Here is a 106,013-nt window from a genome sequence, read left to right as displayed (position 1 = left end):
CGGCGCGGCGTCGCGTGTGAGACGCGGCTGTGTGCGTCCGGGGCCCTCTCGCCGCCGTGCGCCGCCCTGTGCGTGGGCGGCGGCCCTTGCCCGGCGGCTCAGCGTTTTTTTGCGGGCAGCGGGATCACGCCTTTGACCTGGCGCGCCGCGACGGGCTCGGGCGGCAGTTCGCCCCAATCGGCATCAGACTCACTATTTGATTCGGATTCCTGTGGACTTCGCGAAAACTCATTCGATGCATCGCGCGATCGATCAGGAGCCTGCGTATTGCCACCCGACGCAGGCGGCTCCGGCATCGCACGGCGGCGATGCGCGAGCACCGCGTCCGCGACTGCATCGACGTGCTCCGGCGTGATCTGCGCCGCGCCTTCGAAGGCCGCGAGCGCACGCGCCGCGCGCAGCATCACGAGATCGGCGCGTAAACCGTCGACGGCCGCTTCCACGCAGCGTTGCGCCGCGCGTTCATGCACCGCGTCGCTCCATTCGAGCGCATCGAGCGCCGCGCGCGCGGCACGCAAAAGCTGCGCGAGTGCGCGTTGCGCCGCGTCGTGCGCCGCGCAGAACGCCTGCGGATTCGCATCGAACGCGAGCCGCGCCTTGACGATGCGCTGACGCTCGCCCGCATCGTGGCAATTGTCCAGTTCGATCATCAAACCGAAGCGGTCGAGCAGTTGCGGACGCAGTTCGCCCTCTTCCGGGTTCATCGTGCCGACCAGCACGAAACGCGCGTCGTGCGTGTGCGAAACGCCATCGCGTTCGACGGTGTTCACTCCGCTCGCGGCGGCGTCGAGCAGCGCATCGACGAGCGCGTCGGGCAGCAGATTCACTTCGTCGACATAGAGCACGCCTTCATGCGCGCGCGCGAGCAATCCCGGTGCGAAACGCACGGCGTTCTCGCGCAGCGCAGCTTCGAGATCGAGCGTGCCGATCAGCTTCTCCTCGCTCGCGCCGAGCGGCAGCGTGACGAACGCGCCATCGGGCAGCAGCGCCGCGAGCGCGCGCGCCGCCGTGGATTTCGCGGTGCCGCGCGGGCCGCTCACGAGCACACCGCCGATCGCGGGATCGATGGCCGCAAGCAGCAGCGCGCGCTGCAACGGCGCCTGGCCGACCAGCGCGGCGAAGGGAAAGGCGGGACGCGTCGCTGCCTGGCTCGTCACTCGGCTCATGATTCGGATTCCTTCATTGTGCTTCGCTTATCGACCTTCAATATGCTGCCCGGCTTCGAGCAAACGCTGTTCGACGCGCTCGCGATGTTCGCCGGGCTGCTGCCACAAACCGCGCTGCATCGCCTCGATCAGACGTTCGCAGATCGCGTGCAGCGCGTGCGGATTGTGGCGCTCCATGAACGCACGCGTGTCGTCGTCGTGCACGTAGGCGTCGGCGACCAGCGCGTATTGATGATCGCCGACCACGCGCGCGGTCGCATCGTAACCAAACAGATAATCGACGGTCGCGGCCATTTCCGCCGCGCCCTTGTAGCCGTGCCGCTTCACGCCGTCGATCCATTTCGGATTGACCACGCGCGAGCGGATCACGCGCGCGATCTCCTCGTGCAGCGGACGAATGCGCGGCGCGGCGGGATTGCTGTGATCGGCGTGATAGAGCGTGGGCTGCGCCTGCGAGAAGTGCCGCGCGGCGGCGGCCATGCCGCCCTGGAACTGGTAGTAGTCGTTCGAGTCGAGCAGATCGTGTTCGCGGTTGTCCTGGTTTTGCAGCACCACGTCGATGGTGGCGAGGCGCTTGCGGAACGCGTCGCGCGCCTCGTCGCCCGCGCTTTTCTGCGCGTAGGCATAACCGCCCCACGCCTCGTAGGCCTGCGCGAGATCGGCGTCGCTCTGCCACTGGCGATGATCGATCATCGATTGCAGGCCCGCGCCATACGCGCCCGGCTTCGCGCTGAACACGCGCCAGCCCGCACGGCGGCGCGCTTCGGCGGCGTCCATGCCGTCGGCGATCAAGGCGTCGCGCTCGCGCTGGATGCGCGCGCGCAGCGGGTTCAGATGCTCGGGCTCGTCGAGTTCGGCGACGGCCTGCACGGCAGCATCGAATAGATGCATCACGTTGGGAAACGCATCGCGGAAGAAACCCGACACACGCAGCGTCACGTCGATACGCGGACGGTCGAGCGCCTCCACCGGCATGATCTCGAAGTCGATCACGCGCTGGCTGCCCGCCGCCCATTTCGGACGCGCGCCGATCAGCGCGAGCGCCTGGGCGATATCGTCGCCGCCGGTGCGCATCGTCGCCGTGCCCCAGACCGACAGCCCGATCGCGCGCGGATAGTCGCCGTGCTCCTGCACATGCCGCTCGATCAGTTGCTGCGCCGACTTCATGCCGAGCGACCACGCCGCCTGCGTGGGCACCGCGCGCGTATCGACCGAGTAGAAGTTGCGGCCCGTGGGCAGCACATCGGGACGGCCGCGCGACGGCGAACCGCTCGGGCCTGGCGGCACGAAGCGGCCTTCGAAACCGCGCCGAAGCTGACGCAGTTCCTCGGGGCCGCAGGCGTCGAGACGCGGCAGCACGTCGTCGCGCAAGCGGGCGAGCACGCGCGCGGCGCGCGGCCAAACTTGCGCGTCGATCTCCGCGCCTTCATCGCCGCACGCGTGCGCGATAAAGCGCGCGGCCAGCGTTTCGAGCCGCTCGCGCGTATCGCCCGCATGACGCCACGGCGCGTCGCTGAGATGCGCGAGCGCGTCGGCGCGCGGTCCGGTCCACGGCGCGGCCCAATCCACGGTCGCCGCATCGAGCAGATGATCGATACGCAGATCGCGCGCGAGCGCGTCGATCAGCCCCGCGTTCGCGCCCTGCCCGTCTCCGCACGCGTAACGGCCGAGCGCGAGCAGCGTGTCGCGCCGTTGCGTGCCTTGCGGCGACGCGCCGAACGTATGCAGCCCGTCGCGAATCTGCGCTTCCTTCAGCTCGCACAGATACGCATCGGCGCGCGTGAGCAATTCGTCTTCGGCGTCGGCGCTGGTGGGCGCTTCGACGCTCAATTCCTCGTGCAATTTGTGTTCGACGATCGTCGCGAGGATGGTCTTGCGCAGCAGCTTCGCGCGGCGCGGATCGACCATCAAGGCTTCGTAGTACTCGTCGACCTGACGTTCGAGATCCTGCAACGGCCCGTAGTTTTCGGCTCGCGTGAGCGGCGGCATCAGGTGATCGATAATCACGGCCTGCGCGCGGCGCTTGGCCTGGCTGCCCTCGCCCGGATCGTTGACGATGAACGGATACAGATGCGGCAGCGGGCCGAGCACCATATCGGGCCAGCACGTCTGCGCGAGCGCGACGCTCTTGCCCGGCAGCCATTCGAGATTGCCGTGCTTGCCGACGTGCGCGATCGCGTCGATGCCGAAGGTCTCGCGCAGCCAGAAATAGAACGCGAGATACGCGTGCGGCGGCACGAGATCGGCGTCGTGATAGTTCGCGTAGCTGTCGTCGCCGCGCGAACGCGACGGTTGAATGCCGACGAACACCTGGCCGCAGCGCCAGCCCGCGATCATGAAGCGTCCGCGACGCACGCCCGGGTCCTGCTCGGGCGCGCCCCAACGCGCGATCAGCGCGTTCTGCGCCTCCACGGGCAGTTGCGCGAAATAACGCCGGTAGTCGTCGAGCGAAAGACTCTGAAACGCGGGCCGCAGCGCGCGCGTGTCGGGATCGTTGGTCACGCCCTGCGTGAGCGTGTCCATGAGCGCTTCGCCGTCCTCGGGCAGATCGGCGACGCGATAACCTTCGTCGCGCAGCATGCGCAGAATGTTCACCACCGACGCGGGCGTATCGAGCCCCACGCCGTTGCCGATGCGCCCTTCGCTCATCGGATAGTTGGCGAGCACGAGCGCGAGTTTCTTGTCAGCGTTCGGCTGCGTGCGCAAGCGGCACCAGCGGCGCGCGAGTTCGGCCACGAAGGCCACGCGCTCCGCATCGGGCTGATAGCGCACCACGTCCACCTGCGTGTCCTTGCAGTGATACGCAAGCCCCTTGAAGCTGATCGCGCGCGTGATCACGCGGCCATCGACTTCGGGCAGCGCGATATGCATGGCGATGTCGCGCGAATTCAGGCCGTGATTGTCCTTGACCCAGTCGTCGCGATTGCCGCCGCTCAGGATCACCTGCAACACGGGCGCGTCGCCCGCGAGCTCGAGCGGTTCGGGATCGTCGAGCGACGAGGCCGCGAACGCCGTGGTGTTGAGCACGAGCGCGATATCGTGCTCGGCCGCGAGACGATCGAGCACGTCGCGGCTGATCGCATCCTTGAGCGAGGTGATGGCGAGCGGCAGCGGATTGAGCCGGCGCGCGAGCAGCGCCTCGATCAGCGCATCGAACGCGGCCGTGTTCGCGGCCTGCAAATGCGCCTTGTAAAACAGGATCGCGACGACGGGCGCGCCGGGCGTCCAGCGCGCGCGCCAGTCGTCGACGGTGGCCACGTCGCGGGCCGGATGATAGATCGCGGCGGCGGGCAGCACGACGGGCGGCGCGGGCTCGCTGCCCCAGTCGAACGCGCGCCACGCGAGCGCGCGCAGAAAACCTTCGGCATTCGCCGCGCCGCCTTCGCGCAGATAACGCCACAAAAGACGGCAAAAATCCGGCTCGGCGCGGCTCTTGGCGATCAGGTTCGGATCTTCCTGCAAGTCGCCGGAGAACATCGCGAGCAGTTGCCCGCGTTCCTGCGCGAGCGACACGACCTGCTCGATGCCGTAGGGCCAGTAGGCTTCGCCGCCCAGATGATCGACCACGACCACGCGCGCGTGCTTGAGCACGTCGTCGATATAAAAATCCACCGACGCGTTCTGGCGCAGATACGTGACGTTCGCGAGCCGCACGCCCGGAAAGCTTTCGGGCAGACGCGGCACCACGCTCGCCAGCAGCGCAAGCGTGGTATCCGCCGAACTCAGGATGACGATTTCGGCGGGCTGCTGATCGATGCGGATCACGCCCTGCGTGTCGTCGACGAAACCGCCCGGCGTGGTGCGCAGCAAATGCATGTGTGTCGCTCGTAAAACGTCGTGCTGATTGCGCTGATTGCGCTGTGCTTATTGCGCGGACGCGGTTTGCACGGCGTTTTGCGCCGCCGCCAGCGCCGCGTCGAACGCGGCTTGCAGCGTGGCGGCGTCGAGGTCCTCGCCGATCAGCACGAAGCGGCTCGCGAGCGGTTGCGCCGCGCTTTCCTGCGCGTTCCAGCGGCGGTCGAAATAGCTGTCGAAGCGGCGGCCCACGCCCTGAATCACGAGGCGCATCGGCGCGCCCGGCAGCGCGGCGAAACCCTTCACGCGATAGATCGTGTGCGCATCGACGAGCTTTTGCAGCGCCTCGACCGCCACGTCGCGCGACGCCACCTGCGCCTCAACGACGACCGAATCGAATTCGTCGTGATGATGGTCGGCATCGTCGGCGGAACCGTGATGGTCGTGGCGCAGATGGATGCTCTCCTCCGACGCCGCTTCGAGACCGAGCAGCGTGTGCAGGTCGAGCTTGCCGTGCTGCGCGCGCACGATCTTCACCTGCGGCGGCAGTTCTTCGCGCAGGTCTTCGATCAGCGCGTCCTGCGCGGCGGCGTCGATCAGATCGGTCTTGTTCAGGATGACGAGATCGGCGGCCGAAAGCTGGTCTTCGAACAGCTCGTGCAGCGGCGATTCGTGATCGAGATTCGGATCGGCCTTGCGCTGCGCATCGACGGCCTGCGGGTTTTCCGCGAACTGGCCGCTCGCGGCGGCGGGACCGTCGACGACCGTCACGACCGCATCGACCGTGAAGGCGTTGCGGATCGACGGCCAGTTGAAGGCCTGCACGAGCGGTTTGGGCAGCGCGAGGCCCGAGGTTTCGATCAGCACGTGGTCGATGTCGGCGCGGCGTTCGAGCAGTTGCTCCATCACCGGGAAGAATTCTTCCTGCACGGTGCAGCACAGGCAGCCGTTCGCGAGCTCGTAGAGTTGGCCTTCCGTTTCGTTGCCGTTCTCGTCGCAACCGATGCCGCAGCCGCGCAGGATTTCGCCGTCGATACCCAGTTCGCCGAATTCGTTGACGATGACCGCGACGCGCAGGCCGCCCGCGTGCTGGAGGATGTGGCGCAGCAGCGTGGTTTTGCCGCTGCCGAGGAAGCCCGTGACGATGGTGACGGGGATTTTGCGCATCTGCATGTGGAAGCTCCTTCGGCGCATCGGCCGCAGGTGAAGTGCGCCGCGTCGGGCGTGTCGCGCGTGGGCGTCGGGCCGGAGGGGATCGTCGCGAGGCGTCGCGCGCATGAAAACTCGCGGAACACGCGCAAGCGGCGCGCGGCGGCATGAAGCCCGCACCACTTCGATCGACGATACAACCGGCTTGGACGCGCCACGGGCAAGGCCCGGCATGACGCATGAAATCATGGACGCGGCGCCGCAACCCCGCAGCGCGCATCCCGCGTATCTGGCCGGTATCCGGACTGACGAGTCACGCCGCTTCGCCTTCCCGCGCGGCGCGCCGTGGGGCGCGCTTCGCACAGTGGCCATGCATGCGGCGCATGCGATGAAGCGGCTTGCATCGACCTTGCAGCCGATGCGCTCGTTGTACCGTTGCGGGTGCAGTTCAGGTTGGCCGTGCCCGTGGCGGGATGGCTCCCTGATTCCCGTTTAACTGCGTGCGAAACGTACGCGCACGCGAGCACCAGAGTGCGTGCGAGTGTAGGCGCGGGTGGGCGGCGCGTCAACCGGGCGGGGGCGCGGCTCAGGGGCATTGGGGCGCGGATTTGCGGCGGATTTGCGGCGGATTCGCGGCGGATTTTCCGCCTCGGCCCGAGGCCGTCACGCGCTCGACGCCGCCCCCGGTTTTATCCGCGATGCCGCCCGAGCGAGGCGCAGCGCGCGAAATGCGTGTGCTATCGTATGCGCGCATTTGCGGCGTTTCCTGCACTTCCGCTCGATTTCGCCTGCTGTTTTTGGCTGGTTTTTGGGCTGTTTTTTGGCGGCTTCCACGCGTGACGCCCTGATTTTTGCCCCGGCCTTCACCCCCGACTTTCCGCGCTCAGTGAACCCTTCCCCGCCCGCCGACTGCTTGCCCGATGCCGCCCCGGCAGCGGACAATGCGGCGCCGCGCGCGCTTGCGATGGGCATCGGCTGCCGCCAGGGCGTGACGGTCGCGCAGATCGAGGCCGCCGTGCGAGCCGCGCTCGGCGCGTGGCCGCTCGCGCGCGTGCGGGCCGTGGCGACGCTCGATGCGAAAATCGACGAGCCCGCATTGCGCGCGTTTTGCGCCGCGCATGCGCTGCCGCTGCAGTGCTTCACGCGCGAGCAGGTGGAGGCGATGTCGCTGCAAGCAGCATCACAGCCCGCACCGGATTCACCGCCAAGCGCGGCGGCACTCGCGCGTTTCGGCGTGCCCGGCGTGTGCGAACCGTGCGCGCGGCTCGCGGCCGGAGGCGGCGCGCTGGTCCGCGGCAAGCTCGCGCTCGACGGCGTGACCGTCGCGCTCGCCGCCATCGCGCCCGATCCACGAAGCTGACGCCAGCAACGCACGCATACGCACAAACACGCACGAACACGCAGCACCCGACACTCATCGCATACACAACAGGACTCTTCGCGACGATGAAAACCGACCCCGAATCGCACCAACGCATGACCCAGCGCCGCCGCGAAGGCCACGAGAAAAAGCAGGCCGCCGCGACGCTCGAAAAAGGCCTCTTGATCGTCAACACCGGCAACGGCAAGGGCAAGAGCACGGCGGCGTTCGGCATGGCCGTGCGCGTGCTCGGCCACGGCATGAAGCTCGGCGTCGTGCAGTTCATCAAGGGCGCGCTGCATACGTCCGAGCGCGATTTTCTCGCCAGCGTGGCGCATTGCGACTTCGTCACGATGGGCGACGGCTACACCTGGAACACGCAGAACCGCGACGCCGACATCGCCACCGCGCGCAAAGGCTGGGACGCCGCGAAGCGCATGATCGAGAGCGGCGAATACGCCATGGTGATCCTCGACGAACTGAACACCGTGCTCAAGTACGACTATCTGCCGCTCGACGAAGTGCTCGGCGTGCTGACCGCGCGCGGGCCGATGCAGCACATCGTCGTCACGGGCCGCCACGCCGCCGACGAAATGATCGAAGCCGCCGACCTCGTCACCGAAATGCGGCTCGTCAAGCATCCGTATCGCGAGCAAGGCGTGAAGGCGCAAAAGGGCGTGGAGTTCTGACGCGATGACCGCGACGGCGACGCGCGTGGCCTGCCCCGCGCTCTTTATCAGCGCGCCAGCCTCGGGCCAGGGCAAGACCACGCTCACGGCGGGGCTCGCGCGTCTGCACCGGCGCGCCGGGCGGCGCGTGCGCGTGTTCAAGACCGGCCCCGACTTTCTCGACCCGATGATCCTCGAACGCGCGAGCGGCGCGCCCGTGCTCTCGCTCGACTTGTGGATGGTCGGCGAAGCGGGCTGCCGCGCGCTGCTCGCGCAGGCCGCGCAGGAAGCCGATCTGATCCTGATCGAAGGCGTGATGGGCCTGTTCGACGGCACGCCGAGCAGCGCCGATCTCGCGGCCACGTTCGGCGTGCCGGTGGCCGCCGCGATCTCCGCGAAGTCGATGGCGCAGACCTTCGGCGCGATTGCGTTCGGCCTCGCACGCTTTCGCGCCGACGTGCCGTTTCACGGCGTGCTCGCCAATCACGTCGGCTCGCCGCGCCACGCGCAGATGTTGCAGGAAGCGCTGCCCGCCGATATCCGCTGGCTCGGCCACGTTGCCAGCGACGCGGCGTTCGCGCTGCCCGAGCGTCATCTGGGCCTGCATCGCGCCGACGAAATCGGCGACCTCGACGCGCGCATCGACCGCGCCGCCGACGCGCTCGAAGCCACCGCGCTCGCCGCCTTGCCGCCCGCCGTCGAATTCGCGCTGCCCTGTAACGATACCGACGCCGACGCCGACTCCGCACGCACGCCGCGCCTGCTCGACGGCCGCCACATCGCCGTCGCGCGCGACGCGGCTTTCTCGTTCATCTATCCGGCGAACCTCGCGCTGCTCGAAACGATGGGCGCGCGCCTGAGCTTCTTCTCGCCGCTCGCCGACGAAGCCGCGCCCGCCGACGCCGACGCCGTCTATCTGCCCGGCGGCTATCCCGAACTGCACGCGGCCACGCTCGCGGCCAACGCGCGCAGCGCGCAATCGCTGCGCGCGCACGTCGCCGCGCAGCGACCGCTCGTCGCCGAATGCGGCGGCCTGCTCTATCTGCTCGACACGCTCACGACCACCGACGGCGCGTGCACGCCGATGCTCGGCCTGCTGCCCGGCGCGGCGGTCATGCAAAAGCGCTTCGCCGCGCTCGGCATGCAGCGCCTCGACAGCGCGCGCCACGGCACGGTCACGGGCCACACGTTCCACTACTCGCGCGTGAGCACGCCGCTCGCCGCCGAACTGCACGCGCGCCACGCGCAAACCGGCGCGGCGGGCGAGCCGGTCTACCGGCACGGCGCCATCGTCGCGACCTATATGCACGCCTATTGGCCTTCCAATCCGGCCTTCGCGGCCGCACTTTTCCATGGCACAGCCCTTTGACGAAGCCGAACGCGCGGCGGTCTACCGCGCGATCTACGAGCGGCGCGACATGCGCCACTTCGCGCCCGGTCCCGTCGATCCGGCGACGATGACGCGTCTGCTCGACGCCGCCCATCACGCGCCGAGCGTGGGCTTCATGCAGCCGTGGCGCATCGTGCGCATCACCGATGCGGCCGTGCGCGCGCAGTTGCAGGACGCCGTCGAGCGCGAGCGCCTCGCGACCGCCGACGCGCTCGGCAAGCGCCGCGAAGAGTTCATGAAGCTCAAGGTCGAGGGCATGCGCGAATGCGGCGAATTGCTCGTCGTCGCGCTGATGGACCGTCGTGAAGCGCACATTTTCGGCCGCCGCACGCTGCCCGAGATGGACCTGGCGTCGGTGGCCTGCGCGATCCAGAACATGTGGCTCGCGGCGCGCGCCGAAGGGCTCGGCATGGGCTGGGTGTCGATCTTCGACGTCGACGAAGTCCACGCGCTGCTCGGCATGCCGCCCGGCGCGAAGCCGGTGGCGATTCTCTGCGTCGGCCACGTCGCGGAGTTCTATCCGCGGCCGATGCTCGAAATGGAGCGCTGGGCGGAGCGCAAGGCGCTCGGCGAGTGTGTGTACGAGAATCGCTGGCCGGATGAGGCGGATGCCGTCGACGCGGTTGGCGACGAGCGCGCGGAGCAATCCGCCCCGCAAAACAAGGGCTGAAATTTAAAGCGCGCCGCGAAAATAGCGCGCGTGCGCGCGCTCACTGGCCTTGCGGCGTCACCGAAATCACATCGGGCATGGCCTGCGTGGCCGCGTGCGCCGCGGCCGCGCGCGGCTTCATCGTCACGCGCCATTGCGACGCGCCCGCATACGGCAGCTGCGCCAGCGCGCTCGCGACGAGATACGGCAGCGCCTGCTGCGCGTCGGCGTTGCGGTCGCGTTTGACCGCGCTCACCTTGTAGGCTTCGTGGCCGTCGGCCAGCGTGAAAAAGCGCAGCGTCAGCGAATGCACATAAGGATGGCCGAACCAGGGCAGCGACGGCGCCTGGGTCGGCACGCAGCCGCCCGTGCAATTGCCTGCGGCCACCGTGACGTCGGCGGGCCGCGACGCCCACGCCGCCGACACCAGATAACGCGCCGTATCGGGCGCGCCCAGCGGGACGGGCCCGGCCTCCTCGAAGCCGCGCTGCGCGAGCGCCGCGCGCAGCAGCGTCTCGCCGGACGGCGTGGCGTCGGCATCCGTTTGCGGCGTTGATGCGGTCTTCGCGGCCTGCTCGTCCTGGACGGGCGTGTGCGCGAAGCGGTAGCTCGCGCCTGCCGCACCGCTCACGGACAAGCCGCCTTGCGCCCGCACGTCGGCGCTCGGGCTCGCGCAAGCGGCCAGCGCGCCCGCCATCGTCAGGGCGCAGATCGTCATCGGGATCTTCACGGGACATACTCCATCGGATTCTTGGCCGGCTCAGGCCGGCGGCATCGCATCGACGAAACGCTTCGTCCAGACGCATCGACCTGACGCGGTAACGCCACGCGGCAACCTGCGCTCAGTCCGGCGCATCGAGCGCGGGCAGCGACATCGTCAACGTGGTGCCGTTGCCGGGCGCGCTCTCGACGTGGACCTCGCCGCCGTGGCGCGTCACGACCGTCTTCACGAACGCCATGCCGAGCCCCGCGCCGCTCACCTCGGGACGCTTGTCCGCGTGAAAACGCCGGAACGGCTCGAACAGCTTCGTCTGGTCTTCGAGCGGAATGCCGTAGCCGTGGTCGCGGATCGAGCAGATCACGCGCGGCGGCAGGCTATCCGCGACAGCGATACTACAGATAATTCTGGTGTCCGGTGGGCTGTACTTCACCGCGTTGTTCAGAATATTCACCAGCGTGCGCGTCATCAGCGAGCGGTCGGCGTTGATCCAGCCCATTTCGTCGCCGTCGAATGCGGTCTCGATCTGGATGCGCTTCGCGCTCGCCTGCGGCCAGACTTCGTCGCTGGCGTCGATCATCAGTTCGGCGAGACTCGTGGGCTCCAGCGCGTAGACCTGCGACTCCGCGCGCGCGAGTTGCACGAAGTCGTCGGCCAGCGTGAGCGAGCGGCGCGCGTAGCGCTCGATGCGGTCCATCACCTCGCGCACCGGCGCGGCGGCCAGCGTGCCGCGCTCGCGCTCGGTCTCGACCAGCGCGACGATCGACGCCTGCGGCGAGCGCATGTCGTGCGAAAGCAGCCGCAGCGCGTCTTCGCGCTGACGCTCGGCGTCGTGCAGCGCCGTCACGTCGACGAGACCCGCGATCCAGCCCACCGCCTGCCCCTGCGCATTCGTGCAGCTCGCGTAGCGCAGCAGATAGTCGCTGCCGTCACGCGCATGCACTTCCACGCCGCGCTCCATCAGCTGCGCGAATTCGCCGCGCGCCGGGTCGAGCGGCGCGGGCCAGTGCGCGTGCGCGAAGGCAAGCGTCTCCGGGTTCGGGTCGATCGGCTTGACGAGCGCGAGGTCGCCGAACACGTCCTGCACCCAGCGGCCCTCGAACGCGCCCACGTTCAGGCGCGCGAAATAGGCGCGCGCCGCGTGATTGGCGATCAGCACGATGCCGCGCAGGTCGGCGACCAGCAGCGGCTCCGGCACCGAATCGAGACTGTCCCAGACGAAGCGGCGCATGTCCTGCAAGCGCTGCGCGGCCTGCGCCATCAGCGCCATCTGCTGCGCGAGCGCGTCGCCCGCGTACTCGCGGCCCGGCGCGGACGCCTCGGGCAAAAGATAGGGTTCGTCGGCGAGTTGCTGCAACTCCTTGCGCAGATACGACATCGTCATTTCGAGACGCCGCCAGCTCCAGAGCGGATACACCACGGCCAGCGCGACGATGGCGGGCACGGGCGTGAGCCAGATGCGCGCGCCGTACAGCAGCGCCGCGCTCGCGGCCAGCGAAAGCAGCGCGAGCAAGGGCAGCAGCAGCAGCGTGCGCAGCGGCGCGAACACGAGGAAACCGGCCAGCAGCAACGCCAGCGGCAGCAGCGACGCCAGCACGACGGTCAGCGGTCCGGCCGGTTCGATGGCGGTGCCGTTGAGCAGCGTATCGAGCACGAGCGCGTGGATATCGACGCCCGGCAGCGGCCCGAGCGTGCCCGCGAGCGGCGTGGCGAAGCGGTCGTACAGCCCCGACGCCGTCACGCCCACCAGCGCCACGCGCCCGCGCAGCAGGCCCGGCGGCACGCGGCCTTCGAGCACGTCGGCGAACGACACCTTGCGGTAATGCTCGACGTTCGCGCTGAACGGCAGCAGGAAGCGCGCCTCGCTTTGCGGGCCGCCCGCGTGCAGCAGGCTGGCGTCGCGGCGCGCGGCATCGGCCGGATAGCTGGCGTGCGCGAGCGCGATCTGGCCGCCGCGCACCGCGCGCCACAGCGGCACCATGAGTTGCGGCCAGCGCTGCCGGGCGTCGCCTTCGAACAGCGCGACGCTGCGCACGATGCCGTCCGTATCGACTTCGAGATTGATGTGGCCGATACCGGCCGACGCCTGGGCAAGCTGCGCGACGGGCTGGACGACCGTGCGCCGGCCGCCGTCGGTCTCGTCGGCGGGCGACAGCAGCATCGGCAGATACGCGGGCCGCTTGCGCAGCGCCTCGCCGAAGCGCGCGTCGTCGAACGACGGCTCGGTGAACAGCACGTCGTAGACCACGGCCGCCGCGCCCGCCTGGGCGAGCCGGTCGACCACCTGGGCGTGCACGCTGCGCGGCCAGGGCCAGCGGCCGAGCGCCGCCACGCTCGCATTGTCGATCTCGACGATCACGATGTCGGGCGAGACCGGCCGCTCGCGCAGCGTCAGCAGGCGGTCGTAGACGAGATGATCGGCGCCGAGCGTCCAGTGTCCGAGCACGCTCAGCAACACGATGACGACGCCCGCGCACGCCACGCCCGCCCATTCGAACAGAAAGCGCCGCCCGACCGGACGGCCAAGCGGCGTGGGCGGGCTCACGCTCATGCGCGCCTGCGTCACCAGTCGAGCCGGAACGACTGGACCGGACTGGCCTTCTGGTAGTAGCGGCCGCCTTCGAACTGCTCGGCGATCACGCTCCAGTAGTAGGTGCCCTTGGGCAGATCGCGCACCACGGCCTCGCCGTCCTCGATATCGGTGCGGTCGACGAGCGGCGCGCGCAGATCCTCGGACTTCGCCAGCACGAAGCGAAAACGCGTGTTCTGCGTGGCGCGGTCGACGTACCAGCGGAACGCGTAGTCGCGCGTGCCGTCGACGCGCCCGGCCGTCGCGCCGAGCGCAATGCGGCGGCGCTCGAACGCGTAGGTGGACGGCATGCCGTCGAGGCCGTTCTCGTCGATCGCGGACAGGCGCACGAAATACGTGCCGTCGGGGAGCGCGCCCGCCTCGACGTGCGGCGAGTCGCTGCGCAGGTCGCGGATCATGTCGTAGAGGCCCGCATCGCGGCCAATCTGCACGCGATAGCCGTGCGCGCCTTCGCGCGGCGCGAGGTCGAAGGCCACGTTGGCCTCGTCCTGCACGCGGGCGGGATGGCGCAGTTCCGGTGCGTCGAGCAGTTCGACGGGCGCGCCGGCCGCGCCGCCCGCCGGCGTGAGGCTGCCGTGACCGGCCGCGACCAGTTGCGCCGACGCCGCGAGCGGCATGCCCGGCGCGGGCGCGACCGCGTCGGCGTGGGCGCGCGCGGAGGCGTCGACGCCCACCGCGCCGTCGAGCACTTCCACCGCCGTCGAGCCCTTGTCGCCGTCGTAATTCACGCGGAAACGCGTGCCGCGCACGCCCGCGACCACCGAAGGCGAGCGGATCTGGAAGCGATCGTCTTTCTTCGTGGCGTGCGTGACTTCGGTATCGACTTCGCCGCCATGCAGGTTGACGACGCGGTCGGTCGCGCCCGTCAGCACGGTCTGGCGCAGCGTGGCAAGGTCGAGCGAGGTGTTGGGCGGCAGGATCAGATGCGAGCCGTCGCCGAGTTCGAGCGTGGCGAAGCCTTCGGGGCCGGTCTGCACGCGGTCGCCCTCGACCAGCTTCGTGCCGACCGCGAGCGGCAACTGCGGCGCGCTGCGGAAGGCGTGACTCGCGGGGCCGCTGGTGGCGATCACACGCGCGCTCAGGCCGTCCTGGCGCAGCAGCGCGACCGGCACGCGCAGCTGCACGCCCGCCTGCAGACGGCGCGGCGCGCTCACGCCGTTCAGGCGCGCGAGCTGGGTCCAGTCGGCGGGATCGCGCAGATAACGCACAGCGATGTCGTAGAGCGAGTCGCCGGCGCGCGTGACGTAGATTGCCGTTTGCACCGGCTGCGCGCGGGGAGCGCGCGGTTCGCGGGCCTGGGCGTCGCGCAGGGCGGGCAGCAGGCTCAGCGCGAGCGCGCAGGCGAACAACGGCCGCGCCAGCGCCGCGCGCCCGCCCGCAACGGGGCGGTTCCTGCGGGCGGTCGTCACGCCGCGTCCCCCTCGATGCGTTCGAGGCGATAGCCATAGCCGTAGATCGGCGTGAGGCGGTAGCCGTTTTCGGGACGCAGGCCGAGCTTCGAGCGCAGCATCGAGACGTGCGTGTCCATGGTGCGCGACGGGATGTCGTCGGATTGCTTCCAGATCACGTCGAGGATGTGCGCGCGCGACAGCGGGCGGCTCAGGTGCTGGAACAGCAGCAGCGCGAGGTCGAATTCCTTCTGCGTGAGCGCGACCGCCTTGCCGGCCACCGTCGCCTGACGCGACTTCAGGTCGAATTCGTATTCGCCGAAGACTTCCTTCTGCGCGGGCGGATGCAGCTGATACGCTCGGCGCAGCAGCGAGCCGACGCGCGCGAGCAGCACCGGCGCGGACACCGGCTTGACGACGTAGTCGTCGGCGCCGCTGTTGAGCATCAGCGCGATATCGACCTCGCGGCTGCGGCTCGTCATGAACAGCACCGGCAGGCGCGTGGACAGGCTCTGCCGCACCCAATGGAGGACTTCGTCGCCGGCCATGTCCGGCACGTTCCAGTCGAGGACGAGCAGGTCGAAGGTCTGCCGGCGCAGCTGCCGGACCAGCTCGCCGCCCTTGGCGAATGCGTGGCAGACGTGACCTGCCGCCATCAACGTTTGACAGACGAAGTCGGTCTGCGCCGGATCGTCATCCAGTACTGCAATTCTCATAGTGCCCCGCACCCAGTATCGTTTTTCATGTTCTCGGGATGGCTCCACCCTGCGGTCCCGCCAGCGTTGCCGACAGCGCTGGCGAATGCCCTCCCCAACCCCGCAGCGCGCCAACCACGCCGCGCGCGCAAACCGCCACTTTCGCAGCGTCTCGAAATAAACGGGAGCGGCAAACGCAGTCCGAATCGGGGAGACAGAATCCGCCCATGGTAGTCGAAAACGCTCTCATCCGACGCAAGGGCCCATGACGTGGCGTTTGCGGGGCAGTCTCGCGTCGCTTTCGCGTCGTTTTCGCTGCGTTCTCATATCGTTCGCGGATCATTTACGGTCCGCTTACGGCTACTGGGCGGTCCGTGGCGGACCCTTGTTCTGGCCGTGCTCGCCGGCTAGCGCCGCCGCGCCGACGGCATGAGCGCATCGTCGGCCGATGGTGCGTCCGCCTGCGCGGGCTGGCCGTGGTGAGCATGCTCGCCGTGGTGACCGTTATGGCTGCCGCTGTGATCGCCGTGTCCGCTGTGTCCGCCGCGCTCCTCGGCCGCAGGCGGTTCGCCCGCGAGCAACGCGGCCAGATGGACGCGCACATGCTCCCACGCGGCGTGCGCGTAGTCGGGCTGCGCGGCGGCGCGCGCCTGCGCGAGCACGAAGGCACGCAGCACGGTGGAAGAACATTGCGTCAACTTGTCCGAACGGCCAAAGCGCGACTGGCGCAGCGCCTCGCTCAGCCAGGGCAGTTCGGCCTCGCACGAATCGGCGTAAGCCTCCATCGCGGCACGCGCATGACGGTCGCGCGCGAGGTCCAGCTCGACGCGGTCAAGATCGCGGCTGCCCCCCGACCCATTGACGCGGGAAGCCGGCGGAAACCGGATGCTGCCGGAACGGAAAAACATGAAAACCTCGTGTTGCTGACCCGCGCTGCCCACTTTTGCGGCTAACCTTTTTCGGCTAAGTCGCGGCTAACTGTTACTGATAAGGCGTACTGCTGATTCGTGATGCCAACTTGTGCTGCTGATTCGTCATGCCGACCCATGCCGTCGCGAGCACGCCGCGCGGACGATGAAAACCGCCCGGGCTGCCGGCGCTGCGCGTGTCGTCGGATGCCGGAACGCGGCCGCACGGACTCGACGGCGCGCCGTTGCGCGCCATGCCGGACGTGCGTGCCTGCCCGCGCCTGCCTGAAGGGATGAAGGAAAAACGAGTGACGATGGCCGCAGTCCGCGCACCGCGTAGTCTCCGGCAGTCCTCGCCCCCGGACCAGAACCGTCGGCGCGTGCGCCGGCGCCACCTCGACGGCGCGTCGCACGCAGACGGACATCACCGCCCGACGTCCGCCCGCTGGCCGCAGCCGTGCTCATTGCATGGCGCCACGCTCACCGCCATCGCCACTCCTACTACCAGGCGCTGTTACCAGCGTTATGCGGCGAACTTGAGTCCGCTCTGTCCTCGCACCGGCGCGTCGCCGTGTCCCGATCGCGCCGGCCCCCGTAGCCGAATTCCGTGCTTGCCGCGCTTGCCCCGCGCATCGCCAGGGACCGGGAATTTCGGTCCGTCTGGAGCGATGTCGGCCGTCATCGGAAAACCTCCGGCGATGACGTATCAGGCGGCGACGGCTTATTGTCGTCGCAAGCACAAAAACCTACTGTCAGGGATTGTTAAATCCGACGGATTTAAGGAGGAGAAACGTAGGAAAACGATGAATCGGCGCCAGACGCCGAGCGAGCGCTCGCTGACGTGACGATCGACGCGTCGGGGCGTGCCCGCGTCTTTCTGAAACTTCCCAAAACTTCCCGAAATGCCGAACGCGCCGCGTGCCCGCCGCATTGCACGGCGGGCACGCAAGCGCATGCACCGGCAGACTGGCCGCGCGAGACTTATTTCGCGGCGGCTTGTCCGCCCGCAGACGGGCGCGCGAGCGAAATTTCGACACGGCGATTGGGCGCCAGACAGGCGATCAGCGCCTCACGATTGCGCTCATTGCACTGGACGAGCGGATTCGCCTTGCCGCGCCCGACCGCGCTGACCGCGACGTTCGCTGCGCCCCGATCGCGCAGATAAGCGGCGACGGTTTCCGCGCGTTGCCGCGACAGACGCTGGTTGTAGCTATCGCTGCCGAGCCGGTCGGTATAGCCCTCCGCGCGGATGGCCGTGACGTCGCCACTCTCGGCGATATCGCGCGCCAGCGTGTCGAGACTCGCGCGCCCCTGCGGCAACAGGCCATTGAGATCGCCGCGATCGAAACGGAACAGCGTGTCGGTCGGCAGCGTGATGTTGTTCGGCAGCGACGGAGGCGGCTCGATACGCGGCGGCGGCTGACACGCGTTCAGGACCGCAGGCAGTTCGGCGACCTTGCGCTGCACTTCGTCGACGCGCTGCGCGCTCGCGTCGAACGAGCGCGTCCACGCCTCGTGACCCGCGTGCATCAGTTCGACTTCGGCGCAGGCCACGCGCTCCTGCGCGGGCTGACACGAGGCGAACACCGGCGACGATTTCGCCGCCAGCAACCGCTGCCACAGATCGGGCCGCACGATGGCCGCGGTGCGCAGCTTCGGGTTCTCGACGCTCGCCTGCCCGCGCCCTTCAAGCGCGCCGATCAACTGGTCGGCCTGACGCGCCGCCTCTTCGACGAATCCCCAATGGTTGTATTGCGTATGCTCCTCGCGCGCGGCGTAGATCCAGCACTGCGCCTTCGCGCCGAAATAGCCGGCTTGCTTCGGGCCGAGCGCCTGAAGGCGGCGTTGCTCGTCGTCGAGTTGCGCACGGCCAATGCTGCCCGGATACGTGGCAACCCAGGCGTCGGTGGCCGCGCCGGCTTGCTCGCTCTGCGACGTTCGCAGCCCGTCTTCGAGCACGGTGGGGTCCTGAACCTGCAGGGAATCGCGCGTCGCCTGCGACGCGCATCCGGCGAGCACGGCTGACGCCGCAATCGCCATGGCGATGGTTTTCATGTTGGTTGTTGCCCATGGAAAGGGCCGCACGGTTCGCCCGTGCGGTTGGAGCGCGCGGGGCGTGCCGCGTGAGGTGCGCGGCCGGCATTGCGCCGGCCGCGCCGCCAGGATCGCTGCCCGCTGCGTCAACCGCCGAACACGATGCCAAGACCCGCACGGACGATGGTGCTGTTGCCGCCCGCCGACGAGACGCCGAGGTTGTAGTTGACGCTGCCCTTCTCGTTCCAGCGCGACACGCCGATGCCGATTGCCGCCTGGCCGCGATACGCCGCGACGCCCGCGTTCATGGTCGTGCGCCCAGGCAGATACGGTGTGACGACGTTGAGCGCCGAGGCCGCCGCGATGCCGCGCCGCGCGTCGCGGTCGACGTCGTCGATCCGGCTGTTGACGCCGCCGAGCGAGCTGTTGAGCTGGCCCAGATTGACCGCGTCGGTGGGCGCCGTGCCGTTCGCGACGTTGGTGATCTGCCGCTCGTTGCCGATGCTGCCCACCGACACCGAGTTGGCGCGGTCGGCGACCGAGTTCGCGCCGAGCGCCACCGAATTCGCGCCGTTGGCATGCGCCTGATCGCCGATCGCCGTCGATGAGGTGCCGCTCGCGACCGCGCCCCCGCCGACCGCCAGCGTGTTCGAACCGCTGGCCGTGGCGGCGCCGTTCGGCGAGTTCACGGCCACATACATCGTGGCGCTCGTGGCCACGTTCTGCACGGCCTGCTCGATGCTCGCGACCTGCATATTGGTCGCGAAAAGCTGCGAGCCGGTAACGGCGTCGGTGCTGCTCGCGCTCAGCACGGCGTCGGCGAGATTCGTGAGTTTCACAGCCGCGCCCGTGCCACCCAGCGTGACCGAGTCGTGTGCCGACGAGTCGTACTGCACAGCGTTCGCGACGGAGCCCGCGATGTTGGTGACCGACTTCTGCAGATTCGTGATGTCGGTGGTGTTTTGCGTGACGCGGCCGTCGAGGTTCGTGAGCGCCGAGCCGACGTTGTTGATGGTCGTGCCGCCGATCGTGTAGGACGGCGCGGCGAGCGAGCCGTCCGGCGCCACGCTCGCGCCGCCGCCCAGCGCTGCGGCCGTATTCGCGATGCTGGCATAGAGTTGCTGGCCGTTGACCGCCTCCGAGCTCGTCGCATTGACCGCGCCCGCCGCAACGCCCGTGAGCGTGCGGTTACCCGCCGTGCCCGCGAAATTGACGACCGTGCCGTTGGTGTTTGCGCCGACGTTGATCGCGCGGCTGGTGGTGTCTTGCGTGACGAGGTCGATGCCCGAATCCGAAATCTTCTGCTGCAGCGAAGTCAGCCCGGTATCGAGCGTGTCGAGCGCGCTGCCGACGGTGTTCTGCGTGCCGCCCTGCACGTGATAGGCAGGCGCGACGATGTTGCCGTCCGACGCGAGCCCCGCGCCGCCGCCAAGCGTGCCAGCGAGCGCGCGCAACTGCCCGGCGTTCACTGCATCGCCGGACGCCGAGCCCGCCGCAAGGTTCGTGATCTTCGTGCCGTTGGCGCCGCCGAGCGTGACGGTTGCGCGCGAGGTGTCGTCGTAGGCGACGAAGCTGTTCGTGAAGTTGCCGCTGCCGTCCACGTCGAGGCCCGCGGCCTTCAACTGGCCGAGGTTGACCGCGTCGCGGTCTGCCTTGCCGTTGGCCACGTTCGACAGCACCGTGCCGTCCTGGCCGCCATCGAACGTGACGCGCGTATGTGCGGACGTGTCGTATTTCACGCCGTCCACCGAACCCGTAGCCGCCGCGCTTTCGACTGCCTTCAGCGCGGTGCCGACGTCGGAATACGTCGTGCCGCCGAGCACGTAGCTCGGTCCGCTCAGCGAGCCGTCGGTGTTGACGCCCGCGCCGCCGCCGAGGGCCGTGGCCGCGCTGCTGGAAACGCCGTAGAGTTGCGCGCCGTTCACGGCGTCGCTGCTGCCCACCGCAATGTTGCCCGCCGCGAGATTCGTGATGCGCGTGCCGTTCGCGCCGCCCAGCGTGATCTGCGATTTCGTGATGTCGTCGTAGGCGACGAAGGCGTTCGTGACGTTGCCGCTGCCATCCACATCGAGGCCCGCCGACTTCAACTGGCCAAGGTTGACCGCGTCGCGGTCCGCCGCGCCGTTGGCCACGTTCGACAGCACCGTGCCGTCCGGGCCGCCATCGAAGGTGACTCGCGTGTGTGCGGACGTGTCGTACTTCACACCATCCACGGAACCCGTTGCCGCCGCACTCTCGACTGCCTTCAGCGCCGTGCCGACGTCGGAATACGTCGTGCCGCCGAGCACGTAGCTCGGTCCGCTCAGCGAGCCATCGGTCTTGACGCCCGCGCCGCCGCCCAGGGCCGTGGCCGTGCTGCTGGAAACGCCGTAAAGTTGCGCGCCGTTCACGGCGTCGGTACTTCCCACCGCGACGCTTCCCGCCGCGAGATTCGTGATGCGCGTGCCGCTCGCGCCAGCCAGCGTGACCTGCGACTTCGTGGTGTCATCGTAGGCAACGAAGCTGTTCGTGACGTTGCCGCTGCCATCTACATCGAGGCCCGCCGACTTCAACTGGCCGACATTGACCGCGTCGCGCTCCCCCGCGCCATTGGCTACGTTCGACAGCACCGTGCCGTCCGCGCCACCGTCGAAAGTGACGCGCGTGTGCGCGGACGTGTCGTACTTCACGCCGTCCACGGAACCCGTTGCCGCCGCACTCTCGACTGCCTTCAGCGCCGTGCCGACGTCGGAATACGTCGTGCCGCCGAGCACGTAGCTCGGTCCGCTCAGCGAACCGTCGGTCTTGACGCCCGCGCCGCCGCCCAGGGCCGTGGCCGTGCTACTGGAAACGCCGTAGAGTTGCGCGCCGTTCACGGCGTCGGTGCTTCCCACCGCGACGCTTCCCGCCGCGAGATTCGTGATGCGCGTGCCGTTCGCGCCAGCCAGCGTGACCTGCGACTTCGTGGCATCGTCGTACGCGACGAAGGCGTTCGTCACGTTGCCGCTGCCGTCCACATCGAGACCCGCCGACTTCAACTGGCCGACATTGACCGCGTCGCGGTCCGCCGCGCCGTTGGCTACGTTCGACAGCACCGTGCCGTCCGTGCCGCCGTCGAAGGTGACGCGCGTGTGCGCGGACGTGTCGTACTTCACGCCGTCAACAGAACCCGTAGCCGCCGTGGCTTCGACCGCCTTCAGCGCCGTGCCGACGTCGGAATACGTCGTGCCGCCGAGCACGTAGCTCGGTCCGCTCAGTGAACCGTCGGTGTTGACGCCCGCGCCGCCGCCCAGGGCCGTGGCCGCGCTATTGGAAACACCATAGAGTTGCGAGCCATTCACGGCGTCGCTGCTGCCCACCGCAACATTGCCCGCCGCGAGATTCGTGATGCGTGTGCCACTCGCGCCAGCCAGCGTGACCTGCGATTTCGTGGCGTCGTCGTAGGCGACGAAGGCATTCGTGACGTTGCCGCTGCCGTCCACATCGAGACCTGCTGCCTTCAACTGCCCGACATTGACCGCGTCGCGATTCGCCGCGCCGTTGGCCACGTTCGACAGCACCGTGCCGTCCGTGCCGCCGTCGAACGTGATGCGCGTATGCGCGGACGTGTCGTATTTCACACCGTCCGTCGAACCTGTGATGGCCGTGTTCTCCACGGCCTTCAATGCCGTGCCCACGTCGCTATAGGTCTGGTTGCCCAGCACATAGCCCGGCGCCGTGACCGAACCGTCGCTGTTCACCGCCGCGCCGCCGCCCAGCGCGCCCGTCACGCTCTTGAGCTGCGCGACGTTCACGGCGTCCATGTCGCCCTGGCCCGCCGCCATGTTCACGATACGGCGCGTGTTTGCCTTGCTCGGCAGCGTGGCGGCGTTATTGTCCGCATCGACGACAACGTGCGTTTGCGTGCCGTCGCTGCCGACCGAGACGGTGTTGGCCTGATTGGCTACCGAGCCCGCACCGAGCGCCACCGAATCGGTTGCATTCGCGAGCGACTGCACACCCAGCGCCATGCTCGTGTTCGCCGAGGTTTGCGCGTTCGAGCCCATGGCGATGCTGCCGTCACCGCCCACGCGCGCCATGTCGGTCGGCCCCGTCGAGCCCGAGGCGTTGGCAATGCCCTTGATCTGCGTGTACCAGGCAGCGGTCTTGAATACCATGTTCAAGGAGGACGCCTCGACGCCCGAACCGGCGCCTGCCGCCATTAGCGAGACCCCTTGCGGCGCGGCTGCGGCCATCACGACCGGACTCGCGGAAGCCATTGAAACCGTGGAAGCCGACGCTGCGCCCGTGCTTTGCACACCCAGCGACGCAAGCAGCAAGGCGTTCTGCGCTTCGAGCGCGGTGGCGGAGGCGGCCGTACTGACGTACGCACCGGGATTCGCCGTGCCGCCCGCAGTGGCGCCCTGGTCGTTCGCCGCATTGCCGGAGAGCGAGGCGGCTTCATCCGATGACGTCTGCGCCGCGTTCGCGGCAAGCGCAGCGCCGCCGAACCCAAGCAACGCCACGGCCTGCGCCGCGCTCAGCACGCTCGCCCTCATGCCGCCCTTCCCCTGACCGCGGGCGTTTTCCTGCACCGCCACCCACGCGCCAGCCGACTCGTTCCACACAGATCGATAAGCCTTGTTCATACGCTTCCTTGGTCGTTTCAATGGGGCCGGCATGGAACGGACCTAATCGGTCCACGCCATGCCTGGTTACTTCGGAATCCAAACTTTTTAGTTGCGACTTGCCCGCCCACGACGAATCGACGCGTGCCCGACAAGCTCATTCTTGCTTCAGTTGATGCTGGAAATCAGCTAGCCGAATGGCTAATCTCGCTGACACCTTGACCGGCACGCGACAATTGCCGATGACGCACGGCGACGGAATCGTCAATGAATCGGCAACGAACCGGCCACTCAATGCATCGCATACCTGATCGATTTACCTCGAACTCCGACAGCAGGCGATTTCGTGAATCGCTGGCGTACGGAGTTGAAAAATCGCCCGTTTAAGGTATTCGGACTGACTCGGGCGCGACACACGAAAACTCTTAAATTCTCTTTACCGAGCTAAAAATTGTGTGATTCATCTGAGCGCACGCCAAAGAAAAACGGGCGCTCCTAAAGAGCGCCCGTGGCATTGAGATTCCGATTGCGGATCAGTTTTGCTTGCGTTCGTCGCCGTGGCCGCCGCCCTGGCCGGACGGATGACCGCCTTGCGGCGCTTCGGGCCGGCCATGTTCGGCGGGCGGCGCGGGCGGACGCGCGCCACCCTGCGGCGGACCACCGGGACCCGCCCCGCGATTGAACGCGGGCTCGGGGGCGCGGCCCGCATTGGGCTGCTGCATCTGCGGACGCGGCGTTTCGGCGGGACGCGGCGCTTGCTGCGGCATCTGCTGCGGGGCGCGCGGGGCTTCGGCGGGACGCGGCGCCTGCTGCGGCGCGCGCGGCGCTTCGGTGCGCTCCCCGCCGTTCATGGGAGGACGGCCGGCATTCGGCGGTGGCGCGGCGTTGCCCGGCGCACGCGCATTGCCTGGCGGCGGACCGCCTTGCGGACGGCCAGCGCCCTCAGGCATGCCGCCCGGCGGCCTTGCGCCCGGCGGCGGACCGCCATTCCCGGGCGGACGGCCCCCGCCACCCTGCGGCGGCGGCAACGGCCGCGCCGGGCCGCCGTGCCAGTTCGGCGCGGGCGGACGCGCGCCATAGCCCGGCGGCGGCGCATGCGTCCAGCGCTCGCGCTCGCCATACCACGGACGGTCGCGATAAAAGCTGCCCCAATAGGCGCCGATGGAAAACGTCACGATCGGCAGGCCGATGGCCGCGCCGTAACCGGCGAGCGGCACATAACCGCCCTGATAGGGATAGGTCAGATAGCCGCCGTACACCCAGCCGCGCACGCCCTCGGCGCCGATGTCGCACCAGGAGTAATCGCTCACACAGCCGAATACGACGACCGGCACGCTCGGCCCGAGTTCGCTGACGACGGGATAGTCGCCGGACGGCCCCGCATAGAGATCGACCGGCTCGCTGGTGTAGGCCTGCGACTGCGCCTCGACGCCGGGCGCCGCGAGCGCGAGGCCGGCGGCCACGCACAGCGCCATCTTCATTGGAATGGTGGACATGCTCCCCCCTTTTTGTTTCGACTCATGCGTGGGGCAGAGCATATTCCGTTCCCGGCGTGGGGCCTTACTCGTTTTCCTCGAAGTAATGGCCGAACTTCACCTGCTTGGTGCGGATGTAGCGCTCGTTTTCCTCGCGCATCGGAATCGCCAGCGCGACGCGCTCGATCACGGGAATGCCGTGCTTCGAGAGCGTGTCGAACTTGTGCGGATTGTTGCTCATCAGGCGCACCGAGGTGACGTTGAGCAGACGCAGGATCGCCGCCGCCGAATCGTATTCGCGCGCGTCGTCGGGCAGGCCGAGGTCGAGGTTGGCTTCGACCGTGTCGCGGCCCTGCTGTTGCAGCTGGTACGCGCGGATCTTGTTCGACAGGCCGATGCCGCGCCCTTCGTGCCCACGCAGATACAGCAGCACGCCACGGCCTTCCGCCGCGATGTAGCGCAGCGCGAGGTCGAGCTGCTCGCCGCAGTCGCAGCGGTAGGAACCGAACACGTCGCCGGTCAGACATTCGGAATGCAGGCGGGCGAGCACCGGCTCGCCGCTCCCCACGTCGCCCATCACGAGCGCGCAATGCTCGGCGCCGCCGTCCTTCACCCGATAGACGTAGGACTCGAAGGTGCCGTAACGGGTCGGCAGCGTGGCGCTCGCGTCAAGCACGACGCATTCGTTGGCGTTGTCGCCGTCCGCGCAGGACGGCTCTTGAAGCGTAGGCATGATCTGGAACAGAGGTCTGGCAAAAACCGGCGCGAAGCCGGATTGAAGTTAGGAACCGGAGTGTACCGCCATTTGCGACGCGCCGCGCCGCACGGCCTCGCAGGCCCGAGGGAGCGTCCGCCCATACGCCGGCTCGTCCGTGCCGACGGAAGCACGGACGGACGCGCGGATGGAAGCACGGACCAAAGCGCGCGCGAACGCGATCCGCCGCGCATCGACGGAGGGCCGCAGGGCGGCCGGACGCACACTTCGCGCATACCCCGACGGCTCCGCCGCGCCCATCCGCCTATACTGGAGTGGCTTTCATGGCTTTCGACGAAGGCACGCACGGCGCGCCCCTCTCGCCGCGCCGCACCAGGCAATGACCGAAGACAAGAAGGACGAACTGGAGTCGCCCTATGACGAGCGTTGCACAGGTACTCAAATCCAAGCCGGAACAAGTGGTCTACACGATCGCCGCGGGTGATTCCGTCTACGACGCCATCCGCCTGATGGCCGAAAAACAGATCGGCGCCCTGGTCGTCACCGACGGACCCGACATCGTCGGCATCGTCACGGAGCGCGATTACGCGCGCAAGATCGTGCTGATGGACCGCTCGTCGAAGACCACGGCCGTGCGCGACATCATGACTCCGCACGTGCGTTTCGTGGAGCTTGACCAGACCACCTACGACTGCATGGCGCTGATGACGCAGCGGCGCATGCGCCACCTGCCCGTGATGGCGGGCGGCCGGCTCGTGGGCATGGTGTCGATCGGCGACCTCGTGAAAGAGATCATCGCCGAGCAGCAGTTCACCATCGAGCAACTCGAGCACTACATCACCGGCGGTCCTGGCGCCTGACGTCCGACACCGCCCGCCTCCGCGCAGCAAAAAAAGCCCAATCCTTCTCGGGTTGGGCATAAGCCACCTTGCGGCGGCGGAGGTTCCACGCATGAAAAACGCGTGATCGCTCACGGGCCGGCGCGGCCGCGTTGTCGCGCCGCGCCGGCTCGCCGGATGGGGTGCTGGACGGTTATCCCGTCATCGGACCTGGCGCCTGACCGCACGCCGGACGGTGCCCGGCGGCGCGGTATGGCGTGCTGAACGGCTCAGGTCGGCGCATCGACACAATCTCGCCTTGGCGAGACCCGGCCTGCGACCGGGTTTCCGATCTCAGTGACCGATCTTAGTTACCGAAATAAATCGATTGCGACGGCGCGGCGTGTGCCGGTTGACCCGACTGCGTCGAGCCCGCGGGCGCGCCGCCATAGCTGGTGTCGGCGACCGGCTGCTGGGTCTGGGCCACGTCTTGCTGCTGCGCGACGCGCGCTTCGGCGGCCTGGATGTCACGCGGATACGCGGCGTCGTTCGCGGTCGCCGGGTTATAGCCCGCCTGCTCGACCTGGATCAGTTCCTGACGGACTTCGGCGCGCGTCATCGGCGCGTTGGTCTGGCTTTGGGCGAACGAGAGCGCCGGAGCGGCGAGGAGCGCGGCAACGGCCGCGGCTTGAATCAGGGTACGGGTATTCATGATCACTAACCTCCATCACTTGTTTTGAGGCCGACGTTCGCCGACCAGTGACTTCAGTTTATTGAGACTAGAGATCAGGGCAAATACCTATTTCCCCAAAATACAGTTTCGTTCTCGACAACAATACAAGCCGCGCAATAATCGCTGAAAACAGGGTGGAATCGTTCATTCACACCCTAATTTACCGTCCCACTTCCCGCCCCATTTCAAGCCGATGCGAGCAGCTTGCGCGGCCCGCTCACGAACGGGCTGCCGACAACGTAGAACCGCAGCGGCCGATCGATTTCACGCGAAAGCCCGATGCGCGTCGTCGTACCGATAACGAGCGACGCGTCGTTCGCCGCAAGCTCGCGATCGCGTCCGATCCACAAGCCCTCGCCGCCGCACAGATCGAATCCGTCGAACGACGCGCCCACGCCGAACGCCTGCGTGAGCCGCCCCGGCCCGCGCGCGAGTTCGCGCAGCGGCGCGCCAGCCCGTCGCGCGGCCATCGACGCCAGCCCTTCGAGCGGCTCCACGGCGCGAAACAGCACGCCCGCGCCAACACCCACCGCCTCGCTCGCCATATTGAGCATCCACGACACGCCATACGTGAGCCGCACATAAGCGTGTCCGCGCGCGAGAAACAGCGACGCGTTCCAGCCGCGCGGACCGATGAACGCGTGCCCCGTCGAGTCGCCGACCGGATAAGCCTCCACTTCCACGAGGCGTCCGCTCACGCGGCCCTCGGGCAGATCGTGGACCAGATACTTGCCGACCATGAAACGCGCGAGCGCCACGGTATCGACAGGCAATTCGTCGCGCGCGAGCGCCACGATGGACCGCGCGGGCGGCGCGCCATCGCTGGCTCCGCCCGCGCGCCGCGTCACCGCGCCGCCTCGCTCGACTGCGTCGCGCTACGCAGCTTCGCGACATCCGCCGCGCTCACCGTGCCTTGCTTGTTGTTCCAGCCCGTGCGGATAAAGCTCAGCACGTCGGCGATCTGCTGGTCGTTGAGCTGGTCGCGATACGCGGGCATCGGATACGGCGCGGGCACGCCCTGAATCACGAGGTCGCCCGTGCCGTTGAGCGTGACGTTGATAAGCGACGACGCGTCCTTCTCCAGCACGTTCGGATTGCCCGCCAGCGGCGCGAACATCGGCGCGAAACCGCGTCCGTCGGCGCCGTGGCAGTGCATGCAGAACGCCGTGTAGACGCGCGCGCCCGCATCGTTCGCGGGACGCCCGAGCGACACCTTGGTCGCCTGCGGATCGTACGCATAGGCGGGCGCGCCGTCGCCGCCCGCGGGCGGCAGCGACTTCAGATACGCGGACATCGCCTGCACGTCCGCATCGTTCAGCGCCTGGGTGCTGTTGTTGATGACGCTCGTCATCGCGCCGAACGCCGACGCGTGCTGGTTCGCGCCCGTCTTGAGGAACTGCGCGAGATCGGCCTCGCTCCAGCGCCCGAGCCCGGTGTTGTGCTCGCCCGTCAGGTTCGACGCGTACCAGTTGTCGAGCAGCGCGCCCGTGAGGAACGCGTTGCCGCTCTCGTCGAGCGCCTGCTCGTTGAAGCCGACGCCACGCGGCGTATGGCACGAGCCGCAATGGCCGAGCCCTTGCACGAGATACGCGCCGCGATTCCATGCGGCGTCCTTGCCCGGCTTGTCCTGGTACGGGCCCTTCTTGAGGAAGAACACGTTCCAGATCTTGAGCGGCCAGCGCATGTTCATCGGCCACTTGATGTCGCTGTCGCGATTGGCCTGCTTGACGGGCTGCACGCCGTGCATGAAGTACGCGTAGAGCGCAGCCACGTCGTCGTCGCGGACCTTTGCGTAGGACGGATACGGCATCGCCGGATAGAGATTGTGGCCGTCCTTCGCCACGCCCTCGCGCAGCGCGCGCGCGAAATCGTCCTGCGTGTAGCCGCCGATGCCCGTGTCCGGGTCGGGCGTGATGTTGGTCGTGTAGATGTGGCCGAGCGGCGTGCTCATCGGCAAGCCGCCCGCGAACGGCTTGCCGTGCGGCGCAGTGTGGCAGGCCGCGCAGTCGCCGGCAGCGGCGAGGTAGGCGCCGCGCTGGATCAAGGCCTGATCGGCGGACGTTGTGGAACTGGCCGGGTCCTGCGCATGCGCGAACTGCGGAACGACTGCGCACGCCAAAGCGGCAAAGGCCACGCGCACGGCGGCGCGCGCGACGGGCAGCATCGAGGCGGTATGGATCGTTTTCATCGTTATCGCCTCCTTAAGCCGTTTTCGTGTTCATGAGCTGACGGCCCACCGGCAGCTTGCGCAGCCGCGTGCCGGTCGCCGCGTAGATCGCGTTCGTGACCGCGGGCGCGAGCGCCGCCGTGCCCGGTTCACCGATCCCGCCCGGCGCTTCCGTGCTCGGCACGATATGCACCTCGATCACGGGCGATTCGTCGATACGCAGCATCCGGTAATCGGTGAAATTGGTCTGCGTGACGCGCCCGCGCTCGATCGTGATCTCGCCATACAGCGCCGCCGTGATGCCGAACACGATGCCGCCCTGCACCTGCGCCTCGATCGTGGTCGGGTTCACGACCATGCCGCAATCGACGGCCGCGACCACGCGGTTCACGCGCACCTCGCCGTTCGTCACGGTCACGTCGGCGACCATCGCGAAGAAGCTGCCGAACGCGTGCATCACCGAGACGCCGCGCCCTTGCCCCTTCGGCATCGGCGGCCCCCAGTTGGCGGCGCGCGTGGCGACGTCGAGCACGCCCAGCGCGCGCGGCGACTTGCCGAGCAGATTGCGCCGGTAAGTGACCGGATCGGTCTTCGCGGCCGCCGCGCATTCGTCGACGAAACTCTCCACCACGAAGGTGCCGCGCGTCGGGCCGACGCCGCGCCAGAACGCGGTCGGCACCGTATGCGGCTCCTGGCGCACGTAGTCGATCAGCTGGTTCGGCAGGTCGTAAGGCAGATCGACGGCCACTTCCACGGCGTCGGGATCGATGCCGTTCTTGAACGCGGGCGGCGCGAAGCGCGCCATGATCGACGAGCCGACGATGCGGTGCTGCCACGCCGCCGGCTTGCCGTTCGCGTCGAGCCCCGCCGAGATGCGGTCGTAGTAATACGGCCGGTACATGTCGTGCTGAATGTCCTCCTCGCGCGTCCAGAACACCTTGACCGGCGTGTTGACCTGCTTGCCGACCTTGAGCGCCTGGGTGATCGCATCGACTTCCAGACGGCGACCGAAACCGCCGCCGAGCAGATGGTTGTGCAGCACGATCTGCTCGGGCTTGAGACCGGTGACGGCCACGCCCGCATCGACCGCGCGCGTGGGCACCTGGGTGCCGACCCAGATCTCGCAGGCGTCGGCGCGGACGTGCACGGTGCAGTTGATCGGCTCCATCGTGGCGTGCGCGAGGAACGGCTGCTCGTACACGGCGTCGACGCGCGTCTTCGCGCCGCCGAACGCCTGCTGCACGTCGCCGTCCTTGCGCGCGACCGCGCCGGGCTGCTGCTGCGCCGCATTCGCGAGTTCGCCGACGATCTGCTGCATCGACAGATTCGCCGCCGCGCCTTCGTTCCATTCGATCACAAGCGCCGCCGCGCCGCGCTTCGCGGCCCACGTGTGCGCGCCGATCACGGCCACGCCGTTGTCGATCTTGACGATCTGCGTGACGCCCGGAATCTTGCGCGCATGCGTGTCGTCGACGCGTACGAGCGTGCCGCCGAACACCGGGCAATTGACGATGGCGGCGTAGACCATGCCGGGCAGCCGCACGTCGAGGCCGAACAGCGCCGAACCGTCCACTTTCTCGGGCGAGTCGAGGCGTTTCGTCGGCTTGCCGATCAGCGTGAATTCCTTCGGGCTCTTGAGCGCCACGTTCTGCGGCGCGGGCAGCTTCGCGGCGGCGTCCACGAGTTCGCCATAGGACGCGCGACGCCCGCTCGCGTCGTGCAGCACCTGGCCGCTTTTCGCGTGGCAACTGGCCGGATCGACCTGCCATTGCTGCGCCGCCGCCGCGATCAGCGCGGCGCGCGCGGTCGCGCCCGCCTGGCGCATCGGCTCCCACGCGTAGCGGATCGAGGTCGAGCCGCCCGTGAGCTGGCCGCCGAGCAGCGGATCGGTGAAGCGCTTCGCGTCGGGCGGCGCGTGATCGAGCGTCACGCTGTCGAGCGGCACTTCGAGTTCCTCGGCGATCAGCATCGGGATCGACGTGTACACGCCTTGCCCCATCTCGACCTTCGGGATGATCAGCGTGACCTTGCCCCCGCGGTCGATCTGGATGAAGGCGTTCGGCTCGAACACGCCCGCTTGCGGCGTCTCGTTGCCATCGCCGCCGACTACCGAGCGGCGCGCGGCGCTATCGCCCTGCGCACCCGCCGAAAAGCTGAAGCCGAGCAGCAGGCCGCCGCCCGCCGCCGCGCCGAGCTTGAGAAACGCGCGGCGGGAAACCGGCGATTGACCGGCGTGCGCGCGCGCCGCGCCGTTTTGCGCGTCGAGAAGACCTTGTGACATCTCAGGCCTCCTTCGCGGCTTGCTTGATCGCCGCACGGATGCGGCTATAGGTGCCGCAGCGGCAGATGTTGCCGGTCATGGCGGCATCGATGTCGGCGTCGCTCGGGTTCGGATTTTCCGCGAGCAGCGCCGCCGCCGACATCACCTGCCCGGATTGACAGTAGCCGCACTGCACCACGTCGATCTGGCGCCAGGCCTTCTGCACCTTCTGGCCCGAGGGCGTCGCGCCGACGGCTTCGATCGTGGTGATCTTGCGGCCTTCGAGCGCCGCGACGGGCAGCACGCACGAGCGCACTGCGACGCCGTCGAGATGCACGGTGCAGGCGCCGCATTGCGCGATGCCGCAGCCGAATTTCGTGCCGGTCAGGCCGACGATATCGCGCAACACCCAAAGCAGCGGCATGTCGGGCGGCGCGTCGATCGTGTGGGTCTCGCCGTTGATGGTCAACGTCGTCATGGGGCGGCTCTCCGGTGTGGGGATTTGTCAGTTCTTGTCGATCAATCGAAGGCCTTACGCGCGCGTTGTTCCGCATGCCGTGCAAATCGCGCGGACGGCGCACGGACAGCACGCCAAAGGGCCAGTCGAGGATGGGCGGAGTGTAGCGCCGACTTTAAATACGTGCTGACAAGAGAGCCGCAGACGCGTGACAACCGCCATCGGCACGCATGCACGCCGCATGGTAGCGACGCGCGCGCGGCCCTTGCGCTACCATCGACAGATTCAAGATTGCGACGGCGCCTGCGCGCCGCGTCGCCCACTTTCGAAGGAGCCGCCACGATGGACGAAGCCCGCGCGATTCAATTTCTCAACGAGATCCGCAAGCCCCTGCTCACGCTGCACAAGGCGATCCTCGACCACGAGCGCGCCGAGTACGAACGCGAGTTTGGCGCGACCACGCCCGCGGCCTTCCTGCAGGCGCTGATCAACGGCACGGGGTATCGCTGGCTGATGCCGCTCTCGACGGTGATCGCCAATGTCGACGAAACGCTCGACGCCAAGGACGCCAAGCCCGAAGACCGCCTGGGCGCGGTGGAAGGCGTGTCCGCGTTGTTCTCGGGCGAGGAGTCGAAGGAGTTCTTCGAGCGCTATCAGGCGCTGCTGCAAAAGAGCCCTGAAGTGCTGCATCTGCACGGCGCGGTCGCCCAACTGCTCAACGGCATCAAGAACTGAGACTGAGGCCGCGCCGCGCGCGGCCTGCTTGAGCATCTACTTCGCGGCCCGCAAGCGCCGCCACAGCGTGGTCTTGCTGATGCCTAGCAGTTCGCACACGCGCTCGCGGTCGCCCCCGCAGGCGTCGAGCGCCGCGCGTATTTCTTCGGCCTGCGCGTTCAGGGTGCGTTCGCGCAGTGTCGTCGGTACATCGCCGGGTTCTGGCGGCGTCTCTTGCAGCACTTCACGCGACGCCTCGCGCGGCGCAACGAACACCTCCGGCGCGATCGCGCGCAGCACTTCGGGCGTCAGCACGTCCACATCGGAATCCGCGAGTTCCACCACGATCCGCTCGACCACGTTCTGCAACTCGCGCACGTTGCCGGGCCACGCATGACGTTCGAGCGCGCCGCCGATCGGCGCGAGCGCGCGCGCCGCATCGTCCTGCGTGCGAATTCTCAGCGCGACGCGCGGTTCGCGCCGCGCCGATTGCAGCAGCAATTCGGCGGCCAGCGGCTCGATATCGGCGCGCCGCTCGCGCAGCGGCGGAATCGCCAGATTCAGAATGTTCAGCCGATAAAACAGGTCCGCGCGAAACTCGCCGCTCTCGATCTGCTCGGTGAGCGCGCGATGCGTGGCCGCCACCACGCGCACGTCGACGCGCGTCGGTTCCGTCGCGCCCAGCCGCACCACTTCGCGCTCCTGCAGCACGCGCAGCAACCGGCTCTGCAAGGGCAAGGGCATCTCGCCGATCTCGTCGAGAAACAGCGTGCCGCGATGCGCCGCTTCGATCAGCCCGACCTTGCCGCCGCGCCGCGCGCCCGTGAACGCGCCCTCCTCGTAACCGAACAGCTCGCTCTCCAGCAGCGCCTCGGGAAACGCGCCGCAATTGATCGCGACGAACGGGAAATCGCGCCGCGCGCTTTCGCGATGCAAGCCCTGCGCGACCATCTCCTTGCCGGTGCCGCTCTCGCCGCGAATCAGCACGGTCGCATCCGATTTCGCGTATCGCTGCGCCAGTTGCCGCACGCGCGCGATGCCGGGCGTCGCGCCGCTCAGATCGGCGATGCGCCAGCGCGCCACGAACTGCTGCGTGCGCTGCCGCGAACGCAGCGTGCGGTCGAGCCGCTCCACCGCGCGCGACTCCTGAAACGTGAGCACTGCGCCCGTGGTCACGCCGTTGTCGACGAGCGGCCCGCGATGCACGACATAACTCACGCCGCGCACGGTTTCGAGCGATTCGCCGTCGGCGTCGGGCAGCGTGAAGGCGATGTCGGGCGCGAGCGCGGCGAGCGGCTGGCCCGCCGCCGTCGCAGGATCGATGCCGAGCACGCCCGCGAGGCGCTGGTTGATCGCCTCCACGCGGCCGCGCGCGTCGAGCGCAACCACGCCGTCGCGCAGATGCTGCAACACGCTGTCGAGCCGCTGACGCCGCTGCGTCTCGCGCCACGTGGCCTGCACGACTTCGAGCGCGTTATCGAACGCCGCATGCACGGACGAGCGCGAATAGACGAAGAACGGCACGAGCCCGAGCCTCGCCGCGAGATCGTTGACGAGACCCGGCCCGACCACCGCGCCCACGCCGCGGTCGCGCAGATCGAGCACGCAGGCCTCGGCGTCCTGCACGGTGCGGTACGAGGCGAACACCACGTCGATGCCATAGGCGCTCGCGAAGCGCCGCACCTCGCTGGGCGTCTCGCCGTAAGTGACGAGCGCGACCAGATCGGCTTCGCGGCGCGCGCGGGCGAGCGCCTGCATCACGTCGAAACCGGTGGGCTGCACGAGCACGACGGGCAGATCGACGCGCGTCTTGAGATACGTGCCGTTCGAGCCCGCCGCGACCACTACGTCGGGACGCTGGCTCGGGCCGGCGGCGGCAATCTCGGCGGCGGCTTCCTCGAAGCCGCGCGGCACCACGCGCAGGTCGGCGCGGTCGTCGTATTCGCGCGCGATGTCGCGGAACAGGTCGCGCAGGCGGCTGATGCCCATCGCCCAGACGCGCGGGCGGAATTCGGATGGCGTGGGGAAGCGGTTCATGATGTCACGGCGGGTCGTTTCACGCGGTTCCGTTCATTATTGCGCTTCGATTTCAAATTTGAAATCGACATTTCACTTGCGAAATCGGGGCGTGAGCGACATGCGCCGCGATCCAGCGCAAAATCAACGCGTTAGCGGCGCCGCTTCGCGCTGGCACGGTCTGTGCAGTAGTAGCCCCCGTTCCTTCGGAGACTCAACACATGAACAGCAAAACCCCTTCGAGCGCCGGCGCGAAATTCCGCGCGGCCGTGGCCAACGAACACCCGCTGCAAGTCGTCGGCGCGATCACCGCCTACGCGGCGAAGCTCGCCGAGCAAACCGGCTTCAAGGCCGTCTATCTTTCCGGCGGCGGCGTGGCCGCGAACTCGCTGGGCGTGCCCGACCTCGGCATCAGCACGATGGACGATGTGCTGATCGACGCGCGCCGCATCACCGACGCGGTCGACATTCCGCTGATGGTGGACATCGACACGGGCTGGGGCGGCGCCTTCAACATCGCGCGCACGATCAAGTCCTTCATCAAGGCGGGCGTCGCGGCCGTGCACCTCGAAGACCAGGTGGGCCAGAAGCGCTGCGGCCATCGTCCGGGCAAGGAAGTCGTCTCGGCCGACGAAATGGTCGACCGCGTGAAGGCCGCCGTGGACGCGCGCACCGACGACCAGTTCGTCATCATGGCGCGCACCGACGCAGCCGCCGTGGAAGGCATCGACGCCGCCATCGAACGCGCGATCGCCTACGTGGAAGCGGGCGCGGACATGATCTTCCCGGAAGCGATGAAGACGCTCGACGACTACCGCCGCTTCCGCGCGGCCGTGAAGGTGCCGATCCTCGCGAATTTGACCGAGTTCGGCTCGACGCCGTTTTTCACGACCGACGAACTCAATAGCGCGAACGTGGACATCGCGCTCTACTGCTGCGGCGCGTATCGTGCAATGAACGCGGCGGCGCTGAACTTCTACGAGACGGTCAAGCGCGACGGCACGCAAAAAGCCGCCGTGTCGACCATGCAGACGCGCGAGGACCTCTACAAGTACCTCGGCTATCACGCTTACGAAGACAAGCTCGACGCGCTGTTCGCCGCGAAGAAGTAAGCGGCCGCATCGAAACCCAGATCATTCGAGACATTCAAGAGGAAGACATCATGAGCGAAACGGACAACACCACGCAGGCCGCAGGCGGTTTCAAGCCCAAGAAGTCGGTCGCGCTGTCGGGCGTCGCGGCGGGCAACACGGCGCTGTGCACGGTCGGCCGCACCGGCAATGACCTGCACTATCGCGGCTACGACATTCTCGATCTCGCCACCGCGTGCGAGTTCGAGGAAGTCGCGTATCTGCTGGTGCACGGCAAGCTGCCGAACACGGCCGAACTGACCGCGTACAAGACGAAGCTCAAGGCGCTGCGCGGCCTGCCCGCGAACGTGAAGGCGGCGCTCGAATGGGTGCCCGCCTCCGCGCATCCGATGGATGTGATGCGCACGGGCGTGTCGGTGCTCGGCACGGTGCTGCCCGAGAAGGACGATCACAACCTGCCGGGCGCGCGCGATATCGCCGACCGCCTGATGGCCTCGCTCGGCTCGATGCTGCTGTACTGGTATCACTATTCGCACAACGGCAAGCGCATCGAAGTGGAAACCGACGACGACTCGATCGGCGGCCATTTCCTGCATCTGCTGCACGGCGTGGAGCCGTCGAAGTCGTGGGTCGACGCGATGCACGTTTCGCTCAACCTCTACGCCGAACACGAGTTCAACGCCTCGACCTTCACGGGCCGCGTGATCGCGGGCACGGGCGCGGACATCTACTCGGCCATCACGGGCGCGATCGGCGCGCTGCGCGGTCCGAAGCACGGCGGCGCGAACGAAGTCGCCTTCGAGATCCAGTCGCGCTATGAAGACCCCGATCAGGCGGAAGCCGACATTCGCGCGCGCGTCGAGAAGAAGGAAGTCGTGATCGGCTTCGGCCATCCGGTCTATACGATCTCGGACCCGCGCAACAAGGTGATCAAGGAAGTCGCGAAGAAGCTCTCGAAAGAGCAGTCGAATCTGAAGCTGTTCGATATCGCCGAACGCCTCGAATCGACGATGTGGGACGTCAAGAAGATGTTCCCGAACCTCGATTGGTTCAGCGCCGTTTCGTATCACATGATGGGCGTGCCGACCGCGATGTTCACGCCGCTGTTCGTGATCGCGCGTACCGCCGGCTGGAGCGCGCACATCATCGAGCAGCGCGTCGACAACAAGATCATCCGTCCGAGCGCCAACTACACGGGCCCGGAAAACCTGAAGTTCGTGCCGATCGGCAAGCGCTGAGCCGCGCTTCGTGCTCACCAGTCGTCCGAACGGCATAGTCCGTGCGGACGACTGCAAGACGGCGGCGCGTGCGCGTAGAGTGAAGTCGTCACGAACGCCCCGCGCCTGCGGTTTCATCGCACCGCGCGCCGCTGCAACCCTATTCCAACCATTGGTCCCCAAGCCGTGAATACCGCCCATCGCAAAGCCCTGCCCGGCACCCGGCTCGATTACTTCGACGCGCGCCAAGCCGTCGAGGCCATCCAGCCCGGCGCCTGGAACACGCTGCCGTACACCTCGCGCGTGCTCGCCGAAAATCTCGTGCGCCGCTGCGACCCGGCCACCCTGAACGCCTCGCTCGCGCAGCTCGTCGAGCGCAAGCGCGACCTCGACTTCCCGTGGTATCCCGCGCGCGTCGTCTGCCACGACATTCTGGGCCAGACCGCGCTCGTCGACCTCGCGGGCCTGCGCGACGCCATCGCCGATCAAGGCGGCGACCCCGCCAAGGTGAATCCGGTCGTGCCGGTTCAGCTGATCGTCGACCACTCGCTCGCCGTGGAATGCGGCGGCTTCGACCCGCAGGCCTTCGAGAAGAACCGCGCGATCGAGGACCGCCGTAACGAAGACCGCTTCGACTTCATCAACTGGACGAAGAAGGCCTTCAAGAACGTCGACGTGATCCCGCCCGGCAACGGCATCATGCACCAGATCAATCTGGAGAAAATGTCGCCGGTGATCGGCGTGCACGACGGCGTGGCCTACCCGGACACCTGCGTGGGCACCGACAGCCACACGCCGCACGTGGACGCGCTCGGCGTGATCGCCATCGGCGTGGGCGGCCTCGAAGCCGAAAACGTCATGCTCGGCCGCGCCTCGTGGATGCGCCTGCCCGACATCGTCGGCGTGGAACTCACGGGCAAGCGCCAGCCCGGCATCACGGCCACCGACATCGTGCTCGCGCTGACCGAATTCCTGCGCAAGGAAAAGGTCGTGGGCGCGTATCTGGAGTTTCGCGGCGCAGGCGCGTCGAGCCTCACGCTCGGCGACCGCGCGACCATCTCGAACATGGCGCCCGAATATGGCGCCACGGCCGCGATGTTCTTCATCGACGATCAGACGCTCGCCTACCTGCGCCTCACGGGCCGCGAGGAAGCACAGGTGAAGCTGGTCGAAACGTATGCGAAAACCGTCGGCCTGTGGGCCGATTCGCTCGCGCACGCGCAGTACGAGCGCACGCTCACGTTCGATCTGTCGAGCGTGGTGCGCAATATGGCCGGTCCATCGAATCCGCACAAGCGCCTGCCCACGTCCGATCTCGCGGCGCGCGGCATCGCGGGCCAGTGGGAAGAAACGCCGGGCCAGATGCCCGACGGCGCGGTGATCATCGCGGCCATCACGAGCTGCACGAACACCAGCAATCCGCGCAACGTGATCGCCGCCGCGCTGCTCGCGCGCAATGCGAACGCACGCGGCCTCACGCGCAAGCCGTGGGTGAAGAGTTCGCTCGCGCCGGGATCGAAGGCCGTGGAGCTGTATCTGGAAGAAGCGAAGCTGCTGCCGGATCTGGAGAAGCTGGGCTTTGGCATCGTCGCGTTCGCGTGCACCACGTGTAACGGCATGTCGGGCGCGCTCGATCCGAAGATCCAGCAGGAAATCGTCGACCGCGACCTGTACGCGACCGCCGTGCTGTCGGGCAACCGCAATTTCGACGGCCGCATCCACCCGTACGCGAAGCAGGCGTTTCTGGCGTCGCCGCCGCTCGTGGTCGCGTATGCGATTGCGGGCACGATCCGCTTCGACATCGAGAAAGACGCGCTCGGCACGGATCAGAACGGTCAGCCGGTGTATCTGAAAGACCTGTGGCCGAGCGACGAGGAAATCGACGCGATCGTGGCGCAGAGCGTGAAGCCCGAGCAGTTCCGCAAGGTGTACGAACCGATGTTCGCGGTCACGGCGGCCAGCGGCGAAACCACCGACCCGCTTTACGACTGGCGCGCGCAAAGCACGTATATCCGCCGTCCGCCGTACTGGGAAGGCGCGCTCGCGGGCGAGCGCACGCTGCGCGGCCTGCGTCCGCTCGCGGTGCTCGGCGACAACATCACGACCGACCACCTGTCGCCATCGAACGCGATTCTGCTGGATAGCGCGGCGGGCGAATACCTCGCGAAAATGGGCCTGCCCGAAGAGGATTTCAACTCGTACGCCACGCATCGAGGCGACCACCTGACGGCGCAGCGCGCGACCTTCGCGAACCCGACGCTCGTCAACGAAATGGCCGTGGTCGATGGCGCGGTGAAGAAGGGCTCGCTCGCGCGCATCGAACCGGAAGGCCAGGTCGTGCGCATGTGGGAAGCGATCGAAACTTACATGGATCGCAAGCAGCCGCTGATCATCATCGCCGGCGCGGACTACGGCCAGGGATCGTCGCGCGACTGGGCGGCCAAGGGCGTGCGACTCGCGGGCGTGGAAGTGATCGTGGCGGAGGGCTTCGAGCGGATTCACCGCACGAACCTGATCGGCATGGGCGTGGTCCCGCTGGAGTTCAAGGCGGGCACGAACCGCACGACGCTGGGCATCGACGGCACGGAGACGTTCGACGTGCGCGGCGAGCGCACGCCGCGCGCCGACCTGACGCTGGTGATCAACCGGAAGAACGGCGAGCGAGTGGAAGTGCCGGTGACGTGCCGCCTGGATACGGCGGAGGAAGTCTCGATTTACGAAGCGGGCGGCGTGCTGCAGCGCTTTGCGCAAGACTTCCTGGAATCATCGCGCGCCTGAAGCAAACGGAGCCCCTCTCCCTGCGGGAGAGGGGTTGGGGAGTGAGGAGTGGGGGAAATGCGGCACGCAACGATAATCGAACGCGCCAGACATCTGCGCAAAAACATGACCGAAGCAGAGCAACTGCTCTGGCGTCATCTTCGCGCGCATCGCCTGTGCGGTGAGAAATTCCGCCGCCAGCACCCCATCGGCCGCTATATCGTGGATTTCGCGCATTGCGGTGCGCGTGTCGCCATCGAAGCGGATGGCGGACAGCACAACGGCAGCGTCGACGATGCTGTGCGCGACGCCTCGTTGCGTAGCCGTGGCTATACCGTGCTGCGGTTCTGGAACGATGAAATATTGCGGAACACGGAGGCCGTGTTGGAGGTGATATTGATGACAGTTCGTGAACGGCGTGCGCTGTCGCCACTTTCGCCACTCCCCCCCACTCCCTCCACTCCCTCCACTCCCTCCACTCCCCCCACTCCCCCTGCCCCTCTCCCCTGGGAGAGGGGAGCACAATGTTGACACGGGATTTTTATGAGCCATCAACCCCAGATCAAGATTCCCGCCACCTACCTGCGCGGGGGCACCAGCAAAGGCGTGTTCTTCCGCCTGCAAGACCTGCCCGCCGCCGCACAGCAGCCGGGCGTCGCGCGCGACAAGCTGCTGATGCGCGTGATCGGCAGTCCCGACCCCTACGGCAAACAGATCGACGGCATGGGCGGCGCCACCTCCAGCACGAGCAAGACCGTGATCGTCGCGAAGAGTGAGCGCCCCGGTCACGACGTCGACTATCTGTTCGGCCAGGTCGCCATCGACAAAGCCTTCGTCGACTGGAGCGGCAACTGCGGCAACCTCTCGGCGGCCGTCGGTCCGTTCGCGATCAGCGGCGGTCTCGTCGACCCCGCGCGCGTGCCCGACAACGGCGTCGCGGTCGTGCGCATCTGGCAAGCCAACATCGGCAAGACCATCGTCGCGCACGTGCCCATCACGAACGGCCAGGTGCAGGAAACCGGTGACTTCGAACTCGACGGCGTGACCTTCCCCGCCGCCGAAGTGCAGCTCGAATTCCTCGATCCCGCCGCCGAGGAAGAAGGCGCGGGCGGCGCGATGTTCCCCACCGGCCATCTCGTCGACGACCTCGAAGTGCCCGGCGTCGGCACGCTCAAGGCCACCATGATCAACGCGGGCATTCCCACCATCTTCGTGAACGCCGAAGCCATCGGCTACACGGGCACGGAATTGCAGGACGCGATCAACAGCGACGCCGAGGCGCTGAAGAAGTTCGAGACCATCCGCGCGCACGGCGCATTGCGCATGGGCCTCATCAAGCATCTCGACGAGATCGCCACGCGCCAGCACACGCCGAAGATCGCCTTCGTTGCGAAGCCTGCGGCGTACACGGCGTCGAGCGGCAAGCGCGTCGAAAACGGCGATGTCGATCTGCTGGTGCGCGCGATGTCGATGGGCAAGCTGCATCACGCCATGATGGGAACGGCGGCCGTGGCCATCGGCACCGCGGCGGCCATTCCGGGCACGCTCGTGAATCTCGCGGCGGGCGGCGGCGAGCGCAGCGCGGTGCGCTTCGGCCATCCGTCGGGCACGCTGCGCGTCGGCGCCGAAGCCAGCCAGCAGGACGGCGAATGGAGCGTCACGAAGGCCATCATGAGCCGCAGCGCACGCGTGCTGATGGAAGGCTGGGTGCGGGTGCCCGGCGACGCGTTTTAAGCCGCGCGCCTGGCAACGATCGCCGGCGAACGGTCACCGGCGGGCGCACTGTCCGCCATGACGAAAAAAACCGCCCTGACGCTACATCGCGTCAGGGCGGCTTTTTCGTTTTCCAGCGAGACCCGCACAGCGCGCGGTGCGATCTCAACTCTTCTGCGTCGGCAGATACGGCATCGGATCGACCGGCTTGCCGTCGCGGCGCACCTCGAACAGCACCGCCACGCGGTCGTTGTTCTCGTTGCCCATTTCAGCGATCTGCTGGCCCTGATGCACCGTGTCGCCGGTCTTCACCAGCAGGCGGCGGTTATGCGAATACGCCGTCAGAAAGTCCTTGTTGTGCTGGACGATGATGAGGCTGCCGTACTCGTTGAGGCCGGTGCCCGCGTACATCACCTTGCCGTCGGCGGCGGCGAGCACCGGATCGCCCGCCTTCCCGGCGATCTCGATGCCGCGCGTCGTGCCCGGCGCGAACGGCTCGATCACGCGGCCCTGCGCGGGCCAGACCAGCGTCACGCTGTTCGCATGACGCGCCACCTCGGCGGCCACGGCGCGGCTTTGCGCGGTGTTCGCGGGCGCGGCCTTGCCCGGCGCGGCGGCCTGCACCGTGATCGTCTGCTTCGCGACGATCTTCAGCGACTGGCCCGCGCGCAGGCGGCTATTCGGCTTCAGGCGGTTCCACGCCGACAGGTCCCTGACCGAGACGCTGTGGTTCGACGCGATGCGCTGCAGCGTGTCGCCACGACGCACGCGCACGTAGGTGGTCTTCGTGACGACGCGTGTGACCGGCGCGCTGGCGGCGGCTTGCGCCGCGCTGGCCGCCGCGTCGGACGCAGGCGCGGCCGAAGCCGACGGGTCGGGCTGCGGCTGCGACTCCGGCGGTGTCTGCTGCTGATCGACGTTCGCGCAGGCGGCCAGCAAGACGGCCAGACCGACGCCGGCGATGCCGGCACGCAAACGCGACAGACCGTGGGTCCACTGACCGGTACGATCCTCGAACATGTTTTTTAGCTCCTTGTGCTGCGCGGCGGCTCGCGTCGCCCGGGTGGCATCGTGCGGTTTGCTGCGTCGTTGCGCGCTCCCGCCTCTCCTGGCCAGCCCCGGACGCTCGCGCCCAGCCCGCTCCCTTCTGCATTCAAATTACGCGCTTCTTCAAGCAAAACGCTATAACCGTCGCACAAAACCCGCACTGCGGCAAAATAGCGTCCAGCTCGAAGCACCCGGCATTGTAAAGCGCGTTTCACATATATCAGTCGCGCGACAACACTCTGATACCTCTGATACAACTCCCCCAGCCAGGCCCGGCCAACGCTGCCGCCGTTGCGCCTGGAATCGACGGCCATCTCGCCGCCCATGCCCGTCAGACGGCCTTCAGGGCCATTTGCGCAGACAATTGGGGCGCACAAATAGCGCCAGTTCACGGTGTAATCTCTTCGACATATCGGCAGCAAAAACGAGAACTTGAACTGGCTTGCACGCCGAAAGCCCTTTGAAAATTAAGGTAGTATTGCCTCCATTGCGCGTCGACACGCCTGTCACGGGAACCCTGAGACGTCCATCAGGTCTTTTCCTGGGACTCGCGAATCGCCGCGCCCCCCGGCCTGCGCCATCGCGAAACTGCCCAGTTTTACGGACCAGCGTTTGCGGACCGGCGTTTGCCGGCCGGCGCGCAGCGCTCCCGGGATTTCGCCACTGGCCGCCGGTTTTGAATCGGCGCAATGGCAGATTGCCGCAGCTTGCGCCGCGCCCTATGCCCTGTTCGCAGAGCCGCAAAGCCTGATACGCAGCACCCATTTTTTGCATGCGCCAGCCCGGCCGTGCGCGCCGTCCGGCCGGTCCGGCCCACCCGCGCGACGTCTCCGGCTGGCGCCGGATCCATGTCACAGTCTTCCAATCGTCTCGTCGAACTCGACTTCTTTCGCGGACTCGTTCTGCTCATCATCGTCGTCGATCACATCGGCGGCAGCATCATTTCGCGCGTAACGCTGCACGCCTACGCGCTCTGCGACGCCGCCGAAGTGTTCGTCTTCCTCGGCGGCTACGCCACGGCCACCGCGTGGGCCGCGCTCTGCGCGCGCCGCACCGAGGCCGCCGCGCGCCAGCGCTTCGTCAAGCGCGCCTTCGAGATCTATCGCGCGTTCGTGGTCACGGCGCTGCTGATGCTGCTCGTCACGGCCATCCTGACCGCCCTGAACGTCGACGCCCCCAACCTCGCGACCACCGATCTCGACGATCTCATGCTCGCGCCCGGCGCCGCGCTGCGCGACATCGTGCTGCTGCGCCGCCAGCCCTATCTCGCGGGCGTGCTGCCGATGTACGCGTGCTTCGCGCTGGCCGCGCCGCTCGCGCTGCCGCTCGCGCGCACGCGGCCCTGGCTGCTCGCGGCGATCAGCCTCGCGCTGTGGGGCGTCGCGCCGCATTTCGCGCCGTATCTGCCGCACGTTGAGGACGTGCACTGGGACTTCAACCCGTTCGGCTGGCAGCTGATGTTCATGGCCGGCGTGATCGCGCAGGCGCAGCCGGTGTTCCAGAACGTGACCGCGCGGCCGAAGCTCGGCACGCTCGTGACGATGTTCGCGCTCGCCGTGGTCGCGGCGGCGGCCATCTATCGGCTGCAACTCGGCAACACGCCGCTCGACGGCGACTTCAAGCGCAATCTCGCGTGGTTCCGCGCGCTGAACTTCTTCGGCATCGCGTGGCTCGTCGCGCACCTGATCCGGCTCGGCTGGGCGAAGCGTCTCGCGACCTGGCTGCCGTGGGTGGGCCTCGTCGGCCGCAAGGGCATGCTGTCGTTCGTGGCGGGCGCGGTGATCTCGCTGACCGTCGACTCGGTGCTCTACTGGTACACCGACGGCTATCTCGACGTGCCGCTCGGCCTGACCGCCGACGCCGTCGCGCTCACCGCGCTGTTCGTGGTCGTGCGCGCCGCCGATCCGCTCAAACGGCTGCTGCCCTCGCGCGCGAAGGCGTCGGCCTGACGCGCGCGAAGGCTTGGGCGCGCGCGGCGAGACCGCGTGCGCCTGAGCCCCAAACTTCACGCAAAAATCGCCCACTCAGTCGTCCGCAAAATCGTCCGCTTCCTGGCCGCGCGCGGCGCTGCTAGCATGATGACCCCGCGCCGACGGCGTGCCCTCGACACCCGCTTTCCGCCATGCGCAGCTCCCTTTGCCCCGCGCCGTCCGGCTCGCCGCTCGATTCGCCGTCCAATTCGCCGTCCGATCCGCGCCTTGCCGCGACTCGAAGCACCACACCTCACGCAAAACGAAGCCATTCGCAAAACAGCGTGCGCAGCTTCCGGCACGCCCTCGCGCGCGCGGCGGCCACGGCGGGTTTGGTCGCGCTGGCATCGGCGTTCACCTTCGTGGCGCTCGCCGCCAGGCCGAGCCTCGCGGCGGCCAGCACGATCGCGGCGCGCACCTTCCACGCGGCGGCGCTCAATCGCGACTGGCCTTACGTGGTCTATCTGCCGAGCGGCTATCACGCCGACGCCGCGCGCTATCCGGTGCTCTATCTCCTGCACGGCAACAACGGCGACGCGATGGACTGGATCACCCAGGGCGACCTGCAAACCGCCGCCGACACGCTGATCGCGCGCCACGAGATTCCGCCCGTCGTGATCGTGATGCCGCAAGGCGGCACCGACTGGTATGTCGATCGCAAGGAAAAGATGGAGACGGCGTTCTTCAACGACCTGATGCCCGAGATCGAGGCGCATTTCGCGGTCGCGGACGAGCGCGGCGGCCGCGCGATCGGCGGCGTCTCGATGGGCGGATTCGGCGCGCTGCGCTACACGCTCGAACATCCCGACATGTTCTGCGGCGCGCTGCTGCTCTCGCCCGCGGTCTATTCGGGCGAGCCGCCGCCGTCCTCGTCGGCGCGGCGCGTGGGCGTGTTCGGCGAGCACCAGTTCGATGCGCACATCTGGCGCACGCTCAACTATCCGGCGCTGTGGAACGGCTATTTCGGACGGCCGTGGCGCGTGCCCTTCTTCATCGCCTCGGGCGACGACGACCTCGTGATCCAGGCCGAATCGTCGCTGCTCTACACGCGTTTGCGCGAGGCGGGCAATCCGGCGGCGCTACGCATCGTCGACGGCGGCCACGTCTGGCCGGTCTGGCGGCAGCTGCTGCCCGCCGCGCTCAAATACGCGCTCGCCTGCGTGCACTGAGGACGCCCGCGGCGCGATCCGCGAATCCAGCGCGTGAATCTGGCATCCACGCGCCTCCCGACCTCATTCCGCCCAGTTCGCCCACAGCACCATCAGCACGGTCATCAGCGCCGGGCCGATGAAGATGCCGATCAGCCCGAACGTCGTCGCGCCGCCGAGTATGCCGAACAGCACGAGCAGAAACGGCAGGCGCGTGGAATTGCCGATCAGCACGGGCCGCACGAAATGCTCGGCGACGAACACCACCACGAAGCCCCAGACCGCCAGCGACACTGCCGCGACCACCGAGCCCTGCACCACGAGCCAGAGCGCCGCGAGGCAGAACACCACGGGCGCGCAGAACGGCAGCATGGCCGCGACCGCCGTCACGGTGCCGAGCAGCGCCGCATGCGGCACGCCGCCGAACAGATAGCCGATGCCCAGCAGCACGCCCTCGCCAAGCCCGACCACCACGAGCCCCGTGACCGTCGCGCGCACGGCGGCGGCCATGCGCTGGAGCAGTTGCGCACCGTCCGCGCCGAACGCGCGGCGCGCGCCGCGCATCACCGTGCCCGACAGGCGCGGGCCCGCCTGAAAAATCACGAACAGCGTGACGAGCATGAAGCCGAACGTCACGGAGGCATGCACGGCGCGCGCGCCGAAGTGGCGTCCGAACGAGACGATGGTGTCGCCGTGCAGGTTCTTCATCGCGGGCGAGGTCTTGAGCGGCTGCGCCAGATTCGCCTGCCACCAGTCGCTGACCTGATGGCTGCCGAACGGCAGACGCGCGACGACGTCGGGCACCGGCACGCCGTTTTCCTGGGCGGCGTGCACCCACAGGTAGAGATCGTGCGCCTCGCCGCCCGCCTGGATCGCCGTGATGGTGATCGGCAGGACGACCAGCAGCGCGACGGCCAGCGTCAGCACGGTGGCGAGCGAGGTCGTGCGGCCCTTGAACAGACGGTGACGCTCGACGGCCTGATAGGCCGGCCACAGCACGATGGCGACGACGCCCGCCCACGCGACGGCGGGCACGAATTCGCGCACGACCCAGAGCGCGACCAAAACGAGCGCGGCGTACAGGGCGGCCGACGCGGCGCGCTGGATTTTTTGCTCGTTTGCGGAGTTCGGAGCAGGCGGGCGATGAATCATGTAACCTCGGGGCAATTCGACAGGACGGCTCGGTCGGCCTTGCTGGCCATACCGGCGCCGCGAGCGGCAAAAAATCTAAACAGAACGCACAAAGACGCGCATAAAGACGCGCATAAAAGCGCGCCGCAACAAGCCGCCAGCATAAGGGCGACAGACCGAAAGACGAAATCTGCACGGCCATTCAGCGCCGCATTCGATCAGATTCATACGCCGCCCCGGCGTTCCAACCCCGCCTCGCCAGACCATTTCGATGTCGCGCCACGCACAACACTGCGTTGCACAAATTCGAGATGTCAGACTTTGATCGCCCGCAAACCCCCATTCCTTCGTTATCTGCATGGTGTCGCAGGGCAATTGTTGCCGATTTTGGAATGGTGTTTCAACGCCGACACAATGGCACTTGGCGTCGCAGAGGACTACATTCGCGGCATCCCACTCACGGAGCCGACAATGAAAAAGAAGGCGTGTCTCGCGCTTGACGGTGCCAACGGTGAACGCATTGAAATCCTCGAGCAGACGGATTCAGCGCTCGTCATCCGCTGGGTCGAACCCGGCCGCTGCCACTATGGCGAGCAGCGCTGGCGACGCCGTTCGGCGCATACTTCGGGAACCTGCGCCGTGTCGCGCCGCAAGATCCGCCGTGGCGACGCGGTGTACAAGCCGGCTGAACGACCGGCTCCGCTGAACGCCTCGGTGATGATCGCCGCGGAAGTATTCGGCGACCTCGTGGCCAACGTGCCGTTCAGCGAAGCGGCCTGAGCGGACCGCAAGCCGCCGGAAACGGCGCGAGCGCATCCCGGCCGGCCCAGGCGGCAAAAAGCGATTAGCAGACTTTCTCGTAACAATCGCTGATCGATTGCGTAGCAATCGTGCAGTGATCGACGAATCGGCCAGGCGTCACGCGCGCCATTCGCCAACACCGCGTTCCGGCCGCACAAGCCCGCTCTGAGGCCAAACCCGCCTCGCCCCGCCGCGTGCTGCGGCGCCGCATCTCAGGACGAGACCGCGGCCGCCCCCGGCGCGAGCGAGATGGACCGCCCGGCGTAACGCGCCACCCGCCCCACCGACTCGCCGCGCAGCGCAGCCACGCGCGCGAGCACGTCGGCATCGAAGGGCGCCGCGCGCGGACCCGCGCGATCGACGTGCAGCAACACCTGCTCGCTCGCCGACACCAGCGCCTCCTGCGCGAACATCTCCAGATACACCCGCACGCGCTTGGCGTCGTGCTCCAGCACCGAGACCTCCACGCGCACCGGCGTGCCCTCCTTGATCTCGCGCACGTAGTTCAGATGCGCTTCCAGCGTGTACATCGAACGCCCGCGCGCCTCGCGCTGCGCAGCGTCGAGCCCGATCGCGTCGAGCAGCGCATCGGTCGCGAAGCTGTAGATCAGCATGTAGAACGCGTCGCGCAAATGGCCGTTGTAATCGACCCATTCCGCGCGCACATGGTCGCGGTAGATCACGCTGGGCGCGGTCGTCTCCGTCATCGTTGCTCCTCGTTGTGGCGGCTTTTTAGTGTCAGCCAGTGTAACCGCGCGCGCCCTCGCCGAGCCCTCGCCAAACGCCATCCGCGGCGCGCTGACGCTGCGCACGCACGCCGCCGCTGCGGTAAGGTGGAAGCCATGTGCAGTTCTCGATGAAGCGATGCGGCGCCGGTCCCGGCCAGTCCAGACGGGATCGCCAGAACCGGCCTGCCGCCGCGCGACTTCCGCGCAAACTTCGTGCAACCACCGCGCCGCCCGGCACGCCGCGACGCCCCGAAAGGACCCGGTCATGGCAGAAAACACGCCCCCTCTCTCCCACGCAGATCGCCCCGCTCCGCAGCCGTTCTCGCTCGACGTGATGCTCGAAAAATACGCCAAAGGCGACGAGCAGACCGCCGACGACATCTATCGCCGCGTCGCGCGCGGCGTCGCCCAGGCCGAGCCGCCCGCGCTGCGCGCCGAGATCGAGGCGCGCTTCGTCGACAACCTGCGCAACGGCGCGCTGGGCGCGGGCCGCATCATGAGCGCGGCGGGCACGGCCATCGAATCGACGCTCATCAACTGCTTCGTGCAGCCCGTCGGCGACAGCATTCAGGGCATCGACGCCGAAGGCCGTCCCGGCATCTACGTCGCGTTGTTGCAGGCCGCCGAAACCATGCGGCGCGGCGGCGGCGTGGGCTACAACTTTTCGGCGATCCGTCCGCGCGGCGCGCTGGTCAAATCGACGGGATCGAGCGCATCGGGACCGTGCAGCTATATCGACGTGTTCGACGCCTCGTGCCGCACGGTCGAGAGCGCCGGCTCGCGGCGCGGCGCGCAGATGGCCGTGCTCGACTGCGATCACCCGGACCTGCCCGAGTTCATCGAGGCGAAGCATTCGAAGGGACGCTGGAACAACTTCAACGTCTCGGTGGCCGTGACCGATGCGTTCATGCGCGCCGTCGAAAACGACGACGTCTGGCAGCTCGTGCACCGCGCCGCGCCCTCGCCCGCGCTGCGCGCGGCAGGCGACCTCAAGCAGCGCGACGACGGCCTCTGGATCTACGCGGAGAAACGCGCGCGCGATCTCTGGGACACCATCATGCGCTCGACCTACGACGTGGCCGAGCCCGGCGTGGTGTTCATCTCGCGCATGAACGAGGACAACAACCTGCGCGCGCAGGAGACGATCCGCGCGACCAATCCGTGCGGCGAGCAGCCCTTGCCGCCGTATGGCTGCTGCAATCTCGGGCCGCTCGATCTCACGCGCTTCGTGAAGGCGCCGTTCGCGCAGCTGCGCGGCGCGAAACACGCGAGCGCCAGCGCCGCCGACCACAACTTCGACTGGGACGCGCTCGCCGCGCGCACCGCCACGCAGGTGCGTTTTCTCGACGACGTGCTCGACGTCACGCTCTGGCCGCTGCCCGAGCAGCAGGCCGAAGCCGCCGCCAAGCGGCGCATCGGCGTGGGCTTCACGGGACTCGGCGACACGCTCGTGATGCTCGGCATCCGCTACAACAGCGAGGAAGGCTGTGCGTTCGGCGCGCGCGTCGGGCGCACGATGCGCGACGCCGCCTACGCCGCCTCGGTCGAACTCGCGCGCGAGCGCGGCGCGTTTCCGTTGTTCGACGCGAGCACCTACCTCGCGCCCGGCACCTTCGCGTCGCGCCTGTCCGACGCGCTGCAAGACGAGATCCGCGCGCACGGCATCCGCAACAGCCATCTGCTGTCGATCGCACCGACCGGCACGGTGAGCCTCGCGTTCGCCGACAACGTCTCGAACGGCATCGAGCCCGCGTTTTCGTGGACCTATCAGCGCACGCGCCGCATGGCCGACGGCGGCAGCGAAACCTTCGCGGTCGAAGACCACGCGTGGCGCGTATATCGCGAACTCGTTGGAGACGTCGGCGATGCGAACACGCTGCCCGACTACTTCGTGAGCGCGCTGCAAATGAGCGCGCAGGATCACGTGCAGATGATGGCGGCGGTGCAGCCTTACGTGGACACATCGATTTCGAAAACCGTGAACGTGCCCGCCGATTACCCGTTCGAAGACTTCGAAAACCTCTATCTCGATGCGTGGCGACGCGGACTCAAAGGGCTCGCGACCTATCGTCCGAACGAGACGCTCGGCGCGGTGCTTCAGGTCACGCCCACGGCCGCCGACTCGCTCGACGACGCGCAAAGCGACGCGCTGCTCGATCCGCTGCGCGTGGCGATCGATCATCGGCCCAAGGGCGAATTGCCCGCCGTGATCGAGAAGATCGAATACCTCACGCAGACGGGCAAGGTCTCGCTCTACGTGGCCGTGTCGTTCCTCGAAGTGACGGGCCAGGTGGGCAGCGAACCGGTGACGATCGAGCGGCCTATCGAGTTCTTCATTCCCGTCGGGCAGCGCGACGAGTCGCAGCAATGGATCACGGCGACCATGCGCTCGCTGTCGCTCGCGGCGCGCGGCGGCTTCGTCGCGCGCAATCTGCAGGACTTGCGCAAGGTCTCGTGGGATCGCGGCCAGGTGCGTTACGGCGAGACGCAGCGCCTCGACGGCAAGCGCACGCCGCTGTGGCACGACTCGGAAGTCGCGGCGATCGCCTACGCGATCCAGCAGATCCTGCATCGGCGCGGTTTTCTCGATGCGGAGGGACGGCAAGTGCCCTCGCGTCTGCTCGCGCAGCGGCGCGCGGAAGCGCGTCACGGCAACGTTTCACCTCTCGCGGATGAAGGCCGTGCAGCACGCGCGGGCGATCAGGTGCTCGACGGCCCCAATGCGCTGCCCGCCGACGCCGCGCTCGCCGCGCCTCACGCGATGCTCGGACGCAAATGCGGATCGTGCGGCGCGAATGCCGTGATTCGCCGTGACGGCTGCGACTTCTGCACCGCGTGCGGAGAAATTGGGACCTGCGGATAAAGCAGGCGAGCGACGCAAGCGGCAACAGGTTAGGCGGGCGCGGCCGCCTAACCTATACTGGTTTCGATCGCGCACTCCGGCTGGGTGCGATCTCGCCCGGCGCGTCGGCGTGCAGTTCATCTGTACCGTTCGCGCATGCACATCAAGCGTGCAACTTCCGCGTGCACATCACTTCGCGCACTGTGATTCATTGCCTGCCAGGGATGACGAATCATGCTGACCACTGACGACCTCCGCGCCATCCCCCTCTTCTCGACGCTCGGCGACACCGAACTCGAACATCTCGCGCACACATCGGCCGACCTGCAGCTTAGCAGTGGCGAATTCGCGGTCCATGAAGGTGCCGAGCGCGCGCTCTATGCCGTGCTCAGCGGCAAGATCGAAGTCATCAAATTGTTCGACGGCGTCGAGCGCACGCTGGGATGGCGCTTGCCCGGAACCATCTTTGGCGAGGTGCCGCTCGCCCTGAGTTCACCGTTTCCTGGCGCTTATCGAGCCGCCGAGCCGTCGCGCGTCATGCGCGTGGACGCGTCGCACTATTACGCGCTTGCGGCGGCGTCGCCGGAAGTCGCGGTGAAGATGGGCGCGCTCGCACGCGAGCGCATCGGCGGGTTGCAGGGCCTTTCCGCTGAACCGCCCAAGCCGCGCGTGACCATGGTCGGCGCGCGATGGGACCCGGCCTGCACGGAGTTGCGCCAGTTCCTCGAACGCAATCAGATCAGTTGTGACTGGATGGCGCCCGATGCGTCCGAACTGAGCACGCGCTGGCCCGGACACTGCCCATCGGAACAGGAATGCCCGGCGCTGCGCCTCGCCGACGGCACGCTCCTCAATCGGCCCGCGATACGCGAACTCGCCGAGCGACTCGGTCTTCAGACGAAACCGCTCATCGACGAATACGACGCGGTGATCATCGGCGGCGGACCCGCGGGCCTCGCCGCGGCGGTGTATGGTGCGTCCGAAGGCTTGCGAACGATCGTGGTCGAACGCGAGGCGCCGGGCGGACAGGCGGGCACGTCGTCGCGCATCGAAAACTACCTGGGATTCCCAAACGGTGTATCCGGCGACGAACTCGCCAACCGCGCACTGCTACAGGCGAAGCGGCTCGGCGCGGAGATTCTGGTGACGCGCGCCGTGGCAGGCATCGATGTCGGATCGCGGCAAGTGCACCTCGACGGCGGCGATGTCGTCGGCGCGCGCACGCTCATTCTTGCGACCGGCGTCACGTGGCGGCGGCTGGCCATCGAAGGCTTCGACCGCTTCATCGGCCGAGGCATTTATTACGGCGCGTCGCGCAATGAAGCCAGCGCGACGCATGGCCTGGACGTGTATCTGATCGGCGGCGGCAACTCGGCCGGACAAGCCGCGCTCTACTTTTCCGGCCACGCGCGGCAGGTGACGCTCGTGGTGCGCGGCGACGCGCTGGAGAACAGCATGTCCCGCTATCTGGTCGAACAGCTCGCCAGAAAGTCGAATGTCGAGGTCAGGTTGCAGGCCGAAGTGGTGGGCGCGTATGGCGAAACCCATCTTGGCGCCATCGACATCGTCGACAAAGCGAGCGCGAACGTCACGCGGCACGATTGCGGAGGCTTGTTTGTTTTCATCGGCGCGGATGCGGAAACGGATTGGCTGCCGGAAGGCATCGCGCGTAACGCACGCGGCTATGTCTTGACCGGCGACGATGTCGTCAAGGCGGGACGCTGGTCGCACACGCGCGATCCTTATCTGCTCGAAACGAGCACGCCTGGCATATTTGCCTGCGGCGATGTGCGGCTGAGCCCCATCAAGCGGGTCGCGTCGGCCGTTGGCGAGGGCAGCATGGCGATTGCGTTCGTCCACAAGTATCTGCAGGAGACGCTTCAGTAGGCTCTCTGTGTTGGGATGATCGCGCTAACGATGCGCTCAGAGAGATTTGGGGCGAGCCATGCACGGCGTCCAGCGGACTAGCTCCCCGACGCGAACCACTTCTTCTGAATCAGTTCGTACGTCCCGTCTTCATACATGGACAGCAACGCCTCGTTGATCGCCTTGCGCAACGGGCTGCCGTTGGGTAAGGCAATGCCATATTTCTCCGGCCGGAACACCGGCCCCACCACGGCGAGCGTGCCGCTGCCGAGCCGCCCGCTCCAGTACTGCAAAGTCGGCGCATCGTAGACGATGGCCTGGATGTCGCCGTGCATCAGCAGCCGGAAACCATCATCGGCGGTGTTCATGCTGACAAACGGCAGCCCTCGCTCGGTGAGATAGTCGGCGGCGACGGTGCCCGGCACCGAGCCGATCAATTTCCCCGGCAGATCGTCAGGACCCCGTATGTTCGATTGCAGGCGCGCCACCGTCTGCGAAGACGTCACCGTCGCCGTGAACTGCGCCACCAGCACCACGCCAATCAACCACATGGCGGGCACCAGTACACGCTTCCACAGGCCCGGCTCATCGCGTTCGCCGTGCTCCCCCGTTGCGATAATCAGCATCGTGATCCAGAGGCCCTCTCCAATCGCCCGCCAATAAGGCTTCTGGAAATTGCGATCGCGTTTTCGCTCGACCAGCCAAACGAGATTGGCCAGCACGAAAACGATCGCCGCGCTGATCGCCGCGAACTGCCCCATCGCCCGCCACGGAACCGACCAGATCGTGCTCAGGAAAGAACTATCGTTGTGCGCGCGCACCATGATCTGCAAGCCCGCATCGAAATAGGGAATCGAAAAATCGACCTGGCGCTCGCGCTCGGGCGTCATGGTGATGGCGGATATCGCGAGATCCGCGTTGCCTTGCTCGACGATCGGGAGCACGTCGGCTTGCGTGGCGACCGGCACCCACGTGAAATCGCGGCGAATGCGGCGCGCGATCTCGTTCCAGATATCGATACTGAAGCCTTCGGGCGTCTTCGTTTGCGGCAGCACGAAGGGGGCGACCGGCGCGATGGCGACGCGCACAACGGACGACGGCGACGGCTTCGCGCCACCTGACACTATCGGCGATGCGTCAGCGCAGGCGGTCCCCATCATGGACGATGCGAGGATCGCGATTGCGCACCACGCCAGCCACCTGGTTCGCTTGTGTCGCTTGTGTCGCTTATCCCGTTCGTCTCGCTCGCTCAACGCGTCGCTCCCAATCCCGTCTGCGTGCCGATCATCCCGGCGCGATGTCGCGGCCGATTAATGGAAAATCCAGGCACCGTCAATCGTCGACCTTCAAGGCTGGCTGCGCGTCGCCTCGCCGACGGCATCCAGCAGCGCCGCGCCCAGAAATGGCTTGGTCAGCAACGCATGCTGGCCTGCCCTCGCCACGGCCTGCCGCGTGACCGGCGCATCGTACGCCGTGATGAACACGACGGGCGGACGCGGCGACTGCAACGCTTCATAAAACGCAGGCCCCGACGTGCCCGGAAGCTGCACGTCGACAATGAGGCAACGCGCGGCCAGCGCGCAATCGTATGCCCCCGCCTCCTCCGCGCTTTGAAACGAACGCGTGACGAATCCCGAGTGGCGGAACAGGCGCTCGATGGCGCGGCACAGGCCCGTGTCGTCCTCGATAATCACGATCGAGAGTGGCTCCGCGTTCATGCGTCGTCGTCCAGATAATCGATGCCGAAGTGTCATGCGAGCGTGCGGCTGACGCCATAGGGACTTAGGGCAATGCCTTGCTCCCCGACCCGATACTCAGCGTTTCGCACGCAATACAAGGGGCGAAATCGCTGAACGAGTCCGGCTGATTCCAACCATTCGATCATCGTTGTCTATATGACGCGCACCATGCCATAGGGATTTGGGGCAATCCCATTTCCCTTTCGGGCAATGTCGGACAGAGCGCTTGTCTTTCACATGCCGCGCATGCTCGTGTCGACGCGCAAAGGCATCGTCGTCGCCTCACGGTGGCGACCCGCGCCGCGCGTTGGCCTCGGCTTGTGCGAGTTGCTGGACAGCGCGATACGACGCGCCAACATCACGCCGCGAGCGATACCGCTTCGGCGTGCCTTAGCAACTCCGCGAACGAGCCCGCGCTGAATTTGCGCATGAGTTGCGCCCGACAGCTCTTGATGGTGCGCTCCGAAAGTCCGAGTTCCGCCGCGATCTGCTTGTTGCGCCGCCCCGCGACGATCCCTTTCAACACCGTCCGCTCTCGCTCGCCGAGGCTCACGCCCGGTGCCGCCTCGTTCGGCAACGGCGCGTCCGCGTGCGCATCCGTGCTGAATGCGGTGTCGAGCGCGTCCAGCAACGCCTGCCGCTCGAAGGGCTTGACGAGGAAGTCCACGGCGCCCGCTTTCATCGCCTGCACGGTACGCGGCACATCGCTGTAGCCGCTCATGAACACGACCGGCATCGCGCGTGGCTGACGCCGCAGCGCCTGCTGAAGATCCAGCCCGCTCGGGCCGCCGAGTTCCAGATCGAGCAGCAGACAGCCACGCCACGCTTCGGGCTCGCTCACCAGAAATTCGCCGGCGGAGGCATACGTCTGGACCTCATAACCTGCACTGCTCAGGAGTCTTTTCAACGCCGATCGCATGGATGCATCGTCTTCGACAACGTGAATCGTCCTGATGGAATCGCTATTCACGACATCACTCCGTCTTCGCCAATTCATCCGTATTTTTGGGTCGGATTTCGTGGCTCCCTGATACCGCTCCTTGACACCTCTGCGCGACTCGCATGACACGAATCGAACGCATGTAAGCCGTTATAGCAATTTACGAGACCATGTGGTTTCAGACTGATCAGAACGAAAATAATCGATTCATTCCGCAATGAATTCGCCTGGCGCGCTGCGTGGCATTCATTCAATTGAGTCAACGATCCGTGCATTCATTCAACCGATCGAAACAGCGCATGATGCGGGCGATTGCAAACCTGGCCGCCCTGCCTCCGCTCGCGAATGCGCGGTTTGACTCAGGGTTTGGGGCAACGCGTTGACGCCAGGGTTCACGTTAAGATCGATCGGCACGGAGCATATCAGGGCGGCATTCATCGCCATTCATTCGGATCCCAAATGACTCAGCTCGTTCATCATCCCGCATACCTGTTCATCCTGCTGATCGTGCTGCTTTCGACTGGCGCGGCACTCGGCGCGATCGTGATGCAGCGTGTCCTGCCGCTCTCGGACGACGCGCGCGATAACTACAACGTCATTCAGGGCGCCACGCTCACGCTGCTTGCGCTGTTAATCGGCTTTACGCTTTCGATGGCGGTCAGCCGTTACGACCAGCGCAAGAATTACGAGGAAGAAGAAGCCAATGCGATCGGCACCGAATATCTGCGCGCCGACCTGCTGGGCACACCCGGTTCGGCAAAAGCCAAAGCGCTGCTGGCCCAGTATCTGGAATTGCGCATCGTGTTTTACCGCACGCGCAACGCGCACGAACTCGACGTGCTCAACAGCAAAACCATGGCGCTTCAGGGCCAGCTGTGGGACACCGTGCGCGAGGCCGCCGAGGCGCGGCCCACGCCCATCACCGCGCTCGCGGTCGGAGGCATGAACGACGTGATCAATACGCAGGGTTATACGCAGGCCGCGTGGCTCAATCGCATTCCGGTTTCCGCGTGGGCGTTGATGATGGCGATCGCCTTCTTCAGCAACCTGATGCAGGGCTATGGCGTGCGCGGTAAAAATGGGCGGCGCGTGCTGCTGTTCGTCTTGCCGATCACCGTGTCGCTGTCACTGTCGTTGATCGCGGATATCGACAGTCCACGTGGCGGTCTGATTCGCGTCGTGCCGCAAAACCTGCTTAGCCTCCAGCAGTCGATGCCGCCGAACTAGCGCCTCGCGTCCGCACAAGGCCCGGCGACGCGCCATAGGATGCAGGGCAGTTCCATTGCCCGAAAGCGCAGACATCGCGTAACCGTCAGCGGTTTGCATACGTCGATGCGAAAGTTGTTGCGCAAATTGTCGTGAAGCACGCGCCCCGCCTGCCGATTGCCCTCAGGGGCAATGCCGTTGCCCCATCTACCGATAGCGAAACCGCGGCGGCGCTCCAATACTGCAAGCCGGTACGCCGCATGCCTTGCTCGCCGACGCCAACGCAGACGCCAACGCCAACGCCAACGTTTCGCCGTCCGCGCCCATGCGATTCCACACCCTGCCGCCCACCCTGACTGCCCATGATCCACACCGCACCCGAAGCGATCAACGACGCCAGTGACGCCCCCTCGCACGCCGCGTCGCCAGGCATGGTCCGTATCGAAGGCGGCACGTTCCTGATGGGCTCGAATCATCACTATCCCGAGGAAGCGCCCGCGCACAAGGTCCGCGTGCGCGGCTTCTGGATCGATCGTCATGCGGTGACGAACGCCGATTTCCAGCGCTTCGTCGACGCCACCGGCCACATCACGTCCGCCGAGCGCCCCGCCAATCCCGACGACTATCCGGGCGCGCTGCCCGAGATGCTCGCGCCGTCCTCGGTGGTGTTCGCGAAGCCTGAGAAGCGCGTGGATCTGCGCAATCACTACAACTGGTGGACCTATGCGCAAGGCGCCGACTGGCGGCATCCGCGCGGCCCCGCGAGTTCGCTCGAAGGTCTCGCCGATCATCCGGTCGTGCACGTCTCCTACGAAGACGCCACCGCCTACGCGCGCTGGGCCGGCAAGGATCTGCCCACCGAAGCCGAATGGGAATTCGCCGCGCGCGGCGGGCTCGACGGCGCGGAGTTCGTCTGGGGCGACGAACTCATGCCGCAAGGCAAGCCGATGGCCAACACGTGGCAAGGCGAATTTCCGTGGCAGAACCTGCTTGAAGACGGCTACGAATGGACCGCGCCGGTCGGCTCGTTCGCGCCCAACGGCTATGGCCTCTACGACATGGCGGGCAACGTCTGGGAATGGACCAGCGACTGGTATCAGGACCACGGCAAGATCGTGAAGGCGTGCTGCACGCTCGATAACCCACGCGGCGCGAGCGTGGAAGCCAGCGTCGATCCGCGCTCGCCTCAGGTCAAGATTCCGCGCAAGGTCATGAAGGGCGGCTCGTACCTGTGCGCGCCCAACTACTGCCGGCGCTATCGGCCCGCCGCGCGCATGGCGCAGCCCGTCGATACGTCCACGTGCCACGTGGGATTTCGTTGCGTCATCCGCGATCGCGATCCGGGCTGAACCCCTCGGGAGAAACGGCCTCCTGACAACCCGTCGGCGACGGGGAACGGAGGCGATCCGCTACCGGCTGCGGTAGCTCTACACAAAGGAGTGTTCCATGGCGGGCAAGAAGAAACCCAACTTCCTGATCCTCTGGGGCGACGACATCGGCCAGTCCAATCTCAGCATCTTCACCAAGGGGCTGATGGGCTACCGCACGCCCAACATCGACAGCATCGGCGAGGCGGGCGCGGTGTTCACCGACTACTACGGCGAGCAGAGCTGCACGGCGGGCCGCGCGTCGTTCATCACGGGACAATGCGGACTGCGCACGGGGCTGACCAAGGTCGGCTTGCCGGGTGCGCCGCTCGGCATGCGCGCCGAGGACCCGAATATTCCCGAGCTGCTCAAGGACCTCGGCTACACGACGGGCCAGTTCGGCAAGAACCATTTCGGCGACCGCGACGAACACCTGCCGACGATGCACGGCTTCGACGAATTCTTCGGCAACCTGTATCACCTGAATGCCGAGGAAGAACCGGAACTGCCCGACTACCCGGACGCCAAGGAATTCCCCAACTTCCACAAGAAGTACGGCCCGCGCGGCGTGCTGCACTGTTGGTCCGACGGCAAGGGCGGCCAGAAGATCGACAACACCGGCCCGCTGACGAAGAAGCGCATGGAGACGATCGACACCGAATTCCTCGCCGCCGCGAAGGAGTTCATCCAGAAGGCGCACAAGGAGGACAAGCCCTTCTTCCTCTGGTTCAACACCTCGCACATGCACTTCCGCACGCATATCGAGGACCGCATTCGCGGCCAGGCCGGACGCTGGCAGTCGGAGTATCACGACTGCATGGTGGAGCACGACAAGCACATCGGCGAGATGCTGGCGCTGCTCGACGAACTCGGCATCACCGAGGACACGATGGTCATGTACAGCACCGACAACGGTCCGCACATGAACTCGTGGCCCGACGCGGGCATGACGCCGTTCCGCAACGAGAAGAATTCGAACTGGGAAGGCGCGTATCGCGTGCCGTGCCTCGTGCGCTGGCCGGGCGTGATCGAGCCGGGCACGGTCTGCAACGAGATCGTGAGCCATCTCGACTGGCTGCCGACCATCGTCGAGGCCGCGGGCAATCCCGACGTCAAGGAAGAATTGAAGAAAGGCTTCAAGGCCAACGGCAAGGAGTTCAAGGTCCATCTGGACGGCTTCAGCCTGTTGCCCTACTTCACCGGCAAGGAGAAGAAGCCCGAGCGCAAGGGCTTCTTCTATTTCACCGACGACGGCGATCTCGCGTGCCTGCGTTTCGATAACTGGAAGGTCGTGTTCATGGAGCAGCGCACGGCTGGCACATTGAGAATTTGGGCCGAGCCGCTGGTGACGCTGCGTGTGCCGAAGATCTTCAATCTGCGCACCGACCCGTACGAGCGCGCCGACATCACTTCCAACACCTACTACGACTGGCTGCTCGATCACGTGTTTATCCTCGTACCCGCGCAGGCGGGCGTGGCCGAATTCCTGCAAACGTTCAAGGAATTCCCGCCACGCCAGAAAGCGGCCAGCTTCGGCGTCGATCAGGTGATCGAGAAGATGATGGACGCAGCCGGCGGCGGCCATCGATAAGGCATCCTGACGATGTAGACGCGTGGTTCCCGGGCGGCGTTCAGCCGGACGCCGCCCAGCCGCATTCCCGACGCGACAACCATGGACGCCAAGGCCCTGATTCTTCTCGCGCTCCAGTGCGCCATCGCCGCAACGGTCTTCACGTACGGCCTCCAGGCCACGCGCGACGACCTGTTCTATATCGCGCAGCGGCCGGGCCTGCTGCTGCGTTCGCTCATCGCCATGCTGGTGCTGTTGCCGATCCTCGTGGTCGCCTGCGTCTACTACCTCGATCTGCCGCAGCCGACCGCCGTCGTGCTCACGGCGCTCGCCATCTCGCCCGTGCCGCCGCTGCTGCCGAAGAAGCACAAAAAAGCGGGCGGCGTCGCGCCCTACGGGCTCGGGCTGCTCGTCGTGCTCGCGCTGGTGTCGGTCGTGACCATGCCGCTTTCGGTGGCCCTCTTCAACTGGCTGTTCGCGCAGCCGCTGGCCGTCGGGCCTGCGTCGATCCTGAAGATCGTGCTGACCATGATCATCGCGCCGCTCGCCGTGGGTCTGCTGGCCGCGTCGCTGATGCCGCGCGCCGCACAGCGCCTGATCGCACCCGTGCGCCTGATCGCGACCGTGCTGCTGGCCGCGGGCGTGCTCTTGCTGCTCGTGGGCACGTGGCGCGCGATCCTGTCGTCGACGGGGCACGGGACGCTGATCGCCATCGTCGCCTTCGCGCTCGCCGGGCTGGTGATCGGCCATTGCCTCGGCGGCCCGGAGCCCGAGCACGCTTCGGTGCTGGCGCTGTCCACGGCCTCGCGCCACCCGGCCATCGCGCTGGCGATCTCGGCGGCCAATTTTCCCGGCGAGCAATTCGCGCCGACGCTCGTGCTTTACCTGATCGTCTGCACGATCATCGCCATCCCGTACGTGAAGTGGCAGCGCCATCGCTCGGTGCTGGCTTCCGGCACGCCTTGAAGGTCATCCATGAGCCCTGAGCGCGACATCCTCTCCGTGCCGGACACGCATCCCGATGCGCCCCTGAAGCCCGACGAAGGCACGCTGCAGACGCGCGCGCGCACCGCGCTCGCCATCGAGCGCACCTTCCTCGCCGCCGAGCGCACGCTGATGGCGTGGCTGCGCACCGCGCTCTCGATGATCAGCTTTGGCTTCACGCTGGCGAAGTTCTTCGAGTATGTGGAAGGCCAGCGCGGCACGCCGATCGTCGGCCGCTTCGGCGCGACCTGGTCGCCGCGCATGGTCGGCACGGCGATGGTGGTGATCGGCACCGTGGCGCTGCTGGTCGCGGTCGTGCAGCATCAGCGTCGCGTCAATGCGCTGCGCCGCGAAGGCCTGCTGCCGCAATGGAATCTCGCTTACTGGGTTGCGATCGCGGTGGCCGCGCTCGGCGCGTTCGCGCTCGGTTCGCTGGTGCTGGATTGATGGGGGAAAGCGGTCGCGACCTGACGCTCCGGTTATCGGAAGACGCTGCGTAATGGCCGCTCCGCTCCCGACGACGCTGCTGGCGTAACCGCACGCGCCGTCGGCCCGTTTAGCTCATCGCCTGCACCGGCGATTCGGCGAGCGCGAGCATCCGCGCGAGCGAATCGGCCTGCGTCTGCGGCGCGTCGATCACGAACAGCGACTCGCGCAGCGCACGTTCGAGATCGAAGCGCCCTTCGAGCCACGCGCGCAACGCCGCCTCAGACGTGATCAGGATATTGCTGCGCTGCGCGTCATCAGTGGCGCTGATATCGGGCATCTCCGGCACGATATCCGGGTCGAAGCCCTCGGTCGTGGCGTGAAAGAACCCCCACGTATCGTTCTCGATCAGCAGCACATAGAAGTCCGGCAGCGCCAGCAGCGCCGCCTCGCCGTGCGCGCCTTCGACGCGCGCCTGAAGCAGATTCAGCGCGTCGATGGCCGAGAGGCGCATGCGGGCCGCCGAGAGCGCGCCCCCGGCGGTGTCGATGGGCTCGATCAGCCCGGCGTCGATCGCCTGGCGGGCCGCGACGGCGATCGTCAGCGCCAGCGGATGCCCGACGCTGAAATCGAGCTTGAAATTGCAGATCGCGCACATGGCATCCCCTCAAGGCGTCACGATGTTGAACCAGAAGTCGAACGTGTCGAGCCACGACACGAATTCGCCCAGTTTCTGGCTGTTGCCGTCGATCTTCGCGTTACCGGCCATCACGAGCTTCTGCATGTTGGTCTTGCCCATCATGATGTCGTTGAGGTCGGCGCGCGTCATCGTGACGGTCGCGTCCGCCGACTTCAGGCTCTTGTTCCCGGTGTAATGCAGCGCGCTGTTTTCCACGCCGAGCACGTAGTTCTCTTTCGTGTCGGTCAGCACGAGATTGAACGACGCGGTCTTGCCCGCAGCACGATCGCCGTTGAGACGGATGCCCAGATAGTCGAGGAACATGTCGAGCGGCATCGCCTGGATCGTGTCCGGGCTTTGCGGCTGCGGCGCCGGAAGCTGCTGGATGCCGCCGCGCAATTCCTGCGCGCCCGTCAGGTAGAAGTTGCGCCACGACGCCGACTCCGCCTGATAGCCCAGTTGTTCGTAAGCGTCGGCGAGCAGTTGTTTCGCCGAGGTGTTCTGCGGCTCCGCGAACACCACGTGATTGACGACTTCCGCGACCCACCGGTAATCGCCCTTGCTGTAATAGCCGTGCGCCTTGCTCAGCACGGCCGCCGATCCGCCCATGAATTCGACATAGCGCTTACCCGCTTCGGTCGGCGGCAGACGATGCAGATTCGCGGGCACGCCGTCGAAGAAACCGAGCCGCAGGTTGTACTGCGCGACGGCATCGTGATAGACCGTGCCGTAATAGCCGCGGCAATACCAGTGTTTCGCGAGACTCTCGGGCAAACGGATCTTCTCGCCGATCTCCAGCGGCGTCATCCCCTGGTTCGCCATGCGCAGCACCTGATCGTGCAGATAGCGATACATGTCGCGCTGCGCACCGAGAAACGCGACCACGCGATCGTTGCCCCACGTCGGCCAGTAGTGCGAAGCGAATACGACCTGCATATCGTCGCCGAACATGTCGAGCGACGATTGCAGATACTTCGACCAGAGCAGCGCGTCGCGCACTTTCGCGCCGCGCAGCGTGTAGAGATTGTGCAGCGTGTGCGTGGCGTCTTCCGCCGCGCAGAACGCCTTGAACTTCGGCAGATAGAACATGAACTCCGAAGGCGCTTCCGACTCGGGCGCCATCAGCACGACCAGTTCCACGCCGTCGAGCGTGAGCTTCTGGCCGGTCTTTTCGGCGAACATCGTCGGCACGGCGAGTGTGATCGTGCCCACCGACGTGGTCTTGCCGAGCCCGCCGTCCACGATGCCCGTGGGACTGCGCGGCAGCAGCGAGCCGTACATGTAGCTCGCGCGCCGCCCCATCGCGTTACCGGCGATGATGTTCTCGCCCACCGCCGCTTCGGTAAAACCGGTTGGCGCGACGATCTGCACCTTGCCCGACTTCAGGTCGTCGTCGCTGACGAGACCGCGCACGCCGCCGTAGTGATCGACGTGACTGTGCGTGTAGATGACATGCGTGATCGGATGATCGCCGAGATGCGGAATGACGAGTTGCTTCCAGACGGTCGAGGCCACCTCGGTGGTGATGAACGGATCGACGACGATATAGCCGCGGTCGCCGCGAATGATGCTCATAACCGAGAGATCGTAGCCGCGCACCTGCCAGATGCCATCGACGACCTTGAACAAGCCGTGATTCATGTTGAGCTTGGCGTTACGCCAGAGGCTCGGATTGACGGTGGGCGGTGCGTTGTTTTCCGGGCCGCCCTGCACGAAGGCGAACTGTTGCAGATCCCACGAATGCGTGCCGCCGGGTCCCGGAATCACGACGGGCTCGGGCAGCGTTGCGACAAGCCCGCGCTTCGCATCCTCGAAATCCTGCGCATCGCCGAACTGCAGAAACTCGGCGAATTGCTTGTTGACGGCGAGCGTGGCGGCCGTGGCGGGCTTGGCCGCGCCGGTGGTCGGCGTCGCCGCGTGCGCGACCTGAGTCAGCGTTTCTCCAACCACACCGGACAAGCCGGTTGCCACGCTCGTGACCGCGACGTTCTTGAGGAATGCCCTGCGACCGCCTGACTTCGCTTCGTCGTCCGAATGCGACATGACCACCTCCGGTTATTCAAGGAAATGGCGGACGCACAGCGCCCGCCATCGTTGCTCGATAACTTCTCCGAGGTTTTTCGCACAATCGACCGGCTGAGACTATTGGTAGTTGGGGCAACCAGATTGCCCCAAGGGGCGATGTTGGGAAGCGGCTTATTGCGATCCGTGCGGACGCTTACCGATGCGTTTCCATTCTTGAAGCGCAATCGCGCGAGTCAATGACCCAGCAACTGAGAAAGCTGGGGCGCGATAAGGCCATTGGCGTAGTCGGATATGTGATCGGAATAGCTGTAAAGGAAACTGCCATTCACCGTCATCGGACAGGTGTCGTGCCGGATATCGCACAGAAGCGGCGTCGGGTCGTACACGAGCAGATCGGGATTGCGCTTCTGCAACTGCGCGACGAGCGCGCGGTAGTCCCGCGTCGCCTGGAGGTGCGCGTGATAGCTGATCGCACACCGGTCGTTGGCGCTCACGTCATCGTCGATATGCAGGAAGCTGCGGACCGGTTCCCATGCAGCAGGCCTGCGATCCATGCATTGATGCGGCTCGGCCAGCGTCGGCGTATCGATAACGAAAGCGACCCGCTTGCCCGCGCGCATCAACACCTTGACCAGGTTATCGACGCCCGCCAGCGCATCGGACGGCTCCGTTCGTGGTGCCTGCTGTCCGGGCGACGGCGGCGCCAGCAGATCCCGCGCCGCCATCGTCAGCACCACGGTCCCGATCTCGCTGTTGTTCACGAGCATGCGCAGCGCTGTGGCAGTCGCCTCCGTGCACCGCGCCTGCCCAATGCCCGCAGTCGGAACGCCTTCGGCGGAGACCGTGGGCGCGCAGCCCGCGCGCGCGATCAGCAACCAGCTCTCGCCGGGCTGCGAATGACGCACGAGCCCCCAGTAGGCCGCGTCCGCTTTACTGTCGCCCCACATGGCGTAGCGCGGCGTCGCGCGTTTGTCGGTCGAGCAGAAGTCGAAGAGTTTCTGATCCTTCGCGCTGACGCCACACACGCGGTCGACATATTGACGGCCCGCGCCGAGCGTCGCGCTAGCCGGATCGGCGGAGGCGCTGTAGCCCTTCCCCTTCAGGCGGAATTCAAGCCCGTCGCGCGCGTAGGTCATCGCCCCGAGGTAGCCCGCAATCAGCAGAAGAACGGCGGGCGCCGCGACGGACATCCATCGCGAGCGGGCACGTTGAAAGGGCCGCTCGACCAGTTGCAGGGTGAGCCACGCGAGCGCGACACTGGCCAGCAGTATTTCCACTCGCGCGGCCGGAACAAGCTCACTGCCGGCGACGATCACGCCAAACGACAGGAGCGGCCAATGCCAGAGATAAAGCGGGTAGCTGATCTTCCCAATCCCTATCGACACCGGATTGGACAGTATCCACCGGTTGCCCGCGGCCTCCACGCCGGCTGCGATGCACATGCACGCGCCGCTCGTCGGCAGGAGTGCCCACCAGCCCGGGAAATTGAGTCGGGAATCGAGTGCGAAGAACGAAACCACACAGGTCGTCAGCCCGAGTATCGAGAGAACGTTTCGCGTCCGCTGGCTGAGGCCGCTCAGTGCGTTGTCGCCCTCGCCGGACTGCGACCAGCGTGCGAGCGCCGCGCCGCAAAGCAGCTCCCAGAAGCGCGAAAACGGCAGGAAGAACGCTGCGGACGGATGCGCCTTCACGAGCCACACGTTCGCCACGAAGGAAAGCGCCGCACAGATGACGACGATGGCCCGCGTCCATCCGCGCCGAAAACCGATGGCGAGAAAGAGCGGCCAGAGGATATAGAACTGCTCCTCCACGCCGAGCGACCAGAGATGCAGCAGCGGTTTCGTGGCCGCCGACTGGTCGAAATAGCCAGCTTCGCTCCACAGCGTCCAGTTCGACACAAACGCGATGCCTGCGACGATGTGTTTGCCGAGTTGCTTGAACTCATCGGCGTAAAGGCAAAACCAGCCCATCAGAAAGGTGCTGAACAACACCGTCATCAAAGCCGGGAAAATTCTGCGGATTCGCTTCGCGTAAAAGTTGACGATGCTGAATTGGCCGCGCGTTAATTCCGACGAGATGATTCCGGTGATCAGATACCCGGAGATCACGAAAAACACATCCACGCCCGCAAATCCGCCGGGGAAAATACCGGGGAATGCGTGGTACAACACGACGCCCAGAATCGCCATGGCTCGAAGGCCGTCGACATCGGGCCTGTAAGTCAACGCGCTGGTCCGCGCCGCTATTTTTTGCGACGTCTCAATTTCAAATACGACTGCGTTCAATATCGTTCCCCGACTACAGATACGGCCTGCGTCTCTTGTGCAAGGCGCGCGGCTTCCCGAGGCCGCTTACGGCGGCTCAAGTTCTTCTCGATCATCACGGTGTCATTCTGTCCGCGCGTAAGCAGGAATTCGCGCGGATACTTTTCTCGCTACCGCCTCTCCGTTTCGAATTGGCAGCCTGCGTATGAAGATAACGGCAATAAAATTTAAATATTTAATTCATTTTGCAGAAAGTCGCGATCTTCATCCGCGAATGCGATGGGACATCGCTCCATTCAGCCCGATTCAGCCCGATTCAGGACTCTGCACGGCGACGACCAGGAGACGCTCCCCCCGCTTATCGTCCACGGGCCGCAATCACCACGCGAGGCGCACCCGCGTAGTCCACTACGCCGCGCCCGCCTTCTCGCCCAGATACCCCGCAAACCCCTCCACGATCGCGTTCGTCTCGCCCGCGCGCACGAGCCTGAGCACCTGCGATTCGTAAGGATTGCTCGCTAATGGACGAAACACCGCACGCGCGCCGCCCATCTTCCCCAACGCGGCGGGCACGAGCGCGATGCCCATGCCGAACTCCACCATCGTCACCACGGTCTGCCAGAGCCGCGCCTCGTGGCGGATCTGCGGACTGAAGCCCGCCTCCACGCAGGTCGCGATGATCTGATCGTGATAATGCGGCGACACCGAACGCGGAAACAGAATGAACGGCTCGCGCGCGAGCGAAGCCAGTTCGATCCGCCGCCGCTTCTCAAACCGGTGCCCCACGGGCAGGCAGCACAGAAACGGCTCGGAAAACAGCGTCTGCGACTGCACTTCGGCCGGAAAGCGTCCCCAGTGCGCGAAGCCCAGATCGATCTGCAAACGCTGCAACGCGTGCACTTGTTCGATGGTGTTCATCTCGCGCAGCACGACTTCGACGCCCGGATGATCGGCCTCGAAACGCCGGACCGCCTCGGGCAAGCCGCGATACAGCATCGAATTCACGAAACCGATGCGCAGCCGCCCCGCGAGCCCGTGCGCGGAACGCTCGGCGATGCGGCGCACCTCGTCGGCCTGTTCGAGCAGACGGCGCGCCTCTTCGAGCAGCACGAAGCCCGCGTTCGTCAGCGCGACCGCCTTGTTGCTGCGCTCGAGCAGCTGCACGCCCAGTTGCTCCTCGAATTTGCGGATGTCGAAGCTCAGCGCGGGCTGCGAAAAAAAGAGCCGCCGCGCCGCGCGCCCGAAATGCAGTTCTTCGGCCACGGCCACGAAATAGCGCAGTTGCTTGAGTTCCATCGCGGTGTCTCCTCCGCTTGTCTGTCCGTTGTTCGATCCGTCGATCGATAGATAGCGCTTATCGTACAGGACATCGTTTGTATTGGACGGTTATCGTCGGCGCTCCTATTCTTGGACGCACTACGGCGCCCCGAGCGCCCGTCCGAAGAAACGACAGGAGACACCGATGAGCGAATCCCCCGCCGCGCAAGGCAGCGGCGCGTCCAATATTCCCGACAGCCGCGGCATCAACTTCTTCCGCAGCGATCCCGGTCTGGCCCCGCTCCTGCGCGCGTATCTCGGCGAGACGGCCTTCACCGATATCGAAGCGCAGCTCATCGCGCTCGGCCAGCGCGCCTCCGACGAACTCGACGCGCTCGCACTCTCCGCCGATCACCATCCGCCCACGCTGCAACATCGCACGCGGCGCGGCGAAGCGATCCAGCACATCGACAAACATCCCGACTACGTCGCGCTCGAACGCGTCGCGTATGCCGAACTCGGTCTCGCCGCGATGAGCCATCGCGAGCACGCGCCCGCGCCGCTCGTGAAATACGCGCTCACGTATCTGTTCGTGCAGGCGGAGTTCGGCCTCTGCTGCCCCGTGAGCATGACCGATTCGCTCACGCGCACGCTGCGCAAATTCGGCACGCCCGATCTGATCGCGCGCTATCTGCCGATGCTCGCCTCGCAGGACTTCGACACGCTGTTTCAGGGCGCGATGTTCATGACCGAGCAGGCGGCCGGTTCCGACGTCGCGCGCATCGCCACGCGCGCCGCGCGCGAAACCGGCGCGGACGGCACGGAAACCTGGCGTCTCTACGGCGACAAATGGTTCTGCTCGAACGCCGACGCCGATCTCGCGATGGTGCTCGCGCGCGTCGACGGCGCGCCGGCCGGCATCAAGGGTCTCGCGCTGTTCCTGCTGCCGAAAACACTGCCCGACGGCACACGCAACACGTATCGCATCGTGCGACTCAAGGACAAGCTCGGCAGCCGGTCGATGGCGAGCGGCGAGATCGTGCTCGAAGGCGCGCAGGCGTATTTGATCGGCGAAGTCGGACGCGGCTTTCATCAGATGGCCGACATGATCAACATGTCGCGGCTGTCGAACGGCGTGCGCGCCGCCGGTCTCATGCGCCGCGCGCTCACCGAGGCGCTGCACATCGCGCGCCATCGCGAAGCGTTCGGCCGCAAGCTCATCGACATGCCGCTGATGCAGCGTCAGCTGATCAAGATGATGCTGCCCGCCGAGCAGGCGCGCACGCTGTTCATGCGCATCGCCACGCTGCTGCCGCGCGCCGACCGTGGCGACCGTGGTGACGAAAGCGCCGCGAAATGCGTGCGCATCCTCACGCCGATGATCAAGTTCCGCGCCTGCCGCGACGCGCGCCGCGTGACCGGCGACGCGATGGAAGTGCGCGGCGGCGTGGGCTATATCGAGGAATGGAGCGACGCGCGTCTCGTGCGCGACGCGCATCTGGGCTCGATCTGGGAAGGCACGAGCAACATCGTGGCGCTCGATGTCGCGCGCGCCGCGAAACGCGAAGGCGCGCTCGATGCGCTGGGCCGCTACGTGCGCGCCGAACTCGCCGAAGCGGGGCTGCCCGAAGCGAGCGCGGCGCTGCTGCGCGCGGCCTTCGAACGCGCGGGCGCGGCGCTGGAGAGCGTTGCCGAATGCGGCCGCGACGAGTCGGTACGCCAGGCCGCGAGCGCGCTCTATCACGCGACCACGGCGGCGTTCATGGCCTGCGAAGCCGCCCAGGTGTCGCGCGCGGGCGCAGAAGATTACCGTCGGCTCGCGCTCGCGCATCTGATCGTGCGCCACAAGCTGCTGCCGCGCGACCCGCTCGCGCTCGACGACCGCGACGCGCACGCCACGCAACTGCGCGCGCTCGTCGACGAAACGCCGCTGCCGCTCGCGGATGCCATGCAACTGCTGCCCGCGCAGTGAGGCGATATCATCATGACAATTAATACGTCATCCGAATCAATCAAGGTAAACGGCGCACTGCACGGTCTGCGCGTGATCGACCTGAGCCGCGTGCTGGGCGGCCCGTACTGCACCCAGGCGCTCGCCGACCACGGCGCCGAGGTCATCAAGCTCGAACCGCCCGACGGCGACGAAACGCGCGGCTGGGGCCCGCCTTTCGTCGGCGACACGGCCTCGTACTACGTGGGCGTGAATCGCAACAAGCAAGGCATCGCCGTCGATCTGTCCTGCGACGAAGGCCGCGCGATTCTCTGGCAACTGCTCGAAGGCGCCGACGTGCTGGTCGAGAACTTCAAGCCCGGCACGCTCGCGCGCTGGGGCATGGATTACGCGCGCGATCTTCAGCCGCGCTTTCCGCGCCTGATTCACTGCGCGATTTCCGGCTTCGGCCCCGACGGCCCGCTCGGCGGCCTGCCCGGCTACGACGCCGTGATCCAGGCGATGGCTGGGCTCATGAGCGTGAACGGCGAAAGCGACGGCCCGGCGCTGCGCATCGGCCTGCCGATCGTCGACATGGTGACCGGCCTGAACGCACTCGCGGGCATTCTGCTCGCGCTCGCGGAGCGCGAAAAAAGCGGCCACGGCCAGTCGGTCGATATCGCGCTGTACGACTGCGGCGTGTCGCTGCTGCATCCGCATCTGCCGAACTGGTTCGGCAACGGCCGCACGCCGCAACGCAGCGGCAACGCGCATCCGAACATCGCGCCTTACGACAGCTACGCCACCGCCAGCGCGCCGATTTTTCTCGCCGTGGGCAACGACCGCCAGTTCGCGAAACTGTGCGCGCATCTGGGCATGCCCGATCTCGCCGACGACCCGCGTTTCGCCGACAACCGCAGCCGCTGCGCGCATCGCCCCGAGTTGAAGGCAGCGCTCGAAACGCGGCTCGCGCTGCACGATTGCGCGCCGCTCGCGCGCGATCTGATTCAGGCGGGCGTGCCGTGCGGGCCGGTGCAGACCGTCGATGCGGTGGCGGCGCATCCGCATACGCTGCATCGCCAGATGCTCGTGGAAATGCCCGGCTATCGCGGCACCGGTGCGCCCGTGAAGCTCTCACGCACGCCCGCGACCTATCGCACGCCGCCGCCCGCGCTCGGCGGCGACACGCGCGCGGTGCTCGACGCGCTCGGCATCGACGTGGACACGCAGCGCAAGCTGTTCGAGGCGGGCGTAGTGAAAGGCTCATAACGCGCTCAAAACAAGCGCAAGCCGAAACGGATCAAGACCGGCCCAAGCCGGCTCACCCCGACTAATGAAACTGGAGAGAGACATGACGAGCATCCCCGCGCGGCAGCCCGCGCGCGCTTCGCTGGCCGCCTTCGTCGGCACCACGATCGAGTGGTACGACTTTTATATCTACGCCACCGCCGCCGCGCTCATCTTCGGCAAGCTGTTCTTCCCGGCGCACGATCCGTTCTACAGCACGCTCGCCTCGTTCGGCACCTTCGCCGTGGGCTTTTTCGCGCGGCCCTTCGGCGGGCTCGTGTTCGGGCATCTGGGCGACCGCATCGGCCGCAAGAAGGCGCTCGTCGCCACGCTCTCGATCATGGGCGTCGGCACCGTGGGCATCGGTTTTCTGCCGACGTATGAAAGCGCGGGCGCGCTCGCGCCTGCCTTGCTGATCGCGCTGCGTATCGCGCAGGGCATCGCCATCGGCGGCGAATGGGGCGGCGCGGTGCTGATGGCGGGCGAACATGCGCCGAAAGACAAGCGCACGTTTCTCGCGTCGTTCGCGCAACTCGGCAGTCCCGCGGGACTGATTCTCGCGCTGCTGGCGTTTCGCAGCGTCGCGCATCTCGATCATGCGGCGCTGTTCGCGTGGGGCTGGCGTCTGCCGTTTCTCGCGAGCGCGGTGCTGCTCGTGGTGGGCTTGCTGATCCGCTCGGGCGTGAGCGAATCGCCGGAATTCGAAGCGCTGAAAAAGCAGGCGCGCACTGCCGCGCTGCCGATCGTCGAAGTGCTGCGCGACAGCTGGCGCGGCGTGCTGCTGTGTCTCGGCGCGAACGTGATCGGCGTGGCGGGCGCGTGGTTCGTCAACACCTTCATGCTCAACTACACGACGCAGACGCTCGGCCTCGACCGCACGCTGATTCTCGACTGCCTGTTCGTGGTCGCGTTCATCCAGTTCTTCACGCAGCTCGCTTCGGCGTGGTTCGCGCAGCGCGTGGGCGCGGGGCGCTTTCTCACACGCGCCGCCGCGCTCGCGATGCTCTCGCCTTATCCGATGTTCGTGCTCGTTTCCACCGGCAAGCCACTGGCGATCGTGATCGGCATTGCGATTGCGGTGATGTGCATGTCGAGTTCGTATGCGGTGATGGCGGGCTTCATGACGAACGCGTTTCCGGTGCGCACGCGCTATTCGGCCATTTCGATTTCGTATCAGTGCTGCGCGGCGCTCGCGGGCGGGCTCACGCCGCTCGTCGGCACCTTGCTCGCGCACGACTATCCGGGCCAGTGGTGGCCGCTTGCACTGTTTTATAGCGCGCTCGCGGCCGTGTCGCTCGTGTGCATCGCGATGCTGCAACGGCGGCAGTCGTCGGCCGCGCCCGCCGATGTGGCGATCGCGCTGCCGGAGTAAGCAGGTGAAGCACGTGCCGCTACGGCCTCAAACCGCGAGCGGCACCGCCGAAATCGCGTTCATCAGACGCGCGAGCGCGGCCTGCCAGGCCTCGCTATGCCGACCGCCCTTCACGAGCGCATGCAGCATGTCGCGCTGGAGCGTGTCGCGTTCCGCGCCCGCCGGGAGGATGTCGCCGAAGCTGATGAGCGCGTCGGCGAGCGCCGTGCGGGCCGCGGCGTCGTCCGTGTCGAGCAGGCCGCGCGCGGCCTCGGGCAGCGTCGCGAGAATGAACGCGCGCTCCTCCCAGACCACGAAGCGCGCGAGCCGCGTGAGCACGCTTTCACCAGCCGGCGCGAGCGGTGCGCGCGCCGCGCGCTCGATCCAGTCGAGCAACGGGTCGGCGGGCATCGGCCGGGCGATTTCATAGCCCTGCGCGCCATCCACGCCGAGTATCGCGAGCGCCTTGAGCAGATCGGCGGAATCGACGCCTTCGGCCAGCACGAGCTTGCCGAGCGAATGGCCGAGACGCGTGATCTGATACACCACGCGCAGCGCGTCGAGTGCCGTGCCGCCCGCGATATGCGCGATTTCGCGGTCGATCTTGATCCAGTCGAAAGGCAATTCGCGCAGCCGCGCGAGCCCGCTATGGCCCGAGCCCAGATCGTCCTGAGCGAGCAGCACGCCGAGCGCGCGGAACTTCGCGAGAATCGCGCGCTGTCCCTGGCTCAGCGAAATCGATTCGTTCTCCAGAACTTCCAGCGTGACGCGCTCGCTGGGGCACGCGTGCGTCTCCAGCGCCTCGCGGGCCGCATCGAAATAGCGCAGATCGTTGAGCGCTGCAGGCGGCAGATTGACCGAAATTTCCAGATCGTGACCGGCCGCGAGCCAGCGCGCGCGATCGTCGAGTGCCTGACCGAGACCGCGCGTGAACAGCGCGAGCAAATCGTCGGACGACAAGGCGAACAGGAATTCGTCGGGCGTCAGCAGACGCTCGCCGTCGCGCAGACGCGCGAGCGCTTCGACCTTGCTCACCTGGCCGTTGGCGAGATTGAGCAGCGGCTGGTAATACATTTCGAGCGCGCCGGTGCGCACGAGCGCGGCCCAATGCTGACGCACGCTCACCGGCACCGCGCCGCCATGCAGCCCGTCCTGGGTCTGCAAACGCGAGGCGACGCAGCCGAGCAGCGTCTGCAACAGTTCGATGAAGGCCACCTGGTCCGGTCCGACGAAACCGCCCGGATACGCGCTGAACAGCATGACGATGGCGATCGGCGCATGGCCCGGCGCGGCGATCGGAATTGCCACCGACGAACGCAGGCCCTCGCGCGCGGCCACGTCGCGCCAGCGCTCGACATGCGTATCGGTCTGGTAGTTGACGACGCGCTCGGCCTTGCCGCTGCGCCAGGCGCGCCCGACGGCGCCCTGTCCGTCCGGGTGATCGGCGCGCACGCTGATCTCGTGGCCGTGCGCGGTCAGCACGGCGACCAGGCCGCCCTCGCCGCTGCCGCCCGCGCCCGCTTCGAAATGGAAAATGCCCGCTTCGTCGGGCCGCCCGATCGCGCAGGCGGCCACCTCGTCGTGACCGCCGAGCGCGCCCACGAGCTGATCGATGAAATGCGTGTAGCTGCCCGCCTCCCAGACGATGCGCGTGATGCGCTGAAGCACGTCCTGCTGCGAGTCCTCGACGGACTGGTAGGCCTTGAGCTGCCAGGCGGTGTCGCTGTTGAGGCGGCGCGCGTAGAGCGACAGCGCCTGGCTGCCGACATCGCGGCCAATCAGCTTGTCGAGCTGATCCTGGAGGATGCCGCGGCTGCGCACGAGCTCCTCCTTGTCGAGCCCGACGATCGCATGAATGCGGCCGATGCGCATCGCCATCGCGGCGTGCTCCTTCGAGCTGAGGCCGGGATCGGCGAGCGCGAGCAGATTCTGGATCTGCCGGTCCTTGAGGTGCGCGAGTTCTTCCGCCGACAGCATTTCGAGGATGCGCCGGGACTTGGGCAGACGCGCCAGCTCCTCGTAGAAGCGGTTCACCACGAGGGCGGCCGATTTCCGCAACGCCTCGATCAAAGTTTGCATGCGCCCTTCTGCCTGTTGGGTCCCTGCCGGGAAGTCGGCCCTCCGCGCGGCGCGCAAAGCGGCGAGCGAAAACCCTCGCTCCAGGCTGAATCATACGGCATGCATCGCCGTCCGGCCGTGGCCTGGCGTACATAGTGCGTGGCCCGGACGCCGCGCGGGTGGCGGTTGGTGGCGCGAGTTTGGCGGGACGGGGCGTGAATTACGGCGTTACGAGCGGCATCAAAAGTGGCATCACAGCCTGCATGACGACCGGTATGACAAGCGGCGCTACGAGCAGCGTCGAGCGCGGCATGGCGCGCACGAAAGCCGCGCGCCATGCCGTGTCCCGCCCGCGCGCGCCTACTTACCGAAGGTCATGTTCAGCCCGGCGAAGATCTGCCACTTCGGCACGCCCGCGCCCGAATGCGCGACCGAATATTGCGGCTCGACGAACACGTTGTAGATCGTGCCGCCCGCCTTCCACGCCTTGCCGCCGCCGAGGCCCACGGGAATGTAGTACGCGCCGTGCTGGAGGTCGAACGTCCAGATGCCCGTCGAGCGGATATACCAGCCGTCCGGCAGATTGAAAATGCCGAAGGGCTGCGCCGTGAGCGACTGCACCGTGGGCCGGCTGCTTTGCCCCGCGAACGAATGCTGCCACTGCACCAGCGCGCCGAGCAGCCGCGCGCGCGATGCGTCCACGACCACCGCCGCGAGCCCGGCCTGCCACTTGCCGGTGCCGAGCGCGGGATCGGTGGCCGTGGGCGCGGTCACGAGCGGGCCGATGCCGATCTGCGTCGCGCCCTGGCTCACGAGGAAAATGTCGAACAGGTTGAGGTCGCCGAGACCGGTGTTGTAGCCGCCGGTCGGATCGGGCCGCGTGCTGATGGGCGCGGTCAGCCGCAGGATCTGCGGCACCGGCACGAGTCCGTTCGGCCCGAGCGGCAGCGTGCCGCGCAGCAGCAGATCGTTCGTCACCGCGCTCGATCCGTAGAGCGACGGCGCGAACATGTTCTGCACGTTGAACGACGCCGCGAGATTGAGCGGATTGTTGCTCTTGTTGGCGTTGTCGGCGGCGGAGTTGGCCTGGCTTTGGGCCACGGCCTGCATCGAGACGAGCGCGCCCGCCAGCGCGATCGTCGAAACCAGCGCGGCCTTACACCGCCGCGCCTCGGGTAACGTGCTGCGTTTCATCTGTCGTCCCCCAGAGTCCTGCGCCGCGTCCGTTGCGCGGCGCTTCGAGTCGCTCCCTGCCGTCTCCTGTGCGTTGCGCGATGCGCGCTTCAGCCCGCCGCCGCGATGTCGGGCAGCTTCCAGCTACGGTCGAACCACGGCTGCAGCGGCCCGTACAGGCGGAAAATCGTGAACCACGCCTTGCCCGGAATCGTCTGCACCCAGTTCGATTCGTGGCCCGCGGGCGCGCTCGGCCCGAAGTACACGTCGACCGAACCATCGGCGTTCTTCTTCAACGCTTTTTCGCTCGACAGGCTCGGGAACGGCTGGTCGGTTTGCAGCATCGAGCGCGTCTGCGTGTCGTAGACCACCACCGACCAGAAGTCCTTCACCGGCACGTTGGCGGGCACATGCAGCACGTACGGCTTCGCGCCGTCGAACGGCTTGCCGCTCGCGTCGAGATTCGCCGCCGCGTACTGCGAGCCGATGCCCGGCATCGCCACGGCCATCGCGGGCGTGTCGATCGTGGCGGCGTAGAAGAACATCGTGCGGGCGTCGAAGTTGCGCGCGCCCCGGTCGAGCCATTCGTAGCTGCCGCCGATGAACGGCGTATTCCAGTGGCCGTCCGGGTAGATGAGCGCCGCGGGATTGCGGTTGGCGAAGTCGATCGAGCGCGCGGTGGCGTTGCCGACCGCCACGGCGTCGGTGAGGATCGCCTTCGTGCGCGCGTCGGGCGCCCACGGCTTGCCCTTGACCATGCCGATCGACGCGAACAGGCCGGTCATGTCGGGGCCATACGCGCCCGCGGGTTCCTCCTGCACGATCTGATTGATCTCGTCGTAGAACGCGATGTTGTTCGCATGGACCGTGTTCATCACCTTGCCCGACAGGTCGATGAAGCGCGTCGGCGGCGGCGCGGACGCCTGCGCCAGCGGATACACGCGCAGCCCGGCCTTCAGGCTCGCGACGCCCGGCTTCGGGTCGCCGTTCTTCATGAACGCGCGGCCGAACAGCAGATTGCCGAAGGTCGGCGACTTGATGACGATATAGCCGCTCGCGGGCAGCGCGCCCGTGTAGCCCGGCGGCACGAACAGATATTTGCCGCCGCGTCCCTTGTCCGGTCCCGCGTTGCCCATGTCGGTCACGTAGCGGAACCAGAAGTCGTCCACGACGCCGAGAATATTCGGCGGCGTTTCCACGACCATCGGCCCGTCCTTCAGGTCCATCCAGTTCCAGAAGTAGACGGTCTCCGAATTGGGCGTGAGAAAGATCGACTTCGAATCCATCAGCGATTCGAACACGCCGACTGTGCTGCCGGTCGCGCCCGCGTCGCGCAGGCCCTGGCGGATCGCCGCCATCGACGCGCCCGGAATGCCGTTGAGGAACGCCTCCACGCCGCGCATGAAGAGCAGGTTGTCGTAGACCTTGTCGGCGGTTGGCGGCGTGGGCACGCCGTCGAAATAATCGAGGCGGCCGATGCGCGTGTCGACCGACGCGGGCGTGGTGATCTGCGGCGGCGTGGGCGTGGTCATCCTGTACGTCGCGGGCGTGGACGTGCCCGTGCAGGCCGGGAGCGCGAGGACGGCCAGTAGGGCCGCGCTCATGCCAGACGCGAGCGACCTGGACACGTTGGGGAAGTCGTCAAACATAAGCTCTCCGAACTTTATGCAAGCGATGTGCAGCGATGCGGGAACGCAGGATGAACGAAGCGGCGGCGTTTGCGGACGCCGCCTGCGCGCCGTTCAGGACAGCGGCGTGATGTCGTCCGGCTTCCAGCTCTTGTCGAAGAACGGCTTGAGCGGGCCGTAGAAGCGCAGCAGCGTGAACCAGCCCTTGCCCGGCACCGTGCGGATCCAGTTCTTCTCGTGGCCCCTGGGCGCGTCCGGGCCGAAGTAGATGTCGATGGAGCCGTCGTCGTTCTTCGCCGGGCCGGTGTACTGGCTGACCGTCGGGAACGGCTGGCCGTTGTCGAGCATCGAGCGCGTCTGCGCGTCGTACACCACCACCGACCAGAAGTTCTTCACCGGAATGTTCGCGGGCAGATGCAGGCGATAGCTTTTCGCGCCGTCGAGATACTGGCCGTTCGCGTCGCGCGGCGTCATCGCGTATTGCGAGCCCGCGCCGACCACCTGCGCGACCATCGCGGGCGACATGCCGATCGCTTCATACGCGAAGCCCGCACGCCGGTCGGTGTTCAGATAGCCCTGCGAGTCCCACGTGGCGCTACGGCCCACGAACGCCCATTCCCAGTGGCGGTCGGGATACATGAGCCGTTCCGGGTCGCTCGAAGCGAAGGTGTTCTGACGCGCGATCGCGCCGCCGAGCTTGCCAGCGTTGTCGAGCAGCGCGCGGCGCGCGGCGTCGGGCGCGAACGGCTTGCCCTGCTCGATGCCGATCGACGCCATCTGGAAGCGGTCGATGGTCGGCACGACGTCCTTCGGCTCGCTCGCGATGAGGGTGGCGAGGTCGTCGAAATACTGGAAGTTGTCGGAGAACAGCGTGTCGATCGGATGCGTCGAGCCGTCGATGAAGGTCGTGGCGGGCGGATGCGCGGCCTGCGCCAGCGGATAGACGCGCGTCTGCTTCATGAGCGCCACGGCGGGCGCGGTCTTGCCTTCGACCATGAAGCCGCGCAGCCCGAGCACCACGCGATACGTGCGCGAGCGCCTGACGATATAGCCCGGCGGCACCTTGCCCGTGTAGCCGGGCGGCAGGATCAGGAATTTGCCGCCTTGGCCCTTGTCGTCGCCGGTCGGGCCGATGCCGGCCACTTCGCTCTGCCACAGATCGGATGCGCCGCCGAGCAGATGTGGCGGCGCTTCCACGACCACCGGGCCGTCGCGCTTGAGGTCGAGTGCGGCGAGCGCGTAGACGGTTTCCGTATTGCCCGTGAGCAGCAGCGTGCGGGCGTTCATCAGACTTTCCCAGATCACGATCTGGTTCGGCGTGGCGGCGCCTGCCTCGTTCGTGCCTTTCCAGACGCGATACCACGACACCGCGGGCATCTGCGCGAGATAGACCTCGACGGCGCGGTTCAGCGCGAGCGTGTCGTCGAGCTTGCGGCCCGCGTCGGCGGTGGGATAGCCACCGACGAAATCGAACGAACCGGCCGGCGTGGCGAGCGTGCCCGTGCCGGCCCAGCCGTGCGCATCGGTGGCGGCGTCGGGCGACGATTGTGCGAAGGCGCCGGCGCTCAGCGCAAGCGCCGAAGCGCCGGCAAGCACGGCACGCATCAGGCATTTTTTAGACGGGACGGCTAACGCAAGCGGACGGTTTTTCATCGTTATGTCTCGTTCCAGGGGCGTTGCGGTGGACAGGCATCACGCGATGCATTAGCGACGCGATGCGGAGGCAGTATGACGGAAAACGCGAGAAGCTATGTCGGAGTATGTCGCCCGAACTGGCGGATGACCATGCGCTCAGTCAAGCGCGCCACAGCCGGACTGGGTGCGCACGCGACCTTATGCAGCACACATGGATCGGCATGCGCGGCGTGGCTGAACCGGTGAACGAAATGCGCGAAGAAAACGCGCGGGGACGCGCTCCGTCAGAGCGGCGTAACAAGCGCTTCGCCCGCAAAGTGGCGCGTGGCGTTGTCGATGAAATTGCGCACGGTGGCCGCGCGCACGTCGGGCGACGTGCCGGCCGTGTGCGGCGTGAGCACGATGTTGTCGAGCGCGACGAGCGCCTGCGGCGGCTCGGGCTCGCCTTCGTAGACGTCGAGGCCTGCGCCCGCGAGGCGGCCTTCGCGCAGCGCGTCGGCGAGCGCCGCCGTATCGACCACGCTGCCGCGCGAGACGTTGACGAGAAAGCCTTGCGGACCGAGCGCGTCGAGCACGGCGCGGCCGATCAGATGTTCGGTCGACGCGCCGCCCGGCGTCGCGACCACGAGGCAGTCGCTCCATTGCGCAAGCGCGAGCGTCGACTCGAAGTAGCGCGCGCTCACGCCCTCGCGCGGCGAGCGATTGTGATAACCGACCGGCATGTCGAAACCCGCCGCGCGCTTCGCGATCTTCGCGCCGATATGCCCATAACCGAGGATACCGAGCTTGCGTCCCGTGAGCGTGGGCCGCATCGGCAGCGCGTCGCGCCAGACGCCCGCGCGGCAGGCGGCGTCGAATTGCGGAATCGCGCGCAGCGCGGCGAGCAGCAGCGCCATCGCGTGGTCGGCGACGCAATCGGCGTTCACGCCCGCGCCATTGCTCAACGCGATGCCGCGAGCGCGCGCGTGATCGAGCGCGAGGTTCTCGTAACCCGCGCCCAGCGCGGCCGCGAATTCGAGCGCGGGCATCGCGTCGATCTCGTCGGCCGTGAGCCCGGTCGTGCCGTTCGTGAGCACCGCGCGCACCGTGGCGCCCTCGCGCGCCACGGCCTGCGCGCGTTGCGGCGCGTCGGGCGCGTACAGCACCTCGAAGTGCGCGGCGAGCGCGGCGCGGTCGGTGTCGGTGAGCGGGATCAGCACGAGCAGGCGCGGCTTCGAGACGGCGTTCATATCGGCCTTAGGGTTCTTTACGTCGGTTTCGTTACGCTACGTTTTTTCGTTCGACACACTCAAATGATTCGACATCCGAATCAATCTGCGACTTCAAGCGCGCTATCAAAGCGCCGACACATACCGCTGCACCACCTCCACACGCGGCGCGACCGCTTCGGCCGCCACGCGCGCGCGGCGCATCTCGTCGGCGGGCGTGCAGCCGAACAGGCGCTTGAATTCGCGGCTGAACTGCGAGGCGCTTTCGTAGCCCACGCGCACGGCCGCCGCGCTCACGTTCATGCCGTCGTGCGTGATCAGCAGACGCGCGTGATGCAGGCGCGTGGTCTTCACGTACTGCATCGGCGAGGTCGACGTCACCGCCTTGAAATGCGCATGAAACACCGCGAGGCTCATGCCCGCTTCGGCGGCGAGCGTCACCACGTCGAGATCGCCGCGATAGTCGGTGTGAATGCGGCGCAGCGCCTTGGCGATGCGGCCGAAATGCTGCTGATGCGTGAGCGCCGCGCGAATCGCATCGCCCTGCTCGCCCGTGAGCACGCGATAGCAGATCTCGCGCACGATCGACGGCCCGAGAATGCGCGCGTCCGCGGGCTGCGCGAGCGCTTCGAGCAGGCGCAGCACGGCGTTCGAGAGCGGCGCGTCGAGCGGCGTGGCGTAGATGCCCGAGGGCTCGGAGACGGCGCTGCCGCGCGTGTCGTTGAGCGCCATCAGCAGCTCGGCGACCAGCGTCAGATCGACGCGCACCGAGATCGCGAGAATCGGCTTCTCGGGCGAGGCCTCGGTCTCGCATTCGAACGGCAGCGGCACCGAGAGCACGAGATATTGCTGCGCGTCGTAGATGAACACCTGATCGCCGAGAAAGCCGCGCTTGCGGCCCTGGCAAACGATGAAGATGCTCGGCTCGTACATGACCGGCTTGCGCGGATGGCCTTCGCTGCCGCGAAACAGGCGCACGCCGTCGAGCTGCGTCTCATGCGCGCCGTCGCGCTGCGTGAGCTGCATCATCAGCTCGACCACGCGGCGCTGCGTGGCGTCGTCGGCATGCACCACGGGCGCGGCGCTGGCGCGCGAGACCAGCGGCGTCGAAATAAGCGGCGCGAGCGCCGCGCCGTCTGCATCGACGGCCTCGATGTGTGCTGTTTTCATGACAGTTGCGCCCCTAAATTCATCGGGACGGAAAGAGAATCAGGCTTGCCAATCTATCACCGAATGCGCGCGCGCGTGGTTCGCCAGGAGAATCAGGCAAGTCTTCGATAGATTCAGGTATTCCCTGGGTGGGGCGCGATCCTTACGATGGGAACCCTGCCGCAACACCCCCGAACGCGACGCTCCGAGCGTTGCGTTTCGGCGTTTGCGCCTGCCTAGCCACTCAGCCTCAGGAGTCACCTCACTATGTACAAGACTTACGGATACGCCGCACAGGACGCCGGTTCGCCGCTCGCCCCGTTCGAATTCCAGCGCCGCGACCTGCGCGAACTCGACGTGCGCATCGACGTGCTGTACTGCGGCGTGTGCCACTCCGACCTGCACCAGGCGCGCAACGAATGGCGCAACACGATGTTCCCGGTGGTGCCGGGCCACGAGATCGTGGGCCGCGTCGCCGAAGTGGGCACGGGCGTCACGAAGTTCAAGACTGGCCAGCTCGTGGGCGTGGGCTGTCTCGTCGATTCGTGCCGCACCTGCGCGAGCTGCGGCGAAGGCCTCGAACAGTATTGCGAAAACGGTTTTGTCGGCACCTATAACGGCAACGACCGCGTGAGCGGCGACGTCACCTACGGCGGCTACTCGACGCAGCTCGTCGTCGACGAAGCCTTCGTGCTGCGCGTGCCGGAGAACCTCGACGCCGCCGCCGCCGCGCCGCTGCTGTGCGCGGGCATCACGACCTACTCGCCGCTGCGCACGTGGGGCGCCGGTCCCGGCAAGAAGGTCGGCATCGTCGGCCTCGGCGGTCTCGGCCACATGGGCGTGAAGCTCGCGCATGCGATGGGCGCGCACGTGGTGCTGTTCACCACGTCGCCCTCGAAGATCGAAGACGGCAAGCGCCTCGGCGCCGACGAAGTCGTGATCTCGAAGGACCCGGAGCAGATGAAGGCGCACCTGAACAGCTTCGACCTGATCGTGAACACGGTCGCCGCGCCGCACGACCTGAATCCGTTCATCGAACTGCTCAAGCGCGACGGCACGCTCACGCTGGTGGGCGCGCCCGAGCACGATCACCCGTCGCCGCAAGTGTTCAACCTGATCTTCAAGCGCCGCCGTCTCGCGGGCTCGCTGATCGGCGGCATCGCTGAAACCCAGGAAATGCTGGACTTCTGCGGTCAGCACGGCATCACGTCCGATATCGAAATGATCAACATGCAGGACATCAACGACGCCTATGAGCGCATGCTCAAGAGCGACGTGAAGTACCGCTTCGTGATCGACCTCGATTCGCTGCGCAAGTAAGCCCTCCGCGCAAAGACGTAACGCCTTGCCCCGCCGGGCCGTCCGTTCGGACGGCCCGTCCAGCCCTTCCGCATCGAGGCCCCCGCGCCTCACGCCGTACCCCGCATTCGAGCCGGCGCAGCCGTACGCAGTTCGTGACATTGTCGCGCGCCGCCATTTAACCGTGATCGTCCTGCAACCGCCGCGCGCCTGATCCGCGAGACGCCGGCGCCGCGAAGCGTCGTTCGAGCCGTCTGTATTCGCTCGTGCGCGCCGCGCGGCTCACCCTTTTGCAGCAGCCACGCGGAATTCGCTCTAGCCGTACCCGACTGACTTATCAGGAGCTCGCCGTGATCGACCGCATCCAGGCGATGCGCACGTTCGTCCGCATCGTCGATACCAACAGCTTCACCAAAGCCGCGCAGTCGCTCGACATGCCGCGCGCCAGCGCCACCACGCTGATGCAAAGCCTCGAAGCGCTGCTCGGCACGCAATTGCTCGTGCGCACCACGCGCCGACTTTCCTTGACGCCCGAAGGCGCCGCCTACTACGAGCGCGCCTCGCAGATCCTCGCCGACATCGACGAGGCCGAAGCGAGCGTGCGCCAGCAGCCCGGCGCGATCGGCGGCCGCCTGCGCGTGGAGATGCCGGGGCTGATCGCCAACGCGATCGTGCTGCCCGCGCTCGACGATTTCCACGCGCGCTATCCGCAGATCGACCTCGTGATCGGCGTGAGTCTGCGCAATGTCGACCTCGTCGGCGAAGGCGTGGATTGCAGCATCCAGCTCGGCGAACTGCCCGATTCGAGTCTCGCCGCGCGCCGCCTCGGCCTGCTCGAACACGTCACCTGCGCGAGTCCGGCCTATCTCGCGCGGCGCGGCGCGCCCGCCACGCTCGACGACCTCCCGCAGCATCCGGTCGTGAACTTTCTGTCGCCGCAGACCGGGCGTCCGTACGAGTTCGATTTCGAAGTCGACGGCAGCCCGACCAAGGTGAAGGTGGACGGCTTCGTGCATGTTTCCGACGAATTCGCCTATCTCACCTGCGGTTTGCAGGGCTACGGGCTGATCCAGCCGCCGCTGCTCGCGGCGCAGCCGTATCTCGACAACGGCACGCTCGTGGAGGTGCTGCCGCAATGGAAGCCGCTGCCGACGCCGGTCTCGGTTGCGTTCGTGAAGTCGCGCCAGCTTTCGCTGCGCGTGCGCGTGTTCGTCGACTGGCTCGCGGAGCTGTTCGAGGACGCGGGCGCGCTCAACCGCGATCTGTCGCGCGTGCGGCAGTTGCTGGAGGGACTGCAGCCGGCCTGATACGGCGCGACGCCCGACGGATTGTGGAACCAGACGCCGTCGTCGTCGCGGCCGTGCACGAGAATCAGATGGCCGCCCTGCTGCGCGTTGTCGCGCTCGGGATAGCGGATTTCGGGGCTCACCGAGACGATCGCGAGCGTGTCCGGTCCGAGCCGCGCGGCGCTCGCCTCGATACCCTCGTCGGTCATCACCTCGACGCGCACGCCATAGGCCGCTTCGGCCCAGTCGGCGAACGGACGGTAGATGAGGCCGTCCACGCCGCCGTCCTCGCGCATGCGGTAGCAGCCGTGGCGCAGCGCGTCGTCGAGCATCGCCGCGCGCGGCGCGTGGGCGATGCCCCAGTAATCGAGCGCCGATTCGAAACAGGTCAGCCCGCACAGGCGCTTGGCCCAGAAGCGGTAGTCGCCCGGCTGCGCGAAGCCGCTCGCGCGCCAGCCCGGGTCGTCGCAGGGATCGGCGTCGTCCTCGACGATGCGCGCCACCCACTCCGGGCTGCCCCACTGGCTGTAATACGGCACGCCATGATGGCGCAGCACGGCGCCACGCCGCGCTTCGAGCTTCGCGCCGGACAGCTCGTCGCGCAGTGCGTCCGCATGGGCTTCGCGTTCCGCACCTTCATTCGCCGCGCCATTCACGCCGGCGTTTACACGTCTTTCGTTCATAGTGGCTCGCTGTAGTGGCCCGCTGTAATGGCCCGCTGCGGTGGTTCGTTGTAGTGACGCGTTCCAGTGGCCCGGAAACGTGCTTGTCGTGCCCCAATCGGCCCGACCGGGCGCGCGCACGGACGCAGCCAGGCCACGCACGCAGCCCCGCCCGCCGATTTCGCGTAAAACGGCCATTGTCGCAGACGCTCCCGCGCGTGCATGTGACCTCGCACTTACGTCATCCCTGCTGTGGCCAACATTTGTATACAAAAACCATGAGCCATTTGTTAAATGATGCGTTTAGAATATTGTGCGCCCGCGTGGCGGCTCGACGAGATTCCGGTCGCCATGCCCGGGGCGCACAATAGCTGGCTTCCAAGACTAGCCCCAAGCCCCTTCGATCCCCCCCCTTTTTTATCGCCGTATGTCGAACGTTGCACACTCAACCGATTCGGCCACGGTCGCGGAGCGCGTACGCGAGCTGATGAGCCGTCACGGCATCGGCAAACGTCAGCAAACGACCGAGCTGTGCCGGATTCTTGACCTGAGCTTTTCGCAGGGGCACCGCAAACTGCGCGGCAACAGCCCGTGGACGCTCGCGCAGATCAAGAAAGTGGCCGAAGCATTCGGCGAGCCGGCGGGCCAGCTGTTCGGCGGCCAGTTGCTCGATCCGGGCATGGTCGGCGCGAGCGCCCAGGAAGCGCTGCTGTGCGTGAGCGCGGCGGAGCTGCCCTGCACGGCCTGGATCGGCGCGCCTGTGGAGCCGGGCGGCCGCCCGGACTTCGTCGCCTACGAAAAGCAGGGGCAATGGCGCGTGGTGCGCCCCGACGGCGCGCTGTATCAGAACGCGCGCGAAGTGCACAAGATCGAGATCTATCCGCGCCGCGCCGAGGCGGACAAGCCGCTGATCGCCGTCGTCGACGACGATCAGGCGTCCGCCGACAACCTGCGCGACTATCTGGAACACAGCGGCTACACGGCCCACGCGCTCTACGGCCTCGCGGCGTTCGGCGAAGCGCTGGAGCAGCACGTGTTCGACGGCGTGGTGATCGACTGGCTGTTCGGCAGCCAGACCGCCGCCGACGCGATCCGCCAGGTGCGCGCCTCCGAGAATCCCGAAGCGCCGATCTTCGTGCTGACCGGCGAACTGCTGACCGGCAAGGCGAGCGAATCGGAGATCAGCCAGGTGGTGCGCCATTACAACGTGGCCTGCTACGAGAAGCCGGCGCGCATGGCGATTCTGGTCGCCGACCTCGGCAAGCGCCTGAACCGTTCCTGAGCGCGGCCCGGCTCGAAGCCTTCGCTGCTACCCCTGAATCTGCGCCTCGCGCGGCGCGCTGAGCGCGCGCTGTAGCGCCGCGCGCAGCACTTCGTAGTGCAGCGGCTTGGCCAGCGCCTCGAAAAAGCGGCTTTCGCCCTCGGCGGCCAGGCTCGCCAGCGCGGCGACGTCGGCGCTCACGGCGATCACGCGCGGCGCCGCCGTCAGCCCCACGCTCTTGCGCGCCTCCAGACCGGCGAGAAACGCGTAGCCGTCGCGGCCTGGCATGTGCAGATCGAGCAGCACCACGTCGCAGTGCGATTCGCCGAGCAGCGCGAGCGCGCTGTCGGTGTCGCTGGCCGAGCGCGCCGCGTAGCCCATGTGCGCCACCATCTCGCAGAGCGACTCGCGCACCAGCGGGTTGTCGTCCACCACCATCACCTGCGGCGGCGCCCACAGCGCCTGCATCGGCTGCGTCTCGGGACCGGCGACGGGCGGCTCGATCGCGGCGACCGGAATCGTCACCGTGAAGGTCGTGCCCTCGCCCACGCGGCTGTCGGTATCGATACGCCCGCCGAACAGCTCGACCAGCCCGCGCACGATCGCGAGCCCCATGCCCGCGCCCTCGTAACGCCGCGAGCGCGACGTGTCGAGCTGCGTGAACTCCTTGAAGATCAGCGGAATCTGCGCCGCCGCCACGCCCGGCCCGGTGTCGCTGACGATGATCGACAACGTCTGCGCGGGCGCCGTGGTGGCGCGCGGCAGCACGCCCGGCGCCGGCCCGCTGAGCGCGAACTCGATGCTCACCGAACCGCGCTCGGTATAGCGGATCGCGTTGGTGACGAGGTTGTTGGCGATCTGGCGGATGCGGTGCGGATCGGCCAGCACGCCGCGCGGCGCGCCGCGCCACGCGTGCGCGAAGCTCAGGCCGCGGGCGTGCGCGGCCTGTTCGTTTTCGTCGACGATCGATTGCAGCAGGTCGCGCGGATCGAACTCTTCCGGGCGCAGTTCGAGCTTGCCCGCGCCGAGCCGCGCGTAGTCGGTGAGGTCCTTCATCTGCGCTTCGAGCTGGCGCGCAGCGGTTTCGAGCCGCCCAATCACCTTGCGGTCTGCCTCCGAATGCGAGTTGAAGCCGAGCAGTTCGATCGACGAGACGATCGCGTGCAGCGGCGTGCGCAACTCGTGGCTGATCATGCCGAGGAACGCGTCCTTCGCCATGCTCGCCTCGCGCGCGGCGCGGGTCGCCTGATGCTCGGCTTCGAGCGCGGCGTGCTGCTGCCGGATCAGGCGCGTGCGCCGGTAGCCGTTCATGACGAGCAGCGCGGCGGCCGCCGCCGACAGCACGAGCAGCACGAGGCCCGCCGCGAACAGCTCGCGGCGCTTGGCGATGAAGTCGCGGCGGATCGCCTCGCGCTCGGTCACGTCGGCGAAACGGCGGTTCAGCGCGAGATCGGTGACGGCGCTCCAGCGCGCGTCGAGCGCCTCCAGCATCGGCACGGCGCGCTCGGGATGCTCGGGCAGCGTGGCGATTTCGCTGTCGAAGGTCGCGATGGTCGCGTCGATCGCGTTGAGATCGTCCTCCTGACGCTTCATCAGCCCCGGCGTGGCCGCGAGCGAGCGCGTCGAGCCCTTCATCACGTTGAGCTTCGATTGCAGGACTTCGTAGCGCAGCCGCACCTTGTCGATATCGCGGTCGATGCCGTCGGCGTAGATCAGCAACTGGCTTTCGAAGCGCGAAAAGGCGAGCTGCATCTGCGCGGCGTCCCAGTAGAGGCCGTCGTAGTTGCCGGTGAGACGCTGCACGACCTGCGGATTGAGCAGGTTCGCGTAGAGCAGATAGCCGACCGCCGCCACGGGCGGCGCGAGCGCGACGACCCAGATCAGCACGTGCAGCAGGCGGCGCAGCGGGCGTTGCATGGCGGAACTTAGGACTTGATGGTCATCGAGACGATCTGCCAGGCGAACTTGGCGTCGCCGGCCGCGCCGTCGAGTTCGAGCGGGAACTGGTCGCGCGGATAGATCAGGAACAGCGGGCCGAAGTCGCTCACTTTCAGGCGCTTGCCGTTCATCGCGTAGGCCAGCACCACGCCGTAGCGGCTCGCGTCGGCGACCGGCACGACGCAGGTGTAGTCGTCGATGGTGTGGATTTCGATCTGGCTGCCGTAAGCGCCGACGGTCTTGAGCACGTCGGCGAGCAGCGGGCCCGTGAAGGTCGAGCGCGGCGTCCAGGTCGTGGCCGTCGAAATCGCGTGCACGGGCAGCGCGAGCAACTGCTGCTCGCTGAAGTGATAGGCCGTGTGCGCCGCGTTGTTGGTGACGCGCACCTGGCCGTTCACGTCGAGCGCGAGACCGCCGCCGGATGCGGCGAACGCGGGCCGCAGCGGCAGTGCGGCGGCCGCCAGCGTGGCCGCGAGCCCGGTGGCGAAGCGGCGGCGCGCGCGGTTCGCGGGCCGCGCGGATCCAGGCGCGGCTTGCGGGCCGTCCTCGAAGTCGCTCGGCAACTCGTCTTGCACCGCATCGTGCCGGGACTTCAGCCGGTCATCGGGATACTGCATCTGCTCGGGCCCCCTGGCGCATCGAATCGTCATCTGGTCGTGTGGTGCGCTGGCGCGCGCCGCCGGTCTGCATGGGCCGGCAAGCATAGGCATAATATCGTCAAACATTGACCCGACAATAGTCGGCTTGTTCGGATCGCTCGCCCGCTTTTGCGCCTGCTTTTATGGCTTTACGCGCGCGAGTGCCCCCGTAACGGATCGCAACGTCGCCGAACTGGCCGCAGCGGCCCGCAACGGTTCGCAACAGGCCGCCTCACCTGCCGCTTCAAGCGCCGCTTCGCTCACATGAACAAACCCGTCGTTCCGCTCACCTACGAACAGCTCGACCAGTGGGTCGAATCGCTGCAACCGCTTCTGGTCGAAGAAAATTTCGCCTGTGTCGTGGGCATCCTGCGCGGCGGCGCGCCGCTCGCGCTGATGGTTTCGCACGCAACCGGCGCGGGCGTCGCGTTCCTGCGCTACACGCGCGAGACGCGCGAAGTGCGCTGGGATTCCACGCTGCCGATGCCCGAACCGGGCTCGAAGGTGCTCGTCTGCGAGGACATCGCCGGACGCGGCCATACGCTCGTCGACTGCATCGCGTTCCTGCGCGAGCACGGCTTGCAGGTGCGCACGCTCACGGGCGCCTACGACGACCTCTCGCGCCTGCGCCCCGACTATTCGATCGACGCGAGCGGCTATTTCGCGCTGTTTCCGTGGGAGCGCCAGGCCTACACCGACCGCTATCGCGCCGACTGGGTCCGCGAGGGCGCGAGCGAAGGCTCGCGCATGGCCGACGACCACGAATACGCGGTCTACGCGATCGATCTCGACGGCATCCTGCTGCCCGACATTCCGCTCGCGCGCTACGACGAGGATCTCGACGGCGCGCTTGCCGAACGCGACGCGCTGGTGCCGTTCGAGCGCATTCCCGACATCGACCTCAAGCACGCGCGCGCGATCATCACGGGTCGGCCCGAACTCGACCGCGAGCGCACCCAGGCGTGGCTCGACCGCCACGGCTTCGGCCACCTGGAGCTGGTGATGCGCGCGCCCGGCGAGCACGACGAGTCGGCGCAAGGCGCGGCCACGCACAAGGCGGCGGCGGCCGTGCGCTGCGGCGTCACGCATTTCATCGAGAGCGATCCGGTGCAGGCGATCTTCATCGCCCAGCGCGCGCCGCTGCTGCGCGTGATCTGGTGGAACGCCCAGGCGCGCAGCGGCACGCTGATCGGCGCGTCGGCGTGGGGTTGAGCGGGGGTCAGCCTTCCTTGCCCGCCCTGATCGCGGGCGCGACCGGCTCGTGGCCGAGCAGTCGCGCCGCGTGCGGCGACGCCACCACGATCAGCTTCATGGTCGCGCGCGTCGCGCCGACGAACAGCTTGCGCACCGCGCGTTCGTCGAGCGTGTCGAAATCGACGTCGGTGAGAATCACGCACGGCGCCGCCTGCCCCTTGAAGCGATAGATCGAGTCGAGCAGCAGGTCGCCGTCGCGATACTGCGGCACGCCGAACAGGTCGTACTCGCCCGTGAAGCTGCGCAGCCGATGCGGCCCCAGATGATCGAGCGCCGTGAAATGCGAGTGCTCGCGCCCGCGGAACGACAGCACGACGATGTCCTGCTTGCGAAAGCCGAGCGCCAGCGCCTGCGTGACCGCGCGCCGCGTCGCCGCGACCACGGTCGATTCGCCGCCGCCCGCGTCCTCCTGTTCATCCCACGCGAACACCGTCACCTCCGATCCCCCGAACGGACTGGCCGCCGAGAGCCCGGCGAGCGCGGGCACGGTCGCGCCCGCCACGTCGCGAAGGAACGCGAGAATGTCGCGCGGACTGCGATAGTTCGTGGTCTCGCGCAGCACCGTCCAGCCCGGCAGCGCGACCGGCTCGCGCACGTAGAGGTTCTGCAGCGGATCTTCGAGCCACCACCACGCCGCGCCGGGCCGCAGCAGCCGCGCGAGCGCCTCGACCCACGCCTGCTGAAAATCCTGCCCTTCGTCGACGATCACGACGTCGAACTGCCAGCGCGCGTCGATCGGCGTCTGCGCGAAGCGCTGCTCCAGCGCCTCGAACACGTTCGCGCCTTCGAAATCGGGCACGTGGCCGCCGTCGCGCGCGACCCAGTCGCACAGCTGGTGATAGTTCGCCACCTTCACCTCGGGCGGCGCGACTTTCGCGATGTGATCCGCGAGCGGCCGGTTGAAGCACACGTAGAGCGTGCGCTGGCCGCGCGCGAGCGCGTCCTGCATCACCTGGAGCGCGAGCTGCGTCTTGCCCGAGCCCGCCGTGCCGATCACGCGCAGCCGGAACGGCGCGAACTCCAGCCGCCGCGCCCAGGTGGCGAGCCCGCCCGCGAGCCGCGTGACGAGCGTGCCCGCCGCGCCGACGAGCGCGCTCGCGTCGGGCATGAGCGCGAGTTCGTCGGCGAGAAAATGGTGGACCTTGGCGGCGCTCGGCAGACGCGGTTCGTCGGCGGGCAGCGCCTCGCGGATGATCGCCGCGAGCTGCGCCTTGCGCGTGGCATCGACGATGCGCGCGGGATTCACGCCCGCGATCGCCGGATCGCGCACCACGTGATCGGGGCAATAAAAGAGTTCTTCGAGGTGATAGGTGCCCGCGCCGAAGGCCGCCGTGAAGCGCCGGTGCAGCCCTTCCATGGTGCGCGCGAGCGCGACCGCGACGTTGCGCTCGGTCTGCATGTACGCTTTCACGAGCCCGTCTTTCGTCTCGCGCAAAAAGCCGGTTTTCTGCTCGACGATCATCACGCGCCCCGACGGGCTGACGATCGCGAAATCGGCTTCGCCGAACACCGAAAAACCTTCGGCGAGGCGCGTCCAGTGCACGCCGTGATAGACGGTGTAGCCCGCCGGCAGGCCGCGTTCGAGAAGCGCGAGCGTCTCGCGTTCGCGCGCGGCGGCGCCAGTGGCTTCGAGATGCTGCCAGTCGTCGGGGACAATCCGGGCCATATGCGATTCTCGTCACGTTGTGCAGCGGCTATTCTACGTAATGCGCTACGTCATGCGCGACGCCACGCGGCCCGCGCAGCGCGCGGCCGGATTCGCGTCGCGCGCGACGTTTTTCACGCTGCAATTCACGCTACAAAAGGAGAGTGATCCAGATGATCAAGATCTGGGGACGCGCCAATTCGGTGAACGTCCAGAAAGTCCTGTGGTGCTGCGACGAACTCGTGCTGCCGTTCGAGCGCGTCGAGGCGGGCGGCAAGTTCGGCCGTCTCGACGAGCCCGCCTATCTGGCGATGAATCCGAACGGCAAGGTGCCGACGCTCGTCGACGGCCATTTCGTGCTGTGGGAATCGAACGCGATCCTGCGCTATCTGGCGATGGAATACGGTCCGTCGAGCCTGCTCTACCCGACCGAGCCGAAAGTGCGCGCCGGCATCGAGCGCTGGCTCGACTGGTCGATCGGCACGCTCGCGCCCGCCGAACGGCCGCTGTTCCTCGCGCTCGTGCGCACGCCCGCCGAGAAGCGCGACGCCGCGCAGATCGCCGCCGACCTGGAGAACGTGGCCGCGCAGTGGACGCTGCTCGACCGCCATCTGCAAGGCCGCTTCTTTCTGGAGAACGACCGCTTCTCGCTCGCCGACATCGTGCTCGGGTCGTTCGCGCGGCGCTGGTTCGGTCTCGAAGGCATCGAGCGGCCCGCGCTGCCGAACCTCGAACGCTGGTATCAGCGGCTCGCGCAGCGTCAGGGCTTCCGCAAGTACATCGACTTGCCGCTGACCTGATGGCCGCGCCGCGCGTGGGCTCCGGCGCCAGGCCGGGCGCGCGCGCGGCGCGCCCCGTATAATCGCAGCATGAAGACAGCAAAACCGTCCCCGGAAAGCGCGGCGCCTCACACGCACGAGGCCCACGAGGCCCATGCGCCGCACGATCACGCGCATGCCCACGCAGATGACCACGCCCACGCGGCGCACGCTCATCGTCATGCCCCGGACGGCGCATCGCTCGACACCGCGCTCGAAATGGCCGAAGCCTATTGCCGCGAGCGCGGCGAAAAGCTCACGCCGATCCGCCGCAAGGTGCTCGAACTGCTGCTCGCCTCGGGCCGCGCGACCAAGGCCTATTCGCTGCTCGACGAAATGCGCCAGATCCATCCGGGATCGGCGCCGCCCACGGTGTATCGCGCGCTCGACTTTCTGCTGTCGGCGGGCCTGATTCACCGCATCGAATCGATCAACGCGTTCGCCGTCTGCCACGACCTCACGCAATGCCAGCACGGCATCCTCGTGGTCTGCCAGCAATGCGGCAACGTCACCGAACTGCACGAGCCCAAGCTGCGCCAGGCGCTGGTCGCGCAGATCGAGGCGGCGGGCTACCGGCTTTCGGGCGACGGCATCGAACTCAAGGGCGTCTGCGCGCAATGCCAGGCCGCCGAGGCGTCCGCGTCCTCATCCACGTCGTCGACGGAAACCGCCGCGCATTCCTGAGCGCATTCCTGAGCGCATTCCTTGGCGCGAGCCGGGGCTTCACGCCGGTGCCGTCGCGCATCGGCGCATTTCACGCATAGAGGGTTCGAACGCAAGGGCCGCAGCGGGCTGAACCGCCGCGCCTGGCGCGCACGCGGCCGCTCGCGGCGCGTGGGCCGCGTGGCATGTCGCGTGCGAGCGGCGCGCCCGGTCCTCATCGGCCCGGGCCGCCGCACGATACGCTCAGAAGGACGAATGGCGCGCGTCGATCGCGTCGCTGAGCAACGCGACCAGCGCTTCCGGCTTGGCCGGCTTGGTCATGAAGTGCTGGAAGCCTTCGCCGATGCTGCGCAAACGCCAGCTTTCGTCGGTGTGGCCCGTGAGCGCCACCGCGACGGCCGGCGCGTGATCGCCGCGTATCTCGTGGTCGCGCAGACGCTGAATCAGATAAAAGCCGTCCATCGCGGGCAAATCGAGATCGCAGACCACTGCGTCGGGAAGCAGCCTGATCGCCGCTTCGACACCGGTTTCGGCGTCCTCCACCGCAACGACGCGGGCTCCTTCGGCCTCCAGCAGCGAGGCGAGCGAGTCCCGGCTTTGCGGGTCGTCTTCGACCAGCACGATGGTCGTCTGGTCGAGTTTGTGTACTGCGTTCATTGTCTTTGCTTGAATGCCGTTCTGTCTGTTTCGCGAGGTGCGCCGGCGGGTAGCCGGCGCGCGTCGCGTTGCGGGCACTGCGCCCCGGAGAGATCCCGAGGCCGCCCATATAGAGCAATATTGATGCCGCGGGTTCACTGCGCCGCGCACAATAGACCCTTGCGAGGTCACGCAGATGACAAGCGCGCCGCGCCGCCTTGCAGGCGCTTACGGCGGGCTTTGCGCGGGCTCGCCAGAGCGCGTAGATGGCGGAGCATGTCCGCGCGTCGCACGCTCATCGGCGCTCGCCTCTGCCCTCGCAGCGCCCTCATTCCGACGATTCCTGTGCGGCTTTGCCCCTGCCCGGTGCAGCCTTCGCGCCCGATTTCCCGGTCTTCGCGAACGCCTCCAGCGCCCGCGCGCGCGCCACATCATGTTCGACCACGGGCAGCGGATAGTCGGTGCCCAGGCGCACGCCCGCCGCTTCGAGCTGGGCCGCGCTGGCCTTCCAGGGCTGATGGATCGCGTTGTCGGGCAGCTTCGCCAGTTCGGGCACCCACTGGCGCACATAAGCGCCGCGCGGATCGAACTTCTGGCCCTGCAGCACCGGATTGAAGATGCGGAAATACGGCGCCGCATCCATGCCCGAACCGGCCACCCACTGCCAGTTGGCGGGATTGCTGGCCGAATCGGCATCGACGAGCGTGTCCCAGAACCACTGCTCGCCCTCGCGCCAGTCGAGCAGCAGATGCTTGGCGACGAACGACGCCACCACCATGCGCACGCGATTGTGCATCCAGCCCGTGTGCCACAGCTCGCGCATCCCGGCATCGACGAGCGGATAGCCGGTCAGGCCGCGCTGCCACGCGCGCAGCGCCCTGGCGTCGCGGCGCCACGGCATCGCGTCGAAATGCGTGCGCAGATTGCGCTCGGCGAGATCGGGCCAGTGAAAGCGCTGGTAGTAACAGAACTCCCGCCAGCCCAGTTCGCTCGCGAACTTTTCGGCGCTTTCGGCGCGGCGCGCGGGCGACCCCGTCTTCGAACCCTTTTTCACGCCATGCTCGGCGGCCTTGAGCGCTGCGAACGCCTGGCGCGGCGAGATCGCGCCCACGCGCAGATACGGCGACAAACGGCTCGTGGCCGCGTGGGACGGCGCGTCGCGCTCCTCCGCGTAGGCCTCGAAATCGGTGCCGAGGAACGCGTTCAGACGCTCGATCGCGGCCTCTTCGCCGGCGGGCCACGCCTCGCGCATGCCGCCCGCCCAGTCGGGCTTGCGCGGCGAGAGACCGAGATCGTCGAGTTTCGATGCGCACTGGGTAAGACGTGCCGGTAGCGATTGAAAATTCAGCCGATCCGGCTCGGGCGCGGGCGGCGGCGGATCGCCGATGCGGCGGCACGCGCGCCAGTAAGCGGTGAACACCTGGAACGGCTCGCCGGACTGATTGAGCACCGTCCACGGTTCGGCGAGCAGCGCGCCGTTGAAGCTTTCGGCGGTCAGGCCGCGCTCGCGCAGACGCGTCTTGAGCGCCGCGTCCGATTCGCGCTCGTGGGCGCCGTAGCGGCGGTTCCAGAACACGCCGGTCGCGCCGCTCGCTTCGACAAACGCTTCGAGCGTGTCGGCCTCGGGGCCTTGCAGGATCACGAGCCGCCCGCCGCGCTCGCGCAGCGATGCGTCGAGCGCGTGCAGCGACACGTGCAGCCACCAGCGCAGCGCGCCGCCGGGCGCGCGTTCGCCCGCGGCATCGGGATCGTGGATATAGAGGCAGATCAGCGGCTGGCCGGTCTCGGCGGCGGCGGCGAGTGCGGGCTGGTCGGCGAGACGCAGATCGTCGCGAAACCAGGCGATGACGGGCGCGGGAGTGGATTTTTTAGCGGTCAACCGGACCTCGAACGTGTGACGTGCCGCGCCGTCCGGCCGCTTTGCGCACCTGCGTGCGATGCGTTCTGGCCAGGCGGCGCTCGGGTGCCGCAGCGTACCACGCGCGGCGGCGCGCCAAGCGGGCCAAATGTGCGCTGAACGTGCGCTGAACGCGCGCCGGACCTGCAATGCGCGCGATCGAAGCCGCGAGGCTAGCGACCTAAGCAAGCCGTACCAAGCAGGCCGTACCAAGCAGGCCGTACTAAGCAGGCCGTATGCCTCGGGTGATGAGCGCAACGGCGTGGCGCGCGATTTCCTCGGCGCCGATGCGATGCGGCACGGGCGCGTTGCGCCAGACCGGCGCGGTGGCGAGCGGCAGCAGCGTGAGCCCGAGCAGCGACTGGAACAGCAGCGACGGCTCCAGATCGGCGTTGAGCTTGCCTTCGCGCTGCCAGCGCTCGATCGCCGCGTGCGCCGCGCGCTGGTTGTCGTGGCCGAAGCGCTCGTGCATGCGCTGGCGCAGCAGCCCGCCCTCGCTGATCACCTCGCGCACCCACAGCGGCGCGAACCACGGATGCGCCTGCCCCACCTCGACGAAACGCCGCGTCAGTTCGGTGAGCGCGGCGAGCGGATCGTCGGGATGCTGCTCGAACGAGCCGCCGAGCGCGGTGCGCAGCGGCACGAAACGCTCGTCGATCAGCACGTCGATCAGTTGATCGCGCGTCTTGAAGTAGTAGTGCACCATCGCGGGCGTGACGCCCGCCTCGCGTGCGATGGCGGCGAGCGTGGTGTCGAGGATGCCCTGGCGCGCGAACAGCGCGAGCGCTGCGACGATCAGGCGCTCGCGCTGCCCGGCGCCGCCCGCGCCGCCGCTCGGACGGCCCGGCCGCTTCGCGCCCGTCAGTCCCTTCGTCTCCTTCGCGCCTTTCGGCGGCGCCGCTTCCGGCGCAGTGTCAACCGCAGTGTCAACAGTAGTCATGGTGATTCGAAAAATCGGGCCCACGCGAACAATACACGAGCGCGCGGATCGTCTTAAGAGCAGGACGCGAAACCATCGGTAACGCAGCGGTTACGAATCCGACTTTGACCGGGCTTCAGAATTGCCCTAATATTAATCTTCAAGTTAATTAATTTCAAGATCGATCCCGATCATGAAAACCGCGATGAAGGACGCGAGACCTCCCATGGACTCCACTGCGCAACACCTCGCCGCCGGGCCGGCCGACCAGACCGGCGGCCATCCGCCGATCCGGCTGCTGTTTCCCGCGCTGCTGCTCGTCATGCTGCTCGCGGCGCTCGACCAGACCATCGTGTCGACGGCGCTGCCGACCATCGTCGGCGAATTGGGCGGGCTCGACCGGCTGTCGTGGGTGGTCACGGCCTACCTGCTGACGTCCACGATCGTCGTGCCGCTGTACGGCAAATTCGGCGACCTGTTCGGCCGCAAGATCGTGCTTCAGGCCGCCATCGTCATCTTTCTGGCGGGGTCGGCGCTCTGCGGCATGGCGCAGAACATGCCGCAGCTGATCGCCTTGCGCGCGTTGCAGGGGATCGGCGGCGGCGGCCTGATGGTCGTGACGATGGCCGCGATCGGCGACGTCATTCCGCCCGCGCAACGCGGCAAATATCAGGGCATGTTCGGCGGCGTGTTCGGCCTCGCCACCGTGATCGGCCCGCTGCTCGGCGGCTTTCTCGTCGAGCATCTGTCGTGGCGCTGGATTTTCTACATCAACCTGCCGCTGGGCGCCGTGGCGCTCGCCGTGATCGGCGCCGTGTTCAAGCCGCGCGTCGCGCAGGTCAAGCACGTGATCGATTACATGGGCGCGGGCTGGCTGGCCGCCGCGCTCACCTGCCTGATCCTCTTCACGAGCGAAGGCGGCTCGCTGCTGCCGTGGAATTCGCCGCAGCTGTGGCTCACGCTGGCGCTCGGCGTGGTGGCGGTCGCGGGGTTCATCCACGAGGAAAAGCACGCCGCCGAACCGATCATGCCGCTCGAACTGTTTCGCGAGCGCACCTTCGTGCTGTCGAGCCTGATCGGCTTCATCGTGGGCGTGTCGCTGTTCGGCTCGGTCACGTTCCTGCCGCTGTATCTCCAGGTCGTGAAGGGCTCGACGCCGTCCGAGGCCGGCATGCAGATGCTGCCGATGATGGGCGGCGTGCTCGTGATGTCGGTGATCACGGGGCGAATCATCAGCAAGATCGGCAAGTACCGCATCTTCCCGATCATCGGCACCGCCTGCGTGGCCGCGGCGATGATGCTGCTCGCGCGCCTCGAAATCGACACGCCGCTCACGCGCATGTATCTCTACATGGGCCTGCTCGGCTGCGGGCTCGGCATGGTGATGCAGGTGCTGATCCTCGCGGTGCAGAACACCGTGGAGTTCCGCCACATGGGCGTGGCGACCTCGGGCGCGACGCTGTTCCGCTCGATCGGCGGCTCGGTGGGCGTGGCCGCGTTCGGCGCGGTGTTCTCGCACGGCCTGCACGCGCGCCTCGCGACGCTGCTCGCCGCCGACGTGGAACTGCCGCAGCCGCTCACGCCCGACGTCATCCACCATCTGCCGCCCGCGCTGCACGCGCAATACCTCGACGCGTTCTCGGGCGCGCTGCACACGGTCTATCTCTCGGCGGCCTGCGTGGTGGTGTTCGCCTTCGTGCTCGCCTGGCTGCTGCGGGACGTGCCGCTGCGCAAGCATCCCTGATTTTTCCCTTTAGCTTCCCTTCGCGCGGCGCGGTTCTCGCGTCGCGCACGCGTCTTCCGTCCCGCCTTCGCTCTGTCCCTTTCCTTAGCGCCCGATTGCCCGCGCGCCCCGCACCCTGGGGTTTTCCTTACATTTGCACATCGTATATTTACAATTAGATAAAATCCCGAGGCGCAACGCGCATCTGTACGCGGCGATTCGCGGTTCGCCGATCGCCGCGCCTCAAAAAAGCACTACACAGGAAAGAGACCTCCCATGGACGTCAAGACCGAGACCGCCGTGCCCGACGCGCACGACACGCGGCGACGCGTGTTCGCCATTGTCGGCGCCTCGTCGGGCAATCTCGTCGAGTGGTTCGACTTCTACATCTACTCGTTCTGCGCGCTCTACTTCGCGCCCGCGTTCTTCCCGAGCGGCAACACCACGACGCAGCTGCTGAACACCGCCGGCGTGTTCGCGGCAGGCTTCCTGATGCGCCCGATCGGCGGCTGGCTGTTCGGCCGCATCGCCGACCGCCACGGCCGCCGCACCGCGATGATGATCTCCGTGCTGATGATGTGCGGCGGCTCGCTCGTGATCGCCGTGCTGCCGACCTACGCGCAGATCGGCGCGATGGCCCCGCTGTTGCTGCTGATCGCGCGCCTGTTCCAGGGCTTGTCGGTGGGCGGCGAGTACGGCACCAGCGCGACCTACATGAGCGAAGTGGCGCTCAAGGGCCGGCGCGGCTTCTTCGCCTCGTTCCAGTACGTGACGCTGATCGGCGGCCAATTGTGCGCGCTGCTCGTGCTCGTGATCCTGCAACAGACGCTCTCGACCGAGGAACTGAAGGCGTGGGGCTGGCGCGTTCCGTTCGTGGTGGGCGCGTGCGCCGCGCTGATCTCGCTCTATCTGCGTAAATCGCTCGACGAAACCTCGACGAACGAATCGCGCCACAAGCAGAACGCGGGCACGATTCGCGGCGTGTGGCAGCACAAGGGCGCGTTCCTCACGGTGGTCGGTTTCACTGCGGGCGGCTCGCTGATCTTCTACACGTTCACCACCTACATGCAGAAGTACCTGGTGAACACGGCGGGCATGCACGCGAAGACCGCCAGCAACGTGATGACGGGCGCGCTGTTCGTCTACATGCTGCTGCAACCGGTGTTCGGCGCGTTCTCCGACAAGATCGGCCGCCGCAACTCGATGCTGCTGTTCGGCGTGTTCTCGGTGCTCTGCACGGTGCCGCTGATGCACGCGCTCAAGGACGTGACGAACCCGTTCGCCGCGTTCGCGCTGATCGTGATCGCGCTGGCGATCGTGAGTTTCTACACGTCGATCAGCGGCCTCATCAAGGCGGAAATGTTCCCGCCCGAAGTGCGCGCGATGGGCGTGGGCCTCTCGTATGCGGTCGCCAACGCGATCTTCGGCGGCTCGGCGGAATACGTCGCGCTGTGGTTCAAGTCGATCGGCAGCGAAAGCACGTTCTACTGGTACGTGACCGTGCTGTGCGCGATTTCGCTGCTCGTTTCGTGGCGCATGCGCGACCCGAGCAAGGAAGGTTATCTGCGTCACGAGCCGTGATTGTGATGCGATAACGAACGGCGCACGCGCAACGCGTGCGCCGTTCTGGTTTCAGTCCACGCGTTCCCATGCGGATTGCGGGGACGTTTGCAATGCGGCCCGCTCCATCGCGCGCTGCAAGGTCTCGTAGACCTTGGGCCGATTGCACTGCGAAGCATTGAAACGCAGATACTCGCCCGCGCCGCGCGACACGCTGAACACGTTGCCCGGCGCGAGCACCACGCCGTCGGCGAGCGCCTCGCGCGCGACCTGCGCCGCGTCGAGCCCATCGGGCAAACGCGCCCACAACAGCATGCCCGCCTGCGGCCGCGTCCACGCCGTGAGCCCCGCCGCCGCGAGACGGCGCAGCGTGTCGCCCATCGCGTCGGCGAGCCGCGCGCGCAAGCCTTCCAGATAACGCCGATACGTGCCGTCGACGAGCAGACGCTGCACCAGATCGGCCGTCAATTCCCCGTTGCCGAACGAGACCGCGAGCTTCAGATCGACGAGCGGTTCGATCCAGTCCGCGCGCGCCGCAATATAGCCGCAGCGCGCGGCGGCCGTCATCGTCTTCGAAAAACTGCCGATGGCGATCACGCGCGCGAGCCCGTCGAAGGCCGCGAGACGCGGCGCGGGATCGGTCTCGAAGTCGGCGAAGATGTCGTCTTCGATGATGGTCAGGCCGTGCTCCTCGGCGAGCTTGAGCACGCGATGCGCGACCGCGGGCGCGAGCGTCGCGCCGGTGGGATTGTGGATCGCCGAATTCGTGACGTAGAGGCGCGGACGATGCTCGGCGAGCACGCGCTCGAACGCGGCCGGATCGGGACCGGTAGGCGTGTACGGCACGCCGACGACCTTCGCGCCGTGCACGCGCAGCATCGCCTGAAAGTTGAAATAGCACGGGTCGTCGACGAGCACGGTGTCGCCGGGCTGGAGCAGAAAGCGGCACAGCAGGTCGAGCGCCTGGCTGCCGCCGTCGGTGAGCACGATCTGGCCGGGTTCCGCGCCGATGCCGTGCTGCGCGAGCCGCCACGACAGATGCTGGCGCAGCGCGGGCTGGCCGAGCGGCGTGGCGTAGTCGGTCAGTTGCGCGCGCGGATCGCGTGCGATGGCGCGCAGCGCGCGGCGCACCGCGTCCTGCGGCAGCCACGAAGCGGGCAGCCAGCCGCAGCCGGGGCGCAATGCGCGCGCATCGGTTTCGAGCGACTGACGCGTGAGCCAGAGCGGATCGATTTCGCGATCCAGACGCGGCTGCGGCTGCACACCCGGCACCGCCATACCGCCCGCGCCCGCCACGAAAAACCCCGAACCGCGCCGCGCGACCAGCGCGCCTTCGGCCACGAGCCGCTCGTAAGCCTCGACCACGGTCGATTTCGACACACCCGACTGCTCGCTCATCGTGCGGATGGACGGCACCCGCGCACCCGCCGCCAGCGCCCGCGACGCGATCCGCTCGCGCACGATCCGCATGACCTGCTCGACGCGCGTGAGCGCGCCGTCCGCTGTCTGCCGTGTGTCCTCCATCTGTCCTCCGCTGTCCACCCGCCGTCCCCCCACTGTCGCCAACTGTACTGATCCGTACTCAGTACAGTTCATCAAAATTGTACTGATGCTTAGCTTACCGGTTCGGGGCCGCGCGCGCATGATCGGCCAGATGGCATAGGCGCTCTGGCCTGGCTCTCCACTCTTCCCCCATGCGCAAAACCCTCGACTCCACCACCGACGGCTGGCTCTGCGGCCTCGCCGGCGTGCTCATCTTCAGCGGCTCGCTGCCCGCCACGCGCGTGGCCGTGCTCGACCTCGATCCGCTCTTTCTCACCGGCGCGCGCGCCACGCTCGCCGGCCTGCTCGGCGCGCTGCTGCTGATGCTGTTTCGCGCGGCGCGGCCGCAGCGCAGCGAAGTCTGGCCGCTCGTGATCGTCGCGCTCGGCGTGGTGGTCGGCTTTCCGCTGCTCACGGCGCTGGCGCTGCGCCATGTGAGTTCGGCGCACGCGATCGTCTTCGTCGGGCTGCTGCCGCTCTCGACCGCGATCTTCGGCGTGCTGCGCGCGGGCGAGCGCCCGCAGCCCGCGTTCTGGCTGTTCTCGGCGCTCGGCAGCGGCGCGGTGGTCGCGTTCGCGCTGCGTCATGGCGCCGACGCCTCGCCGGTCGGCGACGCGCTGATGCTCGCCGCGATCGTGGTCTGCGGTCTCGGCTATGCGGAAGGCGCGCGGCTCTCGCGGCGGCTCGGCGGCTGGCAGGTGATCTGCTGGGCGCTCGTGATCTCGCTGCCCGTGATGGTGCCGCTCGCGGCGTGGTGCCTGCCCGCTTCGTTCGCGGCGGTGAGCGCGGCCTCGTGGTGGGGGCTCGCTTATGTGTCGCTGTTCAGCATGCTGATCGGCTTCGTGTTCTGGTATCGCGGACTCGCGCTCGGCGGCATCGCGGGCGTCGGCCAGTTGCAGTTGCTGCAGCCGTTCTTCGGCTTCCTGCTCGCGGCCCTGCTGCTGCACGAAGCGGTGCCGACCGCGATGCTCGCCGTCACGGCCGTCGTGATCGGCTGCGTGGCTGGCGCTCGGCGCTTCGGACGCAGTCCCGCGCCGAAGCCTCCGCAGCAGAACCGCGCGCAGGCGCAGCGCGGTTGAAACGTGCGTCGATGCTTGCGTCAGTGCGTCGGTGGGTCTCCTCGTTGATGCCGCCCCTACGCGATTTTTGACTCGCTTCAATTCAGCGCGCGCACAAGGCATAGTGGACAGACTGGCCGCATCCACGCGGCCTGCCACCCCGCTCCACCCGCACCGCCCGCCCATGAACGCACCGCCTACCGCGCCCCTGATGCGCGACGCCACGCCCGCCGACTTTGCCGCCATCGGCGCTATCTACGCGCATCACGTGCTGCACGGCGCAGCCTCGTTCGAGGAAACGCCGCCCTCGCTCGACGACCTGCTGCGCCGCCACGCCGCCGTACGCGAACAAGGCTTGCCCTGGCTCGTCGCCGAAATCGATGGCAAGGTGGCCGGTTATTGCTACGCGACGCCTTATCGGCCGCGCTCGGCGTATCGCTACACCGTGGAAGATTCGATCTATATCGACGAGGCGTTTCGCGGACGCGGACTCGGCCGCGTGCTGCTCGAAGCGCTGATCGCGCGTTGCGAACAAGGCCCGTGGCGGCAGATGATCGCCGTGATCGCCGACCCGAAAGGCGGCTCGCTCGCGCTGCATGCGAGCCTCGGTTTCGAACTCGTCGGCACGCTGCGCGGCGTGGGATTCAAGCATGGCGAGTGGCGCGACACGACGCTGATGCAGCGCGCGCTCAACGCGGGCGCGCAAACCCCGCCCGCCACGTCAGCCACCTCAGCCACATAAGGCGCGCCGCGCGTTAGCGCGCCTTGCCGCCCTGCGCGAGCAGCAGGTCGTAAAGCGTCTGCGCGGCCGGCGACAAATGCGCCGACTTGCGCGTCACCAGCACCAGCGTGCGCGACACCGAAGGCTCCACGAGCTCGACCACGCGCACCATCGGAAACGCCGCTTTCTGCACCGCGAGGCGCGGCACGACCGCCGCGCCCAGCCCTTCCGCCACAAGCCCGAGCGCCGTCGAACTGCGCTGCACCTCGTAGAACGCGCGCAGATTCACGCCATTCGTTTCCAGCGCGACGTCGAGCAGCCCGCGATTCGCGCTCACCTCGCCCGCGAAAATCAGCGCGTGCTCGCTCAGCGCCGACCACTTCACGCGCCGCCGTTTCGCCAGCGGATGATCCTCGCGGCAGACCAGCACATAAGGATCGGTGGTCAGCGGCACGCTGCTCAACTCGGGATGCTGCCCGCCCGCCACGCTGATGCCGAACTCAGCCTCGCGCCGCAACACCGCCGATAGTACGGATGCCGAAGCATGATCGAGTATGCGCACGCGATCATGCGGACGAATCTCCGAGAACCGCCGCAGCACGCGCGGCAGATATTGCACGCCCACGGTCGGCACGCACGCAATCGACACATCGCCGCGCTGGCTCATGCCGGTTTCGCGGATTTCCGTGAGCGCATCGGCGAGTTCGCTCAGCAGGCGGCGCGCCTGCGGCAGAAACCGTTCGCCGATTTCGGTGAGCGCGCAGTGACGCGTGGTGCGCTCGACCAGCACGACACCGAGATGCGCTTCGAGCTTGCGCAGGCGCTGCGTAACGGCCGTCTGCGTGACGTTGAGCGTTTGCGCGGCCTGGCGAAAACTGCCGCCTTCCGCGATGGCGACGAAAGCCTGCACGCCGAGCGTATCTATTTTCATCAATTTTATGAATCAATCATCGAACTTATTTCATTTTACTGATTTCCCGTTCGCGCCCAGAATACGCGCATCCCGCTCCCCACATCCATTCCCCAGGAGACGCCCATGCTGAACAACGCAGCGGACAACACCACCACGCGCGACGGTTACGCGAAGCAATACGTGCAGTTCGAGGACGAACGCACGCGTCCCGTGCGCGACCTGCTCGCCGCCGTGCCGATCGCGCCTGAGCAGACGATCGGCACGGCGGTCGATATCGGCTGCGGTCCGGGCAATTCCACCGAAATGCTGATGGCGCGCGCGCCGAGCGCGCAAGTGAGCGGCGTGGATGCGTCGGCGGACATGCTCGATGCCGCGCGCGAGCGTCTGCCGCAACTCGATTTCGAACTCGCCGATATCGCGGAATGGAGCGCGCGCGGCAGCGACGCGCCGCGCTACGACCTGATACTCGCGAACGCCGTGCTGCAATGGCTGCCCGATCACGACACGCTGTTTCCGCGCCTCGTGCAGCGCCTCGCGCCCGGCGGCCATCTCGCGGTCCAGATGCCCGACAATCTCGACGAACCCGCGCACCGTCTGCTGCGCGAGATCGCCGCCGAAGCGCCGTGGGCCGGGCGCCTCGCGGGCGTGGCGCGCACCGAGCGTTTCGACGCGCGCCACTACTACGCGCTGCTCGCGCCGCTGTGTGCGCGCGTCGATGTCTGGCGCACGACTTATCATCATCCGCTCGCGGGCGGCCCGGACGCCGTGGTCGAATGGTTCAAGGGCAGCGCCATGCGCCCCTTCCTCGCCGCGCTCGGCAGCGACGAAGAACGCGCCGCGTTCACCGCGCGCTATCGCGAGGCCATCGCGCGCGCGTATCCCGCGTTCGATAACGGCGTCGTGCTGCTGCCGTTTCCGCGTCTGTTCATCGTCGCGACGCGAGGCTGACGCGCACTCGCACTAACGTTCGCTAACGTAACAACACGCGCACGCGTCGCGATCGAAGCGCCATCGAAGCACGAAGCAAACCGGTTCGCCCCGTAAAATAGGCCCTCTTTGCGCGGCCGGTCACGCACCGCCGCGCCCGACTTCGAGGACCTCGCCCCCATGCAATCGCTACTCGTGCACGTTCACCCGTCCAACTGGAGTTTCCTGTGGGACGCGCTCACCGCTCTCGCGCTGCGGCTGTGCGCCGCCGTCGCCATACTGTGGGCGGGCTGGTGGATCTCGCGGCGCGTCGGCAAATGGCTCTCGGGCCAGGGCAGCATCGACGCCACGCTGCGTCCCATCGTGCGCGATTGCGCGCTGTGGGGCGTGCGCCTCGTCGCGATCGTCGGCGCGCTGTCGCAACTGGGCATCCAGACCGCGAGCATCGTCGCGGTGCTCGGCGCCGCCGGTCTCGCCATCGGCCTCGCGCTGCAAGGCACGCTGCAAAATATCGCGGCGGGCATCATGTTGCTGCTGCTGCGCCCGTTCAAAGTGGGCGACTATATCGACGGCGGCGGCGGCAATGTCGCGGGCACGGTCGAGGAAGTGAACCTCTTCACGACGCGCCTCACGAAGCCCGACGGCATCTGCGAATACGTGCCGAACAGCGCGCTGTGGAGCAATTCGATCCGCAATTTCAGCCGCAATCCCACGCGCCGTCTCGACCTCGAAGTGGAAGTGTCGGTGCGCGACGACGTGAACCGCGCGATCGAGGCGCTGCGCGCGCTGGCCGCCGCCGATCCGCGCGTGCTGGCCGCGCCCGCGCCGCAAGTCATGGTGACGCGTTTCGACGACAGCACGGTCGTGCTCAACATCCGCGCGTGGTCCAACATCGACACCTTCTGGGACATGCGCTGGGCGCTCTCGCGCCAGGTGCGCCAGGCGCTCGCCGACGCGCATTGCGCGCTGCCGGTGCGCACGCGCGAACTGCATATCGTGCAGACGGGCGGCGCGCAAACGGATGCGGAATCCGCACAAGGCGCGACGCAGAATCCCGCGCGCTGACGCCACGCGAGTTCAGGTCGAATTCAGGGCAAATTCAGAGCACGGGCAAGCGCCTGAACAGCGTCGGATAGTCGATCACGAGTCCGTCTTCGTCGATGCGCAAATCCGCCGTGAAGTCGCGAAAAATGCCTTCGTAGCGATAGATCCGATCCGGCTCGATGCACACATAGGCCTGCGCGACGCGCCTCGGTTCGAGTTCGGGCGCGGCGATATACGCGACGTCGATCGGACGCCGTTCGCCGCGCGCGAGACCGAGGCGGCGGATCGGCAAGGTGTTCGTGAACGGCGTGGCCGCGAGATCGATGTCGATGCAGCCTTCGATGGCGTCGAGCGCGCGGCCCGCGTCGTCGCGCCAGTGGCCGAGGCCGTCGCCGTGCATCGCGAACGCCGCGCCGCCCATCACGCGAAACGCCGCGTAGGTCACGCGCCATCGCGCGTCGCACTGCACCGTGTAGCACAGGCCGTAGGCCTTGCCGTAACGCTGCCCGACCACCACGCTTTCCACGCGGATCGCGCCGCCGCTCGCATCGAACGCCAGGTGCTCGATGCCCTCGCCTTCCTCCGAAGCCCAACGCACTTCACGCATCGCTCGTCTCCCGCCGCGCCGGGGTGCGCGGCTGCGGCTATCGTAGCGCGCTCACGCGCGGCGCGCATCGGCGCGCAAATAGCGACTATCAACGCGCGCGCATGCGCAACCCGCACCGCATCGCCTATGCTCGCGATGCGCGCCATGTTCCCTTTCGCATTCACGCTTGCGCGTCTTCACGCCTGCACGCGTCCACGTCCCCACGCCTTGCCGCACGACCGCCATGCCGACCCACGCCCCCGCCCACCCGTATGCCGCCTCCGACCGGCTCGCCGCGCCGCTGCGCACGCTGCTGCGCAGCCTGGGCCAGATCGTGCTGCAGCGCCACGCGGGCACCGGCGCGGGCGTGCTCGCGGCGCTCGCG

General features: G+C 67.3%; 78 protein-coding genes, 3 pseudogenes and 1 riboswitch. Of the genes and pseudogenes, 37 read left to right on the top strand and 44 right to left on the bottom strand.

Translation table 11 applies throughout. The features are described 5' to 3' along the window. Positions 1-98 precede the first annotated feature (98 nt). The 3 genes from LDO54_RS29485 to cobW are packed head-to-tail and all read right to left on the bottom strand — an operon-like array spanning position 99 to position 6,128. On the bottom strand, positions 99-1,166 hold the full coding sequence (locus LDO54_RS29485) for an ATP-binding protein (RefSeq protein ID WP_224014665.1): 1,068 nt from the start codon (positions 1,164-1,166) through the stop codon (positions 99-101). Between the two features lie 27 nt (positions 1,167-1,193). After that, positions 1,194-4,982, bottom strand: a complete 3,789-nt coding sequence (gene cobN / locus LDO54_RS29480) for a cobaltochelatase subunit CobN (RefSeq protein WP_224014663.1) — start codon at positions 4,980-4,982, stop codon at positions 1,194-1,196. Positions 4,983-5,030: 48 nt separating this feature from the next. After that, positions 5,031-6,128, bottom strand: coding sequence for a cobalamin biosynthesis protein CobW (gene cobW / locus LDO54_RS29475; RefSeq protein ID WP_290371153.1), 1,098 nt, complete (start codon positions 6,126-6,128; stop codon positions 5,031-5,033). Positions 6,129-6,384: 256 nt separating this feature from the next. Next, positions 6,385-6,656: riboswitch (cobalamin riboswitch) on the bottom strand. Between the two features lie 418 nt (positions 6,657-7,074). Here cobW and LDO54_RS29470 point away from each other — a divergent pair. From LDO54_RS29470 to bluB, 4 genes are all read left to right on the top strand, one after another. Further along, positions 7,075-7,470, top strand: a complete 396-nt coding sequence (locus LDO54_RS29470) for a cobalamin biosynthesis protein (protein ID WP_224014681.1) — start codon at positions 7,075-7,077, stop codon at positions 7,468-7,470. Positions 7,471-7,556: 86 nt separating this feature from the next. After that, positions 7,557-8,159 carry a cob(I)yrinic acid a,c-diamide adenosyltransferase gene (gene cobO, locus LDO54_RS29465; RefSeq protein WP_224014659.1) on the top strand — a complete coding sequence of 201 codons (603 nt, stop codon included), beginning with the start codon at positions 7,557-7,559 and terminating at the stop codon, positions 8,157-8,159. A 4-nt stretch (positions 8,160-8,163) separates the two neighbouring features. After that, positions 8,164-9,507: a cobyrinate a,c-diamide synthase gene (locus tag LDO54_RS29460; RefSeq protein WP_224014657.1), complete on the top strand. Its 1,344-nt coding sequence runs from the start codon at positions 8,164-8,166 to the stop codon at positions 9,505-9,507. Then, positions 9,491-10,198 carry a 5,6-dimethylbenzimidazole synthase gene (bluB, locus tag LDO54_RS29455; protein WP_224014655.1) on the top strand — a complete coding sequence of 236 codons (708 nt, stop codon included), beginning with the start codon at positions 9,491-9,493 and terminating at the stop codon, positions 10,196-10,198. Before LDO54_RS29460 ends, bluB begins: the two co-directional genes overlap by 17 nt. A gap of 40 nt (positions 10,199-10,238) precedes the next feature. On the opposite strand, the gene LDO54_RS29450 is transcribed toward bluB, so the two are convergent. From LDO54_RS29450 to ribA, 9 genes and pseudogenes are all read right to left on the bottom strand, one after another. After that, positions 10,239-10,907, bottom strand: a complete 669-nt coding sequence (locus LDO54_RS29450; RefSeq protein WP_224014653.1) for a DUF4136 domain-containing protein — start codon at positions 10,905-10,907, stop codon at positions 10,239-10,241. A 112-nt stretch (positions 10,908-11,019) separates the two neighbouring features. After that, positions 11,020-13,446, bottom strand: a complete 2,427-nt coding sequence (locus tag LDO54_RS29445) for a CHASE2 and HATPase_c domain-containing protein (RefSeq protein ID WP_224014651.1) — start codon at positions 13,444-13,446, stop codon at positions 11,020-11,022. A gap of 11 nt (positions 13,447-13,457) precedes the next feature. After that, the gene (locus LDO54_RS29440) at positions 13,458-14,894 is read right to left on the bottom strand and encodes a FecR domain-containing protein (protein WP_224014649.1); all 1,437 of its coding nucleotides are present in this window, start codon (positions 14,892-14,894) and stop codon (positions 13,458-13,460) included. Then, complete coding sequence (locus LDO54_RS29435; RefSeq protein ID WP_224014647.1) at positions 14,891-15,589, bottom strand: response regulator transcription factor; 699 nt, start codon at positions 15,587-15,589, stop codon at positions 14,891-14,893. The genes LDO54_RS29440 and LDO54_RS29435 overlap by 4 nt, the downstream gene beginning before the upstream one ends. A 536-nt stretch (positions 15,590-16,125) precedes the next feature. Then, positions 16,126-16,476, bottom strand: a pseudogene (locus LDO54_RS29430) (hypothetical protein); the annotation flags it as partial. 981 nt (positions 16,477-17,457) lie between these two features. Then, positions 17,458-18,531 carry an OmpA family protein gene (locus LDO54_RS29425; RefSeq protein WP_224014643.1) on the bottom strand — a complete coding sequence of 358 codons (1,074 nt, stop codon included), beginning with the start codon at positions 18,529-18,531 and terminating at the stop codon, positions 17,458-17,460. Positions 18,532-18,656: 125 nt separating this feature from the next. Beyond that, a complete protein-coding gene (locus LDO54_RS29420) occupies positions 18,657-23,117 on the bottom strand; it encodes an ESPR-type extended signal peptide-containing protein (protein WP_224014641.1) in 4,461 nt (1,486 codons plus the stop codon). A 512-nt stretch (positions 23,118-23,629) separates the two neighbouring features. Further along, positions 23,630-24,592 carry an SH3 domain-containing protein gene (locus LDO54_RS38955; RefSeq protein WP_290371152.1) on the bottom strand — a complete coding sequence of 321 codons (963 nt, stop codon included), beginning with the start codon at positions 24,590-24,592 and terminating at the stop codon, positions 23,630-23,632. Between the two features lie 64 nt (positions 24,593-24,656). Next, positions 24,657-25,304, bottom strand: a complete 648-nt coding sequence (gene ribA, locus LDO54_RS29405; RefSeq protein WP_224014639.1) for a GTP cyclohydrolase II — start codon at positions 25,302-25,304, stop codon at positions 24,657-24,659. A 398-nt stretch (positions 25,305-25,702) separates the two neighbouring features. Between ribA and LDO54_RS29400 the strand changes: the two genes are divergently transcribed. After that, complete coding sequence (locus LDO54_RS29400; protein WP_224014637.1) at positions 25,703-26,146, top strand: CBS domain-containing protein; 444 nt, start codon at positions 25,703-25,705, stop codon at positions 26,144-26,146. Positions 26,147-26,471: 325 nt separating this feature from the next. Here the strand turns inward: LDO54_RS29400 and LDO54_RS29395 are convergent, their stop codons facing one another. From LDO54_RS29395 to LDO54_RS29375, 5 genes are all read right to left on the bottom strand, one after another. Beyond that, positions 26,472-26,816 carry a DUF4148 domain-containing protein gene (locus LDO54_RS29395; protein WP_224014635.1) on the bottom strand — a complete coding sequence of 115 codons (345 nt, stop codon included), beginning with the start codon at positions 26,814-26,816 and terminating at the stop codon, positions 26,472-26,474. 206 nt (positions 26,817-27,022) lie between these two features. Continuing rightward, positions 27,023-27,685 carry a DNA-3-methyladenine glycosylase gene (locus LDO54_RS29390; protein WP_224014634.1) on the bottom strand — a complete coding sequence of 221 codons (663 nt, stop codon included), beginning with the start codon at positions 27,683-27,685 and terminating at the stop codon, positions 27,023-27,025. Then, positions 27,682-29,025, bottom strand: coding sequence for a c-type cytochrome (locus LDO54_RS29385; protein WP_224014632.1), 1,344 nt, complete (start codon positions 29,023-29,025; stop codon positions 27,682-27,684). Before LDO54_RS29385 ends, LDO54_RS29390 begins: the two co-directional genes overlap by 4 nt. A 13-nt stretch (positions 29,026-29,038) precedes the next feature. Continuing rightward, the gene (locus LDO54_RS29380; protein ID WP_224014630.1) at positions 29,039-31,285 is read right to left on the bottom strand and encodes a xanthine dehydrogenase family protein molybdopterin-binding subunit; all 2,247 of its coding nucleotides are present in this window, start codon (positions 31,283-31,285) and stop codon (positions 29,039-29,041) included. A gap of 1 nt (position 31,286) precedes the next feature. Next, entirely contained in the window at positions 31,287-31,742 is a 456-nt protein-coding gene (locus LDO54_RS29375) for a (2Fe-2S)-binding protein (protein WP_224014628.1), read from the bottom strand. Positions 31,743-32,063: 321 nt separating this feature from the next. Here LDO54_RS29375 and LDO54_RS29370 point away from each other — a divergent pair, with 321 nt between their 5' ends. Continuing rightward, a complete protein-coding gene (locus tag LDO54_RS29370) occupies positions 32,064-32,456 on the top strand; it encodes a hypothetical protein (RefSeq protein WP_224014626.1) in 393 nt (130 codons plus the stop codon). Positions 32,457-32,492: 36 nt separating this feature from the next. On the opposite strand, the gene prpR is transcribed toward LDO54_RS29370, so the two are convergent. Beyond that, positions 32,493-34,472 (bottom strand): propionate catabolism operon regulatory protein PrpR, encoded by a 1,980-nt coding sequence (gene prpR / locus LDO54_RS29365; RefSeq protein WP_224014624.1) that lies wholly within the window; start codon positions 34,470-34,472, stop codon positions 32,493-32,495. Between the two features lie 200 nt (positions 34,473-34,672). Here prpR and prpB point away from each other — a divergent pair, with 200 nt between their 5' ends. The 5 genes from prpB to prpF all read left to right on the top strand — a co-directional run bounded on the left by prpB (position 34,673) and on the right by prpF (position 41,250). Then, positions 34,673-35,563: a methylisocitrate lyase gene (prpB, locus tag LDO54_RS29360; RefSeq protein ID WP_224014622.1), complete on the top strand. Its 891-nt coding sequence runs from the start codon at positions 34,673-34,675 to the stop codon at positions 35,561-35,563. 50 nt (positions 35,564-35,613) lie between these two features. Continuing rightward, positions 35,614-36,780, top strand: coding sequence for a bifunctional 2-methylcitrate synthase/citrate synthase (gene prpC / locus LDO54_RS29355; protein ID WP_224014620.1), 1,167 nt, complete (start codon positions 35,614-35,616; stop codon positions 36,778-36,780). 165 nt (positions 36,781-36,945) lie between these two features. Beyond that, positions 36,946-39,537: a Fe/S-dependent 2-methylisocitrate dehydratase AcnD gene (gene acnD, locus LDO54_RS29350; protein ID WP_224014618.1), complete on the top strand. Its 2,592-nt coding sequence runs from the start codon at positions 36,946-36,948 to the stop codon at positions 39,535-39,537. A 57-nt stretch (positions 39,538-39,594) separates the two neighbouring features. Next, positions 39,595-40,047 (top strand): endonuclease domain-containing protein, encoded by a 453-nt coding sequence (locus tag LDO54_RS29345; protein ID WP_224014616.1) that lies wholly within the window; start codon positions 39,595-39,597, stop codon positions 40,045-40,047. A gap of 12 nt (positions 40,048-40,059) precedes the next feature. After that, the gene (gene prpF, locus LDO54_RS29340) at positions 40,060-41,250 is read left to right on the top strand and encodes a 2-methylaconitate cis-trans isomerase PrpF (protein ID WP_224014614.1); all 1,191 of its coding nucleotides are present in this window, start codon (positions 40,060-40,062) and stop codon (positions 41,248-41,250) included. Positions 41,251-41,394: 144 nt separating this feature from the next. Here the strand turns inward: prpF and LDO54_RS29335 are convergent, their stop codons facing one another. Then, the gene (locus LDO54_RS29335; protein WP_224014613.1) at positions 41,395-42,249 is read right to left on the bottom strand and encodes a peptidoglycan DD-metalloendopeptidase family protein; all 855 of its coding nucleotides are present in this window, start codon (positions 42,247-42,249) and stop codon (positions 41,395-41,397) included. Positions 42,250-43,124: 875 nt separating this feature from the next. Here LDO54_RS29335 and LDO54_RS29330 point away from each other — a divergent pair. Both LDO54_RS29330 and LDO54_RS29325 read left to right on the top strand, forming a co-directional pair. Beyond that, positions 43,125-44,225, top strand: a complete 1,101-nt coding sequence (locus tag LDO54_RS29330) for an OpgC domain-containing protein (protein WP_224014611.1) — start codon at positions 43,125-43,127, stop codon at positions 44,223-44,225. A 383-nt stretch (positions 44,226-44,608) separates the two neighbouring features. Next, positions 44,609-45,415 carry an alpha/beta hydrolase gene (locus LDO54_RS29325; RefSeq protein WP_436975712.1) on the top strand — a complete coding sequence of 269 codons (807 nt, stop codon included), beginning with the start codon at positions 44,609-44,611 and terminating at the stop codon, positions 45,413-45,415. A gap of 63 nt (positions 45,416-45,478) precedes the next feature. Here the strand turns inward: LDO54_RS29325 and LDO54_RS29320 are convergent, their stop codons facing one another. Continuing rightward, positions 45,479-46,546 (bottom strand): AI-2E family transporter, encoded by a 1,068-nt coding sequence (locus tag LDO54_RS29320; protein ID WP_224014609.1) that lies wholly within the window; start codon positions 46,544-46,546, stop codon positions 45,479-45,481. A 450-nt stretch (positions 46,547-46,996) separates the two neighbouring features. Between LDO54_RS29320 and LDO54_RS29315 the strand changes: the two genes are divergently transcribed. Next, the gene (locus LDO54_RS29315; RefSeq protein WP_205997904.1) at positions 46,997-47,305 is read left to right on the top strand and encodes a DUF3331 domain-containing protein; all 309 of its coding nucleotides are present in this window, start codon (positions 46,997-46,999) and stop codon (positions 47,303-47,305) included. A 233-nt stretch (positions 47,306-47,538) separates the two neighbouring features. Here LDO54_RS29315 and LDO54_RS29310 read toward each other — a convergent pair whose 3' ends face one another. Further along, complete coding sequence (locus tag LDO54_RS29310; RefSeq protein ID WP_224014607.1) at positions 47,539-48,033, bottom strand: thioesterase family protein; 495 nt, start codon at positions 48,031-48,033, stop codon at positions 47,539-47,541. Positions 48,034-48,319: 286 nt separating this feature from the next. Between LDO54_RS29310 and LDO54_RS29305 the strand changes: the two genes are divergently transcribed. Both LDO54_RS29305 and LDO54_RS29300 read left to right on the top strand, forming a co-directional pair. Beyond that, a complete protein-coding gene (locus tag LDO54_RS29305) occupies positions 48,320-50,917 on the top strand; it encodes an adenosylcobalamin-dependent ribonucleoside-diphosphate reductase (RefSeq protein WP_224014605.1) in 2,598 nt (865 codons plus the stop codon). Between the two features lie 213 nt (positions 50,918-51,130). Next, complete coding sequence (locus LDO54_RS29300; RefSeq protein ID WP_224014604.1) at positions 51,131-52,783, top strand: FAD-dependent oxidoreductase; 1,653 nt, start codon at positions 51,131-51,133, stop codon at positions 52,781-52,783. Between the two features lie 77 nt (positions 52,784-52,860). On the opposite strand, the gene LDO54_RS29295 is transcribed toward LDO54_RS29300, so the two are convergent. From LDO54_RS29295 to LDO54_RS29285, 3 genes are all read right to left on the bottom strand, one after another. Beyond that, complete coding sequence (locus tag LDO54_RS29295) at positions 52,861-54,015, bottom strand: transporter substrate-binding domain-containing protein (protein ID WP_224014602.1); 1,155 nt, start codon at positions 54,013-54,015, stop codon at positions 52,861-52,863. Between the two features lie 93 nt (positions 54,016-54,108). After that, entirely contained in the window at positions 54,109-54,480 is a 372-nt protein-coding gene (locus LDO54_RS29290; protein WP_224014600.1) for a response regulator transcription factor, read from the bottom strand. Between the two features lie 379 nt (positions 54,481-54,859). Next, complete coding sequence (locus LDO54_RS29285; protein WP_253074432.1) at positions 54,860-55,420, bottom strand: response regulator; 561 nt, start codon at positions 55,418-55,420, stop codon at positions 54,860-54,862. 480 nt (positions 55,421-55,900) lie between these two features. On the opposite strand from LDO54_RS29285, the gene LDO54_RS29280 reads away from it, so the two are divergent. The 5 genes from LDO54_RS29280 to LDO54_RS29260 all read left to right on the top strand — a co-directional run bounded on the left by LDO54_RS29280 (position 55,901) and on the right by LDO54_RS29260 (position 61,015). After that, positions 55,901-56,668, top strand: a complete 768-nt coding sequence (locus tag LDO54_RS29280; RefSeq protein ID WP_224014598.1) for a hypothetical protein — start codon at positions 55,901-55,903, stop codon at positions 56,666-56,668. Positions 56,669-57,009: 341 nt separating this feature from the next. Beyond that, the gene (locus LDO54_RS29275; RefSeq protein ID WP_224014596.1) at positions 57,010-57,996 is read left to right on the top strand and encodes a formylglycine-generating enzyme family protein; all 987 of its coding nucleotides are present in this window, start codon (positions 57,010-57,012) and stop codon (positions 57,994-57,996) included. 97 nt (positions 57,997-58,093) lie between these two features. Beyond that, positions 58,094-59,605, top strand: a complete 1,512-nt coding sequence (locus tag LDO54_RS29270; RefSeq protein ID WP_224014594.1) for an arylsulfatase — start codon at positions 58,094-58,096, stop codon at positions 59,603-59,605. Positions 59,606-59,686: 81 nt separating this feature from the next. Next, on the top strand, positions 59,687-60,550 hold the full coding sequence (locus LDO54_RS29265) for a bile acid:sodium symporter family protein (RefSeq protein ID WP_224014592.1): 864 nt from the start codon (positions 59,687-59,689) through the stop codon (positions 60,548-60,550). Between the two features lie 9 nt (positions 60,551-60,559). Next, positions 60,560-61,015: a YidH family protein gene (locus LDO54_RS29260; protein WP_224014590.1), complete on the top strand. Its 456-nt coding sequence runs from the start codon at positions 60,560-60,562 to the stop codon at positions 61,013-61,015. A gap of 109 nt (positions 61,016-61,124) precedes the next feature. Here LDO54_RS29260 and LDO54_RS29255 read toward each other — a convergent pair whose 3' ends face one another. The 4 genes from LDO54_RS29255 to LDO54_RS29240 form a co-directional block, all read right to left on the bottom strand. Next, positions 61,125-61,652 carry a hypothetical protein gene (locus LDO54_RS29255; protein ID WP_224014588.1) on the bottom strand — a complete coding sequence of 176 codons (528 nt, stop codon included), beginning with the start codon at positions 61,650-61,652 and terminating at the stop codon, positions 61,125-61,127. 9 nt (positions 61,653-61,661) lie between these two features. Further along, positions 61,662-63,716 (bottom strand): alkyl/aryl-sulfatase, encoded by a 2,055-nt coding sequence (locus tag LDO54_RS29250; RefSeq protein ID WP_224014586.1) that lies wholly within the window; start codon positions 63,714-63,716, stop codon positions 61,662-61,664. Positions 63,717-63,931: 215 nt separating this feature from the next. Beyond that, positions 63,932-65,983: an acyltransferase family protein gene (locus LDO54_RS29245; RefSeq protein WP_224014584.1), complete on the bottom strand. Its 2,052-nt coding sequence runs from the start codon at positions 65,981-65,983 to the stop codon at positions 63,932-63,934. Between the two features lie 387 nt (positions 65,984-66,370). Next, on the bottom strand, positions 66,371-67,258 hold the full coding sequence (locus tag LDO54_RS29240; RefSeq protein WP_290371150.1) for a LysR family transcriptional regulator: 888 nt from the start codon (positions 67,256-67,258) through the stop codon (positions 66,371-66,373). Positions 67,259-67,424: 166 nt separating this feature from the next. On the opposite strand from LDO54_RS29240, the gene LDO54_RS29235 reads away from it, so the two are divergent. From LDO54_RS29235 to LDO54_RS29225, 3 genes are all read left to right on the top strand, one after another. After that, positions 67,425-69,191 carry an acyl-CoA dehydrogenase family protein gene (locus LDO54_RS29235; protein WP_224014581.1) on the top strand — a complete coding sequence of 589 codons (1,767 nt, stop codon included), beginning with the start codon at positions 67,425-67,427 and terminating at the stop codon, positions 69,189-69,191. A 12-nt stretch (positions 69,192-69,203) separates the two neighbouring features. Then, entirely contained in the window at positions 69,204-70,418 is a 1,215-nt protein-coding gene (locus LDO54_RS29230; RefSeq protein WP_224014580.1) for a CaiB/BaiF CoA transferase family protein, read from the top strand. Between the two features lie 82 nt (positions 70,419-70,500). Further along, positions 70,501-71,808, top strand: a complete 1,308-nt coding sequence (locus LDO54_RS29225) for an MFS transporter (RefSeq protein ID WP_224014578.1) — start codon at positions 70,501-70,503, stop codon at positions 71,806-71,808. A gap of 27 nt (positions 71,809-71,835) precedes the next feature. Here LDO54_RS29225 and LDO54_RS29220 read toward each other — a convergent pair whose 3' ends face one another. The 6 genes from LDO54_RS29220 to LDO54_RS29195 form a co-directional block, all read right to left on the bottom strand. Beyond that, on the bottom strand, positions 71,836-73,866 hold the full coding sequence (locus tag LDO54_RS29220) for an EAL domain-containing protein (RefSeq protein ID WP_224014576.1): 2,031 nt from the start codon (positions 73,864-73,866) through the stop codon (positions 71,836-71,838). A gap of 339 nt (positions 73,867-74,205) precedes the next feature. Next, entirely contained in the window at positions 74,206-75,039 is an 834-nt protein-coding gene (locus tag LDO54_RS29215) for a hypothetical protein (protein ID WP_224014574.1), read from the bottom strand. An 89-nt stretch (positions 75,040-75,128) separates the two neighbouring features. Beyond that, a complete protein-coding gene (locus tag LDO54_RS29210) occupies positions 75,129-76,622 on the bottom strand; it encodes a DUF1254 domain-containing protein (protein ID WP_224014572.1) in 1,494 nt (497 codons plus the stop codon). A 138-nt stretch (positions 76,623-76,760) separates the two neighbouring features. Continuing rightward, complete coding sequence (locus tag LDO54_RS29205; RefSeq protein WP_224014570.1) at positions 76,761-78,251, bottom strand: DUF1254 domain-containing protein; 1,491 nt, start codon at positions 78,249-78,251, stop codon at positions 76,761-76,763. A gap of 314 nt (positions 78,252-78,565) precedes the next feature. Further along, positions 78,566-79,510: a 2-hydroxyacid dehydrogenase gene (locus LDO54_RS29200; protein WP_224014568.1), complete on the bottom strand. Its 945-nt coding sequence runs from the start codon at positions 79,508-79,510 to the stop codon at positions 78,566-78,568. Between the two features lie 105 nt (positions 79,511-79,615). Then, positions 79,616-80,659, bottom strand: a complete 1,044-nt coding sequence (locus LDO54_RS29195; RefSeq protein ID WP_405045062.1) for an AraC family transcriptional regulator — start codon at positions 80,657-80,659, stop codon at positions 79,616-79,618. 246 nt (positions 80,660-80,905) lie between these two features. Here LDO54_RS29195 and LDO54_RS29190 point away from each other — a divergent pair, with 246 nt between their 5' ends. Both LDO54_RS29190 and LDO54_RS29185 read left to right on the top strand, forming a co-directional pair. Then, positions 80,906-81,958 carry an NAD(P)-dependent alcohol dehydrogenase gene (locus LDO54_RS29190; RefSeq protein WP_224014566.1) on the top strand — a complete coding sequence of 351 codons (1,053 nt, stop codon included), beginning with the start codon at positions 80,906-80,908 and terminating at the stop codon, positions 81,956-81,958. A 329-nt stretch (positions 81,959-82,287) separates the two neighbouring features. Further along, positions 82,288-83,244 carry a LysR family transcriptional regulator gene (locus LDO54_RS29185; RefSeq protein WP_224014564.1) on the top strand — a complete coding sequence of 319 codons (957 nt, stop codon included), beginning with the start codon at positions 82,288-82,290 and terminating at the stop codon, positions 83,242-83,244. Here LDO54_RS29185 and LDO54_RS29180 read toward each other — a convergent pair. Further along, positions 83,238-83,777 (bottom strand): annotated as a pseudogene (locus LDO54_RS29180) (C39 family peptidase); the annotation flags it as partial. The gene LDO54_RS29185 and the pseudogene LDO54_RS29180 overlap by 7 nt on opposite strands. Positions 83,778-84,312: 535 nt before the next feature. Here LDO54_RS29180 and LDO54_RS29175 point away from each other — a divergent pair. Next, positions 84,313-85,167, top strand: coding sequence for a helix-turn-helix domain-containing protein (locus LDO54_RS29175; RefSeq protein WP_224014562.1), 855 nt, complete (start codon positions 84,313-84,315; stop codon positions 85,165-85,167). Positions 85,168-85,194: 27 nt separating this feature from the next. Here LDO54_RS29175 and LDO54_RS29170 read toward each other — a convergent pair whose 3' ends face one another. Both LDO54_RS29170 and LDO54_RS29165 read right to left on the bottom strand, forming a co-directional pair. After that, positions 85,195-87,063, bottom strand: coding sequence for an ATP-binding response regulator (locus LDO54_RS29170; RefSeq protein WP_224014560.1), 1,869 nt, complete (start codon positions 87,061-87,063; stop codon positions 85,195-85,197). Between the two features lie 8 nt (positions 87,064-87,071). Continuing rightward, positions 87,072-87,701 (bottom strand): molybdopterin-dependent oxidoreductase, encoded by a 630-nt coding sequence (locus LDO54_RS29165; RefSeq protein WP_224014559.1) that lies wholly within the window; start codon positions 87,699-87,701, stop codon positions 87,072-87,074. Positions 87,702-87,986: 285 nt separating this feature from the next. Between LDO54_RS29165 and LDO54_RS29160 the strand changes: the two genes are divergently transcribed. After that, entirely contained in the window at positions 87,987-88,934 is a 948-nt protein-coding gene (locus LDO54_RS29160) for a phosphoribosyltransferase (RefSeq protein ID WP_224014557.1), read from the top strand. A gap of 7 nt (positions 88,935-88,941) precedes the next feature. On the opposite strand, the gene LDO54_RS29155 is transcribed toward LDO54_RS29160, so the two are convergent. Next, positions 88,942-90,642, bottom strand: a complete 1,701-nt coding sequence (locus LDO54_RS29155) for an ATP-binding domain-containing protein (RefSeq protein ID WP_224014555.1) — start codon at positions 90,640-90,642, stop codon at positions 88,942-88,944. Positions 90,643-90,794: 152 nt separating this feature from the next. On the opposite strand from LDO54_RS29155, the gene LDO54_RS29150 reads away from it, so the two are divergent. Together LDO54_RS29150 and LDO54_RS29145 are read left to right on the top strand one after the other, a co-directional pair. Continuing rightward, a complete protein-coding gene (locus LDO54_RS29150) occupies positions 90,795-91,421 on the top strand; it encodes a glutathione S-transferase family protein (RefSeq protein WP_224014553.1) in 627 nt (208 codons plus the stop codon). 69 nt (positions 91,422-91,490) lie between these two features. Then, positions 91,491-92,123 carry a Fur family transcriptional regulator gene (locus LDO54_RS29145; protein ID WP_224014552.1) on the top strand — a complete coding sequence of 211 codons (633 nt, stop codon included), beginning with the start codon at positions 91,491-91,493 and terminating at the stop codon, positions 92,121-92,123. Positions 92,124-92,345: 222 nt separating this feature from the next. Here LDO54_RS29145 and LDO54_RS29140 read toward each other — a convergent pair whose 3' ends face one another. The 3 genes from LDO54_RS29140 to LDO54_RS29130 all read right to left on the bottom strand — a co-directional run bounded on the left by LDO54_RS29140 (position 92,346) and on the right by LDO54_RS29130 (position 95,575). Further along, complete coding sequence (locus tag LDO54_RS29140) at positions 92,346-92,759, bottom strand: response regulator (RefSeq protein ID WP_224014550.1); 414 nt, start codon at positions 92,757-92,759, stop codon at positions 92,346-92,348. 307 nt (positions 92,760-93,066) lie between these two features. Beyond that, complete coding sequence (locus LDO54_RS29135) at positions 93,067-94,617, bottom strand: cryptochrome/photolyase family protein (protein WP_224014548.1); 1,551 nt, start codon at positions 94,615-94,617, stop codon at positions 93,067-93,069. A gap of 241 nt (positions 94,618-94,858) precedes the next feature. Then, positions 94,859-95,575, bottom strand: a complete 717-nt coding sequence (locus tag LDO54_RS29130) for a TetR/AcrR family transcriptional regulator (protein ID WP_224014546.1) — start codon at positions 95,573-95,575, stop codon at positions 94,859-94,861. A 205-nt stretch (positions 95,576-95,780) separates the two neighbouring features. Between LDO54_RS29130 and LDO54_RS29125 the strand changes: the two genes are divergently transcribed. Together LDO54_RS29125 and LDO54_RS29120 are read left to right on the top strand one after the other, a co-directional pair. Next, on the top strand, positions 95,781-97,298 hold the full coding sequence (locus LDO54_RS29125) for an MDR family MFS transporter (protein WP_224014544.1): 1,518 nt from the start codon (positions 95,781-95,783) through the stop codon (positions 97,296-97,298). Positions 97,299-97,553: 255 nt separating this feature from the next. Next, the gene (locus LDO54_RS29120; protein ID WP_224014543.1) at positions 97,554-98,858 is read left to right on the top strand and encodes an MFS family transporter; all 1,305 of its coding nucleotides are present in this window, start codon (positions 97,554-97,556) and stop codon (positions 98,856-98,858) included. A 51-nt stretch (positions 98,859-98,909) separates the two neighbouring features. Here LDO54_RS29120 and LDO54_RS29115 read toward each other — a convergent pair whose 3' ends face one another. Continuing rightward, on the bottom strand, positions 98,910-100,361 hold the full coding sequence (locus tag LDO54_RS29115) for a PLP-dependent aminotransferase family protein (protein ID WP_224014541.1): 1,452 nt from the start codon (positions 100,359-100,361) through the stop codon (positions 98,910-98,912). Between the two features lie 170 nt (positions 100,362-100,531). On the opposite strand from LDO54_RS29115, the gene LDO54_RS29110 reads away from it, so the two are divergent. Together LDO54_RS29110 and LDO54_RS29105 are read left to right on the top strand one after the other, a co-directional pair. Then, the gene (locus tag LDO54_RS29110) at positions 100,532-101,458 is read left to right on the top strand and encodes a DMT family transporter (protein ID WP_224014539.1); all 927 of its coding nucleotides are present in this window, start codon (positions 100,532-100,534) and stop codon (positions 101,456-101,458) included. 163 nt (positions 101,459-101,621) lie between these two features. Beyond that, positions 101,622-102,179 carry a GNAT family N-acetyltransferase gene (locus tag LDO54_RS29105; RefSeq protein ID WP_224014537.1) on the top strand — a complete coding sequence of 186 codons (558 nt, stop codon included), beginning with the start codon at positions 101,622-101,624 and terminating at the stop codon, positions 102,177-102,179. Positions 102,180-102,192: 13 nt separating this feature from the next. On the opposite strand, the gene LDO54_RS29100 is transcribed toward LDO54_RS29105, so the two are convergent. Next, entirely contained in the window at positions 102,193-103,089 is an 897-nt protein-coding gene (locus tag LDO54_RS29100) for a LysR family transcriptional regulator (protein WP_224014535.1), read from the bottom strand. A gap of 105 nt (positions 103,090-103,194) precedes the next feature. Between LDO54_RS29100 and tam the strand changes: the two genes are divergently transcribed. Together tam and LDO54_RS29090 are read left to right on the top strand one after the other, a co-directional pair. Beyond that, on the top strand, positions 103,195-104,019 hold the full coding sequence (gene tam / locus LDO54_RS29095) for a trans-aconitate 2-methyltransferase (RefSeq protein WP_224014534.1): 825 nt from the start codon (positions 103,195-103,197) through the stop codon (positions 104,017-104,019). Between the two features lie 159 nt (positions 104,020-104,178). Next, positions 104,179-105,063, top strand: a complete 885-nt coding sequence (locus LDO54_RS29090) for a mechanosensitive ion channel family protein (protein ID WP_224014532.1) — start codon at positions 104,179-104,181, stop codon at positions 105,061-105,063. A gap of 34 nt (positions 105,064-105,097) precedes the next feature. Here LDO54_RS29090 and LDO54_RS29085 read toward each other — a convergent pair whose 3' ends face one another. After that, the gene (locus tag LDO54_RS29085) at positions 105,098-105,649 is read right to left on the bottom strand and encodes a putative glycolipid-binding domain-containing protein (protein WP_224014530.1); all 552 of its coding nucleotides are present in this window, start codon (positions 105,647-105,649) and stop codon (positions 105,098-105,100) included. A gap of 223 nt (positions 105,650-105,872) precedes the next feature. Here LDO54_RS29085 and LDO54_RS29080 point away from each other — a divergent pair. Further along, positions 105,873-106,013 (top strand): annotated as a pseudogene (locus LDO54_RS29080) (urea transporter); the annotation flags it as partial.

Source organism: Paraburkholderia tropica (genome assembly GCF_914484835.1).
Lineage (GTDB): Bacteria > Pseudomonadota > Gammaproteobacteria > Burkholderiales > Burkholderiaceae > Paraburkholderia > Paraburkholderia tropica_A.
This window is presented reverse-complemented; position numbering and strand designations above follow the sequence as displayed.

Excerpts from the sequence above, each read along its gene's own strand:
- LDO54_RS29485 (WP_224014665.1), bottom strand. The coding sequence starts at position 1,166 with ATGAGCCGAGTGACGAGCCAGGCAGCGACGCGTCCCGCCTTTCCCTTC.
- cobN (WP_224014663.1), bottom strand. The coding sequence starts at position 4,982 with ATGCATTTGCTGCGCACCACGCCGGGCGGTTTCGTCGACGACACGCAG.
- cobW (WP_290371153.1), bottom strand. The coding sequence starts at position 6,128 with ATGCGCAAAATCCCCGTCACCATCGTCACGGGCTTCCTCGGCAGCGGC.
- LDO54_RS29470 (WP_224014681.1), top strand. The coding sequence starts at position 7,075 with ATGGGCATCGGCTGCCGCCAGGGCGTGACGGTCGCGCAGATCGAGGCC.
- cobO (WP_224014659.1), top strand. The coding sequence starts at position 7,557 with ATGAAAACCGACCCCGAATCGCACCAACGCATGACCCAGCGCCGCCGC.
- LDO54_RS29460 (WP_224014657.1), top strand. The coding sequence starts at position 8,164 with ATGACCGCGACGGCGACGCGCGTGGCCTGCCCCGCGCTCTTTATCAGC.
- bluB (WP_224014655.1), top strand. The coding sequence starts at position 9,491 with ATGGCACAGCCCTTTGACGAAGCCGAACGCGCGGCGGTCTACCGCGCG.
- LDO54_RS29445 (WP_224014651.1), bottom strand. The coding sequence starts at position 13,446 with ATGAGCGTGAGCCCGCCCACGCCGCTTGGCCGTCCGGTCGGGCGGCGC.
- LDO54_RS29435 (WP_224014647.1), bottom strand. The coding sequence starts at position 15,589 with ATGAGAATTGCAGTACTGGATGACGATCCGGCGCAGACCGACTTCGTC.
- LDO54_RS29425 (WP_224014643.1), bottom strand. The coding sequence starts at position 18,531 with ATGAAAACCATCGCCATGGCGATTGCGGCGTCAGCCGTGCTCGCCGGA.
- LDO54_RS29420 (WP_224014641.1), bottom strand. The coding sequence starts at position 23,117 with ATGAACAAGGCTTATCGATCTGTGTGGAACGAGTCGGCTGGCGCGTGG.
- LDO54_RS38955 (WP_290371152.1), bottom strand. The coding sequence starts at position 24,592 with ATGTCCACCATTCCAATGAAGATGGCGCTGTGCGTGGCCGCCGGCCTC.
- ribA (WP_224014639.1), bottom strand. The coding sequence starts at position 25,304 with ATGCCTACGCTTCAAGAGCCGTCCTGCGCGGACGGCGACAACGCCAAC.
- LDO54_RS29400 (WP_224014637.1), top strand. The coding sequence starts at position 25,703 with ATGACGAGCGTTGCACAGGTACTCAAATCCAAGCCGGAACAAGTGGTC.
- LDO54_RS29395 (WP_224014635.1), bottom strand. The coding sequence starts at position 26,816 with ATGAATACCCGTACCCTGATTCAAGCCGCGGCCGTTGCCGCGCTCCTC.
- LDO54_RS29385 (WP_224014632.1), bottom strand. The coding sequence starts at position 29,025 with ATGAAAACGATCCATACCGCCTCGATGCTGCCCGTCGCGCGCGCCGCC.
- LDO54_RS29380 (WP_224014630.1), bottom strand. The coding sequence starts at position 31,285 with ATGTCACAAGGTCTTCTCGACGCGCAAAACGGCGCGGCGCGCGCGCAC.
- LDO54_RS29375 (WP_224014628.1), bottom strand. The coding sequence starts at position 31,742 with ATGACGACGTTGACCATCAACGGCGAGACCCACACGATCGACGCGCCG.
- LDO54_RS29370 (WP_224014626.1), top strand. The coding sequence starts at position 32,064 with ATGGACGAAGCCCGCGCGATTCAATTTCTCAACGAGATCCGCAAGCCC.
- prpR (WP_224014624.1), bottom strand. The coding sequence starts at position 34,472 with ATGAACCGCTTCCCCACGCCATCCGAATTCCGCCCGCGCGTCTGGGCG.
- prpB (WP_224014622.1), top strand. The coding sequence starts at position 34,673 with ATGAACAGCAAAACCCCTTCGAGCGCCGGCGCGAAATTCCGCGCGGCC.
- prpC (WP_224014620.1), top strand. The coding sequence starts at position 35,614 with ATGAGCGAAACGGACAACACCACGCAGGCCGCAGGCGGTTTCAAGCCC.
- LDO54_RS29345 (WP_224014616.1), top strand. The coding sequence starts at position 39,595 with ATGCGGCACGCAACGATAATCGAACGCGCCAGACATCTGCGCAAAAAC.
- prpF (WP_224014614.1), top strand. The coding sequence starts at position 40,060 with ATGAGCCATCAACCCCAGATCAAGATTCCCGCCACCTACCTGCGCGGG.
- LDO54_RS29335 (WP_224014613.1), bottom strand. The coding sequence starts at position 42,249 with ATGTTCGAGGATCGTACCGGTCAGTGGACCCACGGTCTGTCGCGTTTG.
- LDO54_RS29330 (WP_224014611.1), top strand. The coding sequence starts at position 43,125 with ATGTCACAGTCTTCCAATCGTCTCGTCGAACTCGACTTCTTTCGCGGA.
- LDO54_RS29320 (WP_224014609.1), bottom strand. The coding sequence starts at position 46,546 with ATGATTCATCGCCCGCCTGCTCCGAACTCCGCAAACGAGCAAAAAATC.
- LDO54_RS29315 (WP_205997904.1), top strand. The coding sequence starts at position 46,997 with ATGAAAAAGAAGGCGTGTCTCGCGCTTGACGGTGCCAACGGTGAACGC.
- LDO54_RS29310 (WP_224014607.1), bottom strand. The coding sequence starts at position 48,033 with ATGACGGAGACGACCGCGCCCAGCGTGATCTACCGCGACCATGTGCGC.
- LDO54_RS29305 (WP_224014605.1), top strand. The coding sequence starts at position 48,320 with ATGGCAGAAAACACGCCCCCTCTCTCCCACGCAGATCGCCCCGCTCCG.
- LDO54_RS29300 (WP_224014604.1), top strand. The coding sequence starts at position 51,131 with ATGCTGACCACTGACGACCTCCGCGCCATCCCCCTCTTCTCGACGCTC.
- LDO54_RS29290 (WP_224014600.1), bottom strand. The coding sequence starts at position 54,480 with ATGAACGCGGAGCCACTCTCGATCGTGATTATCGAGGACGACACGGGC.
- LDO54_RS29285 (WP_253074432.1), bottom strand. The coding sequence starts at position 55,420 with ATGCGATCGGCGTTGAAAAGACTCCTGAGCAGTGCAGGTTATGAGGTC.
- LDO54_RS29280 (WP_224014598.1), top strand. The coding sequence starts at position 55,901 with ATGACTCAGCTCGTTCATCATCCCGCATACCTGTTCATCCTGCTGATC.
- LDO54_RS29275 (WP_224014596.1), top strand. The coding sequence starts at position 57,010 with ATGATCCACACCGCACCCGAAGCGATCAACGACGCCAGTGACGCCCCC.
- LDO54_RS29270 (WP_224014594.1), top strand. The coding sequence starts at position 58,094 with ATGGCGGGCAAGAAGAAACCCAACTTCCTGATCCTCTGGGGCGACGAC.
- LDO54_RS29265 (WP_224014592.1), top strand. The coding sequence starts at position 59,687 with ATGGACGCCAAGGCCCTGATTCTTCTCGCGCTCCAGTGCGCCATCGCC.
- LDO54_RS29260 (WP_224014590.1), top strand. The coding sequence starts at position 60,560 with ATGAGCCCTGAGCGCGACATCCTCTCCGTGCCGGACACGCATCCCGAT.
- LDO54_RS29255 (WP_224014588.1), bottom strand. The coding sequence starts at position 61,652 with ATGTGCGCGATCTGCAATTTCAAGCTCGATTTCAGCGTCGGGCATCCG.
- LDO54_RS29250 (WP_224014586.1), bottom strand. The coding sequence starts at position 63,716 with ATGTCGCATTCGGACGACGAAGCGAAGTCAGGCGGTCGCAGGGCATTC.
- LDO54_RS29240 (WP_290371150.1), bottom strand. The coding sequence starts at position 67,258 with ATGGAACTCAAGCAACTGCGCTATTTCGTGGCCGTGGCCGAAGAACTG.
- LDO54_RS29235 (WP_224014581.1), top strand. The coding sequence starts at position 67,425 with ATGAGCGAATCCCCCGCCGCGCAAGGCAGCGGCGCGTCCAATATTCCC.
- LDO54_RS29230 (WP_224014580.1), top strand. The coding sequence starts at position 69,204 with ATGACAATTAATACGTCATCCGAATCAATCAAGGTAAACGGCGCACTG.
- LDO54_RS29225 (WP_224014578.1), top strand. The coding sequence starts at position 70,501 with ATGACGAGCATCCCCGCGCGGCAGCCCGCGCGCGCTTCGCTGGCCGCC.
- LDO54_RS29220 (WP_224014576.1), bottom strand. The coding sequence starts at position 73,866 with ATGCAAACTTTGATCGAGGCGTTGCGGAAATCGGCCGCCCTCGTGGTG.
- LDO54_RS29215 (WP_224014574.1), bottom strand. The coding sequence starts at position 75,039 with ATGAAACGCAGCACGTTACCCGAGGCGCGGCGGTGTAAGGCCGCGCTG.
- LDO54_RS29210 (WP_224014572.1), bottom strand. The coding sequence starts at position 76,622 with ATGAGCGCGGCCCTACTGGCCGTCCTCGCGCTCCCGGCCTGCACGGGC.
- LDO54_RS29205 (WP_224014570.1), bottom strand. The coding sequence starts at position 78,251 with ATGCGTGCCGTGCTTGCCGGCGCTTCGGCGCTTGCGCTGAGCGCCGGC.
- LDO54_RS29200 (WP_224014568.1), bottom strand. The coding sequence starts at position 79,510 with ATGAACGCCGTCTCGAAGCCGCGCCTGCTCGTGCTGATCCCGCTCACC.
- LDO54_RS29195 (WP_405045062.1), bottom strand. The coding sequence starts at position 80,659 with ATGAAAACAGCACACATCGAGGCCGTCGATGCAGACGGCGCGGCGCTC.
- LDO54_RS29190 (WP_224014566.1), top strand. The coding sequence starts at position 80,906 with ATGTACAAGACTTACGGATACGCCGCACAGGACGCCGGTTCGCCGCTC.
- LDO54_RS29175 (WP_224014562.1), top strand. The coding sequence starts at position 84,313 with ATGTCGAACGTTGCACACTCAACCGATTCGGCCACGGTCGCGGAGCGC.
- LDO54_RS29170 (WP_224014560.1), bottom strand. The coding sequence starts at position 87,063 with ATGCAACGCCCGCTGCGCCGCCTGCTGCACGTGCTGATCTGGGTCGTC.
- LDO54_RS29165 (WP_224014559.1), bottom strand. The coding sequence starts at position 87,701 with ATGCAGTATCCCGATGACCGGCTGAAGTCCCGGCACGATGCGGTGCAA.
- LDO54_RS29160 (WP_224014557.1), top strand. The coding sequence starts at position 87,987 with ATGAACAAACCCGTCGTTCCGCTCACCTACGAACAGCTCGACCAGTGG.
- LDO54_RS29155 (WP_224014555.1), bottom strand. The coding sequence starts at position 90,642 with ATGGCCCGGATTGTCCCCGACGACTGGCAGCATCTCGAAGCCACTGGC.
- LDO54_RS29150 (WP_224014553.1), top strand. The coding sequence starts at position 90,795 with ATGATCAAGATCTGGGGACGCGCCAATTCGGTGAACGTCCAGAAAGTC.
- LDO54_RS29145 (WP_224014552.1), top strand. The coding sequence starts at position 91,491 with ATGAAGACAGCAAAACCGTCCCCGGAAAGCGCGGCGCCTCACACGCAC.
- LDO54_RS29140 (WP_224014550.1), bottom strand. The coding sequence starts at position 92,759 with ATGAACGCAGTACACAAACTCGACCAGACGACCATCGTGCTGGTCGAA.
- LDO54_RS29130 (WP_224014546.1), bottom strand. The coding sequence starts at position 95,575 with ATGACTACTGTTGACACTGCGGTTGACACTGCGCCGGAAGCGGCGCCG.
- LDO54_RS29125 (WP_224014544.1), top strand. The coding sequence starts at position 95,781 with ATGGACTCCACTGCGCAACACCTCGCCGCCGGGCCGGCCGACCAGACC.
- LDO54_RS29120 (WP_224014543.1), top strand. The coding sequence starts at position 97,554 with ATGGACGTCAAGACCGAGACCGCCGTGCCCGACGCGCACGACACGCGG.
- LDO54_RS29115 (WP_224014541.1), bottom strand. The coding sequence starts at position 100,361 with ATGGAGGACACACGGCAGACAGCGGACGGCGCGCTCACGCGCGTCGAG.
- LDO54_RS29110 (WP_224014539.1), top strand. The coding sequence starts at position 100,532 with ATGCGCAAAACCCTCGACTCCACCACCGACGGCTGGCTCTGCGGCCTC.
- LDO54_RS29105 (WP_224014537.1), top strand. The coding sequence starts at position 101,622 with ATGAACGCACCGCCTACCGCGCCCCTGATGCGCGACGCCACGCCCGCC.
- LDO54_RS29100 (WP_224014535.1), bottom strand. The coding sequence starts at position 103,089 with ATGAAAATAGATACGCTCGGCGTGCAGGCTTTCGTCGCCATCGCGGAA.
- tam (WP_224014534.1), top strand. The coding sequence starts at position 103,195 with ATGCTGAACAACGCAGCGGACAACACCACCACGCGCGACGGTTACGCG.
- LDO54_RS29090 (WP_224014532.1), top strand. The coding sequence starts at position 104,179 with ATGCAATCGCTACTCGTGCACGTTCACCCGTCCAACTGGAGTTTCCTG.
- LDO54_RS29085 (WP_224014530.1), bottom strand. The coding sequence starts at position 105,649 with ATGCGTGAAGTGCGTTGGGCTTCGGAGGAAGGCGAGGGCATCGAGCAC.